We start from the raw sequence: 112,625 nt of genomic DNA, 5'->3' as shown, positions 1-112,625 counted from the left end.
TCACGTTGAGGCAGTCTCGACAGCTTTGGACAAAGTCGTGGACATGCGTGCGGGCCACGCGCGCCACCGGGTCGCGATGGGGCGCGACCCGGCGCGTCACGACGCTTTTCTTTGGAAGAACCAAGAGAAAGAACTCCTGCCCTGCCCCTCCAGCCTCCCCGGAGCGCCGCTCACTCACACGGGTGAACCGGCCCAACTCGGCTGGATTTCAGGCGGGTTGCCTGGCATATGCTCGCCGCGACAACTCCAGACACAAGGCGGCCCCCGCCGGGACTCGCAATCCCGACGAGGGCCTGACCACGAGAAGGATCGAACTTCCCGATGGCTTTCCAGCACTCTAACGCGCCCTCACGCGCCGCGTACGGCGTTCAACACGCCAACGTCCGACACACCCGCAATTTCACCGTGATCAGCAACGACCTGATCCGGCACCCGCACCTGTCGATGAACGCGCGGGCCCTCGCCTCCTACATCCAGTCGGTGCCCCGTGGTACCCCGGTCGGCATCAAAGCCCTGGCCAAGGAGCTCCCGCTCGGGGAGAACTCGATCGGCAAGGCGCTGGGCGAGCTGGAGGCGTACGGGTACCTGAGGCGGCTCCAGGAGAAGCTCCCGGACGGGCGGATCGTCACCCGTACGGTCTTCTGCAACGCCCCGAAGGCCGTCACCCCCGAGCCCGCCCCGGCCCTCACGTCCCCGAAGCCAGAGCCAGAGCCCGAGCCAGAGCCAGAGCCAGAGCCAGAGCCCGGCACCGAGCCGGAGCCAAGGCCTGAACCAGCGCCCCGACCCGAGTCGGAGCCAGGGGCTGGACCGACGCCCGGCCCCGCACCGGATCCGGAGCCCCGGCCTCAGCAGCCCGCCCCGCCCGCCAAGCCCCCGGCTGCGGCCCTCCCGGCGCCCCGCAACCCCGAAAACCCGCCCCGCCGACAGCTGGCCGAGGAACTCCTCGCGGAACTCCGCCGGGCCGACCCCCGGCTGCTCCTCGGCGAGCGGGACATCCGACGCCTCGCAGGCGGCGTCGAGGCCTGGCTGGAACGCGGAGCCACCCATCACGCGGTGACCAGCGCCCTCACCGCGAACCTCCCGGACCGCCCCCGCAGCCCGGCGGGCCTGATCGCCCACCGCCTGGCGGCCCAGCTCCCGCCCCTCCTGGCACCACCGGCCCGCAGAGAGCCCTTCGCCGCGCCGGACCCCTTCCAGACCTGCGAGAAATGCGACCGCGCCTTCCGCGCCCCAACCCCCGGCACCTGCAAAGGCTGCCGGACGCACCCAGGAGAGGCGGCCTAGCATGAAAGCGATGACTCGGACCCGGACCACAGGGCACAGACGAGGAGCGCGTTCCATGACCATCGCCCCGGACGACGTACAACCTGCAGTCCGTTGGTACCAGGCGATGCGGGAAGCCGTTCATGCGCTGGACGACACCGTTCCCGGCAAGTTCGAGATCACCAAGGAAGGCATCGTCCACGACATGACGGCGCCCAGCAGCCCTCACGAGCTCACCGCGCTGCGCCTACGGAAGCGTCTGGAGAAGGTGATGCCAGAGGAGCTCGCGGCCCACACCGGAGCCCCGGACGTCGAGGACGAGTCCCGGGGCATCCTGCGGCTGCCGGACATCATGCTGATCGCCGAAGCGGACATGGAGGGCCAGGGTTCCTTCGACCCTCACACCCTCATCGCCGCCGTCGAGATCGTCTCCCGCTCCAACCCGGACAACGACTGGATCGGAAAGATGCGGGACTACCCGCTGCTCGGCATCCCCGTGTACGCGGTATTCGACCCGCGCACCGGAACGGGCGCCGTCCTGTCGGACATCCACCAGACCCCCGCGGGGCCGCGCTACGCGACGCGCAAGGACTTCGTGTACGGCGAGGACGTCACCGTCGCCGAATGGACCGTCTCCACCGAGGGCCTGCCCCTCTACGCGTAGGGCGGGCGGGGCCGCCCGGTCGGGGCCCCGCCCGGAGGGGTCGGCTACGCGTCCGACATCTTCGGCATCTCGCCCGTCGTCTTCGCCATGTCGATGACGGCGAACGCCGCGCCCTGCTGGTCCGTCAGCGCCGCGAAGCGGCCGAACGGGCTGTCCATCGGGCCGAAGTGGAGCTTGCCGCCGTGCTTCTTCGCCTTCGCCACCGCCTCGTCGCAGTCCGGGACCCCGAAGTAGACCTGGATGTACGGGGGCATGTGCGCCGGGAAGTCGTCGCCCATCTTCATCCGGCCGAGGACCGGGTTCTCCTTGCCGCCGACGCTGAAGATCTTGAAGTCCATCCCCGCCATCTCGGGGTCGTCGCCCGGCTCCATCTTCTGGGCGCCGAGCGGGAAGACCTTCGGGAGGAACGCGTCCGCCTTCTCCGGGTCACGGGTGAAGACCTCCGCCCAGGCGTACGCGCCCGGCTCCCCGATCTTCTCGAAGCCCTTGTGCTCGCCCGGCTGCCAGACGCCGAAGACCGCGCCGCTCGGCTCCTTCGCGATCGCCATCGTGCCGAAGGTGCCGACCTGCATCGGCTCCATCATCAGCTCGCCGCCGGCCGACTTGATCTTCTCGGCGGTGGCCGCCGCGTCGGGCGACGCGAAGTACAGACACCACTGCGACGGCGCCTCACCGCCCGGCATCGGCGGGACGACGGCCGCGACGGCCTTGCCGTCGGAGTAGGCCTGCGTGTAGTTGCCGTACTCGCTCGAGGCTTCACCGAAGGTCCATCCGAGCACGTCGGAGTAGAAGGTCTTGGCGCCCTCCACGTCCTTGAACATCGCGTCCACCCAGCACGGAGCGCCTTCCGGGAACTCAGCCATGATCGATCGACTCCTGTGTCGTCGTTTGTGTGTCGCGGGTCGCGTTTTGCGCGGTTCTCACGCTAGGGCCCGGGTGCGGCGACCGCGCGGGGAACGCGGCCACGCGGGAGGCTGGATCCATGGACATCACGATGCGGCTGGCCCAGCAGCCGGAGGCCGACGCGCTCCTCGGCCGCAGCCCGCTCGCCGCGCTCGTCGGCATGCTGCTGGACCAGCAGGTGCCGATGGAGTGGGCGTTCTCGGGGCCGTACACGATCGCCACACGGATGGGGGCGGACGATCTGGACGCCCATGCCATCGCCGCCCAGGACCCCGAGGCCTTCGCCGCGCTGCTCTCCGAGAAGCCGGCCGTGCACCGCTACCCGGGGTCGATGGCGAAGCGGGTGCAGCAGCTGTGCGCGTACCTCGTGGAGCACTACGACGGGGACGCGGAGGCGATCTGGCGCGGCGTGGGCACCGGGGACGAGCTGCTGAAGCGGCTCAAGGAACTGCCCGGGTTCGGCGAGCAGAAGGCCCAGATCTTCCTGGCCCTGCTCGGCAAACAGCTGGGCGTGCGCCCCAAGGGCTGGCGCGAGGCGGCCGGCGGCTACGGCCGGGCGAACGTCTACCGCTCGGCGGCCGACATCACCGGGCCGCAGTCCCTGGCGAAGGTGCGGGCGCACAAGCAGGAGATGAAGGCCGCCGCCAAGGCCGCCAAGGCGGGGAAGGACACCGGCTGACCGAGATTGACCGGGAAATTCTGGCCCTAATTGGCCCCTGTAGCCGGTCAAACATCCGTATAGATTCATGGTCATGACGAACGAGAAGAACGAGATCCTGACCCGCGCCGCCACCGCCGAGACCATCACCGACGGCCCCGGCAGCGTGATCACCCTGCTCACCGACACCGCCGAGCTCACCTGCAACACGGCCACCTTCGACGAGGGCGCGGCCGGCGCCCCCGTCCACTTCCACACCAAGGCGACCGAGTTCTTCCACGTCACCGCAGGCCGGCTCGACGTGCTCGTCGGCGACGAGGTCAGGACCCTCACCGCCGGGGACTTCCTGTCCGTCCCGGCAGGCGTGAAGCACGCGTTCGCGCCCTCCGCGGGTCACACGGCGAGCGTCTTCGTCGGCTTCACGCCCGGCATGGGCCGCTTCGACTACTACCGGCTCCTCGGCCGGGTCCGCGCGGGCGAGGCCACCGTCCAGGACATCATCGACAGCCAGCCCACGTACGACAACCACTACGCGGAGAGCGACGCCTGGGCCGGCCGCCTGCGCAGCGCCGACGCGTAGACCTCGTCCGCGTCGAGGCGCCGCAGCTCCTCCGCGATCAGCTCGGCCTTGCTGCGGATCTTCAGGGCCACCTTGCGGTCGGGGCTGCCCGGCAGGATCAGCGTGGCCAGCGCCCCGTCGGGGCGGTTCACCGTGATCTCCCCCTCCGCGCTGTCCAACCGGACCCGCGTGATCACCGGTCCGTCCGTGGCGACCCGCTCCACCGGCACCCCCAGCCGGTCTTCGAGCCAGCGGGCCAGCAGCTCGGCGCTCGGGTTGTCCGCCTCGCTCTCCACCGCCGCGCCCGTCACCGCCAGCGGCCTCTGGTCCATCGCGGCGGCCAGCAGCGCCCGCCACGGCGTCAGCCGGGTCCACGCGAGATCGGTGTCCCCCGAGGCGTACGAGGCACCCCGCTGGTCCAGTACCGCGACCGGGTCGGCGGCGGCCTCCGCATCGGTGATCCGGCGCTGCGCCAGCGCGCCCAGCGGATCCCGCGCCGGGTCGGCGGGGGCGTCGCCCGGCCACCACGCCACCACCGGCGCGTCCGGCACCAGCAGCGGGAGGACCACCGAGCCCGCCTGCTCGGTGAGCGCCCCGTGCAGGCGCAGCAGCACGATCTCCCCGGTCCCGGCGTCCGAGCCGACCCGCAGCTCGGCGTCCAGCCGGGTCTGGCGCAGCTTCTGCGGGCCGCGCGAGGTGCGCTTGATCACCGCGATGATGCGGCACGGGTGTTCGCGCGAGGCCTCCGAGGCCGCGCGGACGGCGTCGTACGCGTTCTCCTCGTCCGTGGCTATGACGAGCGTCAGCACCAGACCCATCGTGGGGCTGCCGATGGCCCGACGGGCCTCGAGCAGGGCCCGGTCGATCTTGCTGGACGTGGTGTCGGTGAGTTCGGTCCGCATGGGGCGAAGTCTGTCAGCGACGACACCCCCTGCGGCACCCCGGCGGCGGATCCGTCACTTGCGCCGCTTCGCCGTCCCGAAGATCGACCGTGAGATCTCCCGCCCCAGCTGGGTCCCGATCGACCGGGCCAGCGAGCGGAACAGTCCGCTCCCCGCCACCTGCTGAGCCAGCGACGGGTCGGGCTTCGGCGCGCTGCGCGCCGTCTTCGCGGCCGCCTTGGCCTGCTTCTCGGCCTCCGCCTCGGCCGCGGCCGCCTCCGCCGCCGCCTCGGCCGCAGCCTGCTCGGCGCTGATCTTCTCGTACGCCGACTCGCGGTCGACCGGCTCCGCGTACCGCGGGTAGAGGAGCGAGGACTTCACCGCCGCGTCCAGGGCCGCCGGCTCGAGCGGGCCCATCAGCGACTGCGGGGCGCGCAGCCGGGTCGCCGCCACCGGGGTCGGGGCGCCCTTCTCGCTGAGCACGGTGATCACCGCCTCGCCCGTCCCGAGCTGGGTCAGCAGCTCCTCCAGGTCGTAACCGGAGTTGGGGAAGGTCTTCACGGTGGCCTTCAGCGCCTTCGCGTCGTCCGGGGTGAAGGCGCGCAGCGCGTGCTGCACCCGGTTGCCGAGCTGCGCGAGGACGTCCGCCGGCACGTCCTTGGGGGTCTGCGTCACGAAGAAGACGCCGATGCCCTTCGAGCGGATCAGCCGCACCGTCTGGGTGATGGACTCCAGGAAGGCCTTGGAGGCGCCGTTGAACAGCAGGTGCGCCTCGTCGAAGAAGAAGACGAGCTTGGGCCGTTCCAGGTCGCCGACTTCCGGCAGGTCGGTGTAGAGGTCGGCCAGCAGCCACATCAGGAAGGTGGAGAAGAGCTGCGGCTTGTCCTGGACGGCCGGGAGTTCCAGTACGGAGACCAGCCCGCGCCCGTCGGCGGCCGTCCGCAGGAATTCGCTCGTGTCGAATTCGGGCTCGCCGAAGAACTCCGCGGCGCCCTGCTGCTCGAACGCGGTCAGGGCGCGCAGGATCACCCCGGCCGTCACCGTGGACAGCCCGCCGATGCCCTTGAGCTCCGCTTTCCCCTGGTCGGAGACGAGGAAGGCGACGACGGCCCTCAGGTCCTTGAGGTCGATCAGCTCCAGTCCCTTGGCGTCGGCGTAGTGGAAGATCAGGCCGAGCGACTGCTCCTGGGTCTGGTTGAGCTGGAGCACCTTCGACATCAGCACCGGGCCGAAACTCGTCACGGTGGCGCGCAGCGGAATGCCGGGCCCGAGCCCGCCCAGCGAATAGAACTCGCCGGGGAATCCGGTGGCCTCCCACTCCTGGGCGACTTCCTTCGCCCGTTCCGCGACCTTCTCGTTGGGCGTGCCCGGGGCCGAAATCCCGGAGACGTCCCCCTTGATGTCGGCGAGGAACACGGGGACGCCGCCCGCCGACAGCTGCTCGGCGATGAGCTGCAGGGTCTTCGTCTTGCCGGTGCCCGTGGCGCCCGCGACCAGGCCGTGGCGGTTGAGCATCGACAGCGGGATGCGGATCTGCCGGTCCGGCAGGCACGTGCCGTCCCAGAGCAGGGCACCCAGTTCGAGCGCGGGTCCGGTGAAGGCGTACCCGGCGGCGATCTGGTCGGCCGGGGACGCGGGGTCGGTGCTCTCGCTCATACATCACTCCCGAAATAGCCCTGTCTGCCACTTTTGCACCGGCATAGCGAGGCTGCGCCCGCAGGCACCGGCCCGGTAGGCTTTCCGTGTGATCTTCAAGCGCATCGGAAACGGGCGGCCGTACCCCGACCACGGCAGGGAAACCACCCGGCAGTGGGCGGATGTCGCCCCGCGCCCGGTCCGGCTCGACCAGTTGGTGACGACCAAGGGACAGCTGGACCTCGAGACGCTGCTGGCCGAGGACTCGACGTTCTACGGGGACCTCTTCGCCCACGTCGTGAAGTGGCAGGGCGACCTGTACCTGGAGGACGGCCTGCACCGCGCCGTGCGCGCGGCCCTGCAGCAGCGCCAGGTGCTGCACGCCCGCGTCCTCGAAATGGACTACTAGACCGGGAGCGGCCGGGAGCAGCCGGGACACGCCGGGGCGGGGTCCGCCGGGCGAGACCCGCGGCTGCACGCGTTCCGCTTCGCGCAAATTGCGCCTTTCGGGTCGGTCTTGCCCTATCAACAGATCATTTGGTGGGCATCGGCAGCGAGCGGTATTACGCTGCGCCCATGAGCATGCTCACTCCCCCCGGCATGGGCGGAAAGTACCGCGTCACGGGAGCGGCTTACCCCCGCATGAGCCGACCCCGGCGGCGCCGGCGGATCGTCCTCACCGTGCTCGGAGCAGTCCTCGGTCTCGCCCTGCTGGGCTACGGAACCCTGCAGCTCATGAACGTGTTCCGCGGCGAGAGCGGCAAGCCCGTCGCGGCGGGCAAGGACTGCGCGACCCCGAAGCCCAGGGCGGGCGCCGCGGCGGCCGCCAGCCCCGCCGCCGCCAAGCCGGCCGTGGCCCTGCCGCAGCCCGGCGAGATCACCGTCAACGTCTACAACGCGACCCCGCGCGCGGGGCTCGCCAAGGCGGTCGCCGACGAGCTGAAGAAACGCGGCTTCACCGTCGCCAACGTCGGCAACGCCCCCGCCGACTTCGACAAGAAGGTCCCCGGAACGGGGATACTGCTCGGCTCGCCCAAGACCGACAAGGCGGCCTTCTCCGTACTGGGCACGCAGCTCGAGGGCGATACGCAGCAGACCGATGCCCGCGAAGGCGCCGACATCGACCTGATCCTCGGCGACGCCTTCAAGGAGCTCAGCCCGAAGGAGGCGGCGGACAAGGAGCTGTACCTGCTGGCCAACCCCCAGCCCGCGCCCGCCAAGACCTGCTGAATCGCTGCCCCGCTGCCCCACCGACCCGCCGACCCCCCGACGCGAACAGCCGGCCGCCTTCTGGGCGGCCGGCTGTCGGCTGTACGGGTACGGGACCGTCGGCGGTCGGTCCGGGTCCTACTCGGCCGAGCCGTACATGCGGTCGCCCGCGTCGCCCAGACCCGGCACGATGTAGCCGTGCTCGTTGAGCCGTTCGTCCACCGCGGCCGTCACGACCGTCACCGGCGTGCCCGCGAGGTCGCGCTCCATGACCTCGACGCCCTCTGGCGCGGCCAGCAGCACCACGGCGGTGACGTCGTCCGCGCCGCGCTTGATCAGTTCCTGGATCGCCGCGACGAGCGTGCCGCCGGTGGCCAGCATCGGGTCGACGACGTAGACCTGCCGCCCGGAGAGGTCCTCCGGCATGCGCGTCGCGTACGTGGAGGCCTCCAGGGTCTCCTCGTTGCGGACCATGCCCATGAAGCCCACCTCGGCGGTCGGCAGCAGCCGCATCATGCCGTCCAGCATGCCGAGACCGGCGCGCAGGATCGGCACGACCAGCGGGCGCGGGTGCGAGAGCTTCACGCCGGTGGTCGGACCGACCGGCGTGACGATGTCGGCCTGCTCGGTGCGCACGTCGCGGGTGGCCTCGTACGCGAGGAGGGTCACCAGCTCGTCGGCGAGCCGACGGAAGGTGGGGGAGTCGGTGCGCTTGTCGCGCAGGGTGGTCAGTTTGTGCGCCACCAAGGGGTGATCGACGACCTGCAAACGCACAACATCCTCCAAGGCTCAGCTGCCGGGTTTCGACCTGCGACCTGCAAAAACGGCCGCACTTTTTCGCGACCCACGGTCAAAAGGCTACGCGGTGTGCGCACCCCTGTGCGTCCGAACCGGCGGACGTGCCTGCGTGCGGGCCTGCGTGCGGCCTGCGGATGCGACCCGCCCGGACGCCCAGCACGCTGGACTGATGAGCAACGCACCGGTCGTCGCGGCGGTCGACGGATCCGATCACAGCCTCTTGGCGCTGGAATGGGCCCGGACGGCGGCGCTCCGCCACCGCACCGGCCTCGTCGTCGCGCACGTGCTGCCCGACACCGCCCAGCTGTACGCGGCGCGCCGCTCCTCCCTCGCCGACGCCTCGCAGCCGGAGAAGTTCGCCGACCCCGTCGGCGAGCGGGTACGGGGCATCCTCGCCACGGCCCCCGAACTGCCGGACGAGGTGCGGTACGACGCGCTGGAGGGCTCGGTGCCCGAGGCCCTGCGGGTGGCCGGGGAGGGCGCCCTGGTGCTGGTGATGGGCTCCCGGGGGCGCGGCGGCTTCGCCGCCCTGCTGCTCGGCTCGAACAGCCGCGCCCTGGCCTCGTCGGCGGCGTGCCCGGTGGTGGTGGTCCCGCACGCGGCGCGCAGTGCGCCGGCCGAGCCGGCCGACGGGTCCGCCGGCTCCGACGCGTCCGCCGGTTCCGCCGGTCGGGTGGTGCTCGGCCTGCATGCCGCGGAGACCGCGGACGACGTGGTGGCCTTCGCCTTCACGGAAGCGGCCGCACGGGGGACCACCGTCCAGGTGGTCTCGGCGTACGCGATCCCGCCGGCGCCGACGCTGGTGATGGACAGCCCCTTCCAGGTGATCCCGCCGGAGGGGCTGGCCGACGACGGGGACGCCGTACCGGCGGAGCGGGAGATGCTGCGCTCCCAGACGGAGCGGCTGGTGCCGTTCCGGGCCCGGTGGCCGCAGGTGCGGGTGGAGCAGGCGGCGGTCCCGGGCGACCCGGCGGAGCGCCTGGTGACGGCCTCCCGGGCGGCGGCCCTGGTGGTGGTGGGCCGCCACCACCCGCGGCGCAGCGTCGGGCACCTGATGATCGGCTCGGTGGCCCACGCGGTGCTGCACCACGCGCACGGCCCGGTGGCGGTGGTCCCCACCCTGTCGGACGACTCTTAACCCTTCTGAGCTGCGACGGGGTGGCATCAATCGGCCCGTCCGGGGGAAGGTGGGGTGCGGGGGGTCTGCTTCGCGCCGGCGGAGGAGGACGACCGGATCAGCCTGGGGTGGTGGCCGATGCCCGACACGCAGCCGAGCCGGGAGAACGACGCGCAGCAGCCGCCGGAGACGGCGGCGCAGCGCAGAGCGCGCCGCGCGCAGTTCCTGCGCGACCTGATGGAGGCGCGCGCCCTGCGTGACCGCGTACAGCCCCGCCGCGCCCGCGCGGCCCGCATGCGCCAACAGATGCGCATGCGCACCTTCCGCTGGTAACCAACCCGGCCCCGCCGGCAAATCCGGGCCCGCCGGGCAAACGCAGCAGGGCCGGGCGAAATGCAGCCCCGCCGGCGTTTGAGGCGCAGGGGTCCGGGGGCAGAGCCCCCGGCAACGGCGCCGCGCCGATGGGGCAGGCGGGATCCCGGGTAGGCCTGCAAGCCCGCCCCGCAGCCCCCGTACACCCCCCGCGGCAAGCGGCACGGCACGACGCAAGCGCGGAAGACCTCTCGCAACGCCGCCGTTTCTGCCACGATGCCGATTGGGCGGGGCACGAAACGGCGAGCAGGACAGCCGTTCCAACCCTTCCCACCTCCGGCCGGGGGGACCTCCAACCGGCACGCCTATGACCAGTGGGAGAGTCACGGTGTATTTCGCCGCACTGCTCGCGCGCACCGAAGACGGGTGGGAAGCGAGCGACATGGAACTCGACGACGTCGAGTCCCTCAGTGATCTGATCGATCTCGCCCGTGCCGCCGCTGTCGATGACGACACGGTGGTCGCCCTCATCGAGCAGGAGGACGCCTGGTTCGGCGTCGTCCGCGTGGACGGCGAGGAGGACCCGCGGTACTTCGTCTCGAACGCCTCCGCGGCCTCCCGCAGCTCCTACGGCTCGATGCTGACCGACGAGCTGCTGGGCAGCGACGAGGAGGACGACGAACTCGACGAACTGGACCTGGACGGCACCGAGGACGGCGAGGAGGACACGATCGCCGCGTTCGCCGGCGCCGATGACGACGAGGACGAGGAGGAATCGCCCGGCGCGGAACCGGTACCGGCCGGTCCGCTCGGTGACCCCCGACTGCTGGACGACCTCGGCGTCAGCCACAAACAACTGATGACCCTCGACGGGGACGCCCTCTCGGAGATCGCCGACTCCCTCGGCGCCACCGAGGTGCTGGAGGCCGTCCGCTAGTGATCACCACGCACCACCCCTTGCACGGCCCCGATCCCGTACGGGACCCGTGGCGGGACTCCATGCGCCTGGCGCTCCAGGAGGCCGCCCGGGCGGTGCCGGCCGGCGACGTGCCGGTCGGCGCCGTCGTGCTGGGCCCGGACGGGGAGCTCCTCGCCACCGGGTACAACGAGCGCGAGGCCACCGGCGACCCCACGGCGCACGCCGAAGTGGTGGCGCTGCGCCGGGCGGCCGCCCGGCTCGGGGAATGGCGGCTTCCGGGGTGCACCCTCGTGGTGACCCTGGAGCCGTGCGTGATGTGCGCGGGCGCGCTCGTGCAGTCGCGGGTGGCCCGGGTCGTCTACGGCGCCGACGACGAGAAGGCGGGAGCCGCGGGGTCGCTCTGGGACCTCGTACGGGACCGCAGGCTCAACCACCGCCCGGAAGTGGTCCGCGGCGTGCTCGCCGAGGAATGCGCGCGGCAGCTCACGGACTTCTTCCGCGACCTCTGAGGCGGCCCGGGGACACCGATTTCATTTGATGCGGATCCGTAGGCTAGGATCCATCTCGGTAGTGTGTCCGAGTGGCCGAAGGAGCTCGCCTCGAAAGCGAGTATGGGGCAACCCATCGGGGGTTCAAATCCCTCCACTACCGCTTCGACCGAAAGCCCCGCCCCGCAAGGGACGGGGCTTTCGGCGTGTCCGGGCAGGCGCGGCACGTCTCGGCGCGTCCGGCGTCCCCGGCGCGCCCGACGCACCGACGCGTCTTTACGGATGACGACCGCGTGACCGGGCGCCCGCTCGGCCGTTGTCACGGCATGACCAAGACCCAGCGCATGCTCGCCGCCTTCGCCCTCGCGGGGGCCGCCGCGGGCCTCGCCGCACCGGCCGCCTCCGCCGCCCCCATGGCCCCGATCACCCTCCCGGACCTGCCGCAGGCCGCCCCGGGCATGCCGCAGGGGGCCACGCCCGGCTCCGTCCAGGAGATCGGCTCGAAGCTCAACGAGCTGGACAAGCTCGGCCAGCTGATGGACCTGCCGAACCAGCTGTCGCCCGTGATCGCCCCCGTGGAGCCCGTCCTGGGCCTGCTCGGCGGCATCGAATAGCCGCAAACGGCAGCCGGTAGGGACGGTCCGCACCCCCCGCCCGTACGTCGAAGGCCCCGACCGGGGTCGGGGCCTTCGACGTACGGGTGGGGGAAGTGGCATCGGGGGGACAGCCACTTCCCCCGACGAGGACGGAACCTGCCGGTCCGGGCCGCAGTCAGGGGGAAGCTTGCGGCCCGGACCCCGCAGTGAGGCCCTGTCCCTCACCCACCGGTTTCCTGCCAGAACCGGTGGGCTCGTCTTCCATGCTGCGCCACCCACGGCCGCCCGCCCGGCGGCAAAGGACCCGAACCACCGGGCCATTGGTCCATAAAGGCCTGGTGAGTGTCCGAACCCGTCCGGATAGACTCACCCGACTGCGCAGGACCGGTTGGGGAGGCCGACACCGCTCATGGACACCAAGAAGATGATCACGGGTGGGCTCGTCATATTCGCGCTCTTCGTGATCATCACCCAGCCGGTGAAGGCGGCCGACATCGTGAAAATAGGCTTCCAAGGCATCTCGGACGCGGCCCACGGCATCGGCGCGTTCATGACCGAATTGGTGCGCTGAACCCGTACGCTGACGCGGCTTCCGGACTGACCGGCCCCCCACTCCGACGGATGGGGGGCTTTTGCATTCCCGCACCCGCGATGACCCCATCCAAAACACCCCATTATGCCCAACTTGCCGTCAACACGGTGATATACGGTGCTTGCACACAGTGCACATGTCTTGTGATGCTATGACCGCTTTTGACGGATGAGTTGATACATGAAGGGGTGGCGTGACCGTGCCGGCCAGTACTGCGCCTCAGGTGCCACCCCAGCAGGACCCCCAGCACGGCCCGGAGCGCCAAGCGACGCACGGCCCGCAGGACGCCTCGCACGCCCCCCAGCACGCCCCTCGGCACGACGCCGCACGCGACACCCAGCCGGACTCCCAGGTTCCGACCCGGCAGGACCCCCCGCAGGAGCCTCCAGCGGCCCCGAGACCGCAGAGCCGGGGTGCGGACACCCGGGCCCTCACCCAGGTCCTGTTCGGGCAGCTGAAGGGCCTTCAGCCGGGCACGAGCGAGCACCACCGGGTGCGCGGGGCCCTCATCGAGGCGAACCTCCCGCTCGTCCGGTACGCGGCCGCCCGCTTCCGCAGCCGCAACGAGCCGATGGAGGACGTGGTCCAGGTCGGCACGATCGGCCTCATCAACGCGATCGACCGGTTCGATCCCGACCGCGGGGTGCAGTTCCCGACGTTCGCCATGCCGACCGTCGTGGGCGAGATCAAGCGGTACTTCCGCGACAACGTCCGCACCGTCCACGTGCCGCGCCGGCTCCACGAGCTGTGGGTCCAGGTGAACGCCGCCACCGAGGACCTCACCACCCTGCACGGGCGCACGCCGACCACGCCCGAGATCGCCGAGCGGCTGCGGATCGGCGAGGACGAGGTGCTGTCCTGCATCGAGGCCGGGCGCAGCTACCACGCCACCTCCCTCGAGGCCGCCCAGGAGGGCGACGGGCTGCCGGGCCTGCTGGACCGCCTCGGCTACGAGGACCCCGAACTGGCCGGGGTCGAGCACCGGGACCTCGTACGGCACCTGCTCGTACAGCTGCCAGAGCGTGAACAAAGGATCCTGCTGCTGCGGTACTACAACAATCTGACGCAGTCGCAGATCAGCGCCGAGCTCGGGGTGTCTCAGATGCACGTGTCCCGGCTGCTCGCCCGCAGCTTCGCCCGGCTCCGGTCCGCAAACAGGATCGAGGCGTAACTCCAACGAGTGGAGATCGCTCCCCCGTTTCCCACGAATGGGCTCATTCCGCTCTGTCGCTGGAGATATATGTCGACATGACGCTACAGCGCGTTGCCGACATGTGACATTCTGCTTGAACCGCGTTTGCCGCAGCCCCGCCTCCGGTATTCAGGTGGAGGCTGCGTTCCTCCGACGGGCGCGCCGTACGCGACCGTCCGCGACCTCAAGGGGGTGGCATGTCCGTAGACCAGGGCAGCTCCAAGGTGCTCACGCTCGTCAAGAGCCCGGCGCCGGCAGCACCTGCAGCGCCTGTCCGCTCGGAAGCCATCGACACCCGCACCCTCTCCCGCACCCTCTTCCAGCGACTTGCCGCCCTGGACGCGGACAGCCCCGAACGGGCGTACGTACGCGACACCCTGATCGAGCTGAACCTGCCCCTGGTGCGGTACGCCGCCGCTCGCTTCCGCAGCCGGAACGAGCCGATGGAGGACATCGTCCAGGTCGGCACGATCGGCCTGATCAAGGCGATCGACCGGTTCGACTGCGAACGCGGCGTGGAGTTCCCGACGTTCGCGATGCCGACCGTCGTGGGCGAGATCAAACGATTCTTTAGGGACACCTCCTGGTCCGTGCGCGTCCCGCGCCGGCTCCAGGAGCTGCGCCTCGCCCTCACCAAGGCCAGTGACGAGCTCGCCCAGAAGCTCGACCGCTCGCCGACCGTGCCGGAACTGGCCGCGGTGCTCGGGGTGTCCGAGGAGGACGTCGTCGACGGCCTCGCCGTGGGCAACGCGTACACCGCCTCCTCGCTCGACTCGCCCTCACCCGAGGACGAGGGCGGCGAGGGCTCGCTCGCGGACCGCCTCGGCTACGAGGACACCGCGCTCGAGGGCGTCGAGTACCGCGAGTCGCTGAAGCCGCTGCTCGCCAAACTCCCGCCCCGGGAGCGGCAGATCATCATGCTGCGGTTCTTCGCGAACATGACGCAGTCGCAGATCGGCGAGGAGGTCGGCATCTCCCAGATGCACGTCTCCCGGCTGCTCACGCGCACGCTGGCGCAGCTCCGGGTGGGCCTGATCGGCGAGTGATCGCCGCAGACGGGGTTCCCATCTGACGCGCAGTCAGTCAAACTGCCGCGATGCTGCGAAGGGAACGCCAAGCCCTCACCCTGCTCACGCTGCCCGTACTGGCCGCCGCATGCCTGACCGGGTGCGGCGGCCCGGCACGTGACGGCTACGCCGCCGCGGGCGCCGTCGCCCCGGGGCCGGAGCGCCGCGCGGGCGACAACATCGCGCCCCGGGCGCCGGTGGAGTTCCAGCAGCTGGCCGGATCCCCTTCCGCCGCCACGAGTACGTCGGCCGGTACCCCGGGTTCGCAGAGTCCTGCCGCCTCCGCCCGGAGCGGAGCCACGACCACCCCGCCCGGGACCACCCCGCCGCCCCAGCCCCCGCCCGAGGCGAGCCCGTCCACCCCTGCCCCGGGAACCACCCCGACGCCCAAGCCGGGGACGACACCCCCGGCCACCCCGGCGAGGCTGACCCTGAGCCCGCCGACCCGCGCCCCGGCGGCGGACCGCTGGTGCGAGAAGGTCACGGTGGGGTTCACCAACACCGGGACGACGGCGACCCGTTCGGGCACGGTGTCGTTCGCGACGCACATCATCGGCGCTCTCGGCATCGACTGGGCCACGATCACCACGACCCAGCCCCTGCCGACCCCCGTCCCCGGCGGCACGACGAAGACGCAGACCTACACGGTCTGCGTCGAATCCTGGCGGGTCCCCTTGGGCATGCACATAGAAACCCGCTCCACCACGGCGACCTGGACCTGACACCGGGCGACTCCAGCCCGGCCGGCGTCCCGGGGAAGGGCGAAAGGGCGGGGCGGGGAGAGAAGGCCCGCGCAGCGACCCGGCAGGGCTGCTACAGGGCCAGCCAGGCCACCGCCCCCACCACCACGAGCAGCGCCACCCCGAGCCCCAGCCAGAGCCCGGTCTTCGAGCTCGAGCCCGAGCCCGCCGCGGAAGCGCGCCGCCGAGCCCCGGGCACCGCAGGCCCCGGACCGGCCGGCCCGGCCGGCGCAGCCTCCTCGACAAACGCCCTGAACATCTGAGTGCTGCCCGCGGGGTCGTAGTTGCCCTCGGGGCCCTGTGAGTTGTGGTTCGCAGCCATGCCTCAGGACCCTAGCGGGTTTTCCCATTCCTTTACCGCCCCGCCCCCTCGATTCATTTGCCTGTAGCAACCAATCGATTCTATGGTTGCCCTAAGCAACAACATGAGGAGAGGAGGGGCCGATGACCACCCAGGTGCCGCAGGCACCACAAGCACCACCCACATCACAAGCACCACCCACACCGCAAGCACCACCCGCACCGCACCCGTCGCAGCCACCCCACCCCACCCGCTACGAGGAGCTGGCCCGCCAGCTCACCGGCATCGGCGCGGTCAAGCGCGACCTCGCCCGCATGCTCCCCGCGGACTGCCCGCCGGGCTCCGCCGCCGTCCTCACCCTGCTCGACCGCCACGGCGAAATGCGGCTCGGCCGCCTCTCCGACCTCATGGCCATCGACATCTCGGTGACCAGCCGCCACGTCGCCCACGTCGCCGACCGCGGGTGGATCACCCGTGACATCGACCCCGTCGACGGCCGCTGCCGCATCCTGCGGCTCACCCCGGCCGGCCACGCGCTCCTCGCAGAGCTCGGCGCCCGCTACACCGGCGCGCTGGAGAAGGCCCTGGCCGACTGGTCCGCCCACGACATCGACGTGCTCAACACCCTGCTGACCCGGCTCCGATCGAGCTTCTAGACAAAGGAACCACATGGCGACGACCGCACCCACCGGTGTGCAGGAAGGCAGCCGGTCGCAGACCACGCCCGACCCCGCGCCCGCCCCCATGACCCACCCGCAGATCATGAAGGCGCTGTCCGGGCTGATGCTCGGCATGTTCGTGGCGATCCTGTCGTCCACGATCGTCTCCAACGCCCTGCCGCAGATCATCAGCGACCTCGGCGGCACCCAGTCCTCCTACACCTGGGTCGTCACCGCCGCCCTGCTGTCGATGACGGCGGCGACCCCGCTCTGGGGCAAGCTGTCCGACCTCTTCAGCAAGAAGCTGCTGGTCCAGATATCCCTGGTGATCTACGTCCTCGGCTCCGTGGTCGCGGGCCTGTCCCAGAACACCGGCATGCTCATCGCCTGCCGCGTGGTCCAGGGCATCGGCGTCGGCGGCCTGTCGGCCCTCGCCCAGATCGTGATGGCCGCGATGATCTCCCCGCGCGAGCGCGGCCGGTACAGCGGCTACCTCGGCGCGGTCTTCGCCGTCGCCACCGTCGGCGGCCCGCTGCTCGGCGGCGTCATCACCGACACCTCGTGGCTCGGCTGGCGCTGGTGCTTCTACGTCGGCGTACCGTTCGCGGTCATCGCCCTGATCGTCCTCCAGCGGACCCTGCACCTCCCGGTCGTCCGCCGCGACGTCAAGGTCGACTGGCTCGGCGCATTCCTGATCAGCGGGGCCGTGTCCCTGCTCCTGATCTGGGTCACCCAGGCCGGCGACTCGTACGGCTGGATCTCCTGGACCACCGCGGCGATGACCGGCGGCGCCGTCGCACTCGGCCTGCTCTTCCTGCTCGTCGAGTCCAGGGCGAGCGACCCGATCATCCCGCTGCGCCTGTTCCGCAACAAGACCATCACCCTCGCCTCCGCCGCCTCGCTGTTCGTCGGCATCGCGATGTTCTCGGGCACGGTCTTTTTCAGCCAGTTCTTCCAGTTGGCCCGCAACGAGTCCCCCACGATGTCCGGAATCCTCACGATTCCGATGATCGGCGGGCTCTTCGTCTCCTCCACGGTTTCCGGTCAGGTGATCACCAAGACCGGCAAGTGGAAGGCCTGGCTCGTCTCCGGCGGCGTCCTCCTGACGGCCGGCCTCGGCCTGCTGGGCACGCTGCGGTACGACACCCCGTACTGGCACATCGCGATCTACATGGCGCTGACCGGACTCGGCCTCGGCATGATGATGCAGAACCTCGTCCTCGCCACGCAGAACCAGGTGGCCCCCGAGGACCTGGGCTCGGCCAGCTCGGTCGTCACCTTCTTCCGCTCCCTCGGCGGCGCCATGGGCGTCTCGGCGCTCGGCGCGGTCATGGCCAACCGGGTCACCCACTACGTCAAGGACGGGCTGGCCGCACTCGGCCCGAAGGCCGCGGCGATGGGTCACGGCGGCACTGCCGGCGGTGGGATCCCCGACCTCGACAAGCTGCCCGCGCCGTTCCGCACCGTCATCGAGTCCGCGTACGGGCACGGCGTCGGCGACGTCTTCCTCTACGCCGCGCCCACCGCGCTGCTCGCGCTCGTCCTGGTGCTGTTCATCAAGGAGGTCGCGCTGAAGTCCAAGCCGGCGGCCCATGCCCCGACGGCGTCCGCGGCGACGGCCGGAGCCCCCTCCGCGGCGGAGTAGCGACACCCGCGATACCCATGGGCCCCCGCCGGGGCGACGGCTCCCGGCGGGGGTCTCGCTATGCGCCCGGCCGGGCGGCGGCCTTCGCCTCGATGCCCGCGATCAGCACGTCGACCGCGAGGACGAAGTCCCCGTCGGACACCCGCCGGGCGGCGCCCCCGCAGCCGTGCAGGAACTGCGAGACGGCCAGGTGAGCTCCGGTCCGGCAGGCGCCCGCCAGGCCGGTGGCGTCGAGCAGCCGCTGCAGGGCGGAGTCGAAGGCCCGGGCGTGCGGGCCGATGTTGGGGTACGCGGCGGTCAGCGGCGCCACCCAGGGGTGCTGCGCCAGCAGCCGCCGGTAGCCGCAGGCCAGGGACTTCAGTCGGCCGGGCCAGCCGTCCTGGACCGGTACGGCCGGCTCGGCTGGTGCGGTCCGGGGCAGCGGGAGCTCGCCCAGGGCGCGGTCCAGGGCGAGTTCGAGCAGATCGTGCTTGGTGTCGACGTACCAGTACAGGGACATCGCGGTGACCCCGAGCCCGGCCGCGAGCCGGCGCATCGAGAACCGTGCCAGCCCCTCGGCGTCGAGGAGCCGTACGGTGGCGCCGGTGATCCGCTCCCGGTCGAGGCCGGAGGGCGCCTCGGTGCGGCGTCTGGCGGGTGCGGTGTGCCCGCCGGCCAGCCACACGCTGGTCCGGGCCTTGCCGGGATCGGCCGCGGTCACCATGGAGGCACCCTCCTCACGACAGCTGGATCAGCCCGGAATGCCCGGTCCGCCCACTTGATGCTAGAGGGTGCCCCTCGCGTTTCGGCTGGATCAGGACGGGGCGGACGTGCCGTTCAGGGGGGCGGTCAGGTCGTAGAAGGTGGCTCCGCCGACCGTCGTGGACCTGAAGCTGGCCTTGATCCAGCTCGAGATGGCGCTGCTGGTGCCGCCGCCCGGACCGCCGCCGCGCATGCCCTGCCCCTCGCTGCCGGCGCTGTCGTTGTCGCCGATGAAGTAGTGGACCTTCCCGGTGCGCACGTACTCCTGGAACTTGGCGAGCGTCGGGGAGGGGTCGCTGCCGTTGAACCCGCCGATCGGCATCACCGGCTCGCCGGAGGCCAGCTGGTAGCTCGCCGCGTTCTGCGCACCGACGGCGGCTGCCGCCCAGGTGTACTTCGCCGCGTCCTTGCGCAGGGCCGCCGTGGCCTCCTTGCTGGCCTTGGTGCCGTTCAGCAGGCCGCCGGGGCCCCCGCCGGCGTTCTGCGGGCCGCGCTCACCGCGCCCGCCGCCCGCCTGGCCGCCCTGGCCGCCGGGGAACTGCCGGGGTCCGCCCTGGCCCTGAGGACCGCCGCCCGGGACCCCGCCCTGCCGGCCCTGCCCTTGCTGCCCCGGCCGGCCCTGCTGCGGCACGCCGCCCTGCGGGCCCGCACCGGGCGGGAGTTCACCGGCGCCGAAGAACCGCATGCCCATACCGCCCCGGCCGCCCGCGACCGCGGGCCCGGCCGTCACGATCGAGCCGCCGCGCGTGGAGTCCACCGTGGTCAGGCAGTACGCGAGGGGACCGGCCAGCGCCGCGCCCAGCCCGAGCGCCGCCGCACCCAGCACGAACCGCCGGCCGAGCCGCGCGCCGAGGAGCAGCCCGGCGGCCGCCGCCAGGCCGGCCACGAGGACCGTCCAGCGCAGCCACGGCAGGTATCCGGTCGAGCGGCCGAGGAGGACGTACGACCACCACGCGGTGAGGGCGAGGGTGCCGGACAGGGTGAGCGCGGCGGCCTTGCTGCCCCGCTCCTCCCACAGCATGGCCACGCCCATGCCCACCAGTGCGGCCACGAACGGCGACAGCGCCACCGTGTAGTACTCGTGGAAGATGCCCTGCATGTAGCTGAAGACGAGCGCCGTGATCAGCAGGGCGCCGCCCCACACCAGGAAGGCCGCGCGGGCCATGCCCTCCAGGGAGTCGGTGGCCCGCCGGGCCCGCCAGGTGATCACCAGTCCGGTGACGAGCAGGACGAGGGCGGCCGGGAGCAGCCAGGAGATCTGCCCGCCGATGTTGGCGGAGAAGAGCCGGTCGATGCCGGTCTCTCCCCAGCCCCCGCCGCCGCCTCCGCCGCCGCCTCCGCCGCCCCCGGCGCGGGCGCCCCCGCCCACGCTGCCGGTCTCGTTGCCGTTGATCCGGCCGAGGCCGTTGTAGCCGAGGGTCAGCTCCAGGAAGGAGTTGTTCTGCGAGCCGCCGATGTACGGGCGGGAGGACGCGGGCCAGAGCTCCACGATCGCGACCCACCAGCCGCCGGCCACCACCATGGCGGCTCCGGCGACCAGCAGCTGGCCCAGCCGGCGGCGCAGCCGGGTCGGCGCGCAGACGGCGTACACGAGGGCGAGCGGCGGCAGGATGACGAAGGCCTGCAGGGTCTTGGTCAGGAAGGCGAAGCCGACCGCGACGCCGGCCCAGACCAGCCACTTGGCGTGGGCGCCGTCGAGGGCGCGCAGGACGCAGTAGACGGTGACGGTCAGCAGCAGGGTCAGCAGCGCGTCCGGGTTGTTGAAGCGGAACATCAGCGCGGCGACCGGGGTGAGTGCGAAGGCCGTGCCGCTGAGCAGTGCGGCCGCGGGCCCGAAGTGACGGCGTACGGCGGCGTAGAGCACGGCGGTGGTGCCGACGCCCATCAGGGCCTGCGGGACGAGGATCTGCCAGCCGCCGAGCCCGAACAGCCGGACGGACAGCGCCATCGGCCACAGGGCGGCCGGGGGCTTGTCGACGGTGATGGAGTTCCCGGCGTCGGAGGAGCCGAAGAAGAAGGCCTTCCAGCTCTCGCTGCCCGCCTGGACGGCCGCGGAGTAGAAGGAGTTGGCGTAGCCGGAGGCTCCCAGGTTCCACAGCAGCAGGACGGCGGTGGCCAGCAGGAGCGCCACGTACGCGGGCCGCTCCCAGCGGGGGCGCCCCGCGGTCGCGGTTCCGGCGCCGGCGGTGGCGGTGGCGGTGGCGGTCGGGGTGGTCGGAGCGGTCGGGGCCCGTTCGGGGAACGGGGAGTCCATGGGTGGTACGGCCGTGGTCATCGGGTGTCGTCCTTCGCGGGAGTGGCGCGCCGCTCGGGGAAGACCCAGGCGCGGAAGAGCAGGAACCTCAGCACGGTTGCGGCGAGGTTGGCCGTGATCAGCACGGCCAGTTCGGTGCTGTGGGAGGGAGCGGCCGTGGCGGCGCCGAGGGCGGCAAGCGACCCGCTGGTCAAGGCCAGCCCGACGCCGAACACGACGAGGCCCTGGGCCTGGTGGCGGACGGCCCGGTCGCGGCCGCGGACGCCGAAGGTGAGCCGGCGGTTGGCGGCGGTGTTGGCGACGGCGGAGACCAGCAGGGCGCCGGCGTTGGCGAGCTGCGGTCCGGCGCCGAGCCGGAAGAGGGAGTAGAGGGCGAGGTAGGCGAGCGTGGACAGCACGCCGATGACGCAGAAGCCGAGGAGCTGGCGGGCCAGCCCGCGCGGCACTCCGGGCAGCGCGCTGCGGTCGCGCGGGTCGTCGCCGAAGGGGCGGGAGAGCCGGTCGAGCGGCAGCGCTCCGACGGCCAGGGCCCGGCCCACCCGCCACATCCCCTTGAGGTCCTCGGTGGCGGTGCTCACGATGTGCACGGTGGAGTCCGGGTCGTCCACCCAGTCCACCGGCACCTCGTGGATCCGCAGCCCGGCCCGCTCGGCGAGCACCAGCATCTCGGTGTCGAAGAACCAGCCCGAGTCCTCCACCAGCGGCAGCAGCCGCTCCGCCACCTCCCGCCGGATGGCCTTGAACCCGCACTGCGCGTCGCTGAAGCGGGCGGCGAGGGAGGAGCGCAGGAGCAGGTTGTAGGCGCGGGAGACGAACTCCCGCTTGGCGCCTCGCACCACGCGCGAGGAGCGGGCGAGGCGGGTGCCGATGGCGAGGTCGGAGTGCCCGGAGATGAGCGGGGCGACCAGCGGCAGCAGCGCGTTGAGATCGGTGGACAGGTCCACGTCCATGTACGCGAGGACGGGTGCCTCGGAGCGGGACCAGACCGTGCGCAGGGCGCGGCCGCGGCCCTTCTCCTCCAGCCGGGTGCTGCGTACTCCGTCGACGGTGGCGGCGAGGCCGGCCGCGACCTCGGGGGTGCGGTCGGTGCTCGCGTTGTCGGCGATCGTGATGCGGAAGGGGTACGGGAACGTGCGGGTGAGGTGGTCGTGGAGCCGGCGCACACACGGGCCGAGGTCCTGCTCCTCGTTGAAGACCGGGATCACCACGTCGAGTACGGGCTCGCCGGGCACGGGCGCGAGGTGCGCCCGTGCCGGCAGGGCGCCGGAGGAGGTGTCGGTTGGCATGCACCGACCCTCTCCGGGCGGGCTGTCACCGCTGTGTGGTGAGCCTGTGCTCCGTCTGTGAGTCCGTCTTCGTGTGCCTCGTCGGCTGGTCCGCGGCGAGGGGGAGCAGGACCTCGAAGCGGGTGCGCCCCGGCTCGCTCCGTACGTCGACCTGCCCGCCGTGGGCCGCCACGACGGCCTGGACGATGGCGAGCCCGAGGCCGGTGGAGCCCGCGGCCCGGGAGCGCGAGGCGTCGCCGCGGGCGAACCGTTCGAAGACGTGGGGGAGCAGGGCGGGCGGGATGCCGGGCCCGTTGTCCTCGATCCGCAGCCGGACGGCGGATGTTTCACGTGAAACATGGGCGGTGACGGTGGTGCCGGGCGGGGTGTGCGTCCGGGCGTTGGCGAGCAGGTTGACCAGGACCTGCTGGATCCGGGCCGGGTCGGCGAGGATCGGCGCGGGCTCGTCGGGGAGCTCGAGGCGCCAGTGGTGCTCGGGTCCGGCGGCCCGGGCGTCGCTGACGGCGTCGACGACGAGCGGGGCGAGGTCGGTGTCGGCCGAGGAGAGCGGGCGCCCGGCGTCGAGCCGGGCGAGGAGCAGCAGGTCCTCGACGAGGCCGGTCATCCGGGTCGCCTCGGATTCGATGCGGCCCAGGGCGTGCCGGGTGTCGGGACCGGGTTCTTCCCGTCCCCGGCGGGTGAGTTCGGCGTACCCGCGGATGGAGGCCAGCGGCGTCCGCAGTTCGTGGCTGGCGTCCGCGACGAACTGCCGGACCCGGGTCTCGCTCTGCTGGCGGGCCGTGAGCGCGGAGGAGACGTGCCCCAGCATCCGGTTGAGGGCGGCGCCGACCTGGCCCACCTCGGTACGGGGATCGGCCTCGGCGTCCGGGACCCGCTCGTGGAGGGCGGGTTCGCCACTGTGCAGGGGCAGTTCGGAGACCCGGGTCGCGGTGGCGGCCACCCGGCGCAGCGGGCGCAGGGCGACCCCGACCAGGGCCTGCCCGGCGAGGGAGGCCGCGATCAGCCCGGCCAGGGTGACGAAGACTTCCACGGCGATGAGCGTGCTGACGGTGGAGTCGACCTCGGCGAGCGGGAAGCCGAGGACCAGGCTCCCGTCGGGCGCGGTGAGCACCCGGTACGCACCGAGGTCCGGCAGGTCCAGGTTCGTGGGGTCCGGCCGGCGCTGTTCGGCGGCCCTGCGGGCGGCCCGGGCCAGGGCCTCGGTCTGGGCGGCCGTCAGGCGCTGGATGTGGTCGTACCCGGGTCCGCCGACGGCGGCGCTGCGGGCCGTACTGGCGACCGTGCCGTCGGCGAGGAGGCGGATCCCGGCGGCCCCCAGCGGGGATCCGGGCGCCAGGACGAACTTGTCGTCCTTGTCCCGGAGCGCCTTCTCCCCTAGGGGCTTCCGGGTGCCCATCTCGACGGAGACCCTCAGCTGGTCGTCGAGCTTGTCGACCAGGTACGAACGCAGCGCGAGGGTGGTGACGGTCCCGATGGCCGCGCCCACCACGGCGATCAGCGCCACCGCCGAAACGACGAGCCGGGCCCGCAGGGACCAGGCGCGGACCGGGCGGAACCAGAGCCGCCTGCGCCCGGACCGGCGGACGGCGTGGGGGCGGGCGGGCCGGGAGCTGTGGGCGCGAGAGGGCCGCGGCAGGCGGAGTGCCACTACTCCGCCGGCTTGATCAGGTAGCCGGCGCCGCGCCGGGTGTGGATCATCGGCGGGTAGCCCGGGCCGCTCTCGAGCTTGCGGCGCAGGTAGGAGATGTACAGCTCGACCACGTTGGCCTGGCCGCCGAAGTCGTACGACCACACGCGGTCCAGGATCTGCGCCTTGCTCAGCACCCGCCGGGGGTTGCGCATCAGGTAGCGCAGCAGCTCGAACTCGGTGGCGGTCAGGTGGATCTCCCGGCCGGCGCGGGACACCTCGTGGCTGTCCTCGTCGAGCTGCAGATCGCCGACGGCCAGGACGGAGCCCCCGCGTGCGGCCTGCGCCGCGCCCGAGCGGCGGACCAGTCCGCGGAGCCGGGCCACGACCTCCTCCAGGCTGAACGGCTTGGTGACGTAGTCGTCGCCGCCCGCCGTCAGGCCCGCGATGCGGTCCTCGACGGAGTCCTTGGCGGTCAGGAACAGCACCGGAAGCTGTGGGATCTCCCGGCGCAGCCGGCCGAGGACGGCGAGTCCGTCCATGTCGGGCAGCATGATGTCGAGGACGACGACGTCCGGCCGGAACTCCCGCGCGGCCCGCACCGCGCCGGCCCCGTCACCCGCACTGCGGACCTCGCAGCCCTCGTAGCGCAGGGCCATGGAGAGCAGCTCGGAGAGCGAGGCCTCGTCGTCGACGACGAGCACCCGGCAGGGGCCGCCGTCGGGCCGGACGAGGGCCGTGGGGTTGCTGGTGGACGTGGACGCGTGGGAGGTGGTCGTCGCAGTCATGCGACCACGCTGACCGTGGCCTCTGAGAGCGTTCTTGTCCCTACCTGTGAATTACCTGAGAAACCCTCGGGCGGGCCGCTCAGACCAGGCGGAACAGCCGGGCGCCGTTGTCGTGGCAGACCGCGCGCAGCCAGTCGTCGCCGAGGCCGAGCCGTTCCAGGGCCTCGAGCTGGTGCTCGTACGGGTAGGGGATGTTCGGGAAGTCGGTGCCGAGCAGGATCCGGTCGCCGAGGTCCGCGAGCCGCCCGAGCTCTCCCTGCGGGAACCCGTGCAACCGCTCGGAGAAGTCGGTGAAGGCCATGGTGGTGTCCAGGCGCACCGCGGCGTACCGGTCGGCGAGGTCCAGGAAGTCGGCGTACTCGGGCATGCCCATGTGCGCGATGATCAGCGGCAGCCGGGGGTGCCGGGCCAGCAGCCGGGCGATCGGCTCGGGTCCGGTGTACTTGGCCGGGACGGGCCCCGACCCGCAGTGGATCACGGTCGGGACCTCCGCCTCGGCGAGCAGCCCCCAGACCGGGTCGAGCCGGTCGTCGTTCGGGTCGTACCCGCCGACCTGGAGGTGCGCCTTGAAGACGCGGGCTCCGGCTTCGACGGCCTGCCGAACGTACGCCTCGGCCCCCTCCTCCGGGAAGAAGGTCGCGGTGTGCAGGCAGTCGGCGGTCCGGGCGGCGAAGTCCGCGGACCAGGAGTTGAGCCATGCGGCCATCTCCGGCTTGTGCGGGTAGAGCATGGACGTGAACGCCCGGACCCCGAACTCCCGCAGCAGCGCGACCCGCTGCTCCTCCTCGTGCCGGTAGGTGATGGGCCATGCGACGCCGGTCAGCGGTCCGACCGCGTCGAAGTAGTCCCATACCTTGTCCAGGACCCGCTCGGGCATGAAGTGCGTGTGGACGTCGACCAGTCCGGGCAGTCCGAGCCGCTCCCGGAAGGCCCGGACCGCGTCAGCCGTTGCGGGCAAAGCCGTGGCTCCGCTCGACGGTCGCGACGTGCAGGGTGTAGCTCTCGTACCAGTCGGCACGGCCCTTCTTCATGGCCGCCTGGTGCTCCAGGTCCTGCCGCCACTCGGCGAGGGACTCGTGGTCTCGGAAGTAGGCGACGGTGATGCCGAGGCCGCCGGGGGTGCGGGCGGACTCGTAGCCGAGGAAGCCCGGATTCGCGGCCACGATCTCGTTCATCCGCCGGTTGGTCTCCGGGTAGCCGGTCTCGTCCGGGGTGCGGATATTGCTGAAGACCGCCATCACGTACGGCGGTTCGAAGGCGGGTACGGGCTGGATGCTCATGCCCACCACCCTCTGCGGCGGCCCCCTGGCATGTCCACCGGAAAGGGGCCCGGCAGCCCAAAGGGATCCAAGTTTTGACCTTGGAGGCCACACCGCACACCGGCACGGTGCCCGGGACGGGCCCGCGGGTCAGAACAGCCCGTCCTGCTCACCGGGGGTGGCGGGCGGCGCCAGCTCGGCGACCGGCGCCGCAGTCGCGGCGCCTTCGGCCGGGGCGACGAGCTCCCAGCCGGCGAGCAGCCGGGTGTCCACCACGAGTCCGTCCGCGAGGTGCAGATCGGGACCGGCCGCGCCGACGAGCCGGCCCACGACGGCCCCGCCGGGGACCATCCCGGTGAGGACCCGTGCGGGGGCGGGCAGCCCGTCCAGCCCGAACGGCCCGGAGTGGTCGACGGTTTCGCACGGCAGCCGCTCGAGCGACTCCGGCCAGCCGGGCAGGGCCGCGGCGCGGGCGTGCAGCTCGGCGACCTCCCGGGCCCGGTCGGCCGCCGCCGGCAGGGTGCCCCGTACAGCGCGCTTGCGGGCATACGCGATCCGGTCCGGCACCCCGAGAGCGGCCCGCAGCAGCTCTTCGGTGCGGCGGGTGGCCATCAGCGGGCCCCGGCCCAGCCAGGTCCAGGTCACCGCCCCCTGCTCCAGCAGCCGGGCCGGGCCGCGCTCCTCGGCGGTGATGCCGACCTTGACCAGGCCGGGCCCGAACCAGGCCAGGTAGACGCGATAGGTGCGCGGATCGGCGGCGTTGGTGTCGGCGGCCACCGAGAACGACCGGTCCAGGCGGGCGCATTCGGGACACTGGGCGTTCCCGGCCCGGTCGGGCACCGTGGCGGCCGTGGGACACGGGGTCCGCTTCCCGGCCCGCCGTACGCCGAGGCAGTGCCGTTCCCCGTGGGCCGCGAAGGCCAGGCGCTGCCCGTAGGCGAGCAGGCTGCTGCGCTCGCCGCGTCCCTCGGCGCTCCACCCGATGGCGGGGCGGCCGTCGTTCCACCGGATGCCGGTGCACCGCCAGGTCACAGCGGGAGGGGCCGCTCGAAGAAGGTCTCGAGCACGACGGTGGCGTGCGTACCGCTGACGCCGTCGATGGCGTAGAGGCGGCGCAGGACGTCCTGCAGCTGCTCGGTCGTGGCCGTGCGCACCTTCACCAGGACCGAGGCGCTCCCCGCGATGATGTGCGCCTCCTGGATCTCGGCGATCGCCTCGAAGGCGGCCTTCGAGTCCCCCATCCAGGCGTTGGAGTCGACCATCACGTAGGCGAGCACCCCGCTCCCGACGGCCGCGGGGTCCACCTCGACCGTCGTGCGCCGGATGACCCCGCGCTCGCGCAGCTTGCGCACGCGCTCGTGGGTGGCCCCGGCCGAGAGCCCGACGGCGGCGCCGAGGGCGGCGTACGACTGGCCCGCGTCCTGCTGCAAGCGCAGGACGAGCGCCCGGTCGATGTCGTCCACGCGATCTTCCTCCCATCCCCTGGAATCCCTTGCGCCGACGGTACAGGATCCTGCAATCCCCATACGAGGCCGAACCAAATTCGGCGGCAAACCCGCCTGAGGGAAGAATGCCATCCATTGCCGACCTCGATCTGTACGAGATCCTGGACGAACGATTCCGCACCGGCCGCTGTGCCAACGGCGACTCGCGGCTCGAACGGCTCTACGACGACTGCCGCTGGGCGGAGGGCCCGCTGTACCTGCCGGCCTGGCGCCGGCTCGTGTGGAGCGACATCCCCAACGACCGGATGCCGCGCTGGGACGAGGCGACCGGCGCGGTCTCCGTCTTCCGCTCCCCTCCCGGCCACCCGGACGGCAACACCCTGGACCGCGAAGGCCGCCTGATCACCTGCGAGCAGGGCAACCGGCGCGTCACCCGCACCGAACCGGACGGCACCCTCACGGTCATCGCCGACCGCTACGACGGCAAGCGGCTCAACAGCCCGAACGACGCCGTGGTGCACTCGGACGGCTCGATCTGGTTCTCCGACCCGGACTTCGGCATCACCAGCGACTACGAAGGCCGCCGCGCACCGGCCGAGATTGGCGCGTGCAACCTCTACCGCGCCGACCCGGCGACGGGCGAGGTGCGCCTCGCCGCGGACGGGTTCCTCGGCCCGAACGGCCTGGTCTTCTCACCCGACGAGAGCGACCTGTACGCGGCGGACACCCGGGCGGGCCACATCCGCGCGTGCAAGGTCGGCGCGGACGGCACGCTGACGGACGACCGTGTCCTCGCCGAGTGCCGGTCTCGGACATCGCCTTCGGCGGCCCGAAGAACAACCGCCTCTTCATCACCGCCACCACGTCGCTCTACTCCCTGGTCCTCTCGGTGACGGGCCTCCCCCGCGTCCTCTGGTAGCCCGGCCGGGCTACCGGGCGACGAACTGCGTCAGGATCGCCTGCACCTCGTAGATGTCCACACCCTTGGTGAACGTCTTCTCGATCGGCGCCGCGCTGCCGGAGAGCCAGATCTTGAGCTCGGCGTCGAGGTCGAAGTGGCCGGCGGTCTCCACGGAGAAGTGCGTGATGCTCCGATAGGGGATGGAGTGGTACTCCACCTTCTTTCCGGTGAGCCCCTGCTTGTCGACGAGCACGAGCCGCCGGTCGGTGAACAGGATCGTGTCCCGGATCAACAGGAACGCGGCGTGCACCTGCTCCCCCTGCCCGAGCAGCCGCGCGTAGTCCCGCTGCGCCGACGTCGGATCGACCGTGTGCGCGTTCCCGAACAGCCCCATGGGAGTCCCCCTCTTCCGGTTCCGGACCCTTCCGAACCCTCTCCGAGGACCGTATCCAGGCCCCGCCCGCCGGTCGTCCCCCACGGGACCGATCTCCGACCCGGAGAACCCCCGGGTCCCCCTCCCCACCAAGGAGGACCCCCCACACCGGACCCGGGCACCGCCGACGGACCCTGGGCAACGCAAGAGGCCCCCCGGTGAACCGGGGGGCCTCTTCGGCTGTGCACTCGGCAGGATTCGAACCTGCAACCTTCTGATCCGTAGCTCTAGCGAGATCGGTCAGCGGCGGTCATTCCGGCCGCTACCAAGCCCTGGAAAGGCGCTACCGGATGCGGGCGGTTGCTGGGGTTGCGGTACTTGGCGGCTGTACGACAGCTAGCACGGCGATAGACGGACGGGACGGCACTACCGGATCTTGGGCAATGGCCTACCGCCGATCCCCTCGCCGGGATGGGCTACCACAGCTCCGATCCCTGCCAACAGCCCAACGACCGCTGCGGCGTCGGCCAAGGCGCCCGCTACCTCGGCGAACGGCCTCACCCCGATGATGAGTACAACGATCACCGTGATTACCCAAAGCTTCGCGAGAGGGTTTGACAGCCCCCACTGGGCAAGAGTCACACTCACTACTGAGCCTCCAAGGGTTCGTAACCCGCCTTGTCGCCTCGCCGGGAAGCCTGTGCGACAGGGCGGGTTTCCTTTTTGCCGATGATGCCGCGAACTCCAGCACTCGTCACACGGCCATACCGCCCCCAAATTTGCTCTCACTTGCGTTCCAACATGTGCAATCGTCTAGCAAATCCAACATCGCTGTACGTACAGCCAAGTTCAAGCGCGTGCTTGAGCAGATCAGGCCGTACATACCGAAACGCGGATACGCAACAGCAAGGGTTTCCCATATTGAAAACCAACCCCGGGGGTGGCGATCGCGCACGCCAAGAGCGAGGCCGCCTGTGACCTATATCACGGGCTATTGCTGCCGTACTCTGCCCACTTGCGTCGCCGCTCAGCCACCACTCACCCCAACTCCCATCCCGTCTGCCGTCGGCCCATGACACGTTGAGCGGGCGCGGTGCCGGGCGTCCAGGTGGAGCGCCCAACTGGACGAACGACCTGGACGCCCGGTGCCGTGTCTGCTCGGCTTGTCCTGGGCCGATGGCGGACGGGATGGGAGTTCCCCGCCGCAACCCTCCACGGGCCGGCACCCGCGTACGGCGCCCCCGCCATCCCGGTGCTTGTTGCGTCCCCGCCGGAGGCATGTCGGTGAGGGATGGAATCGATGACCGGTCGGGGCTCGACTCATGCCCTTGGGCCTACCCGCCTACAGGGGCGGGCGTCGGCGCAGCGCGCGCGGAGCGGGCCGAAGGCAGGAGCGTCGCGCGGAGCGGAGCCGGGAAGCCCGCCCGGCGGAGCGGAGCGCAGCCGGGTGCTTGATGAGGTAGAGAAACCTGTAACAGGTCCCCCGCTGATCCTCGGCTACACCGTGGTGAGTGCGTCGGCGATGGCCTGCATGTCGTCCGTTACGGCATCGGCTCCGGCGTCGGCGAACAGTTCCGCTTTGTGGGGCTTGTTGACGTAGCCGATCACCATGGACCCGGCGGCGTGAGCGGCCTGGATGTCCGTGAGCGAGTCACCGATCAGGGCGCAGTGCGTCACGTCCATCTGCATCTGCTCCGCCGCCCCAATCAGCGGGAACGGGTTCGGCTTCATGAGGTGCGGCTGCCCAGAGGGCCGACCGATGACCTTCGCGACGTACTCCCCCAACCCGTGCTCCTCCAGGAAACGCTGGACGCATTCCGCGGAGTTGTTGCTCACCACCGCCACGGCCCGCCCCGAGGCACGCACAGCCTGAAGAGCTTCCACCGCCCCCGGGGTCGGCGGGCCGGCCACCGCCACTGCTTCAACCTCGGCCACGGTCAGGGCGTGTTCCACCGTCCGGCCGATCTCGTGACCGGCCTCGTGCGCGATGCGCATGACCTCGATCGGATCGTCGGTCTCGGCGGCCTTAGCGCCTGCACCCTCGTCCTGGGCGATGAGCAGTGCGGTGAGCTGCTTGGCAACCTCCGGGGCAGGAAGCCCAGCGAACACGTCGCAGACAGGCCCGTCGAAGTCGAAGAAGATCACGCGCGCGCTCGCGAGGACTCCCGAGAGACGGTCATCGTGCGTCAAGGTCAAAGTCCCTTCCGATGGTCTCCCACACGCTGTCGAACCACATGCGGGCCTGCTGGACCTGCTGCGCTCCGCTGGACGACTCGCCGTCGTTGATCGAGTGGTGGAAGAGCGTGGCGTCCTTGCCCACGAGGTCGTAGATCTCGATCGTCTCGCCCTGGGCGACGACCTTGTTGGGGCGGATCGGGTAGTACCCGAAGAACGCGTCCTCGTCGTTGATCACGTAGAGCTTGAAGAACTGCGTACCGCTGTGGACGCGGACGCTGATCTGCGTCTCAGCTACCAGGCCTAGGTGCTCCAGCTCGGCGATGGCGTCCCGGATGCTGCGGGTGTAGCTGACCATGATGTCGTGCATGCGGTCACGGAGCCGCTTGTCGTCCGCGCCGTCGTCCTTGCGCACCGGCGCCGCCTGCGGCACCGACATGTCCGGGACGAGTATCCGCATGGTGATGCTCGACGGCGTGAGCCGACCCACCCGGATTTTGTCGAGCGGCTCCTGAAGCGCCCCGTGCAGGGTCTCGCTGGAGAAGCCTGCGAAGTCGATCGTCACGCGGTCCTTGGCGAAGGCCTGCTCGACGTACGGGCGCAGGCCCGCCGGCCGTTCGGTCCGGTTGCGCACGTAGACGCCGCTGCCCTTGCGGGAGACCACCAGGCCCTCGTCTTCGAGGTCGCGCAGCGCGCGCTGGATTGTCGCCCGAGCGAACCCGTAGTACTCCGTCAGCTTTGCGTGGGACGGGAGCTTCTCACCTGGGCCCAGCTTCCGGGTGCGGATGGCCGCGCTGAGGCTGCTCGCCACCTGCTCGTACGGGGCTCGGTCGTCGTCTGGGTCGAGGGGCTCGGGGACAAAGGTCATGGGGTCGATGGTAGGCGACACCCTTCAAGCAGGACAGCCATGCCAGTCATGTTGTTGACATGGCTAGCCATCTCTCTTACCTTCGAGACGTGACCAACCGGGCTAGCCAAGTTGGTCATCTAGCTTTCTGCTGGCATCCCTGAAGGAGAAACCATGCCGTCGTTCAAGGTGGACACGTCGACCGCCGTGGTATTCGTCGCCACGGCCCCCACTCCGAAGCTCGTGAGCAAGCAGACCGGTGAGCGCGCTATGGACCGGGAGACCAACGCTCCGCTGTCCACGGTGGGCCTGCTGATCTCGGACGAGGGGGAGGGCAACCTCTACCAGGTGACCGTGCCGGAGACCGGGCTCCCGGAGGGCCTGATGCCGGGCATGCCGGTCTCAGTGATCGGTCTGAAGGCGCGGGACTGGGAGAACACGTTCAACGGCCAGACCCGGCACGGCATCTCGTTCCGCGCCGTCGCCCTCACCTCGGTCGGGGTCTGATCATGACTGACCTGTCGACGTTATGGGAGGTCGGCCTCCCAGTGGCCGCCGGTGCGGGTGGTCTGCGATACGCCCAGGTGCGTGCGCCGCGCGTGTACTGGTCCGTCGTTGGGCTGCCGGTGGCCCAGGTGCGGTTCGCGATGACGTACCGCTCGACCATGGACGTGTGCGGGCTGACGGTCCAGCCGTCCCGCCTGCGGGCGTTCCTGGCCCGAAACATCGCCCGCCGCAGTGACGTGCAGCCGGTGCCGCCGAAGATCCGCCGAGTACGGGGATCGTCGACCGGCATGCGGGTGACCCTGCGGCTTCCGGCCGGACTGGAGCCCGCCGACGTGATGGCGGCCTCTGAGCGGCTGCGGCACGCCTGGGGCGTCCACTCCGTCCACGTCGTCGCAACCAAGCCCGGGTTCGTGGAGCTTCGGATGACCGGCTACGACGTACTGCGGCGGGTGAAGATGCCGCGTCGGCTGCCCTCCGGCCCGATGACCGTTCCGGTCGCGCTGCGGGAGGACGGCACCGCGTTCGTACGGGATTACCTGAAGGTCCCGCACGCGCTGACGCTCGGTGCCAACCAGTCGGGCAAGTCCATGTACCAGCGCAACCTGGTCGCGGGCCTCGCCCGGCTGCCGGTCGCCCTGGTCGGGATCGACTGCAAGCGCGGTGTCGAGCAGCAGGTCTACGGGCCCCGGCTGTCGGCGCTGGCCATTACGCCTGAGGAGGCGTCCGGACTCCTGGACGCGTTGGTGGGCGAGATGGAGACCCGATTCGACCTGCTGAGCGACTACGGCGCCGCCGACTTGTGGGGCCTGCCCGAGGAGGTTCGGCCGGTTCCCGTCGTGGTGCTCGTGGACGAGGTCGCGGAGCTGTTCCTCGTGGCCAGCAAGAAGGACGAGGAACGCCGGGACCGGATGGTCATGCAGATGATCCGGCTGGGGCAGATGGCCCGCGCGGCCGGCATCTACCTGGAGATCTGCGGCCAGCGATTCGGATCCGACCTCGGCAAGGGGGCCACGACGCTGCGCGCCCAGCTCACCGGCCGTGTCGTCCACCGCGTCAACGACAAGCAGACCGCCGACATGGGCTTGGGCGACATCGCCCCGGACGCGGTCATGGCCGTCACCGCGATCCCGCCCGACCGTCCCGGCGTCGCCGTGGCAGGCGACACTTCCGGCGGCTGGTCCCGCATCCGCACCCCCGAGATGAGCGCCGACGAGGCCGCCGCGATCTGCGCCCAGTTCGCGCACCGGACCCCGGCCCTCCCGGCCCTCGCCCCGTACCGGCCCGTGGTCTCCGTCCCGGGGGGTTCTGCCGGGCCCGCCCCGCTGGCGAAGCCGACTCCGGCCACGAACTAGCGACTTCCCCAGAAAGGAGGTGGCTCGTGTTCCGGAATCTCCGCCCTGACGCCGTGCTCGTCCAGGCCGTCATCGCCGGTGCCCTGTCCTTCGCCCACCTGCACGATCTCGCTGCCGCAGCCGGACAGGACGGCTGGAAGGCCTGGGCTTACCCGGTCAGCGTCGACCTGCTGCTGGTCGCCGCCTGGCGCCGGATGCGTACGGATGCGGCCAACCGCGACGCATGGCTGTGGTTCGCCATCGCCCTCATCGCCTCACTCGGCGCCAACGTCGCCACCGCCGGGATGCTCGACCTGCATGACGTCCCGCCCTGGCTGCGCATCCTCGTCGCTGGATGGCCCGCCCTCGCCTTCCTCGGCGGAACCCTCCTCGCCCACGCCCCGTCCCCGGAGCCATGCCCTGAGCCAGAGCCCGCTGAGGAACCCGCCCCGCCGGACCTGACCGTGGAACGCGTCCCGGAACCGGCTCCCGAACTGCCGTCGGCCGCGCCCCAGGACATCGGACTGGAGCCCACGCCCACACCCACGGCACCCGCCGTACCTGTTCCGCCCGCGCTGCTCGACCATGCGCGAAAGATCGCGGATGCCCACCATGCACAGACCGGCGCCCCGATCGACGCGGGAACCCTCCGCACGCGCCTCGGTGTTCCCGCCGCTCTGGCTGACTCGATCGCCCTCCAACTCGCCTGACACGAAAGGGGACAGACCTATGCGCCCGAACCACTTCTACAAGGTCATCCGCTTCGGCCCCGTGAGGGTCGGCAGCTTCAGCGATGGCCGTGGTCGCACCCTGCACACCGCCGTGTGCACCGCCCCCGGCTGCGACTTCTCGGCCGAGTACCGCGGTCGAGCCGCCGCCGAGCTCGCTGCCCAGACCCACCGCTGCAACCCGCGCTAACCGTGAAGGAGACCCGCGTCATGGACGTACCGCTCTGGCTCGCCCTGGTCGCCGTCGGCGTCCTCGGCTACAAGCTCGTCCGCCCGCCGCTGTGGCTCGTCGCCGTGATCCTCCTCGGCGGCTTCCTCCTCGCCCAGAGCTCTCTCGCCCCGGCCCTCGCCCCGATCACCAAGTAGGGAGAACCGCCATGCTCCGACCGCGCATCCCGGTCAACCCGCTCCCGACCGGCATCACCACCCCGCTCGTACAGCCCGCGGCTTCGTCCGCCGTCGGGTCCGACCGTGAGTCCTCGCCGATGGCCGCGCCCCACGAATCGACGGCGGCATCGATCGCCCCGGCCCGCGCCACGGTCCAGCTCACCCCGGGCAGCGCGATCGCTCTCGCAGCCGGCGGTGGTGCCGTCGTCCTCGTGGTCGGCGCCGTCCTCGTCTCGATGCTGCTGGCCGTCGCCATCACCGGCGTCTCCGTGGCCGTTATCGCGGTGGTTCTGCGCCTGCTGGTCAAAGACCTCCAGAAGGGCCGGTGACAGAGATGGACACGCACGTCATCGCAGCGGGCTTACCGGCCCTGGGATGGGCCTTCCACGGCAGGATCCTCCTGCGCCGCCTGGCCAACGCCCGCCGAGACCCCCTGACCGGCCTGCACACCCGCGCCGGATGGACCACCCGCGCCGAGCACCTGATGTCCAAGCACCCCGGGGCCCTCGTGCTCCTGGTCGACCTGGACAACTTCAAGGCCGTCAACGACACCCACGGCCACGCCGCCGGAGACGCGGTCCTCACCGCGACTGCCCGCCGCCTGTCGATCTGGTGCGGAGGCAACGGAATCGCCGCCCGGCTCGGCGGAGACGAGTTCGCCGCCATCGTCACCGACCCCGACCGCACACCCGGCCTCCGCGCCCTCCAGGCCGTACTGGACCGCCCCGTCACGCACAACCGCTGCACGCTGTCGGTCTCCGCCTCAGTCGGCCACTGCCACCGCGCAGCCCTCCCGGTGCCCACACTCACCGACGCGCTCTCCGCCGCCGACTCCTCGATGTACGCGGCCAAGGGCCACGGCAGGCGACACACACGCTAAGCGGCCCCGGGGCGGCCTCGGTCGCCAAACTTCCGCCGCCCCGGGCGCCTGAACCCCTCCAGATCCAACGGACCCGAAAGGGAAGCCTCATGATGCCCCAGAGCACCTCGACCCCGCCGCGCATCTGCCACGACTGCGACGGCTTCGCCACCGCCACGATCACCACCGGAACCCGCTCCACGGACGGCACCCGGACCACCATCCGCGTCAACTGCCCGACCTGCCGCGGCCTCGGCCGCACTGTCTCGGTCGCTCTCGTCCACACGGGGAAGTGAGCGACTTGCCCGACACCGCTACTGCGGCGGGCCTTGACCCGGCCACCCTGAGCGATCTGCTCAAGGTGGCCGGGGCCCCCGGCTTCGACCGCCTCCACGAACAGATCCGCCGCACCGGAGGATGCGCCGCCCCCATCCGCCTCTCCGGCGGCACCAAGCTCCTTGACCCGGCCACCCGGACCGTCCTCCACGCCTATACGACCGACGCCGAACCCGGCGGCGTCCTCCGCATCGCCTGCGGCAACCGCCGTGCCTCCCGCTGCCCCGCCTGCGCCTGGACGTACGCCGGAGACACCTACCACCTGATCCGCGCCGGACTCCTCGGAGACCCCGCCAAGGGCACCCCCGAGACGATCCGCGACCACCCTCGCGTCTTCGCCACCCTGACCGCCCCGTCCTTCGGCCCCGTCCACAACCGACCCGGCACCCGCCCCTGCCGCTGCGGCATCCGCCACCCCGAAGACGCCGAAGAACTAGGCACCCCGCTCGACCCGTCCTCGTACGACTACGCCGGCGCCGTGCTGTGGAACAACCACGCCTCCGAGCTGTGGCGCTACTTCACGATCTACCTCCGCCGCGAGATCGCCGCCCGCGCCGGGATCACGCAGAAAGCCGCCCGCGAGCAGTCCCGCGTCTCCTTCGGCAAGGTCGCCGAATACCAGAAGCGCGGAGCCGTCCACTTCCACGCGGTCATCCGCTTCGACGGACCGGACGGCCCCGACAGCCCTCCGCCCGCCTGGGCCACCCTCGACCTGCTCACCGACTCCATCCGCGCCGCCGCCGCCCGCGTCCGCGTCGTCGTACCGGCCACCCCGGAACACGGCTTCGCCCACGACTGGGACCTGACGTGGGGCGAGCAGATCGACGTGCAGCCCATCGGTGCCTTCGGCAACGGGGAAGACCTGACGGAACAGGCGGTCGCCTCGTACGTCGCCAAGTACGCCACCAAGGCCGCCGAGACCACCGGCACCGTCGACCACCCCGTGGGCAACAAGGAAGCGCTGATCCTCCTCGGTGTGCCGGACCATGCCCGGCGGCTCATGGAGGCCTGCATGGACCTCGACCACGCCTACCCTGACCGGCGCCTGCGGGCCTGGGCCCACATGCTCGGCTTCCGCGGCCACTTCTCCACCAAGTCCCGCCGCTACTCCACCACCCTCGGCGCCTTACGCCAGGTCCGCGCCGACTACCGCGCCGCCCAGCAACGCGCATCCCTCGGCCTGCCCGACCCCGACGACCACCCGGAAGCCACCCTCCTCGTCGTCGCCCACTGGGCCTACGCCGGCCACGGCTCCACCCCCGGCGAATCCTGGCTCGCCGCCAACATCCGCCGGGACCTCCAGCACAACCGCGAACACGCTCGCGAGATGCGGGCCGAACTGTCCGAATGGGAAGGGGAAACCGCGTGGCTGCCGTAGTCATCCAGCGGAAGTGGCACACCACCGCCGAGGTTGCCGAGATGCTCGGCTTCGGCCTGTCCAAGACCAAGATGCTCGTGCTCACCGGGGAGATCCGGTCCGTGAAGGTCGGCCGCAACCGGCGCATCCTCCCGGTCTGGGTGGACGAGTACGTCGAACGCATCGCCACCGGGGCTGAGGGGTGGGCGGCATGAGCGGGAAGCGGGGCAACGGGGAGGGCTCGATCTACCCGTACAAGGGCGGCTACGCGGCCTACGTCTGGGTGACGAAGCCGGACGGGAAGCGCGCCCGGAAGTACTCGTACGGCAAGACCCGCGAAGAGGTCCACGAGAAGTGGCTCAACCTGCACGCAGAGGCAAAGAAGGGGCCCGTGGCCACCCGGCACCGGACGGTCACGGCCTTCCTCACGTACTGGCTTGAGTCGATCGTGAAGCCGAACCTGGCCCCGCTCTCCTACGTCTCGTACGAGGGGTACGTGCGGCTCTACATCGGTCCGCACCTGGGAACGAAGCGGCTGGACAAGCTCACCGTGCGGGACGTCCGCGAGTGGCTGACCAAGCTGGCGGCCGTCTGCCAGTGCTGCGCCCAAGGGAAGGACACCAAGCGCTCTCCCGCCAGTCGCCGGTGCTGTGCTGTCGGGGAGTGCTGCGAGTCGTTCCCCTCGCGCCGCGTGATCCAGGGGTCCCGTGACGCACTGCGGGCGGCCCTCACGCACGCCGTGACCGAGGAGGAGATCGGCAAGAACGTCGCGTCGCTCGTGAAGGTGCCCAAGCCCCGCCGCAAGCGGATCAAGCCGTGGTCGGTGGTCGAGGCTGGCCGGTTCCTCGCCGACGGGGTGGTCAGGGAAGATCACCTCTTCGCCGCGTGGGTGCTCGTGCTGTGCCTCGGACTGCGGCGCGGGGAGGTCCTGGGGCTGACCTGGAAGTCGATCGACTTCGATGCCGGGGAGCTGTACGTCGACCACCAGATCCAGCGGGCCGGGCGGCAACTCCTGCACCGGGAGACTAAGACCGAGGACTCCGACGACTTCCTTCCGCTGCCGGAGCTCTGTCTCAGGGCGCTGCGGATGCGGCGGGCGCAGCAGATCGGGGACCGCAAGGCTGCCGGGGAGCTGTGGCAGGACAGCCACGATCTTGTCTTCACGACGAAGTACGGCACCCCGATCGAGCCGGGGAACCTGACGAGGATGTTCGCGCTGCGGGCTCGCCGCGCCGGCCTTCGGGTGATCCCGCTCCGGAACACCCGGCACACGTGCAGTTCGCTCCTGGTCGCGCTCAAGGTCCACCCGAAGGTGGCCCAGCGGATCCTGCGGCATTCGCAGATCGCCATGACGATGGAGGTCTACGCCGAGGCGAGCGAGGAGGAGGTGAGGGCCGCGATCGGCAAGCTGTCCGAGGCGATGGGCGGCGGCAGCGGCTGAGGCGGTTGCTGTACTTCGCTGCTGTACGGCGGAAACGCGAGAGGCCCCGGAATTTCGTCCGGGGCCTCTGGCCTGCTGTGCACTCGGCAGGATTCGAACCTGCAACCTTCTGATCCGTAGTCAGATGCTCTATCCGTTAAGCTACGAGTGCTTGGGCTTCTCGGGGTTTTGCGCCCCGTTGGCCTTGCGAGAACAACAATACATGGACCTCGGCGGGACGCGAAATCCGTTAACCAAACCGCCCCTGACCTGCGAAAACGCTTCGGACGGAGATCATCCGGAAGGGTTCGCACGGAGGTCGGGGCGAGGTTGGGTGCGCCGGCGGTCCTGGCCGGAAGCCGCCGACGCAAGCCCCCCGACGCACCCATGCGAAACGCACCGAAGCCCCGGTCCATGAGGACCGGGGCTTCGGCAGGTGCGGAGGCGGAGGGATTTGAACCCTCGATGGGCTTTAAGACCCAAACCGCATTAGCAGTGCGGCGCCATAGACCGGACTAGGCGACGCCTCCAGCACACCCCCGCGTACGAGGGTGCGTGCAGATGATGACACAGCCACAGGGCCGCTCACCAATCCGCTCCCACGGTACAAGGACAGCCGCCACCAGAGCAAAGCCTTAAGCACCCGGCACGCGGCGCCCGCACGCATGCACGCATCCACCCGGCACCGCCCGTACGCAACGTCGGCGGGCGCACGTCGTTGGTGAGGCGTACGACGTACGGACGACCTGGAGTGCCCCATGCTGCGTCTCGCCGCCTTCGCCGTCACCTCCGCCCTGGCCGCCACGGCGGCCACGGCCGCCGGGCCGCTGCCCCCGCTGGCGCCGCTGGGCCGGCTGCTCGCCACGCCCGACCGCCTCACCATCGCCGTATCCGCCACCGGCAACCCCCGGGCGGACGGCGAGTACCTGCTCGAGTGCAACCCATCCGGCGGGAACCACCCCGAGGCGGAGCAGGCCTGCGCCCGTCTGGACGACCTCGCGAAGCAGGGCAAAGACCCCTTCGTGCTTCAGGCCAAGCGGCAGATCTGCACCATGCAGGACGGCGGTCCGGCCACCGCGCACGTCACCGGAACATGGCAAGGCCACAAGGTGGACGCCATGTTCCGGCGGACCAACGGATGCGAGATCACCCGGTGGAACGACCTGGAACCTGTGCTTCCGGGTGGGCGCTCCTGACCTGGGAGGATGCGAAGGATGCACGGTATCCGCCGAACATCCGCCACCTCAGGTCGGAGCCGTGCCCTTAGACTCCTCCCGTGACATGCCGGTAGTTGTGGTCAGGGAGGAAGCTCGTCGTGAGCAGCAGGCCATCCCGAGGCGCTGCTCGCCTCGCAGCAATACTCGACGCTCTTCCGGACGCGCTGTTGCTCGTCAACGCCAACGGCACGGTCGTCAACGCGAATTCGATCGCTCTCGAGGTCATGGAGAGTCCCGGCACCGGGCTCGTCGGCCGCGGCGTGCTGGACCTGCTCCCCGAGTTCGACTCCAAGCTGATCCCCGGCTCCATGCGCCGGCCCGGCGAGGACGAGGGCGGCCGGGCCAGGCCCAAGCGGATGGTCGCGCGCCGTACCGACGGCACCGAGTTCCCCGTCGAGGTCACCGCAGCCCACCTCGACGGCCGCGACGCCTACCGCGAGCCGCAGCCCTACACGGGTGACGAGCTGCTGATGCTCGTCGTACGCGATCTCTCCGAGACCGTGGACACCGAGGCCGAGCTGGCCCGCTCGCAGCGGCAGACCGAGATGATCCTGCGGGCCGCCGCCGAGGGCGTCGTCGGCACGGACACCGACGGGCGCGTCGTCCTCGTCAACCCGGCCGCCGCGCAGATCCTCGGGTACCGCGCCACCGACCTCGGCAACCGCGAGCTGCACGGGCTGATCCAGCACTCGCGCGCCGACGGCTCGCCGTTCCCCTTCGAGGAGTCCCCGCTCGCCGACACCCTGCGCAGCGGCCGCAAGCACCGGGTGCGCGGCCAGGTGCTGTGGAACAAGGCCGGGCAGCCGGTCTCCGTCGACCTGACGACCTCGCCCGTACGGGACGGGGAGCTGCTCGTCGGCGCCGTCATGACGTTCACGGACCGGCGGCCCTACGACGCCCTGGCGGCGCGGCACGCACAGCTGCTGGCGGTCCTCGGCGAGTCCCTGCGCGGGCCGCTGGAGGAGCTGCGCGGCGAGCTGGCCACGCTGGCCGCCGACGACGCGGGACAGCTGTGGCCCGAGGCCAACCAGCTGCTGCACCACCTGGCCGCCGGGTACTCGCGGATGACCGCGCTCGTCGACAACGTGCTCGGCTTCCAGCGCCTCGACGCGGGCACCGAGAAGCTCAAGAAGAAGAAGGTCCTGATCGACGGGGTCGTCGCGGCCGGCGTCGACGGCGCGGTCGAGCTGATCGGCCCGGGCCGCGTGCAGTTCGCCGTGCACGCCCCGACCATCGAGGCAGAGGTGGACGCCGAGCGGATCGCCGGCGCCCTCGCGCACCTGATCGCGGACGTCGCCGGGGTCGACGCCACCGGCAAGACCCGCCAGGGCAGCGGGTACAGCGACTCGACGATCGTGGTGGCCGCCGCCCAGCGGGGCGACGTCGTACGGATCGAGGTGCGCGGGCCGTACGAAGGCGGGAACCCGGTGCACGAGCCGATCGTGCGGGGCATCGTGACCGCACACGGGGGCGTGCTGCAGACGGTGGAGGTGCCGGGCGCGCCCGGCGGTGCGTACGTGCTGGAGCTGCCGCTGGGTGCGGGGGCCGGCACGGTGACGCTGCCGGATCCGGAACCGGAGCCCGCGAAGGAGCCCTCGGCCGAGGCCGCAGGCAAGGGCCCTGCCGGGCGACGGGCCCGGCGCGGGGTGGACGCGTTCCTCGAGGACGCGGCCGACGAGGCGAAGGCGAACGGCGCCGCCGGGGGCGGGAGTGCGCTGGCACTGGCGTCCGGGCGGCGGCGTGCGGGCGAGGCCGGTGCCGTCGACGCCGCGAGCCCCGAGCTCGCGCAGTCCCCGGTGAACCCCGCGGGCCTGGGCACCGGGCGCCGCCGCGGCCGGGACGGCGACGGAAGCGGAACCGGAACCGGCGGCGAGGGCGTTCAGGGCGGCCCCGGCCGGCCCGTGCCCCCGCAGGGCACCGCCCTGCCCGCGCTCCCGCCCGTGCCTCAGGTGTCTCCCGGTCCCGGTGTGCCCCCGGTGCCGGCGGGCGCGCCGGTACCGCAGGGCCTGGCCTCGCCGGTGGCGCCGGGCTCGGGTTCGCCGGTGGCGCCCGTACCGCCGGTGCCTGCCGTGCCGCCGGTTCCGGTGAGCGAACATCCCGCCGGGCGCCGGCGGGCGCTGGGTCCGGCGGCCGCGCCGCAGCCCGGCGGTCCCGTGCCCGCGACGGGGCTCGGACCGGTGCAGGCCGCCCCGCAGGCCCCCGCGCGGCCCATCGCCCCGGAGGGCGGCTTCGCGCTGCCCGCCGGACCGACCCCGGCGCCGGCTCCCGCGCCGGCCCAGGGCGCGGCCCCGGCTCCGGCCGCCGCGCAGACCCCCGCCATGGCCGGTCCGGCTCCTGCTCCCGGCGAGGCCGAGGGCGAGGCCCCGGCCGGGCGGCGCGGGCGCCGGGTCCTGGGCGCGCCCGGTGCCGAGCCCGCGGCCCCCGCCGCGCAGCCGGCCCCTGCCGCGGCTTCGGAGGAACCCGTAACCCCGACCGGGCGGCGGCGTGCGCTGCCCGCCACTCCGGCCTGGCCGGTTCCGGCGGCCCGTACCGCACCCGAGGAGGACGAGGCCGCGGGCCAGGGCGCCGTGCCCGGGGCCCGGCAGGTTCAGGACTCCCCGGCGGAGGCCGCACAGCCGATCAGCGTGCGCGCCCTCGGCACCCTCGGCCAGGGCATCTCGGTCGACTCCGCAAGCACCAACGGCGCAGGCGGCACGAGCGGCTCCGGCCGCAGGCGCCGGCTGGCCGAGCCCGCGCCCCAGGGCCGGGCGTTCGCGATAGGAGCCCCCGAGGCGGGCGCCGACGAGGGCCCCGAGCCGCTGGACGGGCCCGGCGGCGCCGTCGAGGTGGTCAACCGGCCCGTACCGCTGCCCGTGGACGACGAACTGCCTCCGGAGCCCCTGGACAACCCGCGCCGCCTCCTGGTGTGGCCGGCGCCCGATGTGCAGACCCAGCAGGCGCTCAGCGACCGCGGCTACCGCCCGGTGATCGTGCACTCCCGCGAGGAGGTGGACGCGCAGATCGCCGCGTTCCCCGCCGCGCTGTTCGTGGACCCGCTGACCGGGCCGATCACCCGGACCGCCCTGCAGTCCCTGCGCCAGGCCGCGGTGGCCGCGGAGGTGCCCGTACTGGTCACGGCCGGGCTGGGGCACGCCACGCGCGAGGCGGCGTACGGGGCCGACCCGGCCGTCCTCCTCAAGGCGCTCGCGCCGCGCGACAGCGAGCAGCACCCCTCCCGGGTGCTGCTGATCGAGGAGCGCGACGAGATCGCGACCGCGCTGACGGCCGCCCTGGAACGGCGCGGCCTGCAGGTCGCACGGGCGGGCGCGGACACCGACGCGGTGGAGCTGGCGACGCGGATGCGGCCCAACCTGGTCGTCATGGACCTGATGCAGGTCCGGCGCCGGCGGGCCGGGATCGTGGACTGGCTGCGTGCCAACGGGCAGCTCAACCGGACGCCGCTGGTCGTCTACACGGCTACGGGGATCGAGCCGGCCGAACTGCCGCGCCTGGCCTCCGGGGAGAGCGTGCTCTTCCTCGCCGAGCGATCCACCACGGCGGACGTCCAGGGCCGCATCGTGGACCTGCTGGCCAAGATCGGCACGAACTAGCCATCCTGGCCCGATGGCCATCATCGACACGAGCGAGCACACCGTCCCCGCCGACAACGGGGAGGTGAACCTCCTCATCGCCCGGCAGGTGGAGCCGGGCCACGAGGAGACGTTCGAGGCCTGGGCCCACGGCATCCTGGAGACGGCCGCGACCTTCCCGGGGCACCTGGGGTACGGACTGTTCCGTCCGGCGACGGACGGCGGGCCGTGGTTCCTGGTCCACCGCTTCCGGGACCATGCGGCCTTCCAGCGGTGGCAGGACTCCGCCGAGCGGGCCCAGTGGTTCTCCAACTGCCTGGGCCACCACCACACCGAGATAGCCCGGCGCGAACTGCACGGCATGGAGACCTGGTTCGCGAAACCGGGTACGACCCGGCCCGCGCCGCCGCGGTGGAAGATGGCGATCAGCTCGGGGCTGGCCATCTTCCCGATCTCGCTCGCCGGCAACGCGGTGCTCGGGCCGTACCTGGTGAACCTGCACTTCGTCCTGCGGACGGCCGCCTTCGCCGTCGTCTTCAGCACGTTGATGACCTACCTGGCGATGCCCGCCGTCAGCAGGCTGCTGCGGCCCTGGCTGACGAAGGCCGGCCAGGGCTGAGCAGGTACCGCGCGCCGTTTCAGCCGAGCTTGGTGACGTCCAGCTCGCCGTCCGCGTACTGCTTGCGTATGACCTTCTTGTCGAACTTGCCGACGCTGGTCTTCGGCACGGCCGCGACGATCGCCCAGCGTTCGGGCAGCTGCCACTTGGCGATGGACTGGCCGAGGAAGACGCGCAACCCCGCGTAGTCCACGCTCGCGCCCTCCTTGAGGACGACGGTGGCCAGCGGCCGCTCGCCCCACTTGTCGTCCGGAACGGCGACGACCGCCGCCTCGGCGACCTCGGGGTGCGCCATCAGCGCGTTCTCGAGCTCGACGCTGGAGATCCACTCGCCGCCGGACTTGATGACGTCCTTGGCCCGGTCGGTCAGCGTCAGGTACCCGTCGGGGCTGATCACGCCGACGTCGCCGGTCTTGAGCCAGCCGTCCGCGCTGAACTTGTCCTCGGGGCGCAGCGGTTCGCCGGAGGCGCCGCCGTAGTAGGCGCCCGCGATCCAGGTGCCGCGCACCTCCAGCTCGCCCGCCGATTCGCCGTCCCAGGGCAGGATGTCGCCCCCGGGGCCCACCAGGCGCGGCTCGACGCCCGCCGGGAAGCGGCCCTGGGTGACGCGGTACGGCCACTCCTCCTCGGCGCTGAGGCCGGCCGGTGGGTGCGCCATGGTGCCGAGCGGGGAGGTTTCGGTCATGCCCCAGGCGTGGCAGAGGCGGACGCCGAGCTTGTCGTAGGCCTCCATCAGAGAGGGCGGGCAGGCCGCGCCGCCGATGGTGACCTGCTTCATGGAGGTGAGGTCGCGCGGGTTGGCGGTGACCTCGGCGAGCAGGCCCTGCCAGATGGTGGGGACGGCCGCGGCGTGCGAGGGCTTCTCCCGCTCGATCATCTCGGCGAGCGGGGCGGGCTGCAGGAAGCGGTCCGGCATCAGCATGTTGATGCCGGTCATGAAGGTGGCGTGGGGCAGGCCCCAGGCGTTCACGTGGAACTGCGGGACGACGACGAGGCTGGTGTCCTTGTCGGTCAGGCCCATCGACTCGGCCATGTTGACCTGCATGGAGTGCAGGTAGATCGAGCGGTGGGAGTAGATGACGCCCTTGGGGTCGCCGGTGGTGCCGGAGGTGTAGCACATGGCGGCGGCCTGGCGCTCGTCCAGCTCCGGCCAGTCGTAGCTGTCGGGGCGGCCCGCGAGGAGCTCCTCGTACTCGTGGACCCGGACATCCAGCCCGTCCAGCGCGGAGCGGTCGCCGATGCCGGAGACCACCACGTGCTCGATGGTGGGCAGGTGCGGCAGCAGCGGTGCGAGCAGCGGCAGCAGGGTCCCGTTGACCAGGACGACCCGGTCGGCCGCGTGGTTGACGATGAAGACCAGCTGCTCGGGAGGCAGTCGCAGATTGAGGGTGTGGAGGACGGCGCCCATGGAGGGGATCGCGAAGTACGCCTCGACGTGCTCCGCGTTGTTCCACATCAGGGTGGCCACCCGGTCGTCCTGCTGGACGCCCAGCTCGTCACGCAGGGCGTTGGCGAGGCGGGTGGCGCGGGTACCGATCTCGGCGAAGCTGCGGCGGTGCGGCTCGGCCTCCCCGGTCCAGGTCGTGACCTGGGATTTACCGTGGATCGTCATCCCGTGCTGGAGTATGCGGGTGACGAGGAGCGGTACGTCCTGCATGGTGCTCAGCAAAGCGTCCTCCCGGTGGGCGCTGCGGCGCTGCGGCGGCTACGGATGCCGTCGATTCTGCGCACGTACCGGTCGGCATGTCACTACCCGGGGGTACCAACGCGGCAAGTAATCGCTGTTCGGGTCCTTGCGTTGGCATCGTGCACAGGCTGGGGGCGGGCTCGCGGTGCATCGCGCACAGGGCCGGGGCGCCGTGACTGTTTCACGTGAAACATCCCGGGCTGTTTCACCGGGAGTGCCTCCCGGCGGTGGCTGGGGGAGAAGCCTGGGCCGGTTCAGCGGACCGGGGTGAGCTCCGGGTCGTCGCGGAGCTTGACCAGCGCGCGGGAGACGGCGCTCTTGACCGTGCCGATCGACACCCCGAGCAGCTCGGCGGTCTGTGCCTCGCTCAGGTCCTCGTAGTAGCGCAGGACGACCATCGCGCGCTGCCGGTCGGGCAGCCGGGTCACCGCGCGCCACATCGCGTCGCGCAGCGCCTGCGCCTCGGCGGGGTCGGATGCCGGCGTGTCCTCGGTCTCCGGGAGCTCGTCACAGGCGAACTCGTCGACCTTGCGCTTGCGCCACTGGGAGGTACGGGTGTTGACCAGGGCCCGCCGGACGTATCCGTCGAGGGCGCGGTGGTCCTCGATGCGGTCCCAGGCGACGTACGTCTTGGCGAGGGCCGTCTGCAGCAGGTCCTCGGCATCGCACGGGTTGGCGGTGAGCGAGCGCGCGGTGCGCATCAGGACCGTGCCGCGGGTCCGGACGTACGCCGAGAACGACGGGTACGGCGTCGGGTTCGAGGCGAGCGTGCACACAGGCGTGGTCATGGCTCCACGCTAGAAGCGCGGCCCCGGCCTGGGATCGGCCGCAAGTGCCGAAGCTGGATCCATCTCAGGTTGTAGGGGTGGGGCTCACCCCACCTCCTGAAGGTGGAGGAGGCGGGGTGCGCCGCGGGCGGCCCGGGGGCCGTGCAAGAGACGGCCAGGGGGCCCGGCCTCAGCCGTCGGCGCCGAGGATCAGTCCGGACGTCGGGACCCCGGTACCGGCCGTGACCAGGGCACGGGCGGCTCCCGCCACCTGGTTGACGGAGGTGCCGCGCAGCTGGCGGACGGCCTCGGCGATGCCGTTCATGCCGTGCAGGTACGCCTCCCCGAGCTGTCCTCCGTGGGTGTTGAGCGCCAGCGCGTCCGCGGCCACGAAGTCGGCGGCCTCGCCGGGCTTGCAGAAGCCGAACTCCTCCAGCTGCATCAGGACGAAGGGGGTGAAGTGGTCGTAGAGGATACCGACGTCGATGTCCGAGGGCCGCAGTCCGCTGGTCCGCCACAGCTGCCGGGCGACCACGTCCATCTCCGGCAGCCCGGTGAGGTCGTCGCGGTAGAAGGAGGTCATGGCCTCCTGCCGGCGGCCGGCGCCCTGCGCAGCCGCCGTGATCACGGCGGGGGCATGGCGCAGGTCCCGGGCCCGCTCGGTGCTGGTGACGATCACCGCCTGGCCGCCGTCGGTCTCCTGGCAGCAGTCCAGCAGCCGCAGCGGTTCGACGATCCAGCGCGAGGCGGCGTGGTCGGCGAGGGTGATGGGCTTGCCGTGGAAGTACGCGGCGGGGTTGTTCGCGGCGTGCCGGCGGTCGGTGACCGCGACGTGGCCGAAGGCCTCGGGGGTCAGGTTGTAGGCGTGCAGGTAGCGCTGGGCCGTCATGGCCACCCAGGAGGCCGGGGTGAGCAGCCCCCAGGGCAGCGACCAGCCGAGCGCCGCGCCCTCTGCCGAGGGCTCGCGCTGCTGCACTCCGGAGCCGAAGCGCCGGCCGGAGCGCTCGTTGAAGGCGCGGTAGCAGACCACGACCTCCGCGACCCCGGTGGCGACGGCGAGGGCGGCCTGCTGGACGGTGGCACAGGCCGCGCCCCCGCCGTAGTGGATGCGGGAGAAGAAGGAGAGGTCCCCGATGCCGGCGGCCTGGGCCACGGTGATCTCGGGGCTGGTGTCCATGGTGAAGGTGACCATGCCGTCGACGTCGGCGGGGGTCAGCCCGGCGTCGTCGAGGGCGGCGTGCACGGCCTCCACGGCGAGCCGCAGCTCACTGCGGCCGGAGTCCTTGGAGAACTCGGTCGCGCCGATGCCGGCGATGGCGGCTCGGCCGCCGAGTGTGTCGCGGCGGCTGACGCTCATGCCGCCACCTCCGCGATGACCGTGCCGATGACGTGGTGGCCGACGCCGTTGGCGCCGACGACCCGGATCTCCACGGTGTTCCCGTCGACGGCGGCCACCGTGCCGGTCAGGACCATCGTGTCGCCGGGGTGGTTGGGGGCGCCGAGGCGGATGGCCACCTTGCGCAGGACGGCGCCCGGCCCGAGGCGATCGGTGATGTACCGGCCGACCAGGCCGTTGGTGGTCAGGATGTTCATGAAGATGTCCGGGGAGCCCTTCTCGCGCGCGAGCGAGGCGTCGTGGTGCACGTCCTGGTAGTCGCGGGAGGCGATCGCGCCCGCGACGATCAGCGTGCGGGTCACCGGGATCTCCAGCGACGCCAGTGTGTCGCCGACGTTCATGCGTGGTCCCCCTCGGGTGCGGCGTGGTCGGACAGGAGTGCGCCCAGTTCGGCCAGCAGCTCACTGCCGCAGCCCAGGTACGCGTCCAGCTGGCGCCCCCAGAGGAAGTGCCGGTGGACGGGATGGTCCAGGTCGGCGCCCATCCCGCCGTGCAGGTGCTGGCCCGCGTGCACGACCCGCTTGCCCGCCTCCGAGGCCCACCAGGCTGCGGTCAAGGCGTGCTCGCGCGCCGGAAGTCCCTCGTCGATCCGCCAGGCGGCCTCGTACGCGGTGACCCGGATCGCCTCCGTGTCCATGTACGCGTCGGCCGCGCGCAGCATCACCCCCTGGTTCGTGGAGAGCGGCCGGCCGAACTGCTCGCGGGTGGAGGTGTACTCGACGGCGCGGGCCAGGGAGCCTGCGCACACCCCCGCCTGCAGCCCGGCGAAGGCGGTGCGGGCAGTGGCCAGGACCTCTTCGTGGGCCCCTCCGTCCCCCAGCCGTTCCGCCTCGGCCCCGGCCAGGGTGAGCCGCCCCGCCGACCAGGGGGCCGTGGTCTCCACATCGGCCGTCCCCACACCGGGCGCGTCCGTCCGTACGAGCCACAGCGTCCGGTCGGCGTCCGGGACCAGGACGTGCGTGGCATCGCGCAGCCAGGGCACGACGGGGGCCGCCCCGGTCAGCCGGCCGTCCGGCGCAGCGGTGATGCGGCCGCGGGCCGGAAAGGCGCCGGTGGCGACCGCCTCGCCCGAGCCCAGGGCGGGCAGCAGCCGGGCGCGCTGCTCGGCGCTGCCGTGCGCGGCGACGGGCAGGATCCCGTACACGCAGGTGGCGGCGTACGGGACCTGCGCGGTGGTGCGGCCCTGCTCCTCGAGCAGCAGCACCAGGCCGAGCAGACCGACGTCCTCCACGGCGGCGGTCAGCCCGGCGGCGGTGAGCGCCTTCCACAGTTCGGCGTCGCTGCCGGTACCGGCGGCGGCGAGGCGTTCGTGGGTGGCGAGATCGCGGAAGATCCGGGCGGCGAGTCCGGCCGCCGCTGCCTGCTCCTCGGTGGGGTGGAAGTCCATCAGCCCTCGCTCCCTCGGAAGACCGGCAGTTCCAGGTCCTCGTCGACCCGCAGGAACTCCAGTTGCACGGGCAGCCCGATGCGCACCTTGTCGTACGGGACGCCGGTGATGTTGCTGACCATCCGGACGCCCTCGGCGAGTTCGACGAGGGCGACCGCGTACGGACCCGCCCCGGCAGCGGCATTTTCATGCGCGGTGAAGGCCGGGAAGGGCGGGTGGTGCATGACGACGTAGCTGAACACCGTGCCGGCGCCGGAAGCCTCGACGGTGTCCCAGTCCAGGCTCGCGCAGGCGTTGCAACCGGGCAGCCAGGGGAAGCGCAGGGTCGCGCAGGCGGTGCAGCGCTGGATCAGCAGCTTGTGGTCCGCGACCCCGTCCCAGAACCCCTGGTTGTCGCGGTTGACCACCGGGCGGGGGCGCCGGGCCGCGGGCTTCTTCCCGCGCGGGGCGGCGGGCGCGTACTTGAGGATCCGGAAGCGGTGGGTCCCGGCGAGTTCGCCGTCCGCGCGGACGTCCATGCGGGTGGTCACGAAGTGGCCGGTGCCCAGCTTGGTCGTCTTGCGCGGCGACACCGACTCGATGACGGCGTCGTAGGTGATCGTGTCGCCGGGGCGCAGCGGACGCAGGTACTCCTGCTCGCAGTCGGTGGCCACCACGGAGGTGCAGCCCGCGTCGTCGAGCAGCCCGAGGAGCTCGTCGTAGGCGCAGGAGCGGTCGCCGTGGCCCGAGAGCCCGCCCATCGTCCAGGCCTGGAGCATGGTGGGCGGGGCGATGGCGTCCGGGCCGGTGTAGGCGGGGTCGGCGTCGCCCATCGCCTCGCACCAGTGCCGGATCATGGGCAGGTTGACCGGGTCCTTGCCCCGGCCCGCGGTGGCTGCGGACTGCCCCTCGAAGGCCTTGAGCAGCGCGAGGAACCGGGCGGCCTCCTCCGCGTCCGTGCCCGCTGCCTGGTCCGCCGTGGCGGTCATCGCTTCCTCCCCTTCATGCCGAGCCGCATCATGGCGACGATCTCCCGCTGGACCTCGCTGACCCCGCCGCCGAAGGTGTTGATCTGGGCGGCCCGGTTCATCCGTTCCAGCTCGCCGCCGGCGAAGGCCGCAGGCCCCCGTACGAGGGCCTCCTCGCCCACCACCTCCTGGCACATCCGGTACACCTCGACGGTGGACTCGGTGCCGAGGAACTTCACGCCGCTGGCGTCGCCGGGGGCCAGTGCGCCGCTGCCCACGTCCTGGACGAGGCGCCAGTTGAGGAGGCGTACGGCGGCCAGCCGGGCATGTGCCTCGGCGAGCCGGGACTGCACCCAGGGCAGGTCGGCGGGGCGTTCGCCGGTGACCGGATCGGGGGTGCGGGCCTGGCGGAGCGCGCCCGCATAGAAGTCCTCCGCCTGCATGCCGATGGCGGCGAGGGCCACGCGCTCGTGGTTGAGCTGGTTGGTGATCAGTCCCCAGCCGCCGTGCTCGGGGCCGACGAGGTTGCCGGCGGGCACGCGCAGGGAGTCGTAGTACGTCGACGTGGTCGTGAGGCCGCCGACCGTGTCGATCGGCGTCCAGGCGAAGCCCGCGGCGTCGGTGGGCACCAGGATGATCGAGATGCCCTTGTGCTTGGGGGCGTCGGGATCGGTGCGGCAGGCGAGCCAGATCCAGTCCGCGTTCTGGGCGTTGGAGGTGAAGATCTTCTGCCCGTCGACGACCCAGTCGGCTCCGTCGCGTACGGCGCGGGTGCGCAGCGAGGCGAGGTCCGTGCCGGCCCCGGGCTCCGAGTAGCCGATGGCGAAGACGGTGTCACCGCGCAGGATCCGGGGCAGGAAGTAGTCCTTCTGCTCCGGGGTCCCGTACTTCATCAGGGTCGGGCCGACGGTGTTGAGCGTGACCATGGAGACGGGGGCGCCGGCCCGGTAGGCCTCGTCGAAGAACACGAACTGCTCTTCGGGGCCGCGCCCTTGGCCGCCGTACTCGACGGGCCAGCCGAGGCCGAGCAGTCCGTCGGCGCCGATGCGGCGCAACAGTGCACGCTGGGCGGCGGGTTCCTCGGGGGGCCCGTCCGGCAGCAGATCGTGGAAGTACTCCCGCAGTTCGGCGCGGAGCCGCAACTGGCCTTCGGTCGGGGCGAGGTGCACGGCGCTGGCCTCCCGGCATCACATCATCGAGTGAACCTGACTGTCCGTCAGATTCCCTGTCGATGTCAAGGTCGGGAGAGCCCGGAAGGAGCTCGGCCGGATCGTCGCCCGGACGCGCGAGAGCGCCTGTGCCACCAGACCTCAGCCGGTCCGGTGGCACAGGCGCCCTCAGCAGTCACAGGACCCGGGGAGCACCTACCACCAGGGGTGGAAGTTGACCGCGACGTTGGAGTTGGCCTGGTGGATCGCCGTGAAGGCCGAGCCGTTGACCTGCGCGGTGTTGTTCTGGTTGGACGCGCCGGAGCCGGTGGCGACCTGCTGGGAGGTGGACGAGTTGCCGTGGTTGTTACCGCCGACACCGCTGCCGATGACGCTGGCGACGCTCGCATTCGATCCGTCGTTCGCGAAGGAGCCGTTGTCGGCCGAGGCCACACCGCCGAAGAGGGCGACGGCGAGGGGGAGAGCGGCGACAGCGGCGAAGACGCGGGCGGTACGGATGCTTGCCATGTCTGAATCCTCCAGAAAACCGAAGTGGGACTTGCTCCAAGGCAGTTGGCCGACCGCCTCGGTCGTTCTGTCTGGTGACGACGTCGCGACACCAGAGTTGCCCACCGAATCCCCGGCGAACCACCGCGGACTCCACGATTCCCCCGCAAGTATGAGCAACATCGGATAAACCTCGCTCGCATCCCGATGCCCCAGGCCAGCGCCTCGGAAGGGGGTTGAAACCGCCGTGATGCACGAGCTGAAACGTTCCCTCAAACTCATGTGCGCCGGACATGCCGAAAAGGGCCGCGCCGTCCGGGAACCCCACCGTCTCCCGGGCCTGCGGCCCTGCAATGCCAAGCTTCACGCCCTCTGCGCGCCCCCGGCGCCCGCCGGGGCCATCCCACCGCGCCCCGCTCCGGGGGCACAGCGCCGGCGCGATCCGCGGTCGCGACCTGCCGACCGGGCTCCAGCGCCTGCTGGTGCTGCTGGTGTTGGTGTCGGTGTCGGTGTCGGTGTCGGTGCGTACTGCCTGCTGTGTGCTGCGTACTGCGTACTGGGTCCCGTGTGCTGCGTATGGGGTGCTGCGTCCGTACGAGGTAAGACGTAAGAGGCAAGAGCCAAGAGGCGAGCAGTGCGTCTCCGTACGGGCGCTACGCGACCAGCTCGAGCTCTTCGCGGCCGGCTCCGGAGGCCGCCCCGACCAGGGACGCGGCGGTGGTCGAGCGACGGACGGACGGGGCCTTGCCGTGCGCCTCGGCGCGGATCCGCTGCTTGATGGTCGGCGGGAGCGATCCGCCGCGCATCATCGCCCGCCAGCTCCGCCGGCCCATCGGCCGGGCCGGCCGGCGCACGGCGGCCGTGCGGCGGGCGGGAGCAGCGGCGGGGGCGGCGGCCGGGGCGGCCTTGGCGGCGAACCCGAGAGAGGAGAGGAGCGCCACGAGAGCGGTGATGACCGCGGTCCAGATCGACGTGACGGTGATGCGGTGAGCCATGACGAGGTCCCTTGTTTCGCGATGTTCCGACGGGCGGATCTGCATACATTCGTCATGATGTGTTCGCAACCGCAGCGCCCCCACCACGCGCGCCGATCTTCCGACAAACACCACTCAAAGGGCGTAACGCCACCTCGGCCTCCTCTTCTCGCGGCCGGACGGGGCCACGGACCGGCCCCTCACCCCTGCTTGTTCGGCGAAGGAATCAGGCGAGCTTGGCCGCCAGGATGTCGACAGGGAGGATCTCGGGGGCCTCGACGAGCAGCTTCGGGGCGTTCTCCATGAGAGCCGCGGCGATCCTGCCCTGGAGGTGGGCGGTGCGGTCCTCGTCGCTGCCGAAGGCGTCGAAGACGCCGAACGTGGTCGGTCCGAGCCGCAGCGCAAACCAGACCGTGGTGCCGGTTTCCTCCCGGGCCAGGGCGAGGGCACCGGTGAGCAGGCCCTCCACGTCGGCGGCGTGCTCCGGCTTGGCCTCGATCCGGGCGAGCAGGCCGACGCGGGTGGTCTCGGGGACGGAAGCGCTGGTCATGAAGGTCTCCTTCTGCTGTGGTGCGTACCGCGCCGTGCGGTACGACCACCGTAGGAGCGGGCGACCGTCCGCGCTCAGTGGCGGATCCGCCGGATGCTTTACCGTTTCCGACATGCAGATCTCGGTGCTGGTCATGGACGATCTCTTCGACTCCGGGCTGGCCACGGTCCTCGACGTCCTGCAGATGGCCAATGAACTGCGCGGAGAGCTGCCCCATCCGCCGCCGCGCTGGGAGCTGACCCGGGTCAGCGGCTCCGGCGCCGTGCGCACCGCCTCGGGGCACGTGGTCGAGGCCGTCGCCATCGAGGACGCCCCCCGGCCCGATCTCCTCGTCGTACCCGGCGCCGGCCCCAAGCAGCCCGAACCTCTGCTGGGCTGGGTGGCATCGGCGGAACGCGGGCCGGAACGCGAGGCCCTGCGGCAGGCCCGTACCGACGGCATCCCCCTGGCCGCGGCCTGCACGAGCACGTTCCTCCTCGCCGAGGCGGGGGTCCTGGACGGGCTCAGCGCCACCACCAGTTGGTGGCTGGCCCCGGCCTTCCGGCAGGCCTACCCGCACGTGGCACTGGACGAGAGCAGCATGCTGGCCCACGCCGACGGGGTGATCACCGCCGGCGCCGCCATGGCCCACCTCGACCTCGCGCTCGCCTTGGTCCGGCAGGCGAGTCCCGTACTGGCGGAGCTCACGGCCCGCTACCTGGTGGTCGACGACCGGCCCACCCAGGCCGGCTACGCGATCCCCAGCCACCTGGCCCGCACCGATCCCCTGGTCAGCGCCTTCGAACGCTGGGTGCGGGAGCACATCGACGAACCCCTGCGGATGGCCGACGCGGCCCGGTCGGTCGGCGCGAGCGAACGGACCCTGCAGCGGGCCGTGGACCGGGTACTGGGAGTGTCGCCCCTGCGCTTCGCCCAGACCATCCGGCTCGAGCAGGCCACCCACCTGCTGCGCACCACCGACCTCCCCACCGAGGCAGTGGCCCGCCGCGTCGGCTACGAGAACGCCTCGACCCTCACCACCCTGCTGCGACAGCGCCTCGGCACCACCCCGGGCCGCATCCGCACCCCGGACGCACCCCGCCCATGACGACGGGGCGCCCCGGATCCGGGGCGCCCTTCTGATCAGCGCGTTTTCAAGACCATCCGGTTTCTCTCTGCCTGACAGGGCCTGACCTGCGTCTATGACGTGCTGCATCCCTCGGCACAGCCCCTGTGGCTCTCCCGGCTACGCTCGCGCGGGAGCGCCCCGCGGCGCGTGGCTGCGGGGCGCCTTGTGGCGTTAGTCGATCTTCTCCCCGTTGTACGTGCCGCCCTTGCAGAGGTTGTCCGTCAGATCGGGCGTTCCGCCGCCCTGCTTGCACTCGGAAGGGGTGACGTAGGACGGGGCACCCTGTGCGGTGGCGGCGGTGGCGGTGGCGGCGCCTGTGAGGCCGAGTCCGGCGAGGGCTGCCGTGGCGATGACGGCAGCAAGGATTCGTCGAATGCGCATTTGGTTTCCCTTTCACGGATTGCCTCGGTTGGGGCACTAACCAGCTTGATCTTCCGCCATCTGGGTGGCACATCGTGTTGCGCCATTCGGGTGACATGGCTGTCGGGAGCGGAGCCGCTGACCCGGCCCGCCCAAGGCCTTCGCGGCCGACGGGGAAGGCGGGACGGACGGCGGAGCGATGGCAGCTCTGGGGGTGGGGACGGTCTGCCTGAAGTTGCTCCCGCAGCTCAATCGCCACATCCTCGAGGACCGGACGCTCAAGGGTGGGGAAGATGCCCCGTGGGAAGTCCACCCCGTACACGCCGTGGCGGCGTTCTGGCTCCGATCCGGGGTCGGCCTGGCCGAGACCGCCCGGCGGGCGGGCGAGTGAGGGTGAGACAGGCTGAACGCAGAAGGGGTGCCCCAGTTGATGGGGCACCCCTTCTGACCTGCGCGGTGGGTGTGGGATTTGAACCCACGGTGACTCGCGCCACGACGGTTTTCAAGACCGTTCCCTTAGGCCGCTCGGGCAACCCACCTGGCCGGTACAGAGTACCGGCAGGTGGGGGGCGGCCGGGTCAGGAATTCTGGGCCTTGTCGTAGGCCGCCTTCGCTTCGTTGCCGAAGTAGGGGCCGAACATCCGGTTGGGCAGGAAGGTGTAGCCGAAGCTGTTCACCGAGACCTGGGTGCCCAGGCCCGTGGACTCGTTGAAGTCCTGGAACCAGGGGCCGCCGCTGGAGCCGCCGGTCATGTTGCAGCCCAGGCCGTGGTCCTTGGTCAGCAGGAAGTCCTTGCTGGTGTTCCCGCTGCAGTAGACCAGCTTCGTGCCGTCGTAGGGCGCGGCCGCCGGGAACCCGAAGGAGTACATCTTCTTGTTGTAGCCGCCGTTGAACAGGATCCCCTGGGCACCGACGACCTGGCTCAGCTTCTGGCCGTTCAGCGGGGCGACGACGGCGAGGCCGACGTCCATGTTCATGTCCTCGCTGGCGGCCCACTGGTCGGTGGCGAAGGTCTTGGTGGCCGACCACTGGCCGTAGGGCGCGGTCCCGTTGTCGTACGCGGGGACGAAGATCCAGTTGGTGTGCCAGGTTCCCTGGTACTTCACGCAGTGGCCGGCGGTGATGACCGTGCTGCCGTTGGCGCTGGTGATGGAGTCACCCGAGCAGGACGCGGTCCGGTCTCCGAAGGTGAAGAAGACCCGGCCCGAGGTCTTGACCACCGCGCCGCCGCCCGTCCACGCGCCGCCCGCCTGGGGGAACGCCGTCGGGGAGGCAGCCGCGGACGACGCCGCCGTCGGGGCGACCGCCGTGGGCCGGTCCGAGGCCGCGACCCGCGCCCGCCCGGCCCCGGGCGCTGCCGTCACGTCCAGCGGGGTGGCGCCGCGCATCCGCTCGGCGGTCCAGAAACCCTGGCTGTGCTGCTGCTTGAACGAGGCCGGGGCGTCGGCGGCGGCCGAGGGGGTGGCCGCCGTCAGCGCGCCCGCGATCAGGGCGCCCGCCGCCATGAGGACCGATAAGGCCGTGCGATGACGATTCACGCAGGACTCCTTCTGCCGTGCCCGGTCCCGTCGGAGCGGGCAGGGTGGGGGTGAAGAGCTGTCGGTGCGGATCGGCCGCAGAGTCGCACGCGCGGCACGAGAAGTCAGGAGACGGTCGGAACGTTCGTTCGGTTCCGGCCAGGAATTGGCGAACTCCCGTCGATGGACGATGCCCTGCGGGTCACATCGTCAGCAGCACTCCCGCGTACGAGACCCCGGCCACCACGATCCAGGCACCGAGCCCCAGTACCGCGGCCCGTCCACCGGTCTTGGCCAGCCGGGGGAGGTCCACCGCACTACCGAGCCCGAACAGGGCCGCTGCCAGCAGCAGTTCCTGCGCGGTGTGCGCCCACTCCAGTGCCGCGTCGGGCAGCACCCCGGTGGCGCGCAGCGCGGCCGCGGCCAGGAACCCGGCCACGAACAGCGGCACCGGCGCGGGGCGGCGGCCCGAGGGCGTGCGGACACCCTGCCGGCGCGCCCGTACGGAGAAGGCCACGGCGGCCACCAGCGGGGCCAGCAGGGCCACCCGCATCAGCTTGACCAGGACGGCCTCGCCGAGCGCTCCCGGGCCCGCCGTCTGGGCGGTGGCGACCACCTGGCCGACGTCGTGGACGCTCGCGCCGACCCAGCGCCCGAAGGCCGGGTCCGAGAGCCCCAACGGGCCCTGGAGGAGGGGGAGGACCGCGATGGCCAGCGTCCCGCACAGCGTCACCAGCGCCACCGAGGCGGCGACGTCCTCCTCGTCGCTGCCGGACACCTGGCTCACCGCGCCGATCGCCGAGGCCCCGCAGATCGAGTACCCGGTGGCGATCAGCAGTGGCTGGTCGCCGGGGAGGCCGAGCTTGCGGCCCAGCCAGAGCGTGCCGAGGAAGGTGGCGGCCACCACCGCGGCCACCATCGCCACCGTGGCCCAGCCCAGCCGGAGCACCTGGTCCAGGCCCAGGCCGAGGCCCAGCAGGACGATGCCGATGCGCATCAGCCGCCGGCCGGCCAGCGAAAGGCCTGGCCGGGCTGCTCCACGTACGACCTCCCGTATGCCCGGGAGATGGGCCACCGCGATGCCGAGCACCACCGACGCGGTCAGCATGGGTACGTCGGGCACCAGCCGGTGCACGCACCACGCCACCAGCACGCCCACGGCCGCCAGTCCCAACCCCGGCCAGGACGAGGATGTTTCACGTGAAACACGCCCTGCGCGCTCCGTCTCCGCCCCGCGTACCGGGCGGTTCAGCAGGGCCATCAGTCGGTGGGGAGCGTATAGACGCGGCGGACGCTGCTGCCCAGGCGGATGACGTCGGCTCCGTAGACGTGAAGGGATATCGCCGTGGTGCGACAGGAATTGCGGACCTTGTGGATATCGCCGGGCGGGGCGAATCCGCAGACGTCGCCGGGGCCGTTGACCACCTGCTCGGTCGCCACCAGCCGGGCGCAGGACTCGCCCGCGGCGGGGGCCAGTCGGTAGCGGAGCTCGCTCTCCTCGCCCTCGTGCACCCCGGCCACGCACCAGGAGACGTGGTCGTGGATGGCGGTCTCCTGGCCGGGGAGCCACACCAGCGCGACCACCGAGAAGCTGCCGTCCGGCTCCGCGTGCAGGACGTGCTGCCGGTACCGGTCGGGGTGCCCCTCGCGCTGCTCGGGGGTGAGCAGGTCGGCCGTACCCAGATGCGGGGCGACGCGCTCGCCGACGAGGTAGGCGGTCAGGTCCGGGGCCAGCCCCCGGTCCACGACCGTACGGATCTCACTGACGAGGGCGGCCATCCTCGCGGTCGTACGGGCCGGCGTAGTGGTGGTCATACAGGCAGCGTCGAGCAGCCGTCCCATCACGTCCAACGACAGTTCTCACCTGAAATCCCAAGCAGCGCTTATGGATTCGGGGGAGGGGCACCGGCCGGTCAGCAGCCGACGCGGTTGGAGGCCGCCTGCTTCAGCGCGTTGAGAACCACGGACGTCGCCGGGATCCGCAGATGGTCGCGGTAGACGTACGCGGCGATGTGCCGGCGTGCGGCAGGCTGCAGCGGCCGCCCGCACACCTTGCTCAGGGAGAGGGAGGGCAGCACCAGTGCGGGCATCATCGCCACGCCGAGCCCCTGCCCGACCATGCTCTGCACCACCAGGTTGTCGTCCGTGGCGAACCGGATGTCGGGCACGAAGCCCAACTCGGCGCACTCGTGCAGCAGGTTCGCCCGGCAGCGCGGGCAGCCGGCGATCCACCGCTCCTCAGCCAGGTCCGCCAGGTGCACGGCCCGCCGCCGGGCCAGTGGGTGCCCGGTCGGGAGCAGCACCGTCAGCTGGTCCTCCATGAGTCTGACCTCGGCGACCTCCTCCGGAATCTCCTCGTGGAGCCCGGGATAGGTGAAGGCGAGGGTGATGTCGCACTCCCCGCGCTCCAGCCGGCGCAGCGACTCGGGGGGCTCCCCCTCCAGCAGCTCGACCTGGATGCCCGGATGCTCCTTGGCCAGGCCGCTCAGGGCCTCCGGGACCAGGGTGACGTTGGCGCTGGGGAAGCCGCACAGCCGCACCCGCCCGGTGCGCAGACGTGCGTACGCCTTCAGCTGGGCCTCTGCGGCGGAGAGACTGCCGAGGATGGACTCGGCGTGCCGGGCCATGGACTCCCCGGCCTCGGTGAGCTGCATCTTGCGGCCGACCCGGGTGAACAGCGGAGTGCCGACGGCGCGTTCGAGCGCCTTCATCTGCTGGGTGACAGCAGGCTGGGTGTAGCCGAGGACGCGAGCGGCCGCCGAGTAGGACCCGTTGGTGACCACTTCATGGAAAGTACGTATGTGCCGCGAATCGAACACGAGGGAAGCATAAGCGGACATTGGGAGGGCCGTAGGCGTATTCGCGCCCACGGCCCCTCGCCATCAGGCCAGCTGTCCCGGCCGGTCCCCGCGCGCGGGGACCGGCCGTGGAGCCGTGCCTACTTGTCGCCGACCCGCGAGCCGAGCGTGATGTCGACGGTGTTCGGCTTGCCGTCGCGCAGGTAGGTCAGCTTCACGACATCGCCGGGCTTGTGCGTCCAGATCTCGCTGATGAGGGTCGGGCCGCTGTCGATCGGCTTGTCGCCGAACTGGGTGATGACGTCGCCGGGCTTGAGGCCCGCCTTGCCCGCCGGACCGTTGGGGTCGACCAGCTCGTTGGCGGGCGCGCCCTGCTCGGAGATCTTGGCGCCGTCGGTCTTGGCCTGGAGGTCCACGGAGACCGAGATGATCGGGTAGACCGGCTTGCCCGTCTTGATCAGCGACTCGGCGACGTTCTTCGCCTGGTTGATCGGGATGGCGAAGCCGAGGCCGATCGAACCGGCCTGGCCGCCGCCGAAGCCGCCGTTGCCGGCCGACTGGATGGCGGAGTTGATGCCGATGACCGCGCCGCGCCCGTCGAGGAGCGGGCCGCCGGAGTTGCCGGGGTTGATCGAGGCGTCCGTCTGGAGCGCGCTCATGTACGAGCTCTTGCTGCCGGAGCCGTCGCCGGAGGCCACCGGGCGGTTCTTGGCGCTGACGATGCCGGTGGTGACCGTGTTCGACAGGCCGAAGGGGGCGCCGATCGCGATGGTCGAGTCGCCGACCGCGACCTTGTCGGAGTCGCCGAGCGCCAGCGGCTTGAGCCCGGCCGGCGGGTTCTTCAGCTTGAGCACGGCCACGTCGTAGCCTTGGGCCCGGCCGACGACCTCGGCCTCGTACTTCTTGCCGTCGGAGAAGGTCGCGGAGAGCTTGCCGCCGTTCGCGGCGGAGGCCACCACGTGGTTGTTGGTGAGGATGTGGCCCTGCTGGTCGTAGACGAAGCCGGTGCCCGTACCGCCCTCGCCGTCGCCGGCCGAGGCCTCGATGGTGACGACGCTGGGCAGCGCGCCCGCGGCCAGGCCCGCGATGGAACCGGCCTCCCGCTTGAGGTCCTTGGGGGTGTTGCCCGCGGCGATCGTGGTCGAGCCGAAGCCGTTGTCGTTGCGCTCGGCGGCCCAGTAGCCGATGCCGCCGCCGACGCCGCCCGCGAGGAGGGCCGCCACGAGCACGGCGGCGACCAGGCCGCCCTTGCCCTTCGGCTTGGCGGGCGGCATGCCGCCCGTGGTCAAGGGCGCACCCCAGGCGCCGCCGCCGTGGCCGCCGGAGCCGTACGCCGGGACGCTGGGCGGCGGGGGCGGCCAGCCCTCGGCGCCGTGCGCGGCCGGGGCCTGCGGCGCGGGGGCCTGGGCGTAGGCCGGTGCCGGGGCGGGGGTGGGCGGGAGCTGCTGGGTCGGCTCCGCGCCCGGCGCGGGCGTCGGCGGGAGCTGCTGGGTGACGGGCTCCGCGGCGGGCCCGGCCGGCGCGGGGGCATGCGCAGCGGCGGCCTGCCCGTCCGTCGGGGCATGTGCCGTCGGGGCAGGTGCCGGGGCGCCCTCGGAGGCCTCCGCAGCCGGGGCGGGCGCGGACGTCTCGGGGGCGGGAGCGGCCACCGGGGGTGCCGACGGGGCCGCGGGGGGCGTCGGGGCCGCGGTGCCCTCGTTCTCGGTGCTCACAGCGCTCTTCTCCTCGTCACACACGGCTTCAGACAAACTGGTGGTTCGGCCCGACTGAACGTTCGACGTGCCGCACAAGTTCCTGGGAAAAGCCTTCCCCATGACCCGTCAGAGCACTGTAAGCCGGACCTGTGTATCTCCCCCATCCTTTATCTCCGGCATTTCGGTCGCATCCGCAGGGGCGGATCCCGACACCGGGCGCCTTCTCGGTGGCACCATGACTCGGTGACCCACGCAATGCCGCCCATCCAGGTCGTCGCCCACCGCGGCGCCTCGGAGGATGCCCCCGAGCACACCCTGGCCGCCTACCGCAAGGCCATCGAGTACGGCGCCGACGCCCTCGAATGCGATGTCCGGCTCACCGCCGACGGCCACCTGGTCCTGGTCCACGACCGCCGGGTCAACCGCACGTCCAACGGCCGCGGCGCCGTCTCCGCCCTCGAGCTGGCCGACCTCGCCGCCCTCGACTTCGGCTCCTGGAAGGACCGCGAGGAGTCCCCCGACTGGGACGCCGACCCCGAGCGCACCTCGGTGCTGACCCTGGAGCGGCTGCTGGAGCTGATCTCCGACGCCGGCCGGCCGGTGCAGCTCGCCATCGAGACGAAGCACCCGACCCGCTGGGCCGGACAGGTGGAGGAGCGCCTCCTCTTCCTCCTCAAGCGGTTCGGGCTGGACGCGCCGCCCGCCGAGGGCCCGCACCCGGTCCGCGTCATGAGCTTCTCCGCGCGCTCCCTGCACCGGGTGCGGGCGGCCGCGCCCACGATCCCGACCGTGTACCTGATGCAGTTCATCTCGCCCCGGATGCGCGACGGGCGGCTGCCGGCCGGGGTGCCGATCGCCGGTCCGGGGATGCGCATCGTGCGCAGCCATCCCGGGTTCGTCCGCAAGCTCCAGAGCGCGGGTCACTCCGTACACGTATGGACCGTAAACGAACCCGAAGACGTTCAGCTCTGCGCTGATCTGGGTGTGGAAGCGATCATTACGAACAGGCCGCGCCAAGTTCTGTCACAGCTCGGGCGCTGACGTCCCCTTTTGCCCACCCGTCCCGCCCGTCGCGCGCGTGACAGGGTGTGCCCCGGCGCATCCGCTCCGCAACCACTGGTCATGAATGCGTCAGAGCTCCCCGCTGGGTCGGTTTCCGGTCCAGGCCATTGGGGCATCCAGACCATGGCGTGGGGCTAAGGAGGTTCCGGGGGTGGCGTTGGTGGTGGCACAGGAAGTGCCCACGTCGTCGTGCATGGACGTATGCCATGGTCCTGCGGGCGTGGGCGAGGCGAGACGCCGCATGCGTGAGCAATTGCGTATGAGCGGGGTGTCCGAATCGGTCGTTGACGACGCCGTTCTGATCCTTTCCGAACTGCTCAGCAACGCCTGCCGACACGGCAGACCGCTGGGCGCCGGGGAGATCGGGGACGGGGAGATACGCGCCGCATGGCGTATCGACAAGGCGGGGCGGCTGACGGTCGAGGTCACGGACGGAGGCGGTCCCACCCGCCCGGTTCCGGCCACGCCCTCGGTCACCGCGCGCGGCGGCCGGGGGCTGAACATCATCAGCGCCCTCGCCCAGAACTGGGGTGTCCGGGACGGAGCGGCAGGCGAGGTCACCGTATGGGTGACCGTTGCATGTGGGCCCCGGCACGACGATTTCGCTACGCGCGTTGCGCCCCCGGCGATCGACTTCAGCACGGCCTTCGACGATCTGAATCCGTGACCGGATCCCGACGCGGACCCGACCCGGATCCCGGCGCGGATCCCCGACACGGACCCGAACCGGATCCCCGACAGCAGCACCCGCACCTTCGGCCATCCGAACGAGCGGCCGCCGGGAGCGCACGCCGACCGTGCTCCCGGCCGCATCCTCCCGGTTGCAGCGGTACGAACGGCTAGGCTCGCGCCCAGACACAACGCCGTACCGCCGCAACCGGGAGACACCCACGATGGCCAAGAAGCGCCCCGCAGCCAAGACTGCAAAGCCGCAGCTCAAGAACGGGGAGATCCCGGTGGTGGGCGCACGCGAGCCCTGCCCCTGCGGATCCGGGCGCCGCTACAAGGCCTGCCACGGAGCAGCCGCCGCGCACGCCGTCACCGAGCACGTGGCACGCCCCTTCGAGGGCCTGCCCGGCGAGTGCGACTGGGTCGCGCTGCGCGAGCTCGTGCCCGCGGCGACCATCCCGCTCACGCTCAAGGGCGGCCTGCCCGAGGGCGTCCCCTCCGTCACGCTGGTGACCGTACTGCCCATGGCCTGGCCGGCACTGCGCCGCGAGGACGGGTCCGTCCTGCTCGGCCTGCAGAACGACTCGACCACCGGGGACCTCTCCCGGGACATGGCCGACACGCTGGAGCGCGCGCTCGTCGCGGAACCGGGTACCCCGATTCCGGCCCGCCGCGTTCCCGCCGAGGGTCCGCGACTTCAGGATCTCTTGGACACGGACGGCGTTTTCGAGCCGGTTGTGCACAGCGGCTTCGAATTCTGGATTCCGGATGCGGAGAGCGCCCAGAGCGCCTCCCCGGAGATCGCCGCCTCCCTCGAGCGCGCCAACGCCGCCGCCATCCCGACGGTCAAGCTGGCCGGCGTGGACGCGTCCTACTGGTGCGAGACCCCGGACAAGAACCACCTGCGCTGGGTCATGCCGCACCCCGAGGAGAAGCTGCTCGACGCCCTCGCGCGGCTGCACGCCGCGGGCACCTCCTCGCTCGGCGAAGGCACCCGACTGGTCGGTTCCTTCCGGGCGCACGGCCTGATGGTCCCCGTCTGGGACCTGCCGACCGGAGTGAGCGCCGACGACGTCGAGAAGCCTGCGGCGGAGTTCGCGGAGCGGCTGGCCACGGCCCTGGCCGCGGACGCCCCGCTGACCGCGGAGGAGCGCCGGGCGCGCGGCGGACTCACGAACCGCCAGGTCACCCTCAGCTGACCGCCGGGCCCCTGCAGGACCGGTGACTGGGGTCACAACTCCCGCTAATCGCCTGCAAATCGGTGTCTGAATATCAGAGATCGAATTTGCGAACAGGCGATCTCTTGTTACCGTTCTTGTAGCCCGGTCGCTGGTGCATCCCCCGTCGCCAGCGACCGGGCCCTTCCTTTTCCGCCGTCGCTCAACCGTCGGCCGGTGCCGGTGAGTTGCTCCCGGACCGCAGCAGCAGTCGCCCTTCATCATCCGGAACTGCAAACTCCGCAACGGCCGAGTAGGCGTCCGGCGCCCCCGCCGAGTCCTCCCGCGGCGTCTCGCACAGTCCCGGCTCGTCGCCCGCCCCGACCGCGCACCGGATCTGCACCGTGCGCCCCGCGGGCCCCATCACCGTCAGGACGGCGTCCAGTGCGCGCCCGCTGGTGTTGCGGTAGTAGCTCCGGCCCCAAGTCCGCCCCTCGCCGACCAGGATGCAGGTCTGCGCCTCCACGCCCTGCGGCGAGGAGAGTTCGGGGCCGCACCGGGAATCCGCCCGGGGCTGCTCGGACGGACCCGGCTGCTGCGGCTCGCCCCGCGGCGGCCCGGCCTGCCGGGCGGGCGGGGCGCCGGACGCCGGCGTACGGGGTCCGCCCGCCGGATCGGTCAGCCCGAGCGAGGAGAGCAACCCGCTGCCTTTTCCGTCGTCCTGACCGGCGAAATCCGGTCCGGCGATCGCTCCTGCCAGCGGGAGCGACAAGATGATCAGCACACCCGCGCTGATACCGATCAAGCGGAGATTCATTCGGCGAACATAGCGATGCGGGAATGGGGCGCGGAGATCCCCGCGCCCAATTCCCTTGGAAACTCGTCGCACTGACACCCGTACGAGTGATCGGCGGGTGCCCGGCGCGTCGGTACGAGCACCCGCGCGCGGGCCGTACGCCCACCGCGCGGGATCAGTACGCGAGCCGGCTGCCGCCGCCGGAGGCCCCGCTGCTCGCCTCGACCAGCGCGTCCACGAGCGCCTCGATCTCCGGCAGCCACAGGCCCCCGGCATCCGCGGGCTCGCGCTCCCACCGCACCTGCCCGCCGCCGGACGCGGGGGAGGGCGGGAGCAGCAGGTAGCCGCCCTCGCCGTGGAAGCGCAGCGCGGAGGGCACGTGGTCCTTGGCGTACAGGAGTTCGCCGAGCCGCTCCAGCGAGTACGGCGCGACCAGGAGCGACCACCGGGTGGGGGTGGCCACGATCGGGCCCAGCCGCATCCCCTGCGCGTCCAGCCGTACGACGGCCCGCGCGGCCGCGGCGGCCGGCAGGCTCACGGCGCACGGCGCGGACCCGCCGGTGGCCATCAGCACGGGAGCGGTGGGCCGGTTGGTCCACCACCAGGCCACCATCCGGGGGTCGGTGGTGGCCGCCAGCAGCCCGGGGTCGAAGGGGTGGGCGCCGGGGACGACGCAGTCGGGGTCGGGGCAGGCGCACCGGGTGCTGTCGGCGCCGGAGCGGCCGACACCGGGAAGCACCGGCCACTGCCAGGCGGTGGCGCAGGTGAGCGCCGCATCGAGGAGGGCCTGGTCACCGCTCTGCCCGGGGGCGGGGCGAAGGGATTTCAGGCGATTGCGGAGCCGCTGGAGACGCCTTCCGAGGATCTCGCGCATGAGCGCTCGTTCCTTTCCGTTGAACGCCGAGGGCCACATCACACCATGTAACCGGTGTCTCACCACACGTACACGTTTCGCGTCACTGTCCGCCAGAAGCAGGTTCACACGGTTCGTGCAGTTTTCTTACGGGTCCATGAAACGTCCGGCGGGGGCGGAACGCGACCCGCGCCGATGCCGAGACCGGCTGCCGCCGCTAAGGACGACGGGCCGTGCCGGGCGGTTCCCGGCGACCGCCGGGCTGCGCCAACTCTCCCCGGGCACCACCGACTAGGTACCCGGAGCCACTCCGGCGCCCGACCAGTCGATCGCAAAAACCGTCCGCTCCCAGCTTTTTCCGGCCAAGTTCTAGCCTTGGCTGGACAGTGAGTTGCAGCCCCACGGACACCAGGATTCCCACCTGGGCAATGCTGGACATCGATCCTCGTGTGCGTGTAGATGTGGATTCATTGATGGCGGCGCAGCACGATCTGGGGGTTTGCGATGCTATATGGCGAATCGCACCAGGTGGAAAGGCGGACGCCATGAGCGCCCCGCATCTGCCGAAAGTGGCTGGAATCGATCCAGCAGTTACCGCGGTCTCGCAGACTGCGGCGCCCATTCCCGCCCGAACAGCCCCCGCACCGGCCCCGGCACCGGTTCCCGGACCGAGCACGCTGATCCAGGACCGCCTGGCGGGGATGGTCTCCGATCTCACCACCCTCCACGAGCTCACCGAACGCCTCGCCCGCGCCCGTGACCTCGACTCCTCCCTCCAGGAGTTCCTGCGCGCCGGAGCCGCGCTCGTCGGCGCCCGCCGCGGCCTGGTCGTCCTGGAGCCCTCCGACGGACTCGGCCCGACGGCCACGATCGGCCTCGGCCTCGGCCGCGCGGACCTCGGGCACATCGAGACCGTCCCGCGCACCGCGACCTCGTACGGCCGGATCCTCGACGGGCTCCCCGACGCCCACGGCGGCTCCGAGGTGCTCCCCGAACCCGACGCCGCCCCCGGCTCGGGCGGGTACGGAACCCCGGTCGACCCCCGCCACCGCGAGGTCGCCGCCCGGCTCGGCTACGCCGCGAGCTACGCCGTGCCGCTCACCGCCGAGGCCACCGGCCGGCTCGGCGCGGCCGTCTGGCTCTACGACGAACAGGCCGAGCCGAGCGAACGCCAGCGCGATCTCGCCGGGCTCTACGTCCGCCACGCCGCCGAACACCTGGCCCGGATGCTCGAGGTGGAACGGTCCCGCAGCCGGCTGGCCACGGTCGCCGAGGAGCTGCTGCCCAGCCGGCTCCCCCGGATCCCCGGCGTCCAGCTCGCCGCCCGCCACCACACCGGGCCGCGCGGCGGCGGCGACTGGTACGACGCGCTGCCGCTGCCGGAGGGCGCCCTCGGGCTGGCCGTCGGCTCCGTCACCGGAGCGGGGCCCAGCGCGGTCGCCGCGATGGGACGGCTGCGGGCGTCGCTGCGCGCGTACGCCGTCATGGAGGGGGAGGACCCCGTCGCGGTCCTGTCCGATCTGGAGCTGCTGCTGCGCCTGACCGAGCCCGCGCGCTGCGCGACCGCGCTCTTCGCGTACTGCGAGCCGGCCGGGGCCACCCATGCGGGCAGCCAGGGGAGGAAGATCATCCTGGCCGGGGCGGGGCACGCCCCGCCGCTGCTCATCGGCGAGCGCCGCACCGAGTACGTGGAGACCTCGCTCTCCGCGCCGCTCGGGATGCTGTCGTGCTGGGAAGCGCCGAGCGTGGAGATCGAACCTGCACCCGGAGAAACGGTGCTGCTGTACACCGACGGGCTGCTGCGGCGGACCGGCGACCCGATGGACCGGGCCTACGCACGGCTGCACGCCGCGGCCGCGGGAGTGCCCCGGAGCATCCGGGACGACCCGGCGGCCGTCTGCGACCACATCCTGCGGACGGTGCTGCCCGAGGACGACCCGGCGCTCGCGCCCGCCGGATCCGCGGCTGCCGCGGCCGCCACCGGGGCCACCGCCGCCATGGCCGCCACGGAGGACGGGGTGGAGGACATCGTGCTGCTCGCCGCCCGTTTCGACTGATTTATCACACCCGCCGCCGGGCGTCTTCCCCTCGCACATACGATGGATGCGGTCCATACCCGGTCCTGTCGTAGCTGAGGAGAAGACGTGGCTGACGAGCTCACCCCGGAGACCCCGGAAGAAGAGCAGCCCCAGAAGAAGCACAAGCAGCGCAAGAACGCGCTGTACCCGGGCGTCAGCGACGAACTCGCGGAGAACATGCGCACGGGCTGGGCCGACACGGAGCTGCACGGGCTTGAGCCGATCGCCCAGGCCGCGCACACCGCCGCCCGCCGCGCCGCGCTGTCCGCGCGCTTCCCCGGCGAGCGCCTCGTCGTGCCCGCGGGTCGCCTCAAGACCCGCTCGAACGACACCGAGTACCCCTTCCGCGCCTCGACCGAGTACGCGTACCTGACCGGCGACCAGACCGAGAACGGCGTGCTGGTCCTCGAGCCCTCGGGCGAGACCGGCCACACCGCCACCGTCTACCTGCTGCCCCGCTCCGACCGCGAGAACGGCGAGTTCTGGCTCTCCGGCCAGGGCGAGCTGTGGGTCGGCCGCCGCCACTCGCTGGCCGAGGCCGAGCAGCTGCTGGGCATCCCCGCGAAGGACGTCCGCAAGCTCGCCGACGAGCTGGCCGAGGCCGAGGGCCCGGTCCGGGGCGTCCGCGGCCACGACTCCGTCATCGAGGCGGCCCTGACCGACAAGGTCACCAAGGAGCGCGACGAGGAGCTGCGCGTCTACCTCTCCGAGGTCCGCGCGGTGAAGGACGAGTTCGAGATCGGCGAGCTCCAGAAGGCCGTCGACTCCACCGTCCGCGGCTTCGAGGACGTCGTGAAGGTCCTGGACAAGGCCGAGGCCACGTCCGAGCGCTACATCGAGGGCACCTTCTTCCTGCGCGCCCGCGTCGAGGGCAACGACATCGGCTACGGCTCCATCTGCGCCGCCGGCCCGCACGCCTGCACCCTGCACTGGGTCCGCAACGACGGCGACGTCCGCTCCGGCGACCTGCTGCTGCTCGACGCCGGTGTGGAGACCCACTCCCTCTACACCGCCGACGTCACGCGCACGCTGCCGATCAACGGCACGTACACCGACATCCAGCGCAAGATCTACGACGCGGTGTACGCGTCCCAGGAAGCCGGCATCGCCGCCGTCAAGCCGGGTGCGAAGTTCCGCGACTTCCACGACGCCTCGCAGCACGTCCTCGCCGAGAAGCTCGTCGAGTGGGGCCTGCTGGAGGGCCCGGTCGAGCGCGTCCTGGAGCTCGGCCTGCAGCGCCGCTGGACCCTGCACGGCACCGGCCACATGCTCGGCATGGACGTCCACGACTGCGCCGCCGCGCGCACCGAGGCGTACGTCGACGGCACGCTGGAGCCGGGCATGTGCCTCACCGTCGAGCCCGGTCTGTACTTCCAGGCCGACGACCTGACCGTGCCCGAGGAGTACCGCGGGATCGGCGTCCGGATCGAGGACGACATCCTGGTCACCGAGGACGGCAACCGGAACCTGTCGGCCGGGCTGCCCCGTACCTCGGCCGATGTCGAGGCCTGGATGGCGCGCCTCAAGGGCTGACTCCGGCAGGCCGCGACGGCAGGCCTGCGAAGGCTGACCCCGGACGGCTGACCCCCGACGGCTGACCTCCGATGGGCGGGATCTCGTACGCGAGTCCCGTCCATCGGCGTATCCGGGAGGAGTTGCTCGGCTACGACGCCTTCAGCAGCGCTCCCTCACGCCATTTCAGGATCTTGTCGAAGCTGACCACCGCGCCCCGGCCCGGCCGGTTGCGGAACCTGACGTGGTCGGCGAGCTCCGCGATCAGCCACAGGCCCCGGCCGTGCTCGCTCTCCGACGGTGCGGAGGGGCCGGCCGGCGGGGGTCTGCGCCCCGTGACCGTCGCCGCCGGGAATCCCGGGCCCGAATCGGTCACTTCGATGCGGCAGCAGTCCCCGTCCAGGTATGCGGTGACGCGGTACGCCGCGCACGCCTCCGGGTCCGGTTCCGCGCCGACACCGGTTTCGGCCGTCGGGCCGCCGTGCTCCACCGCGTTCGCGCACGCCTCGCTCAGTGCCACCGACAGATCGAAGGAGATGTCCGGGTCCACCCCCGCGGTCTCCATCGTCCCCAGCAGCAACCGCCTGGCGAGCGGCACGCTCGCGGCTTCGCGCCTCAAGTGGAGAGACCACCAGATGCTCATACGGGTACCTATTGCCGCCCACGGGGATGCGTAAGCACCCGGCGGGCGCCACAGCCCTCATTCGGCCGATGCGGCACTCCCGGGCCGCGGTGTATGCGGCGGTTCACGGGCCTCCGCCGCGGCGGGGACACCCGAGGTGAAGCCCTCGTACAGGGGCACTCACGACCTTCCGGACCTGCCGTATGGGCGGCGTGAGCTCAGTGCGATGATGGCCCGGCCATGACTGTCCCCCACGCGACGCCCGCCGGAGCCGGCCTCCGGCTCATCCGGGCCGCGGTGTTCACCGCGGTCTGCGTCGTGCTGTCCGCGGCCGGGCACGCTCTGGCGTCCTGCGCCACCGTGCCCTGGTGGGCCCTCGTCATCGCCTTCCTCGCCGTGTTCGCGGTCGCCGCCCCGCTCGCGGGACGCCGGCGCTCGCTGCCCGGCATCGCCGCCGGGCTCGCCTTCGGGCAGCTCGGACTGCACGCCGTGTTCGGCCTCGCCCAGCACGGCGACACCGCGGCCCAGGCACCCGCCGGCAGCGACACCTCGCTCGCGGCGCTCGCCGCCCGGCTGGTGTGCGGGGGCAACTCCGTCCCGCTCAGCCCGGCCGACGCCCGGCAGATCCTGGAGACCGCCGGGCTGGACCCGGCCGCCATGACGGCCCAGGCCGCAGGGCAGGCCGCGGCGCAGGCACATGCCGGCCACGCGCACATGGCGCAGGCCTATGCGGCGCCCGCCACCGGCCTGTTCAGCACCGGCATGCTCGTCGGCCACCTGCTGGCCGCGCTGGCCGCGGGCTGGCTGCTGGGGCGCGGCGACGCCGCCCTGTTCCGGCTCGTCGAGCTGTCCCGCACCTCTGCCGAAGCCGATCCGGTACGCCCGCTGCGCGCCGCGCTGGCCTTCGTACGCGCCCTCGGCGCCGGGCTCCCGGGCGCGCCTTCCGGTGCCCCGCAGGCCACCCGGAGCACCGCCGAACCCGCCGCCCACACCGGCCGGGAGGCACTCCAGCACACGGTGATCAGGCGCGGGCCGCCCTGCACGGCGCTCGCCCTCGCAGCCTGACGCGGCACCCCCTCCCCGGAGCACCCGGCGGAAGCACCGGTGCCGCGAACTCCGCGCGCGCCCGTGCGCGGGACCACCGTCACCACTGCCCCTGTGGAGTGTTTCTGCCATGAAGACCTCTCGCGTCTCCTTCACCGCCGCCCTTGCCGCCGGCGCCGTCCTCGTCCTGTCCGGCACCGCCTTCGCGCACGTCAGCGTGCAGCCGGGCGAGGCCGCCAAGGGCGGCTACGCGACGATCAACTTCAAGGTTCCGAACGAGCGCGACAACGCCTCGACCACGCAGCTGGAAGTCAACTTCCCCGTGGACCAGCCCCTGACGTCCGTCATGCCGCAGGACATCCCCGGCTGGACGTCGAACGTCGAGAAGACCAAGCTCGACAAGCCGCTCACCGTCCACGGCAAGCAGGTCAACGAGGTCGTCACCAAGGTGACCTGGACCGGCGGCAAGATCGAGCCCGGCAAGTTCCAGCAGTTCCCGGTCTCCGTCGGCAAGCTGCCCGACAACGCCGACCAGATGGTCTTCAAGGCGATCCAGACGTACGACAACAACGAGATCGTCCGCTGGATCGAGGAGACCAAGGAAGGCGCGGCGGAGCCGCAGAACCCGGCGCCCGTCCTGAAGCTGACCGCTGCCAAGGCGGCCGACGACCACCACGACGACAAGAACGCCACCGCCGCCAAGGACGACAAGGGCCACGACGAGGCCGCCGCGGGCGCCTCCGACACGACCGCGCGGATCCTCGGCATCGCAGGCATCGTCATCGGCCTCGGCGGTGTCGCCTTCGGTGTCGCCTCGCGTCGCCGCGCCTCCTGACCCGGCGCGGCCGCAGGCCGTATCCCCGTATCCAGAACGTGCGCGCAGCCGGCCCGACCTCGTGGCCGGCCCGCCCGCACCACATCCCCGATCCCAGGGACATTTCTCCATGCGCACCACACGTGTGACGGTCGCCGCCCTCGTGGCGGCGGCCGCGCTCACCCTCACCGCCTGCGGCGGTGAGCCCGTCAAGCCCGACGCGGTCACGCAGATCACCGGCCAGTCCAAGGCCGGTACCGCCACCGTCCTCGACCGCCCCTTCGACAAGCCGGAGCTGGTCCTGACGGACACCACCGGCAAGCCGTGGAACCTGCGCGAGCAGACCAAGGGCAAGCCGACGCTCATCTACTTCGGCTACACCAACTGCCCCGACGTGTGCCCCCTGACGATGAGCAACATCGCCGTCGCCAAGAAGGCACTCCCGAAGGCCGACCAGGACAAGCTCCAGGTCGTGTTCGTCACCACCGACCCCGAACGGGACACTCCCGACTCCCTCGGCGCGTGGCTCAAGGCCCAGGACCCGTCCTTCACCGGACTGACCGGGGACTTCGCCACCATCCAGGCCGCCGCGCGCAAGCTCGGCATCGGCATCGAGGCCGCCAAGAAGGAGGCCGACGGCAGCGTCGTCTCCATGCACGGCGCCCAGGTCATCGCGTTCTCGCCCAAGACCGACGAGGGATACCTCCTCTACGGCGAAGGCAGCACCGTCGACGACTACACCAAGGACCTGCCGAAGATCATCAAGGGAGAGAACCCGTGAACGCCCGCACCACCCGCACCCTCGCCGCCGCACTCTCCCTGACGGCAGCGCTCGCCATATCCGGCTGCTCCTCGGACTCCGACTCCGGCTCGGCCGCCAAGGCCGGCGCGGACAAGCCGAAGATGACGGTCACCGGCGCCTTCATGCCGGAACCCGTGAACGACAAGATGGCCGGCGCGTTCATGGTCATCAAGAACGACTCGAAGACGGCCGACAAGCTCACGGCCGTCACCAGCCCGCTCTCGGACGATCTGCAGATCCACGAGACCAAGGACCAGAAGATGCAGCAGGTCGCGGCCATGGACGTGCCGGCCAACGGCGAGCTCAAGCTGGAACGCGGCGGCAGCCACGTCATGTTCATGGGGCTGAAGAACACGCCGAAGGTCGGTGACAAGGTCACCGTCGAGCTGCGCTTCGAGAAGGCCGACCCGGTCAAGGTCGAGCTGGACGTCAAGGAACGGACGTACAACGCCCAGAACACCAGCGCCCACTGACGGACCGAGGTACTGACACGCCATGACGGCCATCGCCCCCTCCCCGGCCCGCGTCCGGGCCGCGGCACTCCTGCCGCGGCTCGCGCTGGTCCTCGCAGCCCTGCTGACAGCCCTGTTCACGGCTGCCGGCCCGGCCACGGCACACGCCGCACTCACCGCGAGCGACCCCAAGGACGGGGCGGTGGTCGCCACGGCCCCCGCCCAGGTCACCCTCTCCTTCTCGGAGCAGGTCGCCATGGGCGACGACTCCATCCGCGTCATGGACCCGCAGGGCAGGCGGGTGGACACCGGCGAACTGCGCGACATGTGCAGCGGATCCACCATCCGCTACGGCACCGCACTGCACTCCGGGCTGCCGGACGGCACGTACACCGTCGCCTGGCAGGCCGTGTCCGCCGACAGCCACCCCGTCTCGGGCGCCTTCACCTTCTCCATCGGCGCCCCCTCGGCGACCAGCGTCGCCCTGCCCACCGGGCAGGCGGGCGGCGGACCCGTCGGCATCGCATACGGCATCGCCCGCTACGCCGCCTACGGCGGTTTCACCGTCCTCGTCGGCGGGGCCGCCTTCATCCTGCTGTGCTGGCGCCGCGGCGCCGCGCAGCGCCCGCTGCAGAAGCTCGTCGTGCGCGCCTGGGTCACGCTCACCGCCGCCACCCTCGCGATGCTGGTGCTCCGCAACCCGTACACGGGGTCGGGGAAGTTCGCCGACGCGCTGGACCTCGACGGCCTCAAGGCCGTTCTGGAGACCAAGCCCGGCGCCTCCCTCGTCTCCCGGCTGCTGCTTCTCGGTGCTGCCGCGCTGTTCATCGCCGTGCTGTTCGGCGCCTATGCGCGCAGGACCGCCGAGACCGGGGACACCGGCAAGGGCAAGAGCAGTGACGAGGGCAAGGACAAGGGGCAGGGACAGGGGCAGACTGCGGACAAGGAGGCCAACGACCTGCTCTTCGGTCTCGGCATCGGCGGAGCCGTCGTCGCCGGCGGGATCGCAGCCACCTGGGCCCTGTCCGAGCACGCCTCGACCGGCATCCAGCCCGGTATCGCCATGCCCGCCGACATCCTGCACCTGCTGGCCGTCGCGGCCTGGCTCGGCGGACTCACCGCACTGCTCGTCGCCCTGCACAAGGTCCCCGGGATCGAGCGCGAGGCGGTCCAGCGGTTCTCCCGGGTCGCGTTCGTCAGCGTCCTGGTGCTGACCGTCACCGGCATCTACCAGTCCTGGCGCCAGGTCGGCAGTTGGTCGGCCCTCACCGGTACCAGCTACGGACGGCTCCTGCTGCTGAAGGTCGGGCTCGTCGCGGTCCTGGTCGCCATCGCCTACGTCTCCCGCTCGTGGACCGGACGACTCACCGACGCTCCTGCCGGGAAGCCTGCCAAGATCGCCCGGCAGCGCGATGTTTCACGTGAAACACGGCCGGCCGCCGTCACCGTCCCCGAGGACCCCAAGCGCGCCGCCCAACTCGCCCGCCAGCGCGCCGCCCGCGACAACGCACGCGAGAAGCAGGTCCGCGACGCGGATCCGACCCGGGCGGGGCTGCGCCGCTCCGTCCTCGCCGAGGCCGGGGTCGCCGTCGTCCTGCTCGCCGTGACCACCGTCCTCACCAGCACCGAACCGGGCCGGACCGCCGAGCAGGCGAGCGGGCGGGAGTCCGCGGCCACCGCCGTCCCCAACCGCGCCATCAAGGTCACCTTGCCCTTCGAGACCGGCGGCGAGAACGGGAAGGGGTCGGTCCGGGTGGAGCTCGACCCGGGCCGGGTCGGCGCCAACTCGCTGCACGTCTGGGTGGACGACCCCGAAGGCAAGCCTCTCGACATCCCCGAGATCAAGGTCGCTTTCACCCTCCCCGCCAAGGACATCGGCCCCCTGCCGCTCATCCCGGAGCGCGCGGCCCCCGGACACTGGAGCGCATCCGGCGTCCAGCTGCCGCTCACCGGGGAATGGCGGATCGACGTGACCGTCCGTACCTCCGACATCGACCAGACGACCGTGCAGAAGAACGTGAAGATCGGCTGATCAGCGTGACCGAGAGCAACCCCGACATCGAGATCTCCCGGCGCCGGCTGCTGGGCACCGTCGGCGCCGCAGGCGCCGCCGGGCTCGCACTCGGCGCCACCGGCGGTGCCCTCGTGCACTCCGCACTCGCCGACTCCCCGGCCGGCGCTCCCGGCGCCACCGGGAGCCTCGCCTCCCTCGGCGCCACCGAGGTCTCCTTCCACGGCGACCACCAGGGCGGCATCACCACCCCGCTGCAGGCCAAGGGCCACGTCCTCGCCTTCGACCTGGCCCCGGGTGCCGGGCGCAAGGAGGCCGCCGCCCTGATGCGCCGCTGGTCCGACACCGCCCGCCTGCTGATGGCAGGCAAGGCCGTCTCGTCCACGGACACCGGGATCGCCCTCGATGCCGGGCCGTCCTCCCTGACCGTCACCTTCGGCTTCGGCCACTCCTTCTTCGAGCGCACCGGGCTCGCCGCCCGCCGCCCCACCGCCCTCGACCCGCTGCCCGACTTCTCCGCCGACCGGCTCGACGCCCAGCGCAGCAACGGCGACCTGTGGGTCCAGATCGGCGCCGACGACGGGCTCGTCGCCTTCCACGCCCTGCGCGCCCTGCAGAAGGACGCGGGGGACGCCGCCCGGGTGCGCTGGCAGATGAACGGCTTCAACCGGTCCCCCGGCGCCACCGCCGCCCCGATGACCGCCCGCAACCTCATGGGCCAGATCGACGGCACCGGCAACCCGAAGCCCGCGCAGCCGGACTTCGACAAGCGGATCTTCGTCCCCGCCACGGGCCCCGGGCCCGCCGAGCATGCCTGGATGGGCGGGGGCTCGTACGCCGTCGTACGCCGCATCCGGATGCTCCTCGACGACTGGGACAAGCAGTCCCTGGCTCAGCAGGAGCAGGTCATAGGCCGTACGAAGGCCACCGGCGCGCCCCTCACCGGCGGCACCGAGACCACCGAGATGGCCCTCGACAAGATCGGCCCTGACGGCAAGCCGGTCATCCCGTCCAACGCGCACGCCCGGATCTCCGCCCCCGAGCAGAACGGCGGGGCGGCCATGCTCCGGCGTCCCTTCTCCTTCCACGACGGGATCGCCGCCGACGGCACCCCGGACGCGGGGCTCCTCTTCATCTGCTGGCAGGCCGATCCGCTGCGCGGTTTCGTCCCCGTCCAGCGCAAGCTCGACCGCGGGGACGCCCTGTCGGAGTTCATCCGGCACGAGTCCAGCGGGCTGTACGCGGTGCCGCCAGGCCCGCGCGACGGGGAGTACGTGGGGCAGCGGCTGCTCGAAGGGTGAACAGCACCCCGGCGGTCGGGGGCCCGGCATTAGGCTGATCACATGTCGGCCACCCGCTTCACCTATCTCGGTCCCGAGGGCACCTTCACCGAAGCCGCCCTCCGCACACTGCCGGAAGCCGCGACCCGGGAGCTCGTCCCGATGGTGTCGGTCCCGGCCGCCCTGGATGCCGTCCGCAACGGGGAGGCCGCGGCCGCCCTGGTGCCGATCGAGAACTCGGTGGAGGGCGGCGTCACCGCCACGCTGGACGAGCTGGCCTCCGGCGAACCGCTGATGATCTACCGCGAGGTGCTGCTGCCCATCACGTTCGCGCTGCTCGTGCGGCCCGGGACCAAGCTGTCGGACGTCAAGACCGTCACCGGACACCCCGTCGCCCAGCCCCAGGTGCGCAACTGGCTGCGGGCGAACCTGCCCGACGCGGTATGGGAGTCGGCCGCCTCCAACGCCGACGGCGCCCGGCTGGTCCAGGAGGGCCGCTTCGACGCCGCTTTCGCGGGTGAGTTCGCGGCCGCCACGTACGGGCTCGTCCCGCTGGTCACCGAGATCCACGACGCGGAGAACGCCGAGACCCGGTTCGTGCTCGTCGGGCGCCCCGCCCGGCCCGCCGCACCGACCGGCGCCGACAAGACCTCCGTCGTGCTGTGGCTCGGCGACGACCACCCCGGTGCGCTGCTGGAGCTCCTCCAGGAGTTCGCCGTCCGCGGGGTCAACCTGATGCTGATCCAGTCCCGGCCGACGGGCGCGGGCATCGGCAACTACTGCTTCGCCGTCGACGCGGAGGGCCACATCTCCGACCGCAGGGTCAGCGAGGCGCTCATGGGGCTCAAGCGCACCTGCCCCCAGGTCCGCTTCCTCGGTTCCTACCCGCGTGCGGGCGTCGCTCAGGGTGACGTGCGCGATCCGCGGCCCGGCACCTCGGACGGTGACTTCACGGCGGCTTCCGACTGGCTGACGCGCTGCCTCGACGGCCGGGCGTAGCTCTTCCTCCACTGTCCACAGAGTTATCCACAGGCCGAGATGGGGACCTGTGGACTAGTCGACATCGCGACGCGACAAGGTCGACAAATCGGTCGGCGGGCCCAGGTTTCGCGCTGGGGAGCGGGAGGTGAACGGCGTCACCCCCGCATCGCCGATCAACTCTTTGGAGCGAGTCATTCCCACCCGAATGAGTGTGTGAGGGTGGTTTGAACCCTGATTCGCCCTGACGGCCCGCCGTTGGGGATTGATCTAATTCCGTGTCCACAGATCCGGCGCACAGCCTGTGGAAAAGTCCCCGCGGTGGACAATTCCTGTGGACAAGGACGGCCTTCCCGCCCTGCTCAGAGGGTGCCCGGATACCCCGGTTGTGCCCCTTTTCAGGGAATGGGCCGCTTTTATTGACAGCCCGACAAGGGCCACTTCCAGCCAGTCGGCCAGAGTTTTCCATTCTCCGCAATTAGGACATAGCGACACGCAGCGTGATATCGGTGTGAGCCCAGGAAGCCCAGCCCGGTAGCCTGGAGGGGTGATTGACCTCCGGCTGCTCCGTGAAGACCCTGACCGTGTCCGCGCCTCGCAGCGCGCCCGTGGAGAGGACGTCGAACTCGTCGACGCACTGCTCTCCGCCGACGAGCGCCGCAGGTCCTCCGGGATGCGCTTCGACGAACTGCGCAATGAGCAGAAGTCGCTCGGCAAGCTCATCCCCAAGGCCTCCCCGGAGGAGCGGGCGGAGCTGCTGAAGAAGGCCGAACAGCTCAAGCAGGACGTCAAGGCCGCCGAGGCCGAGCAGAACGAGGCCGACGAAGCCGCCAAGCAGCTTCTCCTCCAGCTCGGCAACATCGTCCACGAGGACGTCCCGGTCGGCGGCGAGGAGGACTTCACCGTCCTGGAGACGCACGGCACCATCCGCGACTTCGGCGCCGAGGGCTTCGAGCCCAAGGACCACCTGGAGCTCGGCGAACTGCTGGGCGCCATCGACGTCGAGCGCGGCGCCAAGGTCTCCGGCTCGCGCTTCTACTACCTGACCGGTGTGGGCGCCCTGCTGGAGCTGGCGCTGGTCAACGCGGCCATCGCCCAGGCCACCGAGGCCGGCTTCATCCCGATGCTGACCCCGGCGCTGGTCCGCCCGCGCGCCATGGAGGGCACCGGCTTCCTCGGCCAGGCCGCGGAGAACGTGTACCACCTCGAGAAGGACGACTACTACCTGGTCGGCACCTCCGAGGTCCCGCTCGCCGCGTACCACATGGACGAGATCATCGACGCCGACAAGCTGCCGCTGCGGTACGCCGGCTTCTCGCCGTGCTTCCGCCGCGAGGCCGGTACGTACGGCAAGGACACCCGCGGCATCTTCCGCGTCCACCAGTTCGACAAGGTCGAGATGTTCTCGTACGTCGCGCCGGAGGACGCCGAGGCCGAGCACCAGCGCCTCCTGGAGTGGGAGAAGCAGTGGCTGACCAGCCTGGAGCTGCCCTTCCAGGTGATCGACGTCGCCACCGGTGACCTGGGCTCCTCCGCCTCGCGCAAGTTCGACTGCGAGGCGTGGATCCCGACGCAGGGCAAGTACCGCGAGCTCACCTCCGCCTCGAACTGCAACAGCTTCCAGGCCCGCCGCCTGTCGATCCGCTACCGCGACGGCAAGAAGACCGCGCCGCTCTCGACGCTGAACGGCACGCTGTGCGCCGTACCGCGCACGATCGTCGCCATCCTGGAGAACCACCAGCAGGCCGACGGTTCGGTGCGGGTGCCTGCGGCGCTCCGTCCGTACCTGGGCGGCCGCGAGGTCCTGGAGCCGATCACCAAGTGAGCCCGGCCCCGTTCCCGTACAAGCTCGTCGCGACCGACCTCGACGGCACGCTGCTGCGTGGCGACGACACCGTCTCGGAACGCACCCGTGAAGCGCTCGTCGCGGCCACCGCGGCGGGCGCGGCGCACATCATCGTCACCGGCCGGGCCGTGCCCTGGACCCGGAGCGTGCTGGACGACCTCGGCTACAAGGGGATCGCGGTGTGCGGGCAGGGCGCGCAGGTCTACGACGCGGGAGCCCACCGGCTGCTGACGTCGGTGACGCTCGACCGGCAGCTGGCCGGACTGGCGCTGTCGAAGCTGGAGGCCGAGGTGGGTCCGCTGGCGCTCGCGGCCAGCCGGGACGGGGTGGACGGCGACGTGCTGTTCGGGCCCGGCTATCAGGTGCAGGGGGGCCTGCCGGCGGTCTACCTGGAGGACACCACGGAGGTCTGGACGGCTCCGCTGAACAAGCTGTACATCCAGCACCCGGAGCTCGACGACGACGCGCTGGTGAAGGTGGCCCGGGAGACGGTGGGCTCCTTGGTGGACATCGTCATGGCCGGCCCGGGCATAGTGGAGATCCTGCCGCTGGGGCTGACGAAGGCCACCGGCCTCTCGCTGGCCGCCCGCCGGCTGGGTGTGAAGGCGGCGGAGACGATCGCCTTCGGTGACATGCCCAACGACATCCCGATGTTCGGCTGGGCGGCCCACGGCGTGGCGATGGCCAATGCCCATGCGGAGCTGAAGGCGGTGGCCGACGAGGTGACGACCTCCAACGAGGAGGACGGCATCGCGGTGGTGCTGGAGCGTCTGCTGGGCGCCGCCTGACGGCCCGGCCGGAATTAGGGAAGGTCCGGAACAGCCCGCGCCGCAAGGCGCGCTCGAAGTGGCTGCTCCGGACCTTTTTGTTGCTCCCCGCACGACTCACTCTGCCCGGGGCGTACGTCCCGTACCAGTCAATTTCCATGCATCAGCCCGGCGAGCGCGGCGCTCATGTTTCACGTGAAACATGTCTGGGGTGCGGGTGGCGGGTCAGCGGCCAGGCGAGCAGCCCGACGGAGAGCGAGATGGCGTGCCCGAGGTCGGTGAAGGTGCCTCCGGTGAGGAGGGGGAGCCCGAAGAAGGCGACGACACAGACGAGGTAGAGCCAGCGCAAGGGGTTCGGGAGCCGGTAGGTAAGGACCCCGATCGAGGCGGCGAGTCCGTAGCTGACGCCGACATCGACGACGTGGATCATGCTCTGCGGGGCCCGGTGGTCCTGAATGGCCATCAGGACCACCTTCTGGCTGATCAGGGTGGCCGTGATGTGGGCGGTCGCGACGATGGCGAGCCAGCGCAGGGTGCCGAGCCAGCGTTCGACGGGAGCGTGGAAGAGCTCGAAGAGGACGGTGTACAGCGCGAGCGAGGCCGGGTTCTCGATCCAGAAGGCACTGGAGAGCAGGGCGCGCACGGGGTGCCGGGTGAGCTCGTGGATATTGCTGCTGTGGCGGTGGAGCAGGACGTGCTCGAGGTGGTCGGGCGCGATCACGACGATGACGCTCGTGACGGCGAGGAGCAGCAGCCATATGTGCGTACCGGGCGAGGAGCGTATCCAGGACCGTACGGGCCTGGACGGCTCGGGCTCGGTGTGCTCCGTCATGCACTGATTTTGCCCCGTACGGCGGTGCCCCGCCCGGCCGGTGGGCCGGGCGGGGCACTGGATGCGGAGCCGGTGCAGCGGGGGCCTACTCCTCGCCCGCCAGGGTGAGGCGGCGCAGCTTCTGGCCGGCGTAGACGGTGGCACCGACGGTGACCACCGAGAGCAGGATCACCGCGGTGGGCAGGCCGACGGTGGCGTCGACGTAGCCTTCGCCGGCGACCTTCTCGGCGAGGGCCAGAGCCCACTGCTGGACGCTGAGGGTCTTCGCCCCGGAGACCAGGCTGCCGAAGAGCGACTCCCAGATCAGGGCGTAGACCAGGCCGAAGACGACCGCGTGCCGGCTGACGGTGCCCAGCAGCAGGAACAGGGCGCTGTAGGCGATCGAGGCGACGAGGGCGGCGACGGTGTAGGCGACGGCGATCTGCTGGCCGTTGCCGTTGAGGATGAAGCCGGCGATCAGGGTCGGGATCGCGGAGAAGGCCATGGTGACGGCGATCGCGACGATCAGCTTGGTCATGATGATCGTCGGGCGCTTCACCGGCTTGGAGAGCAGGTAGACGATCGAGCCGTCGTCGATCTCCGGGCCGATGGCGCCGGTGCCGGCGATGACGCCGATCAGCGGAACCATGGTGGCGAGGGCGAAGCCGCCCAGCAGGTCGGCCGCGACCTTGTCGTCCAGGCCGGTGAAGGCGCGGACGGCGAGGGAGATCACGATCAGCAGGACGGGCAGCCCGCAGAGGATCAGCGCGCGGCGGCGGCCGAGCAGCGCGCGGTAGGTGAGCCGGGCGACAGTGGGGTTGTACATGGGTGCCAGCTCCTTCAGGCCGCGACGAGGTAGGAGAAGACCGACTCGAGGGACTCGTCGGAGGGCGAGACCGTCAGCAGCCGGATGCCGTGCGCACGGGCGACCCGCGGCAGCAGTTCGGTGAAGCGGCCGAAGTCGACGGCCTGGATGCGCAGCGCGCCTTCCTTGAGGTCGATCTCGATGCCGGCGGTGGAGGGGTCGGCGATCAGGGCCGCGGCGAGGGCCCGGTCGTCGGAGGAGCGGACGACGTAGCGGTGCGGGCGGTCCGTCATCAGGCGGCGGATCTTGCGGAAGTCGCCGGAGGCGGCGTGCCGGCCGGCGACGACCACCTCGATGTGGGAGGCGAGCTGTTCGACCTCCTCCAGGATGTGGGAGGAGAACAGCACGGTGCGGCCGTCGTCACCCATGCGCCGCAGCAGGTCCATGAGCTGCATGCGCTGGCGCGGGTCCATGCCGTTGAACGGCTCGTCGAGGAGCAGCACGGACGGGTCGTGGACGAGGGCCGAGGCCATCTTCACGCGCTGGCGCATGCCCTTGGAGTACGTGGAGATCTTGCGGTCCTGGGCGTACTCCATCTCGACGGTGGCGAGCGCCCGCTGGGCGGCCGCGTCGTCGAGACCGTGCAGCTCGGCGTTGGCGACGACGAACTCCCGGCCGGTGAGGAAGTCGTACATGGCTTCGCGCTCGGGCACGACGCCGATCTGCTTGTAGACCTGCTCGTTCTGCCAGATCGGCGCGCCGTCGAGGGTGACGGTGCCCGTGGAGGGCGCGAGGAAGCCGCCCATCATGTTGATGAGGGTGGACTTCCCGGCGCCGTTGGGGCCCAGCAGCCCGGTGACGCCGGGGCCGATGTGCATGGTCACGTCGTTGACGGCGACGACGTTCCCGAACCAGCGGGAGGTGTGGTCGATGTCGATGGTGGTCACAGCCCGGCCTTCCGGTAGCGGGCCATCAGGGCGGCGTAGGAGCCGGCGATGAGGGCGAGGACGACGAGCAGGTACACGAATCCGACGCCGACCGAGGGGCCGTCTCCGCCGGGGAAGGCGGAGGTGGCACCGAGGAAGGCCGTCTGCACGCCGTCGATCAGGGTGATCGGGGAGAACAGGCCCATCCAGTCGATGGCACCGGTCGAACCGGTGTTGTACGCGATGCCCTGGACGGCGGTCACCGCGCCGTAGGGGATCAGGAGCACGGCGATGATGGCGGCGACGCCGAAGCCGCGCCGCGGCGTGAGCGCGGCCATGATCAGGCCGAGGCCGGCGAACAGCACCGAGAGCAGCAGCACGGAGACCAGTCCCTGGGCGAACCCCTTGGTCTGGTCCGCGAAGTCGAATTTGGCCAGCATCGAGCCGATCCACATGATCAGCAGCGGTGCGGCGGTGAGGATGAACAGGGCCGAGGCCATCGCCGCGAACTTCGCGAGGACGTAGTCGACGCGCTCGATGGGCCGCGAGAAGTAGAGCGGCACGGTCTTGAAGCGCAGGTCCCGGGAGACCGACTGGGGCGCCTGCGAGGCGAGGTACAGGCCGATGATCACCTGGGTGGTCAGGGCGTACGTCGTGTACTTGATCGGCAGGTCCGTGGAGCCGGGCACCATGATGGCGATCCCGTCGATGATCACCGCGGGAATGCACATCACCGCGAAGAGGAGCATCGGGAGGACCTTGGACTTGGCCGAGCGGCCGAGTCCGTACGCGCCGCGCAGGGACTGGGAGAACAGCGACTTGCGGGCGTAGGCGCGGCCGAGCCGGGCTCCCTCGTAGGACCGGTAGCCGATGTTGTGGATCTGGGTCGAGGTGTCAGGCGCCATCGGAACCGGCTCCCTTCCGGACGAGCTGCTGCTGGTCGTTGTCGCGGAAGACCTCCGCGATGTGGTGGCGGCGCTGTTCCATGCGGACCAGGCCGAGGCCCAGGTCGGCGACGGTGTCGCGCACGGTGTCGTAGGTGTCCTCGCCGGTGGCCTCGACGAGCAGGATGTGGCCGGCTCCCGGCAGGCCCTGCTCCTCGCCCGCGGCGAGGGTGATGCCCGCCTCGGCGAGCGCCTTGCGCAGGGCGGCGGTGCCGTCCGGGTGGGTGTCGGAGTCGGTGACCTCGACCGCGAGGGTCGTGGTGATCTGCGTGAAGTCGCTGGTGGAGCTGGAACGCAGCAGCTTGCCGCCGTCGACGACCACGACGTGGTCGCAGGTCCGCTCCAGCTCGCCGAGGAGGTGGGAGGTGACCAGGACGGAGATGCCGAAGTCGGTGTAGACGCGGCGGATCAGGCCGAGCATCTCGTCGCGGCCGACGGGGTCGAGGCCGTTGGTGGGCTCGTCGAGGAGCACCAGCTGGGGGTCGTGTACGAGCGCCTGGGCCAGCTTGACCCGCTGCTTCATGCCCGTGGAGTACCCGCCGATGGGGCGGTAGCGCTCCTCGTACAGGCCCACGTGGCGCAGGGTGTCGGCGGTCCGCTCGCGGGCGGCGGTGGGCGGGAGCCCGGACATGCGCGCCATGTGTACGACGAACTCGGTGGCCGAGACGTCGGGTGGCAGGCAGTCGTGCTCGGGCATGTAGCCGACGCGCTCACGGATGGCGCTGCCATGGGTGGCGACGTCGAGTCCGAGCACGGCAGCGCGGCCCTCGGTGGCGGGGGACAGTCCAAGCAGGATCTTGATCAGCGTGGACTTGCCGGCTCCGTTGGCACCCACGAGGCCGGTCACTCCCGGCCCGATGTCCAGGGAGAGCCGGTCGATTGCGGTCACTCGGGGGTACCGCTTGCTCAGGCTTTCGGTCGCGATGACAGTCACGGCACCGACGTTAGTGGCGCCGGCCGTGCCGATCGTCAGACCTGGAGCGTCATCCCGTCTCCGCCTTCAGGACTACAGACCCTGACGAAAGGCTGATGCGGACCGGACAAGTTTGTCCACAGGTCTGTGCACGGGCCTTGACGTGATCTCCGGTCATTGTCACATTCATCAGTGTCAAGTTACGGGCGGGTACGGCTCTACGGACGGACGGCTGTCATGGCTGGGGACACCAGGGAACGCACCGCGCAACTCTCGGCGGACCTGCGCGGGTTCAGGGAAGTGCAACGCCTCTCGTACGAGTGCGCGGAGACCGTCGCGGCCCAGCTGCGGCCGGGGGTGACCGAGCGCGAGGCGGCGCGGATGCAGCGTGAGTGGCTGCGCGAGCGCGGCGTGCGGGACTGGTTCCACCTGCCGTTCGCGTGGTTCGGGGACCGCACCGCCTTCGCGAACTTCAAGATCCCCCTGCAGTTCTTCCCGACGAACCGGAAGCTGGAGCCGGGGATGCCGTTCATCCTCGACATGGCCCCCGTCCACAAGGGGTACGCGGCCGACATCGGGTACTCGGGCAGCCTCGGCCTGAACCCCGTACAGGACCGGCTCATGTCCGATCTGCGGGTGCACCGCGAGCTGATCCTGGAGCAGGTCCGCGAGCGCCGCCCGCTCCGCGAGATCTACGAGAACGTCGAGCGGCTGATGATCCGCCAGGGGTATGCCAACCGGCACCGCGCCTACCCCTTCGGGGTGATCGCCCACAAAATAGACCGGGTCAAGGAGCGGCGCTGGTCCCCGACCGCCTTCGGGTTCGGGACGCAGTCCCTCAAGGGGCTGGCCTCCGACGCCCTGCACGGGCACCGCGAGGGCTGGTCCCCGCTGTGGAGCCCGTACCACTTCTCCGACCACCCGCCGCAGCCCGGCCTGTGGGCGGTGGAACCGCACCTGGGCTTCCGGGGCACCGGCGCGAAGTTCGAGGAGATCCTGGTCGTCACCGACTCCGGGGATCCCGAGGAGAGCGCGTTCTGGCTGGACGACGATCTGCCGCACGTGCGGCGCTGGGCCGAGGAGAGGGCAGCATGAGCGACATGGGCGGAGCGGACGGCGTCAAGGGGACGGGCCTCGCGGGGGCGCGCGAGCGCCGCGTGAGCACCGGCGGCATCGAGCTGTGCGTCGTCGAGCTCGGCGACGCAGACCAGCCGACCGTGGTGCTCGTGCACGGGTACCCGGACAGCAAGGAGGTCTGGTCCGAGGTCGCAGAGCGGCTGGCGGCCCGCTTCCACGTGGTGCTCTACGACGTACGCGGCCACGGGCGCTCCACGGCGCCGGTGCCCCTGCGCGGCGGCTTCACCCTGGAGAAGCTGACCGACGACTTCCTGGCGGTGGCGGACGCGGTCAGCCCGGACCGGCCGGTGCACCTGGTCGGCCACGACTGGGGCTCCGTACAGGGCTGGGAGTTCGCGACGGTCGCCCGTACCGAGGGCCGGATCGCCTCCTTCACCTCGGTGTCGGGTCCCTCCCTGGACCACTTCGGGCACTGGATCAAGAAGCGGATGGCGCGGCCCACCCCGCGCCGGGCCGCGCAGCTGCTCGGCCAGGGCGCCAAGTCCTGGTACGTGTACATGCTGCACACCCCCGTACTGCCGGAGCTCGCCTGGCGCGGGCCGCTCGGCAAGCGGTGGCCGAAGATGCTGGAGCGGGTGGAGAAGGTCCCGGCCGGCTCCTACCCGACGGCCTCGCTGCCCTCGGACGCCGCGCACGGAGCCTGGCTCTACCGCGACAACATCCGGCCCCGGCTGCGCCGGCCGCGCCCCGACGCGTACGCGCACGTACCGGTCCAACTGATCACCCCGACCGGGGACGCCTTCCTCTCCGAGCGGCTCTACGACGATCTGGAACTGTGGGCCCCCGACCTGGTGCGGCGCACCCTGCCCGCCAAGCACTGGGTGCCGCGGACCCGGCCCGACCAGCTGGCCTCCTGGATCACCGAGTTCGTCACCGCCCGGGAGGAGCCCGCCACCCGGGCGCCGGAACAGAAGGCTCCGGGCCGCTACGCCGACCGGTTCGGCGGACAGCTGGTGCTGGTCACGGGCGCCGCCAGCGGCATCGGCCGGGCCACCGCGTTCGCCTTCGCCGAGGCCGGGGCCCGGGTGGTGTGCGTGGACCGGGACGCCGAGGGCGCGGTGCGAACGGCCGACATGGCGCGGCTCGTCGGGGCCCCCGAAGCCTGGGGCGAGTGCGTCGACGTCAGCGACGAGCAGGCGATGGAGAAGCTCGCGGCCAAGGTCGCCGCCGAGTACGGAATCGTGGACGTCCTGGTCAACAACGCGGGGATCGGCCTGTCGGGACCCTTCCTGGAGACCACCTCGGAGGACTGGAAGAAGGTCCTCGACGTCAACCTGTGGGGTGTCATCCACGGCTGCCGGATCTTCGGCCGCCAGATGGCCGAGCGCGGCCAGGGCGGACACATCGTCAACACCGCCTCCGCCGCCGCCTACCTGCCCTCCAAGACCCTGCCCGCGTACAGCACCTCCAAGGCCGCGGTGCTGATGCTGAGCGAATGCCTGCGCGCCGAGCTCGCCTCGCAGTCGATCGGGGTCTCGGCGATATGCCCGGGGATCGTCAACACCAACATCACCGCCACCTCGCGCTTCGCCGGGGTGGACGCGGCGGAGGAGAAGCGCCGCCAGGAGCGCTCCTCTCGGCTGTACGGGCTGCGCAACTTCCCGCCGGAGAAGGTCGCCGACGCGATCCTGCGGGCCGTGGTGCACAACGAGGCCGTGGTGCCGGTGACGCCGGAGTCCAAGGGCGCCCTGTGGATGTCCCGGTTCGCACCGGGCGCCCTGCGACGGCTCGCGAAACTGGAACCCCGGCTGTGAACGGGGCGGCGGAGCCGGTCCCGGCGCCGGGCGGGGGCGGGGGAGCCGGGCCGCGGCTCCGCAACCGCACCGCACGGCTGCTGCCGACGCGGAGAGAGCCCGGCACGGCCATATCCCGCTACTTCCGGCAGTCGTACCATCCCTCGCAGGAGGGCTCGCTGCGCAGGGCGGTCGAGTACCTTGCGGCTTCGCCTGCCGCCCGGGCCGCGGCGGCCGCGGGCGGCCGAGCCGCCATGTCGTAGGGAGCCGGGATTGTCAGAACAGGCGGTGGCCGAGTACCGGATCGAGGATCTCGCGCACCACAGCGGGGCGACGGTGCGCACGATCCGTGCGTACCAGGACCGCGGGCTGCTGCCGAAGCCTGAGCGGCGGGGCCGCTCCAACGTCTACCGGGACACGCATCTGGCGCGGCTGCGCCAGATCGCCGACCTGCTGGACCGCGGCTACACCCTGGCCTCCATCAAGGAGCTGCTGGAGGCCTGGGACGCCGGGCGCGGGCTCGGCGGCGTGCTGGGGCTCGTCGCCGAGGTGCACGGACCGTGGACCGACGAGGAGGCCGCCCGGATCAGCCGGGCCGAGCTGAACGAGCGGTTCGGCGGCCGGCCCGACGACGACGCGGTGGGTGAGGCGTGCGAGCTGGGAGTGCTGGAGCGGATCCCGGGGCGCCCTGACGATTTCCTCGTGCCCTCCCCGCAGGAGCTGGCGGTGGCAGCCGAGCTGTACGCGGCCGGGGTGCCGCTGTCGGCGATCACCGGGCATCTGCGCGAGCTGCGCGGGCAGGTGGAGCACATCGCCTCGCGGTTCCTCGAGTTCACCACCGAGCACGTCTTCGCCCGCTACCTCGGGCAGGTCCCGCCGACGGACGCGGACGCGGCGGAGGCGGCGACGATGGTACGGAGACTGCGGCCCCTGGCCCAGCAGACGGTGGACGCCGAGCTGGCACGGGCGATGCGGCTGTTCGCGACCCGGCATCTGCAGAGCCACCTGGGGGCGGCCGGGACCCCGCAGCCGTCGGGGCCCGCATCGGTGCCACTGCCGGCCGAGACGGTACGGGCGGTGCAGGAGCTGGTCGGCGCCGAGCACGTCGGGGAGTTCGTCCGGGCCGCGACGGAGCGGGAACTGCAGGCCCGGACGATGAACGAGCTGGCGCGCCGGGGCGGCGGGTAGCGGCGGCGGGTAGCGACCGCCACGCGCCGGGGCGGCGGACAACGACCGCCGCCGTCCGGTGACGTCGGTCGTTAGTCCACAGGGCGGATCACTCGTTTGCCCTCAAATCCGACCCAACCAGCTGTGGACAAGTCGGTGTTGCCTGTGGGCAACCCTGTGGAAAGCGGTGTGGACGGCCCCTCGGACGGCTCAACCGACGGTCTCGTAGGCAGCGTTCACGGGACCGGCCGGCTCGATACCGCTGGCGCTTGCGGCGGAGTCGGGCGGGCTGACGGACACCGGCGCGAGGGCCTGCGCACCGGCCGCGGGGCCGGCCGGAGCGTCCTGCGGACCGCGCCCGGCGCTCCCGTAGAGGAGTGCGGCGAGGGCCAGGCCCAGGACGCCCCCGATCAGCTGGGCCGCGACGAATCCGGGCAGCGACTGTGGGGCGATGCCGGTGAAGGAGTCGCTGAAGGCGCGTCCGATGGTGCCCGCCGGGTTGGCAAAGGAGCCGGACGAGGTGAACCAGATCGCGGCGGCGATGTACGCGGCGACCGCGGCCGGGATCAGTTTCGGGCGCCCGATGCGCTCCAGGCCCTGGATGACGAGGACGAGCCCGGCGGTGGCGACGATCTCGCCGACGAGCAGGTGGCCCCCGCCGCGGATCTGCGTGGAGAAGGTCCCGGGGGCGTGGCCGAACATCACCTCGGCGACGACGGCGCCGGCGATGGCCCCGGCGGTCTGGGCCGCGGTGTAGACCAGGGCCTCCCGGCCGCCGAGCCCCTCGCCGCCGGTCCGCCGCGCCCACCAGGAGGTGAGGGTGACGACCGGGTTGAGGTGGGCTCCGGACAGCGGTCCGAAGAGGGTGATGATCAGCCCGAGGCCGATGGCCGAGGCGAGCGAGTTGGCGACGAGGGCGACACCGGCGTCCCGGCTGAGGTCGGAGGCCTGGATTCCGGAACCGATCACCACCACGAGAAGGCCGGCGGTACCGATGAGCTCGGCGACCGCACGGCGCGGCAGGGAAGCGTGGATTGTCATGGGTTCTCCCCCTGGGCAGAAGTTCAACGGAAAATATATTCCGTATCTTGGAAGTGCGATAGAGGGTGTCCGGGGCCGGCGGAGCGGCAAAAAATCGCTGCCCGACCCCGCTCCGACGCGGCAAGCTGGGGCCATGGACGACAGACGCACCGTGAAGGTGTCCAAATACGTCTCGAAACATCTGCGGCATCAGCCGGAACGCATCGGACTGGTGCTCGATCCCCAGGGCTGGGTGGAGATCGACGATCTTCTCCGCGCGGCCGCCTCCCACGGCTTCCCCGTCAGCCGCGCCGAGCTCGACCACGTCGTCGCCGCCAACGACAAGCAGCGGTTCGCCGTCGACGGCAGCCGCATCCGGGCCAACCAGGGCCACACCGTTCCCGTGGACCTTGACCTGCCGGAGGCCGAACCGCCCGCGTACCTCTACCACGGCACCGTCGCCGCAGCCCTGGACGCGATCCGCTCTGAGGGGCTGCGCCCCATGGCCCGCCACCACGTGCACCTGTCCCCCGACCGGGAGACCGCGACCCGCGTCGGCGCCCGGCGCGGCCGGCCGGTCGTGCTCAGCGTGGATGCAGGTGCGATGCGCACGGCCGGGCACGTTTTCCGGATCAGCGCCAACGGGGTGTGGCTGGTGGACGCCGTACCGCCGCAGTTCCTGCGTTTCCAGTAGCGCCGGCACCGGCGCCGCTCGGCTGCGCCCTCTGCGCCGGAATTCACGACGAGATTGTCAGATCATCCCCCTACTCTGTTCCTCATTCCGATCTGTGAGGGGGGTACCTCGCGATCGCCGAACCATCCATGCGAGCACGCGAGGTGACGCCCCGTGACGTCCACATCCCCTTCCCCTTCCCACTCCGCCGACCACTGCGACCCGTCGGCCAACAGCTTCCAAGTCGATCTGCGCGGCCTGGTCGACCTGCTCTCCCACCACCTCTACTCCAGCCCGCGCGTCTACGTCCGCGAGCTCCTGCAGAACGCGGTGGACGCCGTCACCGCCCGCCACGCACTCGACCCGGAGGCGGAGATCCGCATCCGCCTGTCGGCGTCCGCGGGCCGGGTGACCATCGAGGACAGCGGTATCGGCCTGACCGCCGCCGAGGCCCACTCCCTCCTCGCCACCATCGGCCGCAGCTCCAAGCGAGGCGGCGACCACGGCCTCGAGACCACCCGCCGGGAGTTCCTCGGCCAGTTCGGCATCGGCCTGCTCGCCTGCTTCGTCGTGGCCCGCCAGATCCGCGTCATCACGCGTTCCGCCCGCGACCCCCAGGCCGCGCCCGTCGAATGGCTGGCCACGGACGACGGCTCGTACACCGTCCGCGAACTGCCCGACGAGGCACGCCGGGAGCCCGGGACCACCGTCATCCTCCAGGCCCGCCCCGGCGCCGAGGAGTGGACCGTCCCGGCCAGGGTCGAGCAGCTGGCCCGCGACTACGGCTCCCTGCTCCCGTACGACATCACCTTCGACGACGGCGAAGGCGGCGAGCCGCGGGCCGTCACCGACCGGCCCGCCGTATGGGACCGTCCCTTCCCCACCCCCGCGGCCCGCCGCGTCGCGCTCGCCGGCCACTGCGCGCAGCTCTTCGGCTTCACCCCGCTCGACAGCATCGACCTCGACCTGCCCGTCGCCGGGGTGCGCGGAGTGGCGTACGTCCTCCCCGAGCCGACCAGCCCCGCCCACCGGGCCGGACACCGCGTCCACCTCAAGGGCATGCTGCTCACCGACCACGCCGACAACCTCCTGCCGGACTGGGCGTTCTTCGTCCGCGCGGTCATCGACACCGACACCCTGCGGCCCACCGCCTCCCGCGAGAACCTGTACGACGACGAAACCCTGTCCGCCGTACGGGAGGCCCTCGGCGCCCGCGTCCGGGCCTGGCTCGCCGAACTCGCCGCGAGTGAACCGGAGCGTCTGGCCGCCTTCCTGGGCGTCCACCACCTCGGCGTGAAGTCCCTGGCCCGGCACGACGCCGAGCTGCTCGGCCTGATGCTGCCCTGGCTGCCGTTCGAGACCAGCGACGGCTCGATGAGCCTCCAGGAGTTCACGGCCGCCCACACCGAGATCCACTTCACGCGCACCGTCGAGGAGTTCCGCCAGATCGCCCCGATCGCGGCGGCCCACGGCCTCGGCGTCATCAACGCCGGATACACCTACGACGCCGACCTGCTCGCCCTGCTGCCTTCCATACGGCCGGACCTCAAGGTCTCGGAGCTGGACGCCGGAGCCGTCACCGAGCGGCTCGACCCGGTCCCGACCTCCGCCGAACTCGCCCTCGCGCCCTTCCTGTCCACGGCGCGCACCCGGCTGGAACCGCAGGGCTGCGACGTGGTGCTGCGCGCCTTCCAGCCCGTCTCGGTCCCGGCGCTCTACCTCGACGACCGCCAGGCCCGCCAGGAGCGCGACCGCACGGCCGCCCTGAGCAGCGCCGACTCGCTGTGGAGCGGAATCCTCGGGGCGCTGCGCGGCTCCGCGCCGCGCGCCCGCCTGGTGCTCAACCACAACAACCCGCTGATCCGCCGGATCTCGGCCCTGCCCGACGAGGCCCTGACCGGCACGGCCGTCGAATCGCTGTACGGGCAGGCACTGCTGATGTCCCAGCGGCCGCTGCGCCCTGCCGACTCCACCCTGCTCAACCGGGCCTTCCTCGGGCTCCTGGAATGGGCGACCCACTCCACCGACTCCCCGGAGGGACAGAAGTGACCATGCTGACGCACGAGGAGATCGAGCGGGGCCTGGCGGAGAACAGCGACGCCCCGAACGGGGCCGCGCGCAACGCGCACGCCGAGGTGCTCGTGGGTGCGGCGGAGGCGACCGGTGACGGGGCGCTGTTCCGCAAGGCGCTGGACAACCTGATCAACGCCTACCTGTGGAGTGCCGAGTCCTCGAAGATGCTCGTGCCGTTCGCCCGGCTGCTCCAGGAGTACGACAAAGACCCCGGCAGCTTCGACCGGTGGGCCGCCCACTCGCTGTTCTGGCAGTTCAAGTGGGTGGCCACGGCTCTCAGCGATTCACCCGAGATCCCGCTGGAGTCCGCCATCGGCTGGCTGGACGAGATGGAGCGCCGCTACCGGATAGCGGGCTACAGCGAGCGGCCGGTACGCGAGGCCGAGCTGTGGCTCGCCGACGCGATCGGCGAGGACGACCGGGCCGAGCGCGCGTACCGCGCCTGGCTGGCGGCCGACCGCGACAGCATGAGCGACTGCCACGCGTGCGAGCTCAACGGGCAGGGCGCGTACGCCGTGCTGCGCGGGGACGACGCCCAGGCCCTGGAGGTCTGGCAGCCCGTGCTGGCGGGCGAGCGGACCTGCGCCGAGGAACCCCACCGGCTGCTCGCCCACTCGCTGCTGCCGCTGCTGCGCCTCGGCCGCTTCGACGACGCCCGTTCGCACCACCTGCGCGGTTACCGCATGGCACGGGGCAGCGAGAGCCTGCTGCCTTCGGTCGGCAAGCACATCGAGTTCTGCGCCCTGAGCGGCAACGAGTCACGCGGCCTGGAGATCCTCGCCGAGCATGCCGCCCACGTGGGCCCGCTCGTCAACGTCGACGACCAGATGGCTTTCCACGGCGGCATCCTGGTGCTGCTGCGCCGACTGACGGAGCTGGGGCACGGCCAGAGCCCGGCCGTCCCCTACGAGGGCGTCCCGCGCACGGTCTCCGAGCTGTACGAGGTGCTGCGCGCGAGCTCGCTCGAGATCGCCCGGCGGTTCGACGCCCGCAACGGCACCACCCGGGTCTCGGACCGCTTCCTCGCCCGGATCGGTCGCGAGCCGCTGGTCGACGTGCTGCCGCTGGGAGTGCGCAGCACGGCCCTGCCGAAGGCTCCTGTGCCCGCGGCCGCAGCCGCCCCCGCGGCTGCGCCCGCGCCGCCCGCTGCGGGCTTCGACGAGCTGGTGGAGCGGGCCCGGCAGGCCCGCGACCAGGGGCATCCGGCCGCGGACGGGCTCTGGGCCGAGATCGGCATACGGGTGGACGCACGCCCGGAGGGTGAGGTGGACGCGCTGGTCGCCGCCGATGTGGCGGACCACCGGGCCCTGACGGCAGCCCGCGGCGGGGCCGCGAACGCGGCGGAGCTGCTGGAGGCGGTCCGCGACGCCTACCGGGCGCTCGGGCAGGCGCAGCGCGCCGCGCTCGCGCAGCTGCGGCTGGCGAGCGAGGCCGCGCAGTCCGGAGCCGAGCCTGAGCGGATCCGGAAGCTGCTGGAGGTGGCCGCTCGGGCCGCCGAGGCGCTGGATGCGGACGAGCCGCTGCGCGGGCGCCGGATCGCACTGGCGGAACTGGCCTCGATCCGCGTGGAGTCGTACCTGCGCTCGCTGGAGGCCGGTCCGGAGCACGACCATCTCCACGGCCCCGGACAGGACCACGGGCACGGTGAGCTGGCGGCCGAACTCGGCGCCTTCGTGGCAGCCCGTGCCGAGGATCTGCCCGACCTGGTGGCGGAGGCCGAGGAGATGCTGGGCCGCGTCGCCCTGTCCCAGGGCGACCCCGAGCGGGCCCTGCCGCTGCTGGCCTCGTCCGCGGCGCGCGCGGTGTCGGCTCAGCGGCCGTGGCAGGCGGTGGATCCGCTGGTGCTGCGGGCCGGTGTACTGATGTCGCTGGACCGGCCGGAGGCGGCGGAGGAGGCGGCACGCGCCGCGCTGGAGCACTCCGTGGAGGTGACCGAGGCCGAGACGCACGGAGTCGTACGGCTCACCCTCGCGGACATCCTGCTGCGCCGGGCCGACGCCGCGGCGGAGGCGGCCGAGCACGCGCTCACCGCGGCGCACTGGTTCGACCAGGCCGGTCTGACCGCCGACGGAGGGGCTCAGGCCCGGCTCGTGGTGGCCCGGGCGCATGCGCGGGAGGGCCGGAACGCCGACGCGGCGGAGGTGTTGCAGTCCACGCTGCCCGATCTGCTGGAACACGGCGAGGGACAGGCCGTGTCCGCACGGGAGTTCCTCGGCGACCTGCTGCGGCAGCTGAACGACTCGCGGGCGGCGGCCGAGCAGTACCTGCTGGCGGCGGAGGTGGCCAAGGGCTGGGAGGACACCCGCCCGCAGGCCGCCCTCGCGCAGGCGGCCGCTGAACAGCTCTCCGCCGCGAGCCTGCACCAAGAGGCGGTCGCCGCGTACGAGCGGTCCCTGGAGCTGTACCGGGTGACCGGGGACGCCCCGATTGCCGAGGTGCGGATCCTGCGCTCCCTGGCCTGGCTGGCGCCGCGGGAGAACGTCACCGCGGCGGCATGGGCACAGGCACGGGACCTGATGCACCAGGCGGCCGGGGTGGTGGAGACCGCACTGGCCGAGCACGGGGAGACCCCCGCGGCCCCGCAGCTGCGGGCCGAGCTCGCCCAGACCTGGCTGCAGCTGGCGCAGGTGCTCGACTGGCGGGTCAACTCGCTCGAGGGGGCCGACGAGGAGGGTGGCGGCGAGGACGGCGAGGACGGCGAGGAGTCGCCCGGCGCCGTCGTGGGCCGCGAAGCGGAGGTCGAGGCGCTGAGGCTGGAGGAGATCGGGCTGAGTGAGCGGGCCGCGGCCCTGTACGCGGAGCTGGGTCCGGACCATCTGGGAGACCGGCTCCAGTGCGTCCAGTACGCCGCCTGGACCGAGCAGGAGACGGGTCGCGAGGAGGCGGGAGTCGCTCGGCTCTCGGCGCTGATCGACGAACTCCGGGCTCGGCCCGAGGGGGTTCCGGAGGGTCTGCTGGAGCGTGCTCAGTCCTCCCTGGACAGCCTGAGGTCCTGACCGTCTGAGGTCTTGACCGCGATGCCCCCGTTGCCAGGCGGCGACGGGGGCATCGGAGCCATCAGCTGCCGAGCTGGGCCAGGCCCTCGGTGGCGATCTCCTCGAAGACGTTCTCGTCCGCCGCGAACTCGGAGTCCGGGATCGGTGCGTGAATCACGATCTCGGTGAAGCCGAGCTCCCGGTGGCGGCCGGCGAAGTCGACGAACGCATCGACGGAGTCCAGCATCGTGTTGCGCTCCGGGGTGAAGCCGGTGAGCAGGATCTTCTCCATCGGCTCCGGCGCGCGCCCGATCTCGGCCATGGCCTTGTCGAGCTTGGCCAGCTGGCCGCGGATGGCCTCCAGTGACTGCTCCGCGGTGCCCTCTTCGAAGAGCTTCGGATCGCCGGTGGTCACCCAGGCCTGGCCATGGGCGGCGGCCAGCTTGAGGCCCCGCGGGCCGTTCGCGGCGACGGCGAAGGGCAGTCGTGGCTGCTGCACGCAGCCGGGGATGTTGCGGGCCTCGTCGGCGGAGTAGAAGGTGCCGCGCTCGGTGACCGCGGCCTCGGTGAGCAGCCGGTCCAGCAGCGGCACGAACTCCGCGAAGCGGTCCGCACGCTCACGCGGGCTCCAGGGGTCCTGGCCCAGCGCGGTCGCATCGAACCCGTTGCCGCCGGCGCCGATACCGAGGGTGAAACGGCCGCCGGAGATGTCGTCCAGCGCCATGAGCTCCTTGGCCAACGTCACCGGGTGCCGGAAGTTCGGCGAGGTGACGAGCGTGCCCAGCCGCATCCGCTCGGTGGCAGCGGCCGCCGCGGTCAGCGTCGGGATCGCGCCAAACCACGGCCGGTCACGGAAGGACCGCCAGGTCAGGTGGTCGTAGGTGTATGCGGTGTGAAACCCGAGCTCCTCGGCTCGCACCCACTGGTCACGACCGCCCTCACGCCACGGGCGTACCGGGAGGATCACAGTGCTCAGACGCAGACTCATGTATTCGAGACTACGGCCCTGCCCGTGTTTCACGTGAAACGTCAGCCGTCCCTGTTTCACGTGAAACATCAGCCGTCCCTGTTTCACTGGGAGCACCTGGGGTCCCTTGGGGATGGACTGCGCGGACAGGGTGGCCAGGGGAGAAAGATCGCCATCCAGTGCGGGACCCGGCCCACCCCGGGCGGCCGCCGCCGGGCCATGGGCGAAGATGGATCCGTGACCTCGGCTCCCCAGCGCCCGGACGGGCCAACCCCCACTCCCCGGCTCATCGCCACCGACCTCGACGGCACCCTGCTGCGCGACGACAAATCCGTCTCGCTCCGCACGGTCGCCGCACTCGCCGCAGCCGAGGAGGCCGGGATCGAGGTCTTCTTCGTCACCGGCCGCCCGGCCCGCTGGATGGACGTGGTCAGCGACCATGTCCACGGCCACGGCCTGGCGATCTGCGCGAACGGGGCCGCGGTGGTCGATCTCCACGCGGGCCGGAAATTCGTACAGGTCCGGGCACTGCCGCGGGCCACGGCTCTCACGGTCGTGGACACCCTGCGCGCCTCCGCCCCGGGCACGTCCTTCGCGGTCGAGATGACCACCGGGATCAACTACGAGCCGCTGTACCCGCCCTTCTTCCAGGACCCGGGCGCCCATGTGGCCACCGCGGAGAAGCTGCTGGAGGAGGACGCGGACGACACCTCCGCTCCCGTCCTCAAGCTGCTCGCGCACCACGCCGAGCTCGCCCCGGACGAGTTCCTCGCACTCGCCCGCTCGGTCGCCGGCGGCTACGCGTCGATCACCCGCTCCAGCCCGACCGCTCTGCTGGAGATCAGCGCGCTGGGCGTCTCCAAGGCCAGCACCCTGGAGCTGTGCTGCGCCGAGCGCGGTATCTCCCCGGCCGAGGTCGTCGCCTTCGGGGACATGCCGAACGACGTGGAGATGCTCCGCTGGGCAGGTACCTCGTACGCGATGGGCAATGCCCACCCGGACGTGATCGCGGCCGCCTCCGGCCGTACGGTCGCCAACAACGAGGACGGCGTCGCCGTCGTCATCGAGCGCATCCTCGCGGAACGCGCCGCGCACCAGCGGTAGACATCAGCCGTGGGGCCGGCCCGAGCGGGCCCCCACAGGTCAGAGCGGGGCCTCCCACACCAGGGTGGTCCCGCTGCCGTCCTCTCCGATGCCGGTGCCGTACGAGCTCGACCCGCCCAGCGACTCTGCCCGCCGGCGCAGATTCCGCAGCCCGCTGCGCCGGCCGCCCTCGGGAATGCCCACGCCGTCGTCGGCGACCTCCAGCCGCACTCCGGGCCTCCCGTCGGCCAGCGTGGCGGTGCAGTCCACGACCACCTCGATCCGGGACGCCTCCGCGTGCCTGAAGGCATTCGACAGGGCCTCGCGCAGCGCCGCGATCAGGTTCTTGCCCACCAGCTCGCCGACCACCGCGTCGATCGGGCCGAGGAACCGGTGTGCCGGTTTGAAGCCCAACGGCACCGCGGCCATGTTGATCTCTCGCAGGACCCGGGTGCGGAGCCCCGACGGAGCCTCCGCCGGTCCCTGCTGGAGCGCGAAGATCGCGGTCCGGATCTCCTGGATCGTCACGTCCAGCTCGTCCACGGCCTTGCCGACGCCGTCGACGACCTCGGGGACGACGGACCGCCGCTGGGCGCCCTCCAGCATCATCCCGGTGGCGAACAGCCGCTGGATGACCAGGTCGTGCAGGTCCCGGGCGATCCGGTCACGGTCCTCGAACACCGCGAGCCGCTCCCGGTCGCGCTGCGCCTCGGCCATCATCAGCGCGAGCGCGGCCTGGGAGGCGAACTGGGTGGCCAGGGTCCGCTCGGACTCGCTGAACGGCCGCTTGCCGCGGGCCCGCGGGGTCACCAGCGCGCCCAGCACCCGCCCGCCACTGTGCAGCGGCAGCATCATGCAGGGCCCGTACTGGCTGGTCAGCCGGCTGATCATGCGGGGGTCGGAGGCGGCGTCGTCCACGAAGACCGGCTCGCCCTGGAGCAGCCTCGCCACCACCGGGCTCTCGGCCGGGATCACCAGGCCGAGCGAGGTGGCCGGATTCTCTGCGGAGACGGCGACGATCTCCATCCCGCCCTCCTCGGCCGGCAGCATCACGATCCCGGCGGCGGAGTCGGCCAGGTGGCGGGCCTGTTCGGCCACCACCGCGAGGGCGTCGTCCGCGTCACCGCCCGACAGCAGGGCGGTCGTGACGGCCACCGAGCCGTCGATCCACCGCTCCCGCTGGGTGGCGGCCTCGTACAGCCGGGCGTTGCCGATGGCGATCCCCGCCTCGGTGGCCAGGACCCGGACCATGTGGACGTCGTAGTCGTTGAACCGGCCGCCGCCGTTCTTCTCGGCGAGGTACAGATTGCCGAAGATCTCCCCCTGCACCCGGATCGGGACGCCGAGGAAGGTCTTCATGGGCGGGTGGTGCGGCGGGAATCCGGCCGAGCGCGGATCCTTCGTCAGATCGGCGAGCTGCACCGTGTCGGGGTGCGAGATCAGCGCGCCGAGCAGGCCCCGCTTCCCGTCCGGGCGGTGGCCGATCCTCCTGGCCGCCTCGGCGCCGATGCCGAAGGTGACGAAGTCCGACAGCCCGCGGCCCTCGGTGTCGACGACGCCGATCGCCGCGTACCGGGCGTCGGCGAGCTCGGCCGCGGTCTCGCAGATGCGGTCGAGGGTCGAGTGCAGTTCGAGGCCGGTGCCCAGCGAGCGCATGGCCTCCAGCAGTTGCGGCACCCGGGCGGTGAGCTCGGTGGAGAGGCCCTGCAGACTCCGGGTGGCCCGGGTGGCTGCCTCCAGCGGGTCAGGCGTTCCGGGTGGTGACTCCGGCGGTTCCTGCGACTCCTGCACTGACATGCCCTTGAGACTAGTTAGTCCCTTTTACCGGGGAAAGTCGGCGAGGGCCCCGTCGGCCGCCCGCTCCCGCTCCAGCAGGTTCCGCAACGGGCCCTCGGCCACGGCCAGCTCCGCGTACGTGCCGCGCTGCACGACCGTTCCGCGGTCCAGTACGAGCACCTCGTCGACCTCCTCGAGGCCGGCCAGCCGGTGCGTGATCAGCACGGTGGTGCGGCCCTCGGTCGCGGCGAGCAGATCAGTCGTCAGGGCGTCCGCGGTCGCCAGGTCCAGGTGCTCGGCCGGCTCGTCGAGGACGAGGACGGGGAAGTCGGCGAGCAGCGCCCTGGCCAGGGCCAGCCGCTGCCTCTGGCCGCCGGAGATCCGCTCGCCGTGCTCGCCGACCAGGGTGTCCAGTCCGTCGGGGAGCCCGTCGGCCCACTCCAGCAGCCGGGCCGCCGCCAGGGCCTGTCGCAGCTCCCCCTCGCTCGCCCCGGTCCTGGCCAGCCGCAGGTTCTCCCGTACCGAGCTGTCGAAGAGGTGCGCGTCCTGGGCGCACAGGCCCACGATCCGGCGGACCTCGTCGCTGTCGAGGGTGCGCGCATCGGTCCCGCCCAGGGTGTACGCGCCTTCGTGCGGGTCCAGGAACCGCAGCAGGACCTGGGCCAGCGAGGTCTTGCCGGCACCCGAGGGGCCGACGACCGCGATCCGCCGGCCGGCCTCCAGGGTCAGGTCCAGCCCATGCAGTGCGTCCTGCTCCTGACCGGGGTGCCGGACGGCGAGTCCGGTCAGCCGCAGCGGGAACGCAGAGGCCGGTACCGGGGCCGGCCGCTCCGGCTCGGCGACCGGGACGGGAGCGTCGATGACCTCGTAGATCCGCTCGGCGCTGCGCCGTACCCGCTGGCGGTACTGGACGGCCTGCGGAAGGCCGTTGACCGCCTCGAAGGCGGCGAGAGGGGTCAGCACGGCCACGGCCATGGCCACCCCGGACAGCCGGCCGTCGTGGACGGCGTTCGCGGCCACGGCCGAGGCGACCACCACGGTCAGCCCGCACATCAGGGCGGAGAGCCCGCTGCCGAGCCCGGTGGCGGCGGCTCCCCGTGCGGCGATGGCGGTCAGTGTCCGGTCGCTCTCCTTCGCGGCGTCCTTGCGGCCGGCCAGCGCGCCGGCGACGGTCAGCTCGGCCGTCCCGGTCAGCAGGTCGGCCACCCGCGTGGCGAGCTCGCCCCGGGCCGGCGCCAGCCGCCGCTCGGCACGGCGGGCGCAGGCCCCGCTGACCAGCGGCACCCCCACCCCGGCGGCGAGCAGCCCGACGGCCAGCGCGGCCCCTGCCCCGGGCAGCAGCCAGGCGGTGAAGGCGACCGAGCCGGTGCCGACGAGTACCGCGGTGCCGACCGGCAGCAGCCAGCGCAGCCAGTAGTCCTGGAGGGCATCGGCGTCGGCCACCAGGCGGGCCAGCAGGTCTCCGCGCCGCTGCTCCCGCAGCCCGGCGGGCGCGATGCGCTCCAGCCGCCGGAACACCGACACCCGCAGATCGGCGAGCATCCGCAGCACGGCGTCGTGGGAGACGAGCCGCTCCGCGTACCGGAAGACGGCCCGCCCGATCCCGAAGGTCCGGGTGGCCGTGACGGCCACCATCAGGTAGAGCACCGGCGGTTGTTCCGAGGCCCGCGAGATCAGCCATCCGGAGACGGCCATCAGCCCGACACTGCATCCGACGGCCAGGGCGCCGAGCAGCAGACCGAGCCGGAAGCGCCCCTGCCAGGCCTTGGCCACGGCGCGTACCCGCCGGAGCGGATCGCCCCCGCCCGAGTCGGCTCCGGCAGCCTTGGCCACCCGCTCGGGGGCGCTGCCGAGAATCCACTCCCCGGGGCCGGACGGCCCGTTGCGCTCGCCGCCGAAGCTGTCGCAGGGCCCCGGCGCGGCGGACCCGAGCCGGGCAGGGGAGACGGGGGACAGGAGCTCCGCGGAGCCCACCGGCACCACGCGGTCGGCCACGGCCAGCAGCGCCGGCCGGTGGACGACCAGCAGCACGGTCCGCCCCACCGCGAGGCGTCGTACCGCGTCGACCACGGCCGCCTCGGTCTCCCCGTCGAGAGCCGCGGTCGGCTCGTCCAGCAACAGCACCGGCCGGTCCGCCAGGAACGCCCGCGCCAGCGCCAGCCGCTGGCGCTGCCCGGCGGACAGCCCGACTCCGCCTTCGCCGAGCTCGGTGTCGACGCCGCGCGGCAGCGCGGCCACGAACTCCCACGCCCCGGCGTCCTTCAGCGCCTCGACCACGGCGTCCGCGGACGCATCCGGCCGCGCCAGCCGTACGTTCTGCGCGATCGTCCCGGCGAACAGGTGCGGCCGCTGCGGCACCCACGCGATCCGCTCCCGCCATTCCTCGAGCGACAGCGACGCGAGGTCCACGCCCGCGATCCGCACCCGCCCCGCAGTAGGCGCCACGAAGCCCAGCAGCACCTGGAGCAACGTGGACTTGCCCGCCCCGCTGGGTCCGGTGAGGGCGATGCACTCCCCGGGCCCGACCGCCAGCGAGACCGGTCCCGGCGAGTCCTCGCCCCGGCCCTCGTAGCGGACCGCGACCCCGTCCATCTCGATCCGCAGCCCCGCGGCCGGCACCGGGGCCGCGCCGCCCAGGGCGGCGACCGGGGTCTGGAGCACCTCGAAGATCTCCTCCGCGGCCGCCAGCCCCTCGGCGGCCGCGTGGTACTGCGCCCCGACCTGACGCAGCGGCAGATAAGCCTCCGGCGCCAGGATCAGGATGACCAGCCCGGTGTACAGATCGAGCTCCCCGTGGACCAGCCGCATGCCGATGGTCACGGCCACCAGCGCCACCGAGAGCGTCGCCAGCAGTTCCAGGGCGAAGGAGGAGAGGAAGGCGATGCGCAGGGTCCGCACCGTCGCCTGCCGGTAGTCGTCGGTGATCTTGCGGATCGACTCGGCCTGCGCCTTGGCCCTGCCGAAGACCTTCAGCGTCGGCAGCCCGGCCACCACGTCCAGGAAGTGTCCGGACAGCCGGGACAGCAGCCGCCACTGGCGGTCCATCCGGGACTGGGTGGCCATGCCGATCAGCACCATGAAGAGCGGAATCAGCGGCAGGGTGACCACGATGATGGCCGCCGACACCCAGTCCTCGGTGACGATCCGGGCGAGGACCGCCACCGGGACGACCACCGCGAGGCCCAGCTGGGGCAGGTAGCGCGAGAAGTAGTCGTCGAGGGCGTCCACGCCCCGGGTGGCCAGCGCCACCAGCGACCCGGTCCGCTGTCCGCTCAGCCAGCCGGGTCCCAGGTCCGCGGCCCGGTCCAGCAGCCGGCCGCGCAGCTGCGACTTGACCGCCGCACTGGCCCGATGGGCCGCCAGCTCCGTGAGCCAGGCGAGCAGGCCGCGGCCCAGCGCCACGGCCGCGAGCAACAGCAGCGGTGTCCGCAGCGCCTCGCCGTCCAGCCCCTGCTCGAAGGCGCCGACCACGATCTCGGCGATCAGCATCGCCTGACCGATGACCAGCCCCGCCCCGGCAAGTCCCAGGGCCACCACGGCCGCCAGGAAGAGGCGGGTGGAGCGGGCGTACCGAAGCAGGCGCGGGTCGATCGGTTTCACGTGAAACATCCCCCAGAGCAGGGTCAGGCAGGTCGGTCAGGGATCAGTGCGCATCGGCGATGTGCTGCGTGCCGATCCGCTTGCGGAACACCCAGTACGTCCAGCCCTGGTAGAGCAGGACGAGCGGCGTTGCCACTCCTGCACACCAGGTCATGATCTTCAGGGTGTAGGGGCTGGACGAGGCGTTGGTGACCGTGAGGTTCCAGGCGTCGTTCAGCGAGGACGGCATCACGTTCGGGAAGAGCGTCAGGAAGAGCATCGCCACCGCGGCCGCGATGGTGATCCCCGACAGGGCGAACGACCAGCCCTCGCGGCCCGCCAGGTTGAAGGCGAGGGCCCCGACCAGTGCCAGGACCGCGACGGCCATGGCGATCAGGCTCTTGCCGTCACCACGCGAGACCTGGGTCCAGATCAGGAAGACGAGTGCCAGTACGGCGGTGACCACACCCAGCCGGGTCGCCAGCGCACGCGAGCGCTCCCGGATGTCCCCGACCGTCTTGAGCGAGGTGAACACCGTTCCGTGGAACGTGAACAGGGTGAGGGTGACCAGGCCGCCGAGCAGGGAGTAGACGTTGAGCAGGTCGAAGAGGCTGCCGACGTACTCCATGTGCTCGTCGATCTTCACTCCGCGCACGATGTTGGCGAAGGCCACACCCCACAGGAACGCGGGGATCAGCGAGGTCCAGAAGATCGCGTGTTCCCAGTTGGTCTGCCACCGGTCCTCGTCCCGCTTGTGCCGGTACTCGAACGCGACGCCGCGGATGATCAGGCAGATCAGGATGACCAGGAGCGGCAGGTAGAACCCCGAGAAGAGGGTGGCGTACCACTCGGGGAAGGCGGCGAAGGTCGCCCCGCCGGCGGTGAGCAGCCAGACCTCGTTGCCGTCCCACACGGGCCCGATCGTGTTGATCAGGACCCGCCTCTCCCTGCGGTCGCGGGCGAGCAGCTTGGTCAGTACGCCGACTCCGAAGTCGAAGCCCTCCAGGAAGAAGTAGCCGGTCCACAGGACGGCGATGAGCACGAACCAGACGTCATGGAGTTGCATGGTGTGGTCCCCTCAGCCTCAGTACGAGAAGGCCATCGGCCGGTCGGGGTTCTTGTCGTCCCCGCCGATCTTGGTGGGCGGGTTCAGGTCTGCCTCGGTGAGCTCGGGCGGCCCGAGCTTGACGTACTTCACCAGCAGCCTGACCTCGATCACCGCGAGCACGGCGTACAGGAGCGTGAAGCCGATCATCGAGGTGAGCACCTCGCCCTGGGAAACATGGGGCGAGACCGCGTCGCGGGTGCGCAGGACTCCGTAGACCACCCAGGGCTGGCGGCCCATCTCGGTGAAGATCCAGCCCCAGGAGTTGGCGATGAGCGGGAAGCCCATGGTCCAGAGGGCGACGATCCAGTACCAAGTGGCGAACCTGGGGCTCAGCGCCTTCTTGAAGAGGACCAGGTGCGGGACCTCGTCCTCGCCGGTGCGCAGGCCCGGCGGCAGCATGAACTTCTTCCGGGTGAGCCAGAGCCCCAGCACTCCGATGCCGAGGGAGGCCATGCCGAAGCCGATCATCCAGCGGAAGCCCCAGTACGCGACCGGGATGTTGGGCCGGTAGTCGCCGGGCCCGAACTTCTCCTGCTCGGCCTTGTTGACGTCGTTGATGCCGGGGACGAAGGAGGTGAAGTCGTCATTGGCCAGGAAGGACAGCAGGCCCGGAATCTCTATGGCGACCTTGTTGTGGCCCTTTTCGACGTCTCCGTAGGCGAAGACGGAGAAGGGCGCGGGCGCCTCGCCGTCCCAGAGCGCCTCCGCGGCGGCCATCTTCATCGGCTGCTGCTTGAACATCACCTTTCCGAGCAGGTCACCGCTGATGGCGGTGCCCATGCCGGCGATGATCAGGGTGACCAGGCCGAGCCGCAGCGAGGTACGCATCACGGGGATGTGCTTCTTGCGGGCCAGGTGGAAGGCAGAGATGCCGACCATGAAGGCGCCGCCGACCAGGAAGGCCGCCGTGATGGTGTGGAAGAACTGGGTCAGCGCGGTGTTCTGGGTGAGGACCAGCCAGAAGTCGGTGAGTTCGGCCCGGCCCCGCTCCTCGTTGATCCGGTAGCCGACCGGGTGCTGCATCCAGGAATTGGCCGCGAGGATGAAGTACGCGGAGAGGACGGTGCCGATCGAGACCATCCAGATGCAGGCCAGGTGGATCTTCTTCGGGAGTTTGTCCCAGCCGAAGATCCACAGGCCGATGAAGGTCGACTCGAAGAAGAAGGCGATGAGCGCCTCGAAGGCCAGCGGGGCCCCGAAGATGTCACCGACGAAGCGCGAGTAGTCGGACCAGTTCATGCCGAACTGGAACTCCTGCACGATGCCCGTGACGACACCCATGGCGATATTGATCAAGAAAAGCTTGCCCCAGAACTTGGTGGCTCTGAGGTACTTCTCTTTCTCCGAGCGCACCCAGGCGGTCTGGAGGCCTGCCGTGAGCGCCGCGAGAGAGATCGTCAGCGGGACGAAGAGGAAGTGGTAGACGGTGGTGATGCCGAACTGCCAGCGCGCCAACGTCTCTGGCGCCAAAGCTACGTCCACGTCGTCGTCTCCTTCGGTGCGCCGTGGTCACTGCCGCAGTTTGTCTGGCGTGCCCCACCCAATACAGGACGAAGCGGGACACGCTTGTGAACGCGTTCACATTCACAAGCATTATGTCGTACCGCTCCCGAGGCCTTTCAGGCGGGGTCCCCCCTAGCCAACACCTTCAACAGATTGTTGAATGCCGCTCATGAGGATTCGTATCTCCTGGCCCGCAGGCCAGCTCACGGCAACCCTTGACGAGACCCCGACCAGCAAGGCGCTGGCCGAAGCCCTTCCGATCTCCGCGTCCGCCCACACCTGGGGCGAGGAGGTCTACTTCGACACCGGCGTCTCCGTGGCGCTCGAGCACGACGCCCGGCAGGTCGTCGACCCGGGCACGGTCGCGTTCTGGACCGAGGGCGACGCCCTCGCGCTCCCCTACGGCCCCACGCCCATCTCGCGCGGAGGCGAGAGCCGCCTGGCGAGCCCGTGCAATGTGCTCGGCTCGTTCGACGGCGACCCCCGCCTGCTGTCCACCGTCCGCGACGGCGACCCGATCCGCGTCGAGCTCGCCTAGTCCACGCCTAGTCCCCGCGAACCGCGTAGTCCCCCGCGAACCCGCGTAGCCCCTGAGGGCTACATCTCCTTGAAGAACGCCTCCGCCGTGTGCAGGAAGATGTCGTTCGCCTCGGGCTCACCGATCGTGACCCGCAGGCCCTCGCCCGCGAAGGGCCGGACCACCACACCGGCCTTCTCGCAGGCCGCCGCGAACTCGGCGGTCCGCTCCCCCAGCCGCATCCACACGAAGTTGGCCTGCGTCTGCGGCACCACGGTCCAGCCCTGGCCGAGCAGCGTCTTGTAGACCCGGGCACGCTCTCCCACCAGCGCCCCGACGCGGCCCATGAGCTCGTCCTCGGCGCGCAGCGAGGCGACCGCCGCGTCCTGGGCGAGCTGGCTGACGCCGAAGGGCACCGCCGTCTTGCGCAGCGCCGCCGCCACCGGCTCGTGTGCCACCGCGAAGCCGACGCGCAGCCCGGCCAGCCCGTACGCCTTGGAGAACGTACGCAGCACGCAGACGTTCGGGCGGCTCCGGTAGAGCTCGATGCCGTCCGGCACCTCGACGTCGCGGACGAACTCGCGGTACGCCTCGTCCAGCACCACCAGGATGTCCGAGGGCACGCGGTCCAGGAACCGCACCAGCTCGTCACGGTGCACGGCGGTGCCGGTGGGGTTGTTGGGGTTGCAGACGAAGATCAGCCGGGTCCGCTCGGTGATCGCGTCGAACATCGCGTCGAGATCGTGCACGTCCCCGTCGGTCAGCGGGACCTGGACGGCCGTCGCACCCGAGATCTGCGTGACGATCGGGTAGGCCTCGAAGGACCGCCAGGCGTAGATGACCTCGTCGCCCGGGCCGGCCGTCGACTGGACCAGCTGCTGGGCCACGCCCACCGAACCCGTGCCGGTGGCGATGTGCTCGACCGGCACCCCGAACCGCTCGGCGAGCTCGTTCACCAGGACCGTGCAGGCCAGGTCGGGGTAGCGGTTGAACTGTCCTGCCGCCGCGACCGCAGTCTCCAGCACCCCGGACAGCGGCGGGTACGGGTTCTCGTTCGAGGACAGCTTGTACGCGACGGGTCCGCCCGCGGCAGCGGGCTTCCCGGGCTTGTAGGTGGGAATGCCGTCCAGCTCGGCGCGCAGCTTCGGGCTCTTCTCGCTCACCGCAGGTCCTCCTCGACCGTCCCGTACGACGTCGCCGTCGACTCAATACTGCTCACCTTATGAGGATTCCGCCCTTCCGAAAATGGCAGCGCCTGGATTGCGGGGGAGCGCACGCATATATGCACACGCCGGTGGCCCACGCCGTGGCGCGCATCCCTCGTACAGGTGAGTTGAGACCGGTCCGAGACCTCACCGCTTTGGCATGCCCGTACCCGCCGACAAACGCCCGGCTCACTCTCCGCGCTCAAATGCCTTTAATTCCAAGGTCATTGGGGGTGGCGAACCATGCAGAATCGTGCCTGTCAACGGGTGCATATGCACCCGGACCACCCACCCCGCCGAGCCCTACTATCGGCTCGCCATGACAGCAGCAGGGAAGCATCAGGTGAGCCGGACCGAGACCACCCGGCGGGCCGCCGGCCGACAGGGCCGGGCAGGCATCAGGGACGTGGCCGCCGCGGCGGGCGTCTCGATCACAACCGTCTCCGACGCGCTCAATGGCAAGGGGCGGCTGCCGGACGCCACCCGCCGCCACGTTCGCGAGGTCGCCGACCGGCTGGGCTACCGCCCCTCCGCCGCGGCCCGCACCCTCCGTACCGGCAAGTCGGGCCTCATCGGTCTGACCGTGACGACATACGGGGATGAACCTTTCACCTTCACCGAATTCGCCTACTTCGCCGAGATGGCCAGGGCTGCCACCTCCGCCGCGCTCGCCCGCGGCTACGCCCTCGTCATCCTCCCCGCCACCTCGCGACACGACGTGTGGTCCAACGTGGCCCTCGACGGCACCGTCGTCATCGACCCCTCCGACCACGACCCCGTCGTCACCGAATTGGTCCGCCAAGGCCTCCCCGTCGTCTCCGACGGCCGCCCGGCCGGCTCCCTCCCCGTCACCGCCTGGGTCGACAACGACCACGAGGCAGCCGTACTCAACCTGCTCGACCACCTCGCCGCCGCCGGCGCCCGCCGTATCGGGCTGCTGACCGGCACCACCACCGACACCTACACCCGCCTCTCCACCACCGCGTACCTCAGCTGGTGCGAGCGCGTCGGCCAGGACCCCGTCTACGAGTCCTACCCCGCCCACGACCCGTGCGCGGGCGCCGTCGCCGCGGACCGGCTGCTCGCCCGGCCCGACCGGCCCGACGCCGTCTACGGGCTGTTCGACCCCAACGGGACCGATCTGCTCGCCGCCGCCCGGCGCTACGGCCTGCGCGTCCCGGAGGACCTGCTGCTCGTGTGCTGCAGCGAGTCCACCGTGTACGCCAACACCGAACCGCCCATCACCACGCTCTCCCTCAAACCGCGCCGCATCGGCACCGCCGTCGTGCAGCTGCTCATCGACGCCATCGAGGGGGTCGACACCGGGCGCCCCGTCGAACAGGTCGTCCCGACCGAGCTGATCATCCGTACCTCCTCGCAGCGCAGGCAGCCCCGTACGACCGTCAGTCCGCCCCGGTCACCGGCCAAGGACTGACCGCCACACCGCGAAACCGGCGGGGCCGACGGCCCCGCCGAGGATTTCAGCAACTCCTATTTCGGGAGAAAGCGGCAGGAACTATTGGTTCCGCCCAGGATTCACCACCCCTGGTGCGTCACAGAGCGCGAGCCGCATTCCTATGATGGGCGCACGACATCACGGACCCTCCGACCCGGAGGTCAGGAGGGTCCGCAGGTGTACGGCAGCGCGACGGTGGTGGAGGGGTCGATGACTCAGGGGGCCGGTCAGGGACCCGCGATGCGGACGGAGACGCTGCGGGACTTCCGAGTTCCGGTCACCGAGCCCGTCCCGTACGGCGTGCCCGGCGGGCTGCCCGACGAGGCCCCCGTGTACGGCGAGTACCCCGCGTACTACGGGGAGGGCACGTCCGTGCCCCCGCCGCCGCCCCCGGGCGAGGCTCCCGCCACGGGCGGACCGGCCGACGAGGACGCCCTCGACGAGGGCTACACCCCCACGTACCGCGATCTGCCGATCATCGGCCGTGGCGGACCGGGTGACACCGTCCAGGTCCAGTACATCCCCCAGGAGCCCGCAGCCGAGGGCCCCGGGCCGCTGTACGTCGTCGGCGACGTCCACGGCTATCTGGACGAGCTCGTCACCGAACTCCAGGCGCAGAGCCTCATCGACGCGGACCGCCGCTGGTCGGCCGGCAACGCACGCATCTGGTTCCTCGGCGACTTCACCGACCGCGGGCCCGACGGGATCGGCGTCATCGACCTCGTCATGCGGCTGTCCGCCGAAGCCGCCGCCTCCGGCGGCTACTGCAAGGCGCTCATGGGCAACCACGAGCTGCTGCTCATCGGCGCCAAGCGGTTCGGCGACACCCCTGTCGCCTCGGGCGCCGGCACCGCCACCTTCCAGGCCGCCTGGCTCCTCAACGGCGGCCAGCGCACCGACATGGAGCGCCTGGAGGACGTGCACCTGCAGTGGATGTCGCGGCTGGATGCTGCCGTGCTGGAGGACGGGCACCTGCTGCTGCACTCCGACACCACCGCGTACCTCGACTACGGCGACTCCATCGAGGACGTCAACGACACCATCCATGAGCTGCTCAACCGCAACGACGCCGACATCACCTGGGACCTCTTCCGCAAGTTCACCAAGCGGTTCGCCTTCCGCGACGAGGAGACCGGCCCCCAGGCCGTACGCGAACTCCTCGACACCTACGGCGGCGGCCGGGTCGTGCACGGGCACAGCCCGATCCCGTACCTGCTGGGCGAGGTGGGCACCGAGGACGGCGACGAGTCCCGCGGCCCGGAGGCCGTGACCGGACCGCACGTGTATGCGGAAGGGCTCGCGATCGCCATGGACGGCGGGGTCACGATGGCGGGCAAACTGCTGGTCGTGCAACTCCCGCTGAACGACTGAGGGTTATCAGAAGGGGGGTAATTTCAGGAAAGCCCCTGTCACGGCGTGGCATGGGCGCTCTACCATCGCCCTATCCGTAGCAGGCTCTCCTCCGTTTGTGCCGGCGCCCGGGTCTACGCGGGCAAACCGGTCCCCACGGAGCATCGGGGGATGCACATGAACAGCGCTCCGCACCTGCTGACCGAAGACCGACCTGAGTTCGATCGGCTCCTCGACGAGGCGCTGCGCACCGCACACCAACGGCCCGAGCTCGCCACTCTCGGCGAACGCCTGAACGCCGAACAACTGCGCACGATGGCCGTCGGGGCCAGCGCACTGCTGACGGCCGCGGCCGCGGCCGAGTACGACCACTACGTGAAGCTCCGCGGGGAACGGCGTGACGAGGCCCTGTCCACCCCCGGATCGGCGGGTGCCGATCGGAGCTCCGGGCAAGACGAGGGCGAGGACGGCGCAGGCGTCAGCGCCGTGGTTGCGGTGCTCGCGCCGGTCCTGGCGGGCACCGCGATGCTGATCTTCCTGCTGGTGGGCTACATCCTGAAGGCGATCGAGCCCGAACCGGCCTTCGCCAACACGATGCTGACGGCGGGTTGGCTCTTCGGCGCGCTGACCGTGGTCTCCCTGGTGTTCGCGGTGATCGGGCTGCTGGTGACGGCCGTCCGCAATCGTGCGACGGAGGTCGTGGCCGAGGACGAGGCGATACCCGACGAGCTCACGCAGGCCCGTGAGGCCTGGCGGCACGCCCTGCTGGAGCGGGGCATCCTGCCGTTCCTGCGGGACGCGCTGGCCGATCCGAGCGCGGGGCCGGTGTATCCCGCCCCCCGCACGCCGAAGGCCGGGCGCATCCCCAACCTGGGATACACCCGGCCCGACTTCACCAGCCCCGGATCCCCGTCACAGGGACCCCGGCCCGGCTACACGCCTCCGGACTTCACCAGCCCCGACTTCGGCGGCTCGGAGACCGAGTCGTCCTGACAGCCGCGGGCGGGCAGTCCGTCCCTGTTTCACGTGAAACATCGCAGCAAACGAGGCCTAGCCCGCCGACCGGTCCCCGGCGGCCCGCCGCCTTTGCGCGGGGTCCGTCAGAGCCGGCGCGCGCCACACGCCGTCCGGGTGGTAGAGGTTCGTCCCCGGCGGCACGATCTCGTCGATCCGGTCGAGCACGGCGTCGTCGAGGACCAGTCCAGCCCCCTTGACCAGCGAGTTCAGCTGGTCCATGGTCCGCGGACCGATGATCACCGAGGTGACTGCGGGATGCGCGACCGGGAAGGCGACCGCCAACTCGGGCAGGGTGCAGCCGATGCCGTCGGCGAGCTCGAGGAGCTGTTCCACGGCCTCCAGCTTCGCAACGTTGCCGGGGATCGCCGGGTCGAAGCGCGCGGGAGTCAGCGCCGCCCTCCCCGAGCTCATGTCGATGGGTCCGCCGAGCCGGTACTTGCCGGTCAGGAAGCCGGACGCGAGCGGACTCCAGGTCAGTACGCCCATCCCGTACCGCCGGGCGACCGGCAGCACGGAGGCCTCCACACCGCGCGCGAGGATCGAGTACGGAGGCTGCTCCGTCCGGAACCGCGGAAGAGCCCGCCGCTCGGCGACGTGATGCGCCTCGACGATCTCTTCGGCGGGGAAGGTGGAGCAACCGAAGGCACGGATCTTGCCCGCTCGCACCAGGTCTCCGAGGACCGACAGGGTCTCCTCGACGTCCGTCGAGTGGTCGGGCCGGTGCACCTGGTAGAGGTCGATCCAGTCGGTGTCCAGCCGTCGCAGACTGTCTTCGACGGCCTGCACGATCCACCGCCGCGAGTTCCCGCTGCGGTTGCGCCCCTCTCCCATCCGGAAGTGGACCTTGGTGGCGAGCACGACGTCGTCGCGCCGCCCCTTGAGCGCCTTGCCGACGATCTCCTCGGACTCCCCGGCGGAGTACATGTCCGCGGTGTCGACGAAGTTGATGCCCTGGTCGAGTGCGGCGTGGATGATCCGGGCGCACTCGTCGTGGTCCGGGTTCCCTATCGATCCGAACATCATCGTGCCGAGGCAGTGTGCGCTGACCTCTATGCCGGTCCCGCCCAGACTGCGGTATCTCATGGTCATGGGGCCGCACTGTAGGAGCTGGAGTGCACTCCAGCGCAAGCGATTCCGGCCCGGGGACGCTGCTCCGGGGAGTCCCCTCCTCCTCCCCGGAGCAGCGCCACCGCTGCGGACGGGTCAGTCCGCCAGCGGGAGGTACACCCGGTTGCCGCTCGCCGCGAACTCGGCGGACTTCTCCGCCATGCCCGCCTCGATCTCATCGGCCTTCAGGTCTCCGCCGTGCTCACGGCGGATGTCCTGCGAGATCTTCATCGAGCAGAACTTCGGACCGCACATGGAGCAGAAGTGCGCGGTCTTGGCCGGCTCGGCCGGGAGCGTCTCGTCGTGGAACTCGCGGGCCGTGTCCGGGTCGAGGGCCAGGTTGAACTGGTCCTCCCAGCGGAACTCGAACCGCGCGTCCGACAGGGCGTCGTCCCACTCCTGGGCGCCCGGGTGGCCCTTCGCCAGGTCCGCCGCGTGTGCGGCGATCTTGTACGTGATGACGCCGGTCTTCACGTCGTCACGGTTGGGCAGGCCCAGGTGCTCCTTCGGCGTGACGTAGCAGAGCATCGCAGTGCCCCACCAGGCGATCATCGCGGCGCCGATGCCCGAGGTGATGTGGTCGTACGCCGGGGCGACGTCCGTGGTCAGCGGGCCGAGCGTGTAGAACGGCGCCTCCTCGCAGATCTCCTGCTGGAGGTCGATGTTCTCCTTGATCTTGTGCATCGGGACGTGGCCCGGGCCCTCGATCATGGTCTGCACGTTGTGCCGCTTGGCGATCGTGTTCAGCTCGCCCAGCGTCTTCAGCTCGGCGAACTGCGCCGCGTCGTTGGCGTCCGCGATGGAGCCGGGGCGCAGGCCGTCGCCCAGCGAGTACGTGACGTCGTACGCTGCGAGGATCTCGCAGAGCTCCTCGAAGTTCGTGTAGAGGAAGTTCTCCTTGTGGTGCGCCAGGCACCACGCGGCCATGATCGAGCCGCCGCGCGAGACGATGCCGGTCTTGCGGCGGGCGGTC

Annotated in this window: 108 protein-coding genes, 4 tRNA genes and 2 pseudogenes (1 of these 114 running past the window's edge); 61 read left to right on the top strand and 53 right to left on the bottom strand. The window is 71.5% G+C overall.

Going from position 1 to position 112,625, the window contains the following annotated elements; all coding sequences use genetic code 11:
- The first annotated feature begins 321 nt into the window (after positions 1–321).
- On the top strand, positions 322–1,284 hold the full coding sequence (locus OG299_RS21125) for a helix-turn-helix domain-containing protein (protein WP_327362292.1): 963 nt from the start codon (positions 322–324) through the stop codon (positions 1,282–1,284).
- A gap of 55 nt (positions 1,285–1,339) precedes the next feature.
- Positions 1,340–1,927 carry a Uma2 family endonuclease gene (locus OG299_RS21120; RefSeq protein ID WP_266627791.1) on the top strand — a complete coding sequence of 196 codons (588 nt, stop codon included), beginning with the start codon at positions 1,340–1,342 and terminating at the stop codon, positions 1,925–1,927.
- A 44-nt stretch (positions 1,928–1,971) separates the two neighbouring features.
- Here OG299_RS21120 and OG299_RS21115 read toward each other — a convergent pair whose 3' ends face one another.
- Positions 1,972–2,790: a VOC family protein gene (locus OG299_RS21115; protein WP_327362291.1), complete on the bottom strand. Its 819-nt coding sequence runs from the start codon at positions 2,788–2,790 to the stop codon at positions 1,972–1,974.
- Positions 2,791–2,909: 119 nt separating this feature from the next.
- On the opposite strand from OG299_RS21115, the gene OG299_RS21110 reads away from it, so the two are divergent.
- Positions 2,910–3,509, top strand: a complete 600-nt coding sequence (locus OG299_RS21110; RefSeq protein WP_327362290.1) for an HhH-GPD-type base excision DNA repair protein — start codon at positions 2,910–2,912, stop codon at positions 3,507–3,509.
- Between the two features lie 73 nt (positions 3,510–3,582).
- Positions 3,583–4,068 carry a cupin domain-containing protein gene (locus OG299_RS21105; protein ID WP_266627787.1) on the top strand — a complete coding sequence of 162 codons (486 nt, stop codon included), beginning with the start codon at positions 3,583–3,585 and terminating at the stop codon, positions 4,066–4,068.
- Here the strand turns inward: OG299_RS21105 and opcA are convergent.
- On the bottom strand, positions 4,017–4,949 hold the full coding sequence (opcA, locus tag OG299_RS21100; RefSeq protein WP_266627786.1) for a glucose-6-phosphate dehydrogenase assembly protein OpcA: 933 nt from the start codon (positions 4,947–4,949) through the stop codon (positions 4,017–4,019). The genes OG299_RS21105 and opcA overlap by 52 nt on opposite strands.
- A gap of 54 nt (positions 4,950–5,003) precedes the next feature.
- On the bottom strand, positions 5,004–6,584 hold the full coding sequence (locus tag OG299_RS21095; RefSeq protein ID WP_266627784.1) for a helicase HerA-like domain-containing protein: 1,581 nt from the start codon (positions 6,582–6,584) through the stop codon (positions 5,004–5,006).
- 88 nt (positions 6,585–6,672) lie between these two features.
- Here OG299_RS21095 and OG299_RS21090 point away from each other — a divergent pair, with 88 nt between their 5' ends.
- Together OG299_RS21090 and OG299_RS21085 are read left to right on the top strand one after the other, a co-directional pair.
- Entirely contained in the window at positions 6,673–6,972 is a 300-nt protein-coding gene (locus OG299_RS21090; RefSeq protein WP_030160221.1) for a type II toxin-antitoxin system VapB family antitoxin, read from the top strand.
- A 167-nt stretch (positions 6,973–7,139) separates the two neighbouring features.
- Positions 7,140–7,793: a LytR C-terminal domain-containing protein gene (locus tag OG299_RS21085; RefSeq protein ID WP_266627780.1), complete on the top strand. Its 654-nt coding sequence runs from the start codon at positions 7,140–7,142 to the stop codon at positions 7,791–7,793.
- A 117-nt stretch (positions 7,794–7,910) separates the two neighbouring features.
- Here the strand turns inward: OG299_RS21085 and upp are convergent, their stop codons facing one another.
- Positions 7,911–8,546 carry a uracil phosphoribosyltransferase gene (gene upp / locus OG299_RS21080; protein ID WP_030160225.1) on the bottom strand — a complete coding sequence of 212 codons (636 nt, stop codon included), beginning with the start codon at positions 8,544–8,546 and terminating at the stop codon, positions 7,911–7,913.
- A gap of 193 nt (positions 8,547–8,739) precedes the next feature.
- Here upp and OG299_RS21075 point away from each other — a divergent pair, with 193 nt between their 5' ends.
- The 10 genes from OG299_RS21075 (at position 8,740) to OG299_RS21030 (ending at position 15,575) form a co-directional block, all read left to right on the top strand.
- Complete coding sequence (locus OG299_RS21075; protein WP_327362289.1) at positions 8,740–9,708, top strand: universal stress protein; 969 nt, start codon at positions 8,740–8,742, stop codon at positions 9,706–9,708.
- A gap of 117 nt (positions 9,709–9,825) precedes the next feature.
- Entirely contained in the window at positions 9,826–10,020 is a 195-nt protein-coding gene (locus tag OG299_RS21070; RefSeq protein WP_266627774.1) for a hypothetical protein, read from the top strand.
- Positions 10,021–10,387: 367 nt separating this feature from the next.
- Complete coding sequence (locus OG299_RS21065) at positions 10,388–10,936, top strand: tRNA adenosine deaminase-associated protein (protein WP_266633414.1); 549 nt, start codon at positions 10,388–10,390, stop codon at positions 10,934–10,936.
- The gene (tadA, locus tag OG299_RS21060; RefSeq protein ID WP_266627772.1) at positions 10,936–11,427 is read left to right on the top strand and encodes a tRNA adenosine(34) deaminase TadA; all 492 of its coding nucleotides are present in this window, start codon (positions 10,936–10,938) and stop codon (positions 11,425–11,427) included. The genes OG299_RS21065 and tadA overlap by 1 nt, the downstream gene beginning before the upstream one ends.
- 57 nt (positions 11,428–11,484) lie before the next feature.
- Positions 11,485–11,569, top strand: a tRNA-Ser gene (locus OG299_RS21055).
- 163 nt (positions 11,570–11,732) lie between these two features.
- The gene (locus OG299_RS21050; RefSeq protein ID WP_266627770.1) at positions 11,733–12,020 is read left to right on the top strand and encodes a hypothetical protein; all 288 of its coding nucleotides are present in this window, start codon (positions 11,733–11,735) and stop codon (positions 12,018–12,020) included.
- 391 nt (positions 12,021–12,411) lie between these two features.
- Complete coding sequence (locus OG299_RS21045) at positions 12,412–12,573, top strand: hypothetical protein (protein WP_266665839.1); 162 nt, start codon at positions 12,412–12,414, stop codon at positions 12,571–12,573.
- A gap of 220 nt (positions 12,574–12,793) precedes the next feature.
- Positions 12,794–13,765 (top strand): RNA polymerase sigma factor SigF, encoded by a 972-nt coding sequence (locus OG299_RS21040; RefSeq protein WP_327362288.1) that lies wholly within the window; start codon positions 12,794–12,796, stop codon positions 13,763–13,765.
- Positions 13,766–13,983: 218 nt separating this feature from the next.
- Positions 13,984–14,832, top strand: a complete 849-nt coding sequence (locus OG299_RS21035; protein WP_266627764.1) for an RNA polymerase sigma factor SigF — start codon at positions 13,984–13,986, stop codon at positions 14,830–14,832.
- Between the two features lie 50 nt (positions 14,833–14,882).
- Complete coding sequence (locus OG299_RS21030; protein ID WP_327362287.1) at positions 14,883–15,575, top strand: hypothetical protein; 693 nt, start codon at positions 14,883–14,885, stop codon at positions 15,573–15,575.
- A 91-nt stretch (positions 15,576–15,666) separates the two neighbouring features.
- Here the strand turns inward: OG299_RS21030 and OG299_RS21025 are convergent, their stop codons facing one another.
- Positions 15,667–15,915, bottom strand: coding sequence for a hypothetical protein (locus tag OG299_RS21025; RefSeq protein ID WP_327362286.1), 249 nt, complete (start codon positions 15,913–15,915; stop codon positions 15,667–15,669).
- A gap of 242 nt (positions 15,916–16,157) precedes the next feature.
- Here OG299_RS21025 and OG299_RS21020 point away from each other — a divergent pair, with 242 nt between their 5' ends.
- Positions 16,158–16,550: a MarR family winged helix-turn-helix transcriptional regulator gene (locus OG299_RS21020; RefSeq protein ID WP_327364565.1), complete on the top strand. Its 393-nt coding sequence runs from the start codon at positions 16,158–16,160 to the stop codon at positions 16,548–16,550.
- Between the two features lie 13 nt (positions 16,551–16,563).
- A complete protein-coding gene (locus OG299_RS21015; protein WP_327362285.1) occupies positions 16,564–18,198 on the top strand; it encodes an MDR family MFS transporter in 1,635 nt (544 codons plus the stop codon).
- A 58-nt stretch (positions 18,199–18,256) separates the two neighbouring features.
- Here the strand turns inward: OG299_RS21015 and OG299_RS21010 are convergent, their stop codons facing one another.
- The 9 genes from OG299_RS21010 to OG299_RS20970 all read right to left on the bottom strand — a co-directional run bounded on the left by OG299_RS21010 (position 18,257) and on the right by OG299_RS20970 (position 27,616).
- Positions 18,257–18,901: a TetR/AcrR family transcriptional regulator gene (locus tag OG299_RS21010; RefSeq protein ID WP_327362284.1), complete on the bottom strand. Its 645-nt coding sequence runs from the start codon at positions 18,899–18,901 to the stop codon at positions 18,257–18,259.
- A gap of 90 nt (positions 18,902–18,991) precedes the next feature.
- Positions 18,992–21,214, bottom strand: a complete 2,223-nt coding sequence (locus OG299_RS21005) for an ArnT family glycosyltransferase (RefSeq protein WP_327362283.1) — start codon at positions 21,212–21,214, stop codon at positions 18,992–18,994.
- Positions 21,211–22,479: a bifunctional glycosyltransferase family 2/GtrA family protein gene (locus OG299_RS21000; protein ID WP_266627752.1), complete on the bottom strand. Its 1,269-nt coding sequence runs from the start codon at positions 22,477–22,479 to the stop codon at positions 21,211–21,213. Before OG299_RS21000 ends, OG299_RS21005 begins: the two co-directional genes overlap by 4 nt.
- Before the next feature lie 25 nt (positions 22,480–22,504).
- A complete protein-coding gene (locus tag OG299_RS20995) occupies positions 22,505–24,010 on the bottom strand; it encodes a sensor histidine kinase (RefSeq protein WP_327364564.1) in 1,506 nt (501 codons plus the stop codon).
- Positions 24,011–24,126: 116 nt separating this feature from the next.
- Positions 24,127–24,894: a response regulator transcription factor gene (locus tag OG299_RS20990; RefSeq protein WP_327362282.1), complete on the bottom strand. Its 768-nt coding sequence runs from the start codon at positions 24,892–24,894 to the stop codon at positions 24,127–24,129.
- Between the two features lie 79 nt (positions 24,895–24,973).
- Entirely contained in the window at positions 24,974–25,852 is an 879-nt protein-coding gene (locus OG299_RS20985; RefSeq protein ID WP_327362281.1) for an amidohydrolase family protein, read from the bottom strand.
- Positions 25,836–26,174, bottom strand: a complete 339-nt coding sequence (locus tag OG299_RS20980) for an antibiotic biosynthesis monooxygenase family protein (protein ID WP_327362279.1) — start codon at positions 26,172–26,174, stop codon at positions 25,836–25,838. Before OG299_RS20980 ends, OG299_RS20985 begins: the two co-directional genes overlap by 17 nt.
- Positions 26,175–26,303: 129 nt before the next feature.
- Positions 26,304–27,185, bottom strand: coding sequence for a DUF2797 domain-containing protein (locus OG299_RS20975; RefSeq protein ID WP_266627745.1), 882 nt, complete (start codon positions 27,183–27,185; stop codon positions 26,304–26,306).
- Positions 27,182–27,616, bottom strand: coding sequence for an Lrp/AsnC family transcriptional regulator (locus OG299_RS20970; RefSeq protein WP_266665827.1), 435 nt, complete (start codon positions 27,614–27,616; stop codon positions 27,182–27,184). Before OG299_RS20970 ends, OG299_RS20975 begins: the two co-directional genes overlap by 4 nt.
- 107 nt (positions 27,617–27,723) lie before the next feature.
- Between OG299_RS20970 and OG299_RS20965 the strand changes: the two are divergent.
- A pseudogene (locus OG299_RS20965) lies at positions 27,724–28,517 on the top strand (SMP-30/gluconolactonase/LRE family protein).
- Positions 28,518–28,527: 10 nt separating this feature from the next.
- Here the strand turns inward: OG299_RS20965 and OG299_RS20960 are convergent.
- The 3 genes from OG299_RS20960 to OG299_RS20950 all read right to left on the bottom strand — a co-directional run bounded on the left by OG299_RS20960 (position 28,528) and on the right by OG299_RS20950 (position 31,915).
- Entirely contained in the window at positions 28,528–28,893 is a 366-nt protein-coding gene (locus OG299_RS20960; protein WP_266627742.1) for a PH domain-containing protein, read from the bottom strand.
- A 1,476-nt stretch (positions 28,894–30,369) separates the two neighbouring features.
- Entirely contained in the window at positions 30,370–31,062 is a 693-nt protein-coding gene (locus OG299_RS20955) for an HAD family hydrolase (protein WP_327362278.1), read from the bottom strand.
- A complete protein-coding gene (locus OG299_RS20950) occupies positions 31,049–31,915 on the bottom strand; it encodes a GntR family transcriptional regulator (protein ID WP_327132735.1) in 867 nt (288 codons plus the stop codon). The genes OG299_RS20955 and OG299_RS20950 overlap by 14 nt, the downstream gene beginning before the upstream one ends.
- 153 nt (positions 31,916–32,068) lie before the next feature.
- On the opposite strand from OG299_RS20950, the gene OG299_RS20945 reads away from it, so the two are divergent.
- The 11 genes from OG299_RS20945 (at position 32,069) to OG299_RS20895 (ending at position 38,840) form a co-directional block, all read left to right on the top strand.
- The gene (locus OG299_RS20945; protein ID WP_327132736.1) at positions 32,069–32,401 is read left to right on the top strand and encodes an SCO3933 family regulatory protein; all 333 of its coding nucleotides are present in this window, start codon (positions 32,069–32,071) and stop codon (positions 32,399–32,401) included.
- Positions 32,402–32,403: 2 nt separating this feature from the next.
- Complete coding sequence (locus OG299_RS20940) at positions 32,404–33,753, top strand: FtsK/SpoIIIE domain-containing protein (RefSeq protein ID WP_327362276.1); 1,350 nt, start codon at positions 32,404–32,406, stop codon at positions 33,751–33,753.
- A 26-nt stretch (positions 33,754–33,779) separates the two neighbouring features.
- Positions 33,780–34,442, top strand: a complete 663-nt coding sequence (locus OG299_RS20935; protein ID WP_327362275.1) for a DUF2637 domain-containing protein — start codon at positions 33,780–33,782, stop codon at positions 34,440–34,442.
- A gap of 19 nt (positions 34,443–34,461) precedes the next feature.
- Positions 34,462–34,650, top strand: coding sequence for a mobile element transfer protein (locus OG299_RS20930; protein ID WP_327132739.1), 189 nt, complete (start codon positions 34,462–34,464; stop codon positions 34,648–34,650).
- Positions 34,651–34,670: 20 nt separating this feature from the next.
- Positions 34,671–34,826: a hypothetical protein gene (locus OG299_RS20925; RefSeq protein WP_327132740.1), complete on the top strand. Its 156-nt coding sequence runs from the start codon at positions 34,671–34,673 to the stop codon at positions 34,824–34,826.
- A gap of 11 nt (positions 34,827–34,837) precedes the next feature.
- Entirely contained in the window at positions 34,838–35,176 is a 339-nt protein-coding gene (locus OG299_RS20920; RefSeq protein WP_327132741.1) for a SpdD-like protein, read from the top strand.
- Between the two features lie 5 nt (positions 35,177–35,181).
- Positions 35,182–35,727: a GGDEF domain-containing protein gene (locus tag OG299_RS20915; RefSeq protein ID WP_327364563.1), complete on the top strand. Its 546-nt coding sequence runs from the start codon at positions 35,182–35,184 to the stop codon at positions 35,725–35,727.
- A gap of 89 nt (positions 35,728–35,816) precedes the next feature.
- Positions 35,817–36,002, top strand: coding sequence for a hypothetical protein (locus tag OG299_RS20910; protein ID WP_442817524.1), 186 nt, complete (start codon positions 35,817–35,819; stop codon positions 36,000–36,002).
- A 5-nt stretch (positions 36,003–36,007) separates the two neighbouring features.
- Positions 36,008–37,420, top strand: coding sequence for a replication initiator protein RepSA (gene repSA / locus OG299_RS20905; RefSeq protein WP_327364560.1), 1,413 nt, complete (start codon positions 36,008–36,010; stop codon positions 37,418–37,420).
- Positions 37,408–37,614 carry an excisionase family DNA-binding protein gene (locus OG299_RS20900; RefSeq protein WP_327362274.1) on the top strand — a complete coding sequence of 69 codons (207 nt, stop codon included), beginning with the start codon at positions 37,408–37,410 and terminating at the stop codon, positions 37,612–37,614. Before repSA ends, OG299_RS20900 begins: the two co-directional genes overlap by 13 nt.
- On the top strand, positions 37,602–38,840 hold the full coding sequence (locus OG299_RS20895) for a site-specific integrase (protein WP_327362273.1): 1,239 nt from the start codon (positions 37,602–37,604) through the stop codon (positions 38,838–38,840). The genes OG299_RS20900 and OG299_RS20895 overlap by 13 nt, the downstream gene beginning before the upstream one ends.
- A 78-nt stretch (positions 38,841–38,918) precedes the next feature.
- Here the strand turns inward: OG299_RS20895 and OG299_RS20890 are convergent.
- Positions 38,919–38,991, bottom strand: a tRNA-Arg gene (locus tag OG299_RS20890).
- A 267-nt stretch (positions 38,992–39,258) separates the two neighbouring features.
- Positions 39,259–39,349 (bottom strand) — tRNA-Ser (locus tag OG299_RS20885).
- Between the two features lie 228 nt (positions 39,350–39,577).
- Here OG299_RS20885 and OG299_RS20880 point away from each other — a divergent pair.
- The 3 genes from OG299_RS20880 to OG299_RS20870 all read left to right on the top strand — a co-directional run bounded on the left by OG299_RS20880 (position 39,578) and on the right by OG299_RS20870 (position 44,224).
- The gene (locus OG299_RS20880; RefSeq protein ID WP_327362272.1) at positions 39,578–40,015 is read left to right on the top strand and encodes an SSI family serine proteinase inhibitor; all 438 of its coding nucleotides are present in this window, start codon (positions 39,578–39,580) and stop codon (positions 40,013–40,015) included.
- Positions 40,016–40,134: 119 nt separating this feature from the next.
- A complete protein-coding gene (locus OG299_RS20875; protein ID WP_327362271.1) occupies positions 40,135–43,626 on the top strand; it encodes a PAS domain-containing protein in 3,492 nt (1,163 codons plus the stop codon).
- Positions 43,627–43,639: 13 nt separating this feature from the next.
- On the top strand, positions 43,640–44,224 hold the full coding sequence (locus OG299_RS20870; protein WP_266627736.1) for an antibiotic biosynthesis monooxygenase: 585 nt from the start codon (positions 43,640–43,642) through the stop codon (positions 44,222–44,224).
- A 19-nt stretch (positions 44,225–44,243) separates the two neighbouring features.
- Here OG299_RS20870 and OG299_RS20865 read toward each other — a convergent pair whose 3' ends face one another.
- The 10 genes from OG299_RS20865 to OG299_RS20820 all read right to left on the bottom strand — a co-directional run bounded on the left by OG299_RS20865 (position 44,244) and on the right by OG299_RS20820 (position 53,587).
- Positions 44,244–45,893: a long-chain fatty acid--CoA ligase gene (locus OG299_RS20865; protein ID WP_266627734.1), complete on the bottom strand. Its 1,650-nt coding sequence runs from the start codon at positions 45,891–45,893 to the stop codon at positions 44,244–44,246.
- Positions 45,894–46,165: 272 nt separating this feature from the next.
- Complete coding sequence (locus OG299_RS20860; protein WP_030292456.1) at positions 46,166–46,699, bottom strand: SigE family RNA polymerase sigma factor; 534 nt, start codon at positions 46,697–46,699, stop codon at positions 46,166–46,168.
- Between the two features lie 169 nt (positions 46,700–46,868).
- The gene (locus tag OG299_RS20855; RefSeq protein ID WP_327362270.1) at positions 46,869–48,035 is read right to left on the bottom strand and encodes a lipid-transfer protein; all 1,167 of its coding nucleotides are present in this window, start codon (positions 48,033–48,035) and stop codon (positions 46,869–46,871) included.
- Positions 48,032–48,415 carry a hotdog family protein gene (locus OG299_RS20850; RefSeq protein ID WP_327362269.1) on the bottom strand — a complete coding sequence of 128 codons (384 nt, stop codon included), beginning with the start codon at positions 48,413–48,415 and terminating at the stop codon, positions 48,032–48,034. The genes OG299_RS20855 and OG299_RS20850 overlap by 4 nt, the downstream gene beginning before the upstream one ends.
- Positions 48,412–49,461 (bottom strand): acyl-CoA dehydrogenase family protein, encoded by a 1,050-nt coding sequence (locus OG299_RS20845; protein WP_327362268.1) that lies wholly within the window; start codon positions 49,459–49,461, stop codon positions 48,412–48,414. Before OG299_RS20845 ends, OG299_RS20850 begins: the two co-directional genes overlap by 4 nt.
- Positions 49,461–50,429 carry a bifunctional MaoC family dehydratase N-terminal/OB-fold nucleic acid binding domain-containing protein gene (locus tag OG299_RS20840; RefSeq protein WP_327362267.1) on the bottom strand — a complete coding sequence of 323 codons (969 nt, stop codon included), beginning with the start codon at positions 50,427–50,429 and terminating at the stop codon, positions 49,461–49,463. Before OG299_RS20840 ends, OG299_RS20845 begins: the two co-directional genes overlap by 1 nt.
- Positions 50,426–51,577, bottom strand: coding sequence for an acyl-CoA dehydrogenase family protein (locus OG299_RS20835; protein WP_327362266.1), 1,152 nt, complete (start codon positions 51,575–51,577; stop codon positions 50,426–50,428). The genes OG299_RS20840 and OG299_RS20835 overlap by 4 nt, the downstream gene beginning before the upstream one ends.
- 195 nt (positions 51,578–51,772) lie before the next feature.
- Entirely contained in the window at positions 51,773–52,084 is a 312-nt protein-coding gene (locus tag OG299_RS20830; protein WP_266627721.1) for a hypothetical protein, read from the bottom strand.
- Between the two features lie 632 nt (positions 52,085–52,716).
- Entirely contained in the window at positions 52,717–53,058 is a 342-nt protein-coding gene (locus tag OG299_RS20825) for a DUF6344 domain-containing protein (protein ID WP_266627719.1), read from the bottom strand.
- Between the two features lie 205 nt (positions 53,059–53,263).
- On the bottom strand, positions 53,264–53,587 hold the full coding sequence (locus OG299_RS20820) for a putative quinol monooxygenase (protein WP_266627717.1): 324 nt from the start codon (positions 53,585–53,587) through the stop codon (positions 53,264–53,266).
- Between the two features lie 112 nt (positions 53,588–53,699).
- Here OG299_RS20820 and OG299_RS20815 point away from each other — a divergent pair, with 112 nt between their 5' ends.
- On the top strand, positions 53,700–54,674 hold the full coding sequence (locus OG299_RS20815; RefSeq protein ID WP_327362265.1) for a GlxA family transcriptional regulator: 975 nt from the start codon (positions 53,700–53,702) through the stop codon (positions 54,672–54,674).
- A gap of 192 nt (positions 54,675–54,866) precedes the next feature.
- Here the strand turns inward: OG299_RS20815 and OG299_RS20810 are convergent, their stop codons facing one another.
- On the bottom strand, positions 54,867–55,076 hold the full coding sequence (locus OG299_RS20810) for a hypothetical protein (protein ID WP_266627713.1): 210 nt from the start codon (positions 55,074–55,076) through the stop codon (positions 54,867–54,869).
- A 178-nt stretch (positions 55,077–55,254) separates the two neighbouring features.
- On the opposite strand from OG299_RS20810, the gene OG299_RS42770 reads away from it, so the two are divergent.
- Positions 55,255–55,446: a hypothetical protein gene (locus OG299_RS42770; protein ID WP_399848213.1), complete on the top strand. Its 192-nt coding sequence runs from the start codon at positions 55,255–55,257 to the stop codon at positions 55,444–55,446.
- A gap of 63 nt (positions 55,447–55,509) precedes the next feature.
- Here OG299_RS42770 and OG299_RS20800 read toward each other — a convergent pair.
- The 6 genes from OG299_RS20800 to OG299_RS20775 form a co-directional block, all read right to left on the bottom strand.
- Positions 55,510–55,594 (bottom strand) — tRNA-Ser (locus tag OG299_RS20800).
- Between the two features lie 39 nt (positions 55,595–55,633).
- Positions 55,634–56,593, bottom strand: coding sequence for a trypsin-like serine peptidase (locus OG299_RS20795; RefSeq protein WP_327362264.1), 960 nt, complete (start codon positions 56,591–56,593; stop codon positions 55,634–55,636).
- A 181-nt stretch (positions 56,594–56,774) separates the two neighbouring features.
- Complete coding sequence (locus OG299_RS20790; RefSeq protein WP_266627709.1) at positions 56,775–57,833, bottom strand: YeiH family protein; 1,059 nt, start codon at positions 57,831–57,833, stop codon at positions 56,775–56,777.
- Positions 57,833–58,387 (bottom strand): cysteine dioxygenase family protein, encoded by a 555-nt coding sequence (locus OG299_RS20785; protein ID WP_266627707.1) that lies wholly within the window; start codon positions 58,385–58,387, stop codon positions 57,833–57,835. The genes OG299_RS20790 and OG299_RS20785 overlap by 1 nt, the downstream gene beginning before the upstream one ends.
- Positions 58,388–58,485: 98 nt before the next feature.
- Positions 58,486–59,391 carry a LysR family transcriptional regulator gene (locus OG299_RS20780; protein WP_266627705.1) on the bottom strand — a complete coding sequence of 302 codons (906 nt, stop codon included), beginning with the start codon at positions 59,389–59,391 and terminating at the stop codon, positions 58,486–58,488.
- A gap of 119 nt (positions 59,392–59,510) precedes the next feature.
- A complete protein-coding gene (locus OG299_RS20775) occupies positions 59,511–61,082 on the bottom strand; it encodes a S1C family serine protease (RefSeq protein WP_327362263.1) in 1,572 nt (523 codons plus the stop codon).
- Between the two features lie 237 nt (positions 61,083–61,319).
- Here OG299_RS20775 and OG299_RS20770 point away from each other — a divergent pair, with 237 nt between their 5' ends.
- The 3 genes from OG299_RS20770 to OG299_RS20760 all read left to right on the top strand — a co-directional run bounded on the left by OG299_RS20770 (position 61,320) and on the right by OG299_RS20760 (position 63,994).
- A complete protein-coding gene (locus tag OG299_RS20770) occupies positions 61,320–62,105 on the top strand; it encodes a glycerophosphodiester phosphodiesterase (RefSeq protein WP_327364559.1) in 786 nt (261 codons plus the stop codon).
- 85 nt (positions 62,106–62,190) lie between these two features.
- Positions 62,191–62,793, top strand: a complete 603-nt coding sequence (locus OG299_RS20765) for an ATP-binding protein (RefSeq protein WP_327362262.1) — start codon at positions 62,191–62,193, stop codon at positions 62,791–62,793.
- Positions 62,794–63,019: 226 nt separating this feature from the next.
- Positions 63,020–63,994, top strand: a complete 975-nt coding sequence (locus tag OG299_RS20760; RefSeq protein ID WP_327362261.1) for a DUF5926 family protein — start codon at positions 63,020–63,022, stop codon at positions 63,992–63,994.
- A 181-nt stretch (positions 63,995–64,175) separates the two neighbouring features.
- Here OG299_RS20760 and OG299_RS20755 read toward each other — a convergent pair whose 3' ends face one another.
- Together OG299_RS20755 and OG299_RS20750 are read right to left on the bottom strand one after the other, a co-directional pair.
- Positions 64,176–64,769: a hypothetical protein gene (locus OG299_RS20755; RefSeq protein ID WP_266627697.1), complete on the bottom strand. Its 594-nt coding sequence runs from the start codon at positions 64,767–64,769 to the stop codon at positions 64,176–64,178.
- 154 nt (positions 64,770–64,923) lie between these two features.
- Positions 64,924–65,622 (bottom strand): bifunctional DNA primase/polymerase, encoded by a 699-nt coding sequence (locus tag OG299_RS20750; protein WP_327362260.1) that lies wholly within the window; start codon positions 65,620–65,622, stop codon positions 64,924–64,926.
- A 407-nt stretch (positions 65,623–66,029) separates the two neighbouring features.
- Between OG299_RS20750 and OG299_RS20745 the strand changes: the two genes are divergently transcribed.
- Together OG299_RS20745 and OG299_RS20740 are read left to right on the top strand one after the other, a co-directional pair.
- The gene (locus OG299_RS20745) at positions 66,030–67,658 is read left to right on the top strand and encodes a PP2C family protein-serine/threonine phosphatase (RefSeq protein ID WP_327362259.1); all 1,629 of its coding nucleotides are present in this window, start codon (positions 66,030–66,032) and stop codon (positions 67,656–67,658) included.
- Between the two features lie 87 nt (positions 67,659–67,745).
- On the top strand, positions 67,746–69,212 hold the full coding sequence (locus OG299_RS20740; RefSeq protein ID WP_327362258.1) for an aminopeptidase P family protein: 1,467 nt from the start codon (positions 67,746–67,748) through the stop codon (positions 69,210–69,212).
- A gap of 130 nt (positions 69,213–69,342) precedes the next feature.
- Here the strand turns inward: OG299_RS20740 and OG299_RS20735 are convergent, their stop codons facing one another.
- On the bottom strand, positions 69,343–69,834 hold the full coding sequence (locus tag OG299_RS20735; protein WP_266627689.1) for an ATP-binding protein: 492 nt from the start codon (positions 69,832–69,834) through the stop codon (positions 69,343–69,345).
- Between the two features lie 219 nt (positions 69,835–70,053).
- Here OG299_RS20735 and OG299_RS20730 point away from each other — a divergent pair, with 219 nt between their 5' ends.
- From OG299_RS20730 to OG299_RS20690, 9 genes are all read left to right on the top strand, one after another.
- Positions 70,054–70,878 (top strand): hypothetical protein, encoded by an 825-nt coding sequence (locus OG299_RS20730; protein ID WP_327362257.1) that lies wholly within the window; start codon positions 70,054–70,056, stop codon positions 70,876–70,878.
- Positions 70,879–70,987: 109 nt separating this feature from the next.
- Positions 70,988–71,692 carry a YcnI family copper-binding membrane protein gene (locus OG299_RS20725; protein WP_327362256.1) on the top strand — a complete coding sequence of 235 codons (705 nt, stop codon included), beginning with the start codon at positions 70,988–70,990 and terminating at the stop codon, positions 71,690–71,692.
- A 109-nt stretch (positions 71,693–71,801) separates the two neighbouring features.
- Entirely contained in the window at positions 71,802–72,452 is a 651-nt protein-coding gene (locus OG299_RS20720) for an SCO family protein (protein WP_327362255.1), read from the top strand.
- Positions 72,449–72,946: a copper chaperone PCu(A)C gene (locus tag OG299_RS20715; protein ID WP_266627682.1), complete on the top strand. Its 498-nt coding sequence runs from the start codon at positions 72,449–72,451 to the stop codon at positions 72,944–72,946. The genes OG299_RS20720 and OG299_RS20715 overlap by 4 nt, the downstream gene beginning before the upstream one ends.
- Positions 72,947–72,968: 22 nt before the next feature.
- The gene (locus OG299_RS20710) at positions 72,969–74,957 is read left to right on the top strand and encodes a copper resistance CopC/CopD family protein (protein ID WP_327362254.1); all 1,989 of its coding nucleotides are present in this window, start codon (positions 72,969–72,971) and stop codon (positions 74,955–74,957) included.
- Complete coding sequence (gene efeB, locus OG299_RS20705; RefSeq protein WP_405701955.1) at positions 74,882–76,237, top strand: iron uptake transporter deferrochelatase/peroxidase subunit; 1,356 nt, start codon at positions 74,882–74,884, stop codon at positions 76,235–76,237. The genes OG299_RS20710 and efeB overlap by 76 nt, the downstream gene beginning before the upstream one ends.
- Before the next feature lie 42 nt (positions 76,238–76,279).
- Positions 76,280–77,215 (top strand): prephenate dehydratase, encoded by a 936-nt coding sequence (gene pheA / locus OG299_RS20700; protein ID WP_266627676.1) that lies wholly within the window; start codon positions 76,280–76,282, stop codon positions 77,213–77,215.
- 526 nt (positions 77,216–77,741) lie between these two features.
- Positions 77,742–79,019, top strand: a complete 1,278-nt coding sequence (serS, locus tag OG299_RS20695; RefSeq protein ID WP_266627674.1) for a serine--tRNA ligase — start codon at positions 77,742–77,744, stop codon at positions 79,017–79,019.
- Positions 79,016–79,828, top strand: coding sequence for an HAD family hydrolase (locus tag OG299_RS20690; RefSeq protein WP_266627672.1), 813 nt, complete (start codon positions 79,016–79,018; stop codon positions 79,826–79,828). The genes serS and OG299_RS20690 overlap by 4 nt, the downstream gene beginning before the upstream one ends.
- Before the next feature lie 163 nt (positions 79,829–79,991).
- Here OG299_RS20690 and OG299_RS20685 read toward each other — a convergent pair whose 3' ends face one another.
- The 5 genes from OG299_RS20685 to OG299_RS20665 form a co-directional block, all read right to left on the bottom strand.
- Positions 79,992–80,639, bottom strand: coding sequence for a rhomboid-like protein (locus tag OG299_RS20685; protein ID WP_266627670.1), 648 nt, complete (start codon positions 80,637–80,639; stop codon positions 79,992–79,994).
- An 85-nt stretch (positions 80,640–80,724) separates the two neighbouring features.
- Positions 80,725–81,444, bottom strand: coding sequence for an ABC transporter permease (locus OG299_RS20680; RefSeq protein WP_266627668.1), 720 nt, complete (start codon positions 81,442–81,444; stop codon positions 80,725–80,727).
- 14 nt (positions 81,445–81,458) lie between these two features.
- Positions 81,459–82,370 (bottom strand): ABC transporter ATP-binding protein, encoded by a 912-nt coding sequence (locus tag OG299_RS20675; RefSeq protein ID WP_266627666.1) that lies wholly within the window; start codon positions 82,368–82,370, stop codon positions 81,459–81,461.
- Positions 82,367–83,254 (bottom strand): ABC transporter permease subunit, encoded by an 888-nt coding sequence (locus tag OG299_RS20670; RefSeq protein ID WP_327362253.1) that lies wholly within the window; start codon positions 83,252–83,254, stop codon positions 82,367–82,369. Before OG299_RS20670 ends, OG299_RS20675 begins: the two co-directional genes overlap by 4 nt.
- Positions 83,244–84,227, bottom strand: a complete 984-nt coding sequence (locus tag OG299_RS20665; RefSeq protein ID WP_266627662.1) for an ABC transporter ATP-binding protein — start codon at positions 84,225–84,227, stop codon at positions 83,244–83,246. The genes OG299_RS20670 and OG299_RS20665 overlap by 11 nt, the downstream gene beginning before the upstream one ends.
- Before the next feature lie 216 nt (positions 84,228–84,443).
- Here OG299_RS20665 and OG299_RS20660 point away from each other — a divergent pair, with 216 nt between their 5' ends.
- From OG299_RS20660 to OG299_RS20645, 4 genes and pseudogenes are all read left to right on the top strand, one after another.
- Complete coding sequence (locus OG299_RS20660) at positions 84,444–85,301, top strand: M24 family metallopeptidase (RefSeq protein ID WP_327362252.1); 858 nt, start codon at positions 84,444–84,446, stop codon at positions 85,299–85,301.
- Positions 85,298–87,097 (top strand): SDR family oxidoreductase, encoded by a 1,800-nt coding sequence (locus tag OG299_RS20655; protein WP_327362251.1) that lies wholly within the window; start codon positions 85,298–85,300, stop codon positions 87,095–87,097. The genes OG299_RS20660 and OG299_RS20655 overlap by 4 nt, the downstream gene beginning before the upstream one ends.
- Positions 87,098–87,159: 62 nt before the next feature.
- A pseudogene (locus OG299_RS20650) lies at positions 87,160–87,339 on the top strand (metal-dependent hydrolase); the annotation flags it as partial.
- Positions 87,340–87,349: 10 nt separating this feature from the next.
- Positions 87,350–88,264 (top strand): MerR family transcriptional regulator, encoded by a 915-nt coding sequence (locus OG299_RS20645; RefSeq protein WP_266627656.1) that lies wholly within the window; start codon positions 87,350–87,352, stop codon positions 88,262–88,264.
- 189 nt (positions 88,265–88,453) lie between these two features.
- Here OG299_RS20645 and OG299_RS20640 read toward each other — a convergent pair whose 3' ends face one another.
- Positions 88,454–89,284: an aquaporin gene (locus OG299_RS20640; protein ID WP_266627654.1), complete on the bottom strand. Its 831-nt coding sequence runs from the start codon at positions 89,282–89,284 to the stop codon at positions 88,454–88,456.
- Positions 89,285–89,417: 133 nt separating this feature from the next.
- Here OG299_RS20640 and OG299_RS20635 point away from each other — a divergent pair, with 133 nt between their 5' ends.
- The 3 genes from OG299_RS20635 to OG299_RS20625 all read left to right on the top strand — a co-directional run bounded on the left by OG299_RS20635 (position 89,418) and on the right by OG299_RS20625 (position 95,005).
- Positions 89,418–89,957 carry an RNA 2'-phosphotransferase gene (locus OG299_RS20635; protein ID WP_327362250.1) on the top strand — a complete coding sequence of 180 codons (540 nt, stop codon included), beginning with the start codon at positions 89,418–89,420 and terminating at the stop codon, positions 89,955–89,957.
- 153 nt (positions 89,958–90,110) lie between these two features.
- Positions 90,111–91,985: an HSP90 family protein gene (locus tag OG299_RS20630; RefSeq protein ID WP_327362249.1), complete on the top strand. Its 1,875-nt coding sequence runs from the start codon at positions 90,111–90,113 to the stop codon at positions 91,983–91,985.
- A gap of 2 nt (positions 91,986–91,987) precedes the next feature.
- Positions 91,988–95,005, top strand: coding sequence for a tetratricopeptide repeat protein (locus tag OG299_RS20625; RefSeq protein WP_327362248.1), 3,018 nt, complete (start codon positions 91,988–91,990; stop codon positions 95,003–95,005).
- A 61-nt stretch (positions 95,006–95,066) separates the two neighbouring features.
- Here the strand turns inward: OG299_RS20625 and OG299_RS20620 are convergent, their stop codons facing one another.
- Positions 95,067–95,972, bottom strand: coding sequence for an LLM class flavin-dependent oxidoreductase (locus OG299_RS20620; RefSeq protein ID WP_266627646.1), 906 nt, complete (start codon positions 95,970–95,972; stop codon positions 95,067–95,069).
- Positions 95,973–96,170: 198 nt separating this feature from the next.
- On the opposite strand from OG299_RS20620, the gene OG299_RS20615 reads away from it, so the two are divergent.
- Positions 96,171–97,055 carry a Cof-type HAD-IIB family hydrolase gene (locus tag OG299_RS20615; RefSeq protein ID WP_327362247.1) on the top strand — a complete coding sequence of 295 codons (885 nt, stop codon included), beginning with the start codon at positions 96,171–96,173 and terminating at the stop codon, positions 97,053–97,055.
- A gap of 39 nt (positions 97,056–97,094) precedes the next feature.
- Here the strand turns inward: OG299_RS20615 and OG299_RS20610 are convergent, their stop codons facing one another.
- From OG299_RS20610 to OG299_RS20595, 4 genes are read right to left on the bottom strand one after another with little or no spacing between them, the layout of a single operon-like run.
- Entirely contained in the window at positions 97,095–98,831 is a 1,737-nt protein-coding gene (locus OG299_RS20610) for a sensor histidine kinase (protein ID WP_327362245.1), read from the bottom strand.
- Positions 98,832–98,855: 24 nt separating this feature from the next.
- Positions 98,856–102,410, bottom strand: coding sequence for a thiol reductant ABC exporter subunit CydD (cydD, locus tag OG299_RS20605; protein WP_327362244.1), 3,555 nt, complete (start codon positions 102,408–102,410; stop codon positions 98,856–98,858).
- Positions 102,411–102,453: 43 nt separating this feature from the next.
- On the bottom strand, positions 102,454–103,455 hold the full coding sequence (gene cydB, locus OG299_RS20600; RefSeq protein WP_266627641.1) for a cytochrome d ubiquinol oxidase subunit II: 1,002 nt from the start codon (positions 103,453–103,455) through the stop codon (positions 102,454–102,456).
- 18 nt (positions 103,456–103,473) lie between these two features.
- Positions 103,474–104,979 carry a cytochrome ubiquinol oxidase subunit I gene (locus OG299_RS20595; protein ID WP_266627639.1) on the bottom strand — a complete coding sequence of 502 codons (1,506 nt, stop codon included), beginning with the start codon at positions 104,977–104,979 and terminating at the stop codon, positions 103,474–103,476.
- Positions 104,980–105,169: 190 nt separating this feature from the next.
- On the opposite strand from OG299_RS20595, the gene OG299_RS20590 reads away from it, so the two are divergent.
- On the top strand, positions 105,170–105,538 hold the full coding sequence (locus OG299_RS20590; protein ID WP_266627638.1) for a cyclophilin-like fold protein: 369 nt from the start codon (positions 105,170–105,172) through the stop codon (positions 105,536–105,538).
- Between the two features lie 59 nt (positions 105,539–105,597).
- Here the strand turns inward: OG299_RS20590 and hisC are convergent, their stop codons facing one another.
- A complete protein-coding gene (gene hisC, locus OG299_RS20585) occupies positions 105,598–106,680 on the bottom strand; it encodes a histidinol-phosphate transaminase (RefSeq protein WP_266627636.1) in 1,083 nt (360 codons plus the stop codon).
- A gap of 361 nt (positions 106,681–107,041) precedes the next feature.
- Between hisC and OG299_RS20580 the strand changes: the two genes are divergently transcribed.
- From OG299_RS20580 to OG299_RS20570, 3 genes are all read left to right on the top strand, one after another.
- The gene (locus OG299_RS20580; RefSeq protein WP_266627634.1) at positions 107,042–108,157 is read left to right on the top strand and encodes a LacI family DNA-binding transcriptional regulator; all 1,116 of its coding nucleotides are present in this window, start codon (positions 107,042–107,044) and stop codon (positions 108,155–108,157) included.
- Between the two features lie 216 nt (positions 108,158–108,373).
- The gene (locus OG299_RS20575; protein ID WP_327364558.1) at positions 108,374–109,549 is read left to right on the top strand and encodes a metallophosphoesterase; all 1,176 of its coding nucleotides are present in this window, start codon (positions 108,374–108,376) and stop codon (positions 109,547–109,549) included.
- A gap of 150 nt (positions 109,550–109,699) precedes the next feature.
- Complete coding sequence (locus tag OG299_RS20570; protein ID WP_327362243.1) at positions 109,700–110,521, top strand: hypothetical protein; 822 nt, start codon at positions 109,700–109,702, stop codon at positions 110,519–110,521.
- Between the two features lie 57 nt (positions 110,522–110,578).
- Here the strand turns inward: OG299_RS20570 and OG299_RS20565 are convergent, their stop codons facing one another.
- Both OG299_RS20565 and thiC read right to left on the bottom strand, forming a co-directional pair.
- Positions 110,579–111,628 carry an aldo/keto reductase gene (locus OG299_RS20565; protein ID WP_327364557.1) on the bottom strand — a complete coding sequence of 350 codons (1,050 nt, stop codon included), beginning with the start codon at positions 111,626–111,628 and terminating at the stop codon, positions 110,579–110,581.
- A gap of 120 nt (positions 111,629–111,748) precedes the next feature.
- Positions 111,749–112,625: the end of a phosphomethylpyrimidine synthase ThiC gene (thiC, locus tag OG299_RS20560; RefSeq protein ID WP_327362242.1), read on the bottom strand. The gene runs 911 nt beyond the window's last position; 877 of the gene's 1,788 nt are visible here — the last part of the coding sequence; the start codon falls outside the window, past its right edge — the gene reads right to left on this strand; the stop codon is at positions 111,749–111,751.

Origin of the sequence: Streptomyces sp. NBC_01296, assembly GCF_035984415.1 — a bacterium.
In the GTDB taxonomy this organism is placed as follows: Bacteria; Actinomycetota; Actinomycetes; order Streptomycetales; family Streptomycetaceae; genus Streptomyces.
This window is presented reverse-complemented; position numbering and strand designations above follow the sequence as displayed.

What these genes read in the sequence shown, in the direction of transcription:
- OG299_RS20810 (WP_266627713.1), bottom strand. Translation starts at nt 55,076, where the DNA reads ATGCGCATTCGACGAATCCTTGCTGCCGTCATCGCCACGGCAGCCCTC.
- efeB (WP_405701955.1), top strand. Translation starts at nt 74,882, where the DNA reads ATGGCGGATCGACGTGACCGTCCGTACCTCCGACATCGACCAGACGAC.
- OG299_RS20655 (WP_327362251.1), top strand. Translation starts at nt 85,298, where the DNA reads ATGAGCGACATGGGCGGAGCGGACGGCGTCAAGGGGACGGGCCTCGCG.
- OG299_RS20920 (WP_327132741.1), top strand. Translation starts at nt 34,838, where the DNA reads ATGCTCCGACCGCGCATCCCGGTCAACCCGCTCCCGACCGGCATCACC.
- OG299_RS21000 (WP_266627752.1), bottom strand. Translation starts at nt 22,479, where the DNA reads ATGCCAACCGACACCTCCTCCGGCGCCCTGCCGGCACGGGCGCACCTC.
- OG299_RS20930 (WP_327132739.1), top strand. Translation starts at nt 34,462, where the DNA reads ATGCGCCCGAACCACTTCTACAAGGTCATCCGCTTCGGCCCCGTGAGG.
- OG299_RS20855 (WP_327362270.1), bottom strand. Translation starts at nt 48,035, where the DNA reads ATGAGCGTCAGCCGCCGCGACACACTCGGCGGCCGAGCCGCCATCGCC.
- pheA (WP_266627676.1), top strand. Translation starts at nt 76,280, where the DNA reads ATGTCGGCCACCCGCTTCACCTATCTCGGTCCCGAGGGCACCTTCACC.
- OG299_RS20840 (WP_327362267.1), bottom strand. Translation starts at nt 50,429, where the DNA reads ATGACCGCCACGGCGGACCAGGCAGCGGGCACGGACGCGGAGGAGGCC.
- OG299_RS20685 (WP_266627670.1), bottom strand. Translation starts at nt 80,639, where the DNA reads ATGACGGAGCACACCGAGCCCGAGCCGTCCAGGCCCGTACGGTCCTGG.
- OG299_RS21035 (WP_266627764.1), top strand. Translation starts at nt 13,984, where the DNA reads ATGTCCGTAGACCAGGGCAGCTCCAAGGTGCTCACGCTCGTCAAGAGC.
- OG299_RS21015 (WP_327362285.1), top strand. Translation starts at nt 16,564, where the DNA reads ATGGCGACGACCGCACCCACCGGTGTGCAGGAAGGCAGCCGGTCGCAG.
- OG299_RS20570 (WP_327362243.1), top strand. Translation starts at nt 109,700, where the DNA reads ATGCACATGAACAGCGCTCCGCACCTGCTGACCGAAGACCGACCTGAG.
- OG299_RS20785 (WP_266627707.1), bottom strand. Translation starts at nt 58,387, where the DNA reads ATGACCACCACTACGCCGGCCCGTACGACCGCGAGGATGGCCGCCCTC.
- OG299_RS20625 (WP_327362248.1), top strand. Translation starts at nt 91,988, where the DNA reads ATGCTGACGCACGAGGAGATCGAGCGGGGCCTGGCGGAGAACAGCGAC.
- OG299_RS20730 (WP_327362257.1), top strand. Translation starts at nt 70,054, where the DNA reads ATGACTGTCCCCCACGCGACGCCCGCCGGAGCCGGCCTCCGGCTCATC.
- OG299_RS20610 (WP_327362245.1), bottom strand. Translation starts at nt 98,831, where the DNA reads ATGTCAGTGCAGGAGTCGCAGGAACCGCCGGAGTCACCACCCGGAACG.
- OG299_RS20580 (WP_266627634.1), top strand. Translation starts at nt 107,042, where the DNA reads ATGACAGCAGCAGGGAAGCATCAGGTGAGCCGGACCGAGACCACCCGG.
- OG299_RS20830 (WP_266627721.1), bottom strand. Translation starts at nt 52,084, where the DNA reads ATGGCAAGCATCCGTACCGCCCGCGTCTTCGCCGCTGTCGCCGCTCTC.
- OG299_RS20950 (WP_327132735.1), bottom strand. Translation starts at nt 31,915, where the DNA reads ATGACCTTTGTCCCCGAGCCCCTCGACCCAGACGACGACCGAGCCCCG.
- OG299_RS20710 (WP_327362254.1), top strand. Translation starts at nt 72,969, where the DNA reads ATGACGGCCATCGCCCCCTCCCCGGCCCGCGTCCGGGCCGCGGCACTC.
- OG299_RS21075 (WP_327362289.1), top strand. Translation starts at nt 8,740, where the DNA reads ATGAGCAACGCACCGGTCGTCGCGGCGGTCGACGGATCCGATCACAGC.
- OG299_RS20680 (WP_266627668.1), bottom strand. Translation starts at nt 81,444, where the DNA reads ATGTACAACCCCACTGTCGCCCGGCTCACCTACCGCGCGCTGCTCGGC.
- OG299_RS20635 (WP_327362250.1), top strand. Translation starts at nt 89,418, where the DNA reads ATGGACGACAGACGCACCGTGAAGGTGTCCAAATACGTCTCGAAACAT.
- OG299_RS21005 (WP_327362283.1), bottom strand. Translation starts at nt 21,214, where the DNA reads ATGACCACGGCCGTACCACCCATGGACTCCCCGTTCCCCGAACGGGCC.
- OG299_RS20735 (WP_266627689.1), bottom strand. Translation starts at nt 69,834, where the DNA reads ATGAGCATCTGGTGGTCTCTCCACTTGAGGCGCGAAGCCGCGAGCGTG.
- OG299_RS21120 (WP_266627791.1), top strand. Translation starts at nt 1,340, where the DNA reads ATGACCATCGCCCCGGACGACGTACAACCTGCAGTCCGTTGGTACCAG.
- OG299_RS20870 (WP_266627736.1), top strand. Translation starts at nt 43,640, where the DNA reads ATGGCCATCATCGACACGAGCGAGCACACCGTCCCCGCCGACAACGGG.
- OG299_RS20755 (WP_266627697.1), bottom strand. Translation starts at nt 64,769, where the DNA reads ATGAATCTCCGCTTGATCGGTATCAGCGCGGGTGTGCTGATCATCTTG.
- OG299_RS20790 (WP_266627709.1), bottom strand. Translation starts at nt 57,833, where the DNA reads ATGGCCCTGCTGAACCGCCCGGTACGCGGGGCGGAGACGGAGCGCGCA.
- OG299_RS20925 (WP_327132740.1), top strand. Translation starts at nt 34,671, where the DNA reads ATGGACGTACCGCTCTGGCTCGCCCTGGTCGCCGTCGGCGTCCTCGGC.
- OG299_RS20590 (WP_266627638.1), top strand. Translation starts at nt 105,170, where the DNA reads ATGAGGATTCGTATCTCCTGGCCCGCAGGCCAGCTCACGGCAACCCTT.
- OG299_RS20845 (WP_327362268.1), bottom strand. Translation starts at nt 49,461, where the DNA reads ATGGACTTCCACCCCACCGAGGAGCAGGCAGCGGCGGCCGGACTCGCC.
- OG299_RS20565 (WP_327364557.1), bottom strand. Translation starts at nt 111,628, where the DNA reads ATGAGATACCGCAGTCTGGGCGGGACCGGCATAGAGGTCAGCGCACAC.
- OG299_RS20960 (WP_266627742.1), bottom strand. Translation starts at nt 28,893, where the DNA reads ATGGGGCTGTTCGGGAACGCGCACACGGTCGATCCGACGTCGGCGCAG.
- OG299_RS20820 (WP_266627717.1), bottom strand. Translation starts at nt 53,587, where the DNA reads ATGACCAGCGCTTCCGTCCCCGAGACCACCCGCGTCGGCCTGCTCGCC.
- OG299_RS20910 (WP_442817524.1), top strand. Translation starts at nt 35,817, where the DNA reads ATGATGCCCCAGAGCACCTCGACCCCGCCGCGCATCTGCCACGACTGC.
- OG299_RS20880 (WP_327362272.1), top strand. Translation starts at nt 39,578, where the DNA reads ATGCTGCGTCTCGCCGCCTTCGCCGTCACCTCCGCCCTGGCCGCCACG.
- cydB (WP_266627641.1), bottom strand. Translation starts at nt 103,455, where the DNA reads ATGCAACTCCATGACGTCTGGTTCGTGCTCATCGCCGTCCTGTGGACC.
- opcA (WP_266627786.1), bottom strand. Translation starts at nt 4,949, where the DNA reads ATGCGGACCGAACTCACCGACACCACGTCCAGCAAGATCGACCGGGCC.
- OG299_RS20750 (WP_327362260.1), bottom strand. Translation starts at nt 65,622, where the DNA reads ATGCGCGAGATCCTCGGAAGGCGTCTCCAGCGGCTCCGCAATCGCCTG.
- OG299_RS21105 (WP_266627787.1), top strand. Translation starts at nt 3,583, where the DNA reads ATGACGAACGAGAAGAACGAGATCCTGACCCGCGCCGCCACCGCCGAG.
- OG299_RS20860 (WP_030292456.1), bottom strand. Translation starts at nt 46,699, where the DNA reads ATGACCACGCCTGTGTGCACGCTCGCCTCGAACCCGACGCCGTACCCG.
- OG299_RS20940 (WP_327362276.1), top strand. Translation starts at nt 32,404, where the DNA reads ATGACTGACCTGTCGACGTTATGGGAGGTCGGCCTCCCAGTGGCCGCC.
- OG299_RS42770 (WP_399848213.1), top strand. Translation starts at nt 55,255, where the DNA reads ATGGCAGCTCTGGGGGTGGGGACGGTCTGCCTGAAGTTGCTCCCGCAG.
- OG299_RS21010 (WP_327362284.1), bottom strand. Translation starts at nt 18,901, where the DNA reads ATGGTGACCGCGGCCGATCCCGGCAAGGCCCGGACCAGCGTGTGGCTG.
- OG299_RS20770 (WP_327364559.1), top strand. Translation starts at nt 61,320, where the DNA reads ATGCCGCCCATCCAGGTCGTCGCCCACCGCGGCGCCTCGGAGGATGCC.
- OG299_RS21125 (WP_327362292.1), top strand. Translation starts at nt 322, where the DNA reads ATGGCTTTCCAGCACTCTAACGCGCCCTCACGCGCCGCGTACGGCGTT.
- OG299_RS20660 (WP_327362252.1), top strand. Translation starts at nt 84,444, where the DNA reads ATGGCTGGGGACACCAGGGAACGCACCGCGCAACTCTCGGCGGACCTG.
- OG299_RS20850 (WP_327362269.1), bottom strand. Translation starts at nt 48,415, where the DNA reads ATGAACGTCGGCGACACACTGGCGTCGCTGGAGATCCCGGTGACCCGC.
- OG299_RS21095 (WP_266627784.1), bottom strand. Translation starts at nt 6,584, where the DNA reads ATGAGCGAGAGCACCGACCCCGCGTCCCCGGCCGACCAGATCGCCGCC.
- OG299_RS21045 (WP_266665839.1), top strand. Translation starts at nt 12,412, where the DNA reads ATGGACACCAAGAAGATGATCACGGGTGGGCTCGTCATATTCGCGCTC.
- OG299_RS20640 (WP_266627654.1), bottom strand. Translation starts at nt 89,284, where the DNA reads ATGACAATCCACGCTTCCCTGCCGCGCCGTGCGGTCGCCGAGCTCATC.
- OG299_RS21030 (WP_327362287.1), top strand. Translation starts at nt 14,883, where the DNA reads ATGCTGCGAAGGGAACGCCAAGCCCTCACCCTGCTCACGCTGCCCGTA.
- OG299_RS20620 (WP_266627646.1), bottom strand. Translation starts at nt 95,972, where the DNA reads ATGAGTCTGCGTCTGAGCACTGTGATCCTCCCGGTACGCCCGTGGCGT.
- OG299_RS21110 (WP_327362290.1), top strand. Translation starts at nt 2,910, where the DNA reads ATGGACATCACGATGCGGCTGGCCCAGCAGCCGGAGGCCGACGCGCTC.
- OG299_RS21085 (WP_266627780.1), top strand. Translation starts at nt 7,140, where the DNA reads ATGAGCATGCTCACTCCCCCCGGCATGGGCGGAAAGTACCGCGTCACG.
- OG299_RS20725 (WP_327362256.1), top strand. Translation starts at nt 70,988, where the DNA reads ATGAAGACCTCTCGCGTCTCCTTCACCGCCGCCCTTGCCGCCGGCGCC.
- OG299_RS21025 (WP_327362286.1), bottom strand. Translation starts at nt 15,915, where the DNA reads ATGGCTGCGAACCACAACTCACAGGGCCCCGAGGGCAACTACGACCCC.
- OG299_RS20670 (WP_327362253.1), bottom strand. Translation starts at nt 83,254, where the DNA reads ATGGCGCCTGACACCTCGACCCAGATCCACAACATCGGCTACCGGTCC.
- OG299_RS20765 (WP_327362262.1), top strand. Translation starts at nt 62,191, where the DNA reads ATGCGTCAGAGCTCCCCGCTGGGTCGGTTTCCGGTCCAGGCCATTGGG.
- OG299_RS20825 (WP_266627719.1), bottom strand. Translation starts at nt 53,058, where the DNA reads ATGGCTCACCGCATCACCGTCACGTCGATCTGGACCGCGGTCATCACC.
- OG299_RS20745 (WP_327362259.1), top strand. Translation starts at nt 66,030, where the DNA reads ATGCTGGACATCGATCCTCGTGTGCGTGTAGATGTGGATTCATTGATG.
- OG299_RS20990 (WP_327362282.1), bottom strand. Translation starts at nt 24,894, where the DNA reads ATGACTGCGACGACCACCTCCCACGCGTCCACGTCCACCAGCAACCCC.
- OG299_RS21050 (WP_266627770.1), top strand. Translation starts at nt 11,733, where the DNA reads ATGACCAAGACCCAGCGCATGCTCGCCGCCTTCGCCCTCGCGGGGGCC.
- OG299_RS20720 (WP_327362255.1), top strand. Translation starts at nt 71,802, where the DNA reads ATGCGCACCACACGTGTGACGGTCGCCGCCCTCGTGGCGGCGGCCGCG.
- OG299_RS20615 (WP_327362247.1), top strand. Translation starts at nt 96,171, where the DNA reads ATGGGCGAAGATGGATCCGTGACCTCGGCTCCCCAGCGCCCGGACGGG.
- OG299_RS20760 (WP_327362261.1), top strand. Translation starts at nt 63,020, where the DNA reads ATGGCCAAGAAGCGCCCCGCAGCCAAGACTGCAAAGCCGCAGCTCAAG.
- OG299_RS21115 (WP_327362291.1), bottom strand. Translation starts at nt 2,790, where the DNA reads ATGGCTGAGTTCCCGGAAGGCGCTCCGTGCTGGGTGGACGCGATGTTC.
- OG299_RS20980 (WP_327362279.1), bottom strand. Translation starts at nt 26,174, where the DNA reads ATGAGCATCCAGCCCGTACCCGCCTTCGAACCGCCGTACGTGATGGCG.
- OG299_RS20945 (WP_327132736.1), top strand. Translation starts at nt 32,069, where the DNA reads ATGCCGTCGTTCAAGGTGGACACGTCGACCGCCGTGGTATTCGTCGCC.
- OG299_RS21070 (WP_266627774.1), top strand. Translation starts at nt 9,826, where the DNA reads ATGCCCGACACGCAGCCGAGCCGGGAGAACGACGCGCAGCAGCCGCCG.
- OG299_RS20815 (WP_327362265.1), top strand. Translation starts at nt 53,700, where the DNA reads ATGCAGATCTCGGTGCTGGTCATGGACGATCTCTTCGACTCCGGGCTG.
- OG299_RS20915 (WP_327364563.1), top strand. Translation starts at nt 35,182, where the DNA reads ATGGACACGCACGTCATCGCAGCGGGCTTACCGGCCCTGGGATGGGCC.